We start from the raw sequence: 113,282 nt of genomic DNA on the forward strand, positions 1-113,282 counted from the left end.
ATCTACATCGAGATCGTCGACCGGGCCGACGGCGGCTGGGGCCACATCAACGTCGCCGACGTCAACGTCCCCGTCCGGCGCTCCTGACACCCCCGGCCCCGCCCCACGTACGCGTCGACCCTGGACCGTGCCGCGCCAAGGGCTGACGTCCTGCTCCGCCCGATCAACCCAACCCCACACCGACGGAGGTTCCCATGCGAACCCGTGCACCATCGAGAGCCGCGACCGGACACGGTCTGGTGCGTCTGCTGCTCGCACTCGCGATATGCCTGGGCCTGACATCACCCCTGATGACGCAGACCGCCGACGCGGCCGGGACCAGCCTGTCCAACCCCGACTTCGAGTCCGGCGACCTCAGCGGCTGGACCACCACCGGAACCGCCTTCACCGGAGCGGTCACCGACGACCCGGGCTGGGGCTGGGGCTGCTGCTTCAACCAGCAGGGCTCCTACCACCTGTGGGGATTCGCCGCGGGCGGTGACGCCGCCACCGGGACGCTGACGTCCGAGCCGTTCACCCTGACCGGCACCGGCATGGTCAGCGCCCTGGTCTCCGGCGGCCGCAACGAGAACGACCTCTACGCGGCCCTGACGACCCTCGACGGAACCGTTCTGCACAAGGCCACCGGGACCGACGACGAGGCGTACCGCCGCGTCACCTGGGACGCCCGCGAACACCTCGGCAAGCAACTGCGCGTCACCGTCGTGGACAAGGCCACCGGCGGCTGGGGCCACATCAACCTCGACGACGTCCGCGTCGGCACCGACCCCGCACCCGATCCCTCCCAGCGGGGACTCGCCGCCCACTGGGACTTCACCGAGGGGAAGGGCACCACGACCAGGGAGAAGGTCAGCCAGGCCGCCGACCCCGTCAGCTACGTCTTCACCGACGCGCAGTACAAGCCCGACAGCGACCCGCTCTGGCGCCCGAAGAACGAAGCCGACGGCGTACTCTCCGGCGCGCTGCTGTTCGACGGCTACTCCACCTGGGTCACCCGCGCCGCGGCGCAGACACAGCTGCCCACGGACGGCCTGACCGTCGAGGCATGGGTCGCACCGCGCGCGTTCGAGTGGGGAGACGACGGCAAACCGTCGGCCGTCGTCAACCAGCAGGACAAGGCGGCCAAGCGCGGCCTCTCCCTCGGGGTCGGCCGACACGGCAGGTGGCAGTTCGGCATCGGCACCGGCGACGCGTGGCACGAGGTGACGGTCCCGAAGCCGGCGGCCCTGGCCGCGGGCAAGTGGGCGCACCTGTCCGCCGTGTTCGCTCCGAGCGAGGGCGCGATCCGGCTCTTCCTGAACGGCGAGCAGGTCGCCGAGGCCGCCGTCCCCACCGGCGCGCGGCTGGCCAAGGCCGACGTTCCCCTGATCATCGGCCGTCACAACCAGCCCGCGATCATCAACGGCACGTTCGCCGTCAACATGTTCAACGGACTCATCGACGAGGTGAAGATCCACAACAGCGCCCTCGCCCCCGCGGCGGTCACGGCCGGCCACCAGAAGGACGTACAGACCTTCGCGGGCGGCACCACCCCCAAGGCCCGGATGGAGATGGACCGCTCCCGGTACGACGGTGACCGCTACCGTCCCGGCTACCACTTCACCGCCCCGAACCACTGGATGAACGAGCCCCACGCCCCCATCCAGTACAAGGGCAAATACCACCTCTTCTACCAGCACAACTCCCACGGCCCCTACTGGCACAACATCGCCTGGGGGCACGCGGTGAGCGAGGACCTGGTCCACTGGCGCGACCTGCCCGTCGCCCTCGCGCCCACCGAGGACACCGTGGCCCCCGACGGGGTCTGGTCCGGCGATGCCGCCTACGACGAGAACGGCGTGCCCGTCCTGCTGTTCACCGCCGGCAATGACTCCCAGCGCCCCAACCAGGCGACCGGCCTCGCCCGCCCCGTCGACCCCGGCGACAGCGACCTGGTCGAGTGGAAGATGCACCCCACCCTCGTCACCAGCCAGACCGCCGACCTGAACGTCGGTGCCGGACGCAAGGTCCGCTTCGGCGACTTCCGCGACCCCTTCGTCTGGAAGGAGGGCGACACCTGGTTCCAGCTGATGGGCTCCGGCGTCCAGACCACCGACGGCAAGGACATCGGCGGCACCGCGCTCCTCTACACCTCCAAGAACCTCACCGACTGGACCTACTCGGGCCCTCTGATGACCGGTGACGTGGCGGCCCACCCCAAGACCGGCCAGGTCTGGGAGCTGCCCACCTTCCTTCCCATCGGAAAGGACGCCCAGGGCCGCGAGCGCCGGGCCCTGCTCATCAACCCGGCCTTCCCCGCCGGCCCCGGCGAGTACAGCAGCAAGTACGTCTACTACTGGGTCGGCACCTGGGACGCCCAGGCCCGCCGCTGGACCCCCGACACCACCGAGCCCCGGCTCATGGACTACGGCGACCACTTCACCGGCCCCAGCGGAACAGTGGACGACAAGGGCCGCTCCCTCGTCTTCAGCATCGCCCAGGACCGTCGCACCGAACGCGCCCACTACGACGCCGGCTGGGCCCACAACGCGGGCCTGCCCATCGAACTGTCCATGCGGCCCGACGGTGACCTCGGATTCCGCCCCGTGGAGGAGGTCTCCCGCCTCCACACCGGCGAACCACTCCTGGACATCAGCACGCCGACCACTCTCGCCGACGCCAACACCCGCCTGGCCGGCATCAAGGGAGACATGCTCCACATCAAGCTCACCCTGGAACGCGGCAGCGCCGACACCTTCGGACTCGACGTGCTCCGCAGCCCCGGGGACGAAGAACGCACCCGCCTCTTCTACGACGCCCCCGCAGGACAGCTGGGCGTCGACCGGACGCGCTCCGGGAACAACTCCAGTGCCGAACCCGGCTTCGGTATCCACAAGGGCCCGCTGGCTCTCTCCCACGGCACCCTGACCCTCGACGTGTTCCTCGACCGCTCGATGGTCGAGGCGTACGCGAACAACCACAAGTCCATCACCACCCGCGCCTACCCCTTCCGCCAGGACTCCCTTGGCCTGCGCCTCTTCGGCGACGGCAGCACCGTCAAGTCCATGACCGTCTGGAAGATGGGCAACATGACCGACTGACCCAGGCGCTCAACCGCACACCTGGACGACAGCCCGGCCCGTAGCCCGGCCGCTGCAGCCCCGAGTCCTGGGCTCGGGGCTGCAGGCGTTCAACTCTTGCGTAGTTTGCGGCTTGAACAGCGCTCTGCTCGGGTCGGCGACCGCGGAGGAGCCGGGAGCGAAGTCCGGGTCCGGGGGCGGAGTCCGGGTCCGGGGGCGGAGTCCGAGTCCGGGGGCGGAGTCCGAGTCCGGGGGCAGCAACCTCCGCAGGCGGCCACGCCCGCCATCCGTGGCAGCCGCGGCGCACCGGGACCGAGGAAGCCTGGCCGGGGTCGCATCCCGGGAAAAAGGGAGACCGCGCGCGCCGCCCGGATGGAGCAGCCCACCCAGTTCGAAGGCTGGCCCGCCCGGCAGTGGTGTCGCGTGCCGCAGCTCTGAGCGGGCCTCGGCGAGCATCGGCCGGATCGGCGGAGTCAAGGACACGACACCCGGTGTACGCCGTGCGGGCCACCGGCGCCCGCCGGACGCGCCCGACTCATGGACCCGTACCCCTACCGACGAGACCATCATTCACATAACAGTACAGAGCAGACGAATACGGGCACGCGTCGAGGGCACTCCGTCCCCGACCCCACAGGAACGGAGCCACCCAATGATCGTCAAGAAGATGCATGACATGGGCGTCAAGAGCGAGCACGCCTACCTGGCCGCCTTCGCCTCCATCGGCCTCACCGTCGTCGCCTGGGCCACCAGCCTCAAAGTCGAACCTGGCGTCAACGTCGACCGCGCCGACCGCTGGGGCCTCTTCGTCGGCGAATGGGCGCCCACCTTCTTCGGACTCGGCCTCGCCCTGTCCCACTATGAGCAGCACGACGGCACCCTCACCGACAGCGGCGTCCACGTTCGCGAGGTCTGACCAGCCGACGAACCGCAGCACCCGCGGCAGCACCCGCACACGGCGGGCGCTGCCGCGTTCGCGTGCCGGACTGTCGGCGCCACCGGCCAGAAAGAACCACCCACTGACCTGGACCGACGTCAAGGGCGCCCCCGTCCCCCGCGCGTCCGCCGTCGCCTACGACAAGACGTCCGCCGACCGACGGAAGGCCGCGAGAGGAGGCCGGCGCGCGGATGTCGGGGTCGCCTAGGTGACTGCCGGTGCCACGAGGCTGACGTGCGAACAGCCGCCTCTGCGCATACGAGGCCGACCAGCCCAGGCGCAACGATGGGAGCGGCGACTCAGGACCGCCGACCTGCTGGCCTCCTCTGTCACGGACCCGCAAATTCTCCCCCGCAGCTTCACATTTCCTCCACACTGCCGCTACCGTCAACGCTTCAACAATCACCTCGGGGGGATCATGGCCAACCCATTCACGCCGTCGGCATCAGGACGACCCGCACCGAAGTGGGCGAAGAAGCGCTACGTCGGGCCCGCCCTCGCCCTAGCCTTCTTCCTCGGGATCGGAGCCGGCACCGGCGACACCCAACCAGACGACGACGCCAAGACCGTCGCCGCCAAGCCCCGACCCACCGTGACCGTCACCGCCACAGAAACCGCCAGCACTGAACCCGAGCCGGCCCCCACCGTGACGGAAACCGTCGAGGTTGAGGTCGAAGTCACCGAGACCGTCACCGCCGCCCCCGCCTACGACAACAGCGGCAGCGGCAGCGGCAGCGGCAGCGGCAGCGGAGGAAGCGACAGCGACGACAGCGGCAGCAGCGTCTACTACGAAAACTGTGCAGCCGCCCGCGCCGCCGGAGCGGCACCCGTTCAAGCGGGCGAGCCCGGCTACGGCCGCCACCTCGACCGCGACGGCGACGGCACCGGCTGCGACTGGGGCTGACAGACAATGGCCCGCCGAGACGGGGGATGCTCGGCGGGCCCGCGGTCAGTTTGGCACGACTCATGACAGGACGGGCGGCCTCGGCGTTCCGTGACCGAGCGGTCGCCATGTTGGCAACCATCTCCGAGTGAAGCTCTTCGGGGTGCCCCGCGACCGCAGTTCTGCCTACGGGGAGGCGCCGTGGTCGACACGGCCTGGGGCTAGACCCTTGCGGGGCGCAGCAATGTCACGGACAGGTGAACTCCGTTCACGGATCGTCCACATGTGGTTTAACGTGTTCCAGCGTTCAACCTTGCTTTGGGGGATCCATGTCGTACAACCAGCCGCCGCCCGCCCAGCCGACGTTCATCGGCCCGCCTGCGGGCCAGCCAGGCGGGAAGCCGAAGTGGGCACGGAAGCGCGTCGCCATTCCGGCCTTCTGTCTGATCTTCTTCGTCGGCGTCGGAATCGGCTCGTCCGGCAGCAACGGCGACCAGGAGAAGACGAGCAGCAGCGCAAAGCCGCAGCCGACCGTCACGGTCACCGAGACCGCCGCAGCCAAGCCGGCCAAGGACGATGCGAAGCCCGCGAAGGACGAGAAGCCGGCGCCCGGCAAGGACGACGAGAAGGCGACGGTGCCGAACTTCGTCGGCATGGGCCTGCAGTCGGCGCAGGACAAGGCGCAGGAGGTCGGCTTCTCCGAACTCACCTCGCATGATGCGCTCGGCCGGGACCGGATGCAGGCCTTCGACCGGAACTGGAAGGTGTGCAGCCAGAGCGTGGAGGCGGGCACGTCCACATCGACGGACACCGACCTGGATTTCGGCGCGGTGAAGCTGGAAGAGGGGTGCCCGGCGAAGGACGAGAAGCCGCCGTCCGCTGAGGGCGGGAAGATGCCGGACTTCACGGGCAAGTCGGTTAAGGCGGCCCGTGGTGCCCTTGACTCTGGAGCGTCGATCACGGTGAACGATGCGTCGGCCGAGGATCGGATGGTGCTGATGGAGTCCAACTGGAAGGTCTGCTCCCAGACACCGGCCGCGGGCACTTCGCTGAACGGTCAGCCGGTGGAGCTTACGGCGGTCAAGTTCGAGGAGTCCTGCCAGTAGGGGTGGGGCTGAGAGAGGGAACCCAGGCGCGTTCGCGCGACTGCGGCGACGGCCGCTCTGCTTCTGGCTTCTCTGACCGCGTGCGGCGGTAGCGGTGACGGCGGCGGAAAGGCTGATCGATGTCGAAGCCGAAGGCCGCGGCGTCGAAAGACGCCGGCGAGCCGAAGGTCGACCGTATGGCCGACGACGTGAGCCAAGCCAGGGGCGCCGGCCACATCGGTCCGCCGGGCAGCCACGACTGACTCCCGCGAGAGCGATGGCGCGGGATGGAGCGCTCAACGGCGCCCGAGGCGCCGAGGCGTCGCGACCGGCCCACCCGGGATGCGGCAGCCCAGGTCAGCGTCGAAGGTGGGTCACATGGCGATCGTCGTGCTGCGCGAGCTGCGCAAGAAGCTTCCCGAGGACCTCGGCCCGGGCGATCCGGTCTCGGAGATCGAGGCAGTACACGCGGGACCAGCCGACCCCGACACTCCCGGCGGCGTGGGCGACCGGACGTTCTGCGGTAAGCCGACCCTGGACATGGAGCGCGTGAACTACCAGGGCACGCAACCGGGCGCATCCTGGTCACCGCCCGATCTGAAACGTTGGGAGTGCTCCGACTGCGCCGAAGCACTCCGTTCGCTGTAGTCCTCCGGGCGTTCGTCGTCCTCCCGTCTAGCGGGCAAGAACACGGGAACGAACCGTCGCCCCGGCGGTGAGCGCATGCCGAGCCCCAGCGAGACTGGAAACGATGGTGGGTGAGCAGCGCGCGTGATGGACCGAACGAGCGAGCCGCCGAAGGGCTACTGCGTGGCGCTTAAATGCACGACGGAGCCCGGTAGCCATGCTGGTTCCCCTGTGCCCTCTTGCAGCCCATGGAGATACTCGTGAACGATCAACCGTCGAGCCCGGCCCTCCCGGCTGTGGTGACCAGAGAGACCTACCAGGAGGCGCGGGACGCTCTGCTCGTACGGGAAAAGGCGCACACGCGTGAAGGAGATGCGATCGCGGCGGCGCGACGGCGGCTTCCCATGGTGGAGGTCGACGCCACCATCGAGGTCATCGGTGCTGACGGGCCGGTCACCATCCTCGACGTCTTCGAAGGCCGCAAGCAGCTCATCGCCTACTTCCACGCCTGGTGGCCCGGAAGACCCGCCGCTGGGCAGTGCGAGGGGTGCACCTTCTTCAACAGTCAGGTTCGCGAGTTGTCCTACCTGCACTCCCGCGATGCCACCTACGCGACGCTCTGCAAGGGCCCGTACCAAGCAAGCGTCCGCTACCGCGACTTTCTGGGCCTGGACATGCCGTGGTACTCGGTGGAGAAGACGGCACCGCAGCTCCTGGAGGGCCGTGACTGGCAGCGTCACCACCTCGTCTGCTACGTCCGCGACGGAAAGCGGGTGTTCGAGACGTACTACACCGGCGGTCGCGGCGTTGAGGTCATGGCACCCACCCACGGACTGCTGGACATGACTGTGTACGGACGCCAGGAGGAATGGGAGGACTCCCCACGCGGCTGGCCCCAGCCGTGGTACTCCGCGGAGAACCCTGAGGAGTGGCGTTCGAACGGACGCCCCATCGCCCAGTGGTCCCGCATCGAAGCCGGCCGCTCCGACGAGCTGGCCTGAGGCGTGTCTCTTTGATCAGTTGATCGGACGCGTCTGTCCGGTTAGTGCACTGAGGCGGTGTGGGGCCGGATCGAGCCGCTGATGCCGGCCACGCTCGCCACGCAGGCTCGCACATTGCGAGTGACCTACCTCTTGGGCCTGTTCAGTACAGATCGGCCTGTTCAGATGCAGATCACGATCTTTCCTCGGGTGCGTCCGCGCTCGGCGTGCGCGTGGGCGTGGGCGATCCGCTCCAGGGGGTAGGTCTGTTCGATACGGGGTGTGTAGCGGCCTTGCCCGCCCAGTTCCGCCGCCTCGGACAGGAGAGCGGAGTCGTTCACCGCGTGGGCCACATGCGTGCCCAGGCGCTGCCCGCCCGCTTGGTCGGCGACCGTCGCGACGCGCTTCGGGTCGCCCGCGATCGCGACGAGTTCGTCCAGGGAGCCGGAGGCCGCGGTGTCGAGCACGATGTCGACGCCGTGCGGAGCGAGGGTGGTGAGGCGCTGTGCGAGGCCGGGGCCGTAGGTGGTGGGAACGGCACCGAGGGAGGTGAGGAACTCGTGGTTTCGCTCGCTGGCTGTCCCGATCACGGTGCCGACACCTTGTGCCACGGCGATCTCGACCGCCGCGCTGCCCACGCCTCCGGCGGCGCCCTCGACGAGGAGGGTGCGCCCCGCGAGGGGGCCGAGCGCGTCGAGCCCACGCATCGCGGTCACGGACGCTAGACCGGCGCCCGCGGCCTGCACGTCATTCCATGTGGCGGGGGTGTGCGCCCAGGCCGAAAGGATGAACAGTTCCGCGGTCGCGCCGGTAAGGCCGCCCAGACCGAAGACCCGGTCACCGATGCTCACCCCCTGCACCCCGTCACCGATCTCGTCGACCACACCGGCGCCGTCGCGCCCGGGAATGTCGGGCAGAGTCAGGGGGAAGATCTGGTGCAGGGCGCCGGAGCGCAGCTTCCAGTCGATGGGATTGACACTGGCCGCCGCGACGCGGACACGGATCTCACCGGGTCCGGGGTGGGGGTCGGGGGCCTGCTCGATCACCAGGTTCTCCGCTCCGCCGTATTCGTGGAACCGTGCTGCGCGCATGAGGGTCTGCCTTACTTCGACGGGCTGGAATGACGTGTTCCTTCGACGCTCGTCACTCTAGAACCTGACGTTGACGTGAGGTGCAAGCCGCAACTGCCGCCCGGCCGGAGGAGGGCAGGCGCGGATGGCTCAGGTCCCCGTGCGGGCGGGGGTGAGCGTGGGGGCCTGCGCCACTGCGAGGGATCACGCCGCCGCCCGTCACAGTCGACACCCATGTGTCCTTGGGCGGGCTCGGCGATCTCGGCACGACGCGAGGGCTGCCGTGCGTACGTGAACCGCGTGAACGCCCTCGGGCCCGCCACCAGATCGCGAACAGTCTCGGCGTCGGCAACGGCTCGATCGGCCCCGGGGCAGCCCCGGGGCCGGTATTGCTAGCCTGAACCTGACGTCAATGTGAGGTACGAGCGGGAAGGGAGCGACCTGCGTCATGCGCATCGGGCAGCTCGCCAGGCGGTCAGGGGTCAGCGTGCGGGCCCTGCGCTACTACGAGGAGCAGCGGCTCCTGGAATCGACGCGGACGCCCGGTGGGCAGCGTGACTATCCCGACGAAGCCCTGGAGCGGGTCCAGCTCATCCAGGACCTCTTCGCGGCCGGCCTCTCCAGCCGTACCGTCGTCGACCTCCTGCCGTGCGTGAGCACCGGCGTCGCGACCCCCGCCATGCTCGACCAGCTCATCACCGAACGCGACCGCATCGCCGCACGCATCCAGGACCTGACCCGGGCCAAGACCAAACTCGGCCGCGTGATCGAGAATGTGACCGCGGCGAACGTGGCGCAGGACTGATCAACCCCTCACGAACGGACGATCAACGCCTCCACGGTATCGGCCGAGCGAAGCTTGCAATCCCGGCATCGAGGGGCGAGAACACTGCACAGCCCTCGCTCCTGGAGACCGTCCCGGAAGGGGGTGCTGACGCCGTAGCCGGCGCCAGCGACCACGACCGGCGCCTTCAACTGCCAGGCGGCCAGTGGGTCGAGCAGGCCGAGCGCGATGCGCCACTTCTTGGACCGGCCACGAGGCGCAGGTGTGGCGCATGGAGTGCGGCGGGTAGTGCGGGGCGAGATTCCCCAAGGAGCGTACGCAGAGCGCACATTCGCCGGATGACGCGCGACGGAGTCATAGGCGGTTCCGGCCAGGGAAGGGCTGGAAACCGTCGCGTCACCCTGGGCCTCGGTGGGGAGGTATGGGCGGTCGCATGCTCCGAGTAATCAGGGGGTTACGTGGGGTGGAAAGAAGCGTTCGGCGACGCCATGAAGGAACTGGAGGCGATACGGCAGCAACTCGCTCGTCTCGATGACCCGACGGTCGGGCTGACAGCGCTGCACGGTGACCTCACACAGAGCCGCCTGAAGATCCTGGAACAGCTCCAGGCGGGCGTCACTGGATTGCGCGAGGAGAACCGAGAGGTCCGTCGCCGCCAGGACCGGATGATCAGTGACCTGAACGAGACGCGGGGTGAGCTCCGGCAGCTCCTTGACCTTGTGGACGTCCTGCGTCCCTTCGCGCCGCCGGAGGGCACAGTTGACAGGTCCGGAGGCGACAGGCAGACCCCTTCCGAGGAGACTGTGCAGCCCCCGGAACCCGAGGCCGGCTACGGCTCGGTCGCCGGCGCCGGCGCCGAAGATCAACTGCCCGTTTCGACCTACGCCGACTCCCAGGGGGAAACCATGGACAACGCCGGGCACCGGCCGCAGCCCGGGACCAGCGAGGACCAGGACCTCACGCTCAAAGACGCCATCGCGGCCTCCTACCAGGGCACCGGCTCCTCCGCCGGCCAGCGGTTTGCGGTCACACCGCAGGCCTCCGCCGGCGCGGAGGATCCGCGCGTCGCCCATGGCGTCCTGTTGCTCAAGGCCGCCGGCGTGGCCTCCGCCGAACTGATCGCGCACCGCGACACATGGGAGTGGCTCGCAGCCCTGGCCGTCGACCACAGCCACTTCCGTACCCCACCCTCGGTCGAGGACATCAAGGAAGGCCGCGTCCAGACCGTCCTGTCCGGACGCTCCCTCATCGCCCTGCTCATCGAGCTGTGGAACACCCGCTCCACCGCCACCCCGTTGCAAGGCGACTGGGCACTGGCCATGACCACCTACAACCGCATCGCGGCCCAACTCACCGGCGTCACGGGGCAAGGCGAGACCGCCCGCATCGTCCTGGACGACGGTCTCCCCCACGAGGCCGGCGACTGACCAACGTCTCACCGCGAACCAGGAGGGCCGCCCGGAGCGATCCGGGTAGCCGTCCTGGTTCCCGAGCTGAAAGCACAAGGGCCGCACGGCTGACCCGCAGAACTACCCCACGTCGCCTCGTCCCGCTCTACGCTCCTTTGAGGTGTCGCATGTCGTTATCGCTTGATCACATCCTGACCACCGTCGAGACGTACCTCGCTCGTCACCCCCACGAGCGCGAACACCTCGGCGCCCTCTTGGGCGCCCTCGAACGTCCGACCCACATCGCCAGCCGCTCCACCTTCATCGGACACATCACCTGCGGCGCGGTCGTCATCGACTCTCTCGGACGTGTCCTGCACGTGCTGCACCTGACGAGCGGGAAGGTTCTCGCCCCCGGCGGACACGCCGAGCCCTCTGATGAGTCCTTGGCAGGAACGGCGCTGCGGAGGCTGCACGAGGAGACCGGGATCCCGCTGCAGGCCGTGGCACCGTGGCCCGGCTATGAGACGGTGCCGTTCGACATCGACATCCACGACATCGACGCCCACCCGGGTAGAGCCGAACCCGGCCATCAGCACTTCGACCTCCGGTTCCTCTTCCGCCTGCACACCGCAGCCGAGCCGCCGGTGGTGCTACAGGAAGAAGAGGTCGGCGGCATCGAGTGGCGGCCCGTGGACAGGGTGGTCTCCCCCTCCCTGCGCGACAAGCTGCTCAAGCTCCCGCCGCCCAAGACCGATCCGGAGAGGGCCAACGCCTCCGCATTGATCTACAACGACCATGGCGAGTACCTGCTCCACCTGCGCGACTACTTCCCCGGCCGGATCTGGGAACCGGGCATGTGGTCTCTGCTGGGCGGCGGCCGAGAGCCCCAGGACGCCACCCTGGAGCACACCCTCCGGCGCGAACTGGCCGAGGAAGCCGGCCTCGCCATCGCCGACCTGGCCCCGTTCGGCACCGAGTACGCCCGCGACGACGCCGGCGCGAGCGTGCCCATCACCATCTACGCCGGCCGCTGGAACGGCGATCCTCGCGAACTCCGGCTGACGGAAGGGGTGATGCTGTCATGGTTCGCGCCTGACGACCTCCACCGACTGCGCATCGCGCCCACCACCACTGACCTCGTACGGCGCCACGCCGCCGGCCTCCCCGCCAGGACCGCGCCGCAGAGCGCGCTCGCACCGCAGAAGTTACATCGCCCAGCTCCGCCGCACGGCACGGTCCTCAACGTCATCGGCGTCCACCTCCATCTGGAACGGCCCGACGGGACGGTACTGCTCGGGCTGCGTCACCCCGACTCGGCGTTCGCGCCGTCCACCTGGCACGTCCTGGCCGGCCACTGCGAGCAGGAGAACGCCATCGCCTGCCTGCTCAGGGAGGCACGAGAGGAAGCCGGCTTGCACATCGAGCGCCAGGACGTCGAACTCGTCCACGTCATCCACCACGTCGACAAGGCCGGGGACCGGCCCCGCATAGGCCTGTTCTTCCGCGCTCGGACCTGGAGCGGAGAGCCGGAACTGCGCGAACCGGACAAGTGCACCCAGTGGAGGTTCTGGGACCCTGCCGCGTTGCCCGACAACCTCGTTTCCCACACCCGTCAAGCCATCGCAAAGATCCAGAACGGGGACCTGTACAGCGAGTCGGGCTGGCCCGCATGACTGGCACTCCGAGCGGCGCCCACCGTCGCGTTTCCACAGCGACTGTGGTCGGCCGTGAGGACACCCGTCTGGTGGTGATCCGCGGCAACTCGGCGTCAGGCAAGTCAAGCGTGGCCCAGGGCCTGCGAGATCACTACGGCCGCGGTATCGCGATCGTGGGTCAGGACGTGATCCGCCGGAACGTGCTCAGGGAACACGACACCGCGCGTGGCGCCAACATCGCCCTACTGGGCAGCATCGCACGCGAAGCACTGAGCGCCGGCTTTCACGTGGTGCTCGAAGGGATTCTGTACGCCGACCGCTACGGCGACATGATCAGGTCTCTGGTACGGAACCACCGCGGCGCCTCCTACTGCTACTACCTGGACGTACCGCTGGAAACGACATTGGTCCGGCACGCGTCAAAAGACGATGCCGCATACCTGGCGCACGTCACCGACAGCCACCTTGCCTCCTGGTACCGCGAGCTGGATCTGCTACCCGACGGTCTGGAAACCGTAATCCCGGCCGACAGCACGCTGCGGGACACCATCGCGCGAATCCTGGGCGAAACCGACCTGGCCTCCCCCTCCCCCACCCCGCCGCCGCTGTGCAAGCCGTCGCAGGGAGAATCGATGAACCCGCTGGTGTTGATGTCCGATCCGCGGGTCGCCGCGATCCCGGTGCGTGAGTGCGGGGAGCCGCTCGTCGATGTGCGTGACCACAGCTTCCGCGTCGATCCCCGCAAACGGGATCCGCTGGGCGCGTTCGCCCACGTCCGCGAGGGCGTCCTCGCCCGGCTGGAGCACGCCCGCTCGCTCCTGCCCGCCGGCACCGACCTGCTGTTCATCGAGGGCTACCGGCCGCTGGCCCTGCAGCAGCGCTACTTCACCGAGTACCGGGACGAACTGGCTGCCGCTCACCCCGACTGGACAGCTGAGCAGCTGCACCAGGCCGCCAGCCGGTACGTGTCGCCGCCGGAGATCGCGCCCCACTCCGCAGGCGCGGCCGTGGACGTCACCCTCGTCGACCAGGACGGCCACGAACTCGACCTCGGCACCCGAGTCAACGCCTCCCCCGAGGAGAGCGACGGCGCCTGCTTCACTCACGCCCCGAACCTCGGCGATCGCGCGCGCCACCACCGCACGCTGCTGCTCAACGCCATGGAGAGCGCAGGTTTCACCAACTATGCGACCGAGTTCTGGCACTTCTCGGCAGCGGACCGGTACGACGCGCTGATGCGGCAGGAGCCGCACGCGCGCTACGGACCGATCGAAGCGCCATGACGCGCCGGCATCCTCGTCCACTTCCTCGCCCCCATGCCGATCCGGAACCACAGGAACGCAGCCAGGGCACACCCCTGACCCTGTTGTGATCCTAAGACTGTGACGGACGGACCCATCGAACGGAGGCACGCGTGCCTGACGACACCAAGCAGGCGACCCCAGCCGTCCCGAGCCCGGCGGCCCAAGACGAGCCGCACGAGCACCACATGCACCTGCTCGGTCGGTACTACCGCCAAGTGGAAGCAGGCCGCAAGACGATCGAAGTGAGGGTGGCCACCCCACAAAGGCGCGCCGTCGCCGTCGGCGACACGGTCGTCTTCCACGACCGGGACACCGGGCGGGAACTCGACGTCATCGTGCAGCGCATCACCCTCTACACCTCCTTCGAGGCCCTGCTCAGCTCGGAGGACACCGCGCGCATCGACCCGGACGGGCCGCCCGGCGAACTGCTATCCAAACTACGAAGCATCTACCCGCCGGCCAAGGAATTCCTCGGCGTCCTCGCCCTCGCGTTCGACCACCGCCCTGCCCGGCCCGGACGCCCCATGCCGATGACGGCCGAGAAGTACGCGCAGACCGTCCCCCACCACACGGTGTACGGCTGCCTGTACATCCTCGACGAGCACGACCGGCCCGTCCAGCTCCGCTCCGTCTACGGCTCGCGACTCTGGCAGTTCCCCGGCGGCAACCTGGACGCCCCCGACGAGGACCCGCTGCTGACCGCCCGGCGTGAGGCGGTCGACGAGACCGGCCTCGAACTCGGCCTGGGAACACCGAGGCTTCTCCTGACGCACTTCATTCACGCCGGGCCACGCCAGCCGCTGAACAAGGTGGGACTCATCTTCGACGGGGGCCGACTGACCGCCGACCAGATCGGCCGGATCCGCCTCGATCCCGCCGAGCACGACATGTGGGCCGTCCACGACCTCGCGACCTGGCAGGAGCTGATGGTGCCGCGCACCTTCGCCCGCCTCGACGCCATCGAACGAGCCCGGCGCGGCGAGGGCCCCGCCTACCTGATCACACACGCCTGACCGCCGGACATCCCCACCCGAGGAGACAACCGTGCCCGCCGAGGACACCGGCGCCCGGGGCTTGGCACATCTGCGGTCAAGGAGTGGGCTGTACGTGCCTGTTCGGCCAGGTGGATTCAGCTCAACTCGCATGTCGCCGGCGCGTTCGGTGGGGCAGGCATGGCCGTGTCGGCCGGTGAAGTCAGGGTGAACGGAGACAGCGAACCACAGGGCCGTAGCATGAGGCAGGCGAGGCAGGCACTGCCGCCGCGTCGCAGTCGTCCGTCACCGCCAGGCGCGCCCACTCCGGGCGCCGGCAAGTGCTCAGGGAGTTGACCAGTGATCAGCCTGGCCGCGATCGGAGGAGTGGCCTTGGTCGAGTTGGGCATGGCCCTGACTCCTGGACCGAACATGATCCACCTGGCCTCCCGCGCGATCACCCAAGGCCGCAGGGCGGGCCTGGTCAGCCTGAGCGGGACCGCCGTGGGATTCGTGTGCTATCTGCTGGCCGCGGCCGCCGGCCTGTCCGCATTGTTCGCCGCCGTGCCGCTGGCGTTCACGGTGGTCAAGCTCGCCGGGGCCGCCTACCTGGCCTACCTGGCCTGGGACATGCTCAAGCCCGGTGGCCGCTCGCCCTTCGCTCCGGCCCAGGACCTGCCTCCCGTCTCCGACGCCCGCCTGTTCTCGATGGGACTCCTGACCAACCTGCTCAATCCCAAGATCGCTCTCATGTACGCCGCCCTTCTGCCCCAGTTCATGGAACCGCAGGCGGGTCCGGCCTGGGCACAACTGCTGCAGCTCGGTGGTGTGCAGATCATCGTGGGGATCTCTGTGAACGGTCTGATCATGCTGGGCGCAGCCCGGGTGTCGGGGTTTCTGGCGGTCCGCCCCCGCGTGATGGCCGCTCAGCGGTTCACGGCAGGCGGCTTGCTCGGCTTCTTCGCGCTGCGCACAGCCCTGACGCGCACCCCTGCCTCGGCCTGAGCTGGAGCGGTCCACATCGTCCGGGGTGGCGCCAGTCTTGGAGGACCATAACCACACCGGCGGGGCGTCCCGGTCCTTCGGTGGGGCGGGGCGTCGTTGTACGTGGCCAGTTCTCCGTCGCCGAAGGTGCGGCCGATCGACAGGTACCGGGATCCGAGGCGGTCCTGGAGGTGGTTACCCGCCCCTCTGCGGCCGACAGCCTCGGAGGCCAGGGCCTCGTTGCGGATGCAGCAGCCGCCCGCCGGATCGTCGGGCCTCTCACGCGCCCGGCAGGCGTCGGCGTGCAACCCCCACCGCGCTGACCGGGGTGCGGTTGCAGGCATCACCGGGTGGACGGATTCGTGGTCAGCGGCGTCCAGAGGTACGCGTTGTGCGCCTCCAGGAGCCGGACGGCGCGGTCTGTGCAGTCGCTCATGAACAGCAGGACCGCCAGGGCGGGAACGGTGGTGGCGAGTGCCACGAGCGGGCTGGGGCGAGCGGCCAGGTCCCTGTCCGGTCGGTCTCCGGCTGTGGGACCATGCCGCCCATGACTGATGTCCGAAGGGGCCGTGCCGCGTAGAAGACCAGCTTCCCTTCGGCCGCGTCAACGCGGCCGGGGACGTCCCTGGGTGCGCTATCGCGATGTCCCGCGACTGTCGGGAGCCGCGAATGCGGCCGTCCGCGTGCTGGAACGGGAACGTTTGAGCCCGGGCATCGTGTCGGTGGCGTTGAGCGTCTGGTCCGTCCACGTCCACGGCACCAAGCGCCGTTGGAGGTGCGAAGAGGCCGAGTTCGCCTGTTCTTGCTGTGGTGAAGGCTGGGCTCGGGACAAGCTGCAAGAAGCTCTGCTCATGCTGCCGGCGAACGCCGCTGCCGAGCTCCGGATACAGGTCGAGCGCCTGGATGAGGTGTTGCTCAGGCGAACGCATCACGAGCCGACGACAGATCCGGAGTTGTCGTGGTGGCATCGCAGATGCTGACTGTGTCCATGCCGGGCGAAGGGAGCCGCTGTAGACAGGTAACGATGCTGGTAGCGACCGGGCTCGGCTCCCTCCGGCGATCACGTGCTTCGTGAGCGTATGGCCACTGCCGCGCCGATCGAGACGATCACGCCCACCCCGGCAACCCATGCGGCCGGTTCCAGGCCCGCCAGCACGCCGAAGACACCGATGAGTACAAGAGCGATCGCGGCGACCAGCGTGATCCACAGGCCTGTCGCGGCCACCGCCCGCCCAGCCTCGTCGCCGTGGCCCAACATGCTTCCTCGATCTCGGTCTCTGTCCACGTGATCTCCTCCTGTCAGGACCATGAGTCCTGCATTGCACCTGCGGTTATGTTGCTCACGGTGCCAGCCGCGATACGAACGGGAAGCGGCTCATCGCCAGTTCGTCTCCCCGGCGAGATACTTGGCCGCCCTGCGGAGTATGTCCCGCTCGGTCGCTAGCTTGCGCTCACTGGCCTCGAGCTAGGCCACCCGATCCTCGATCTGCCGGATCGGCTCGTCCGAGTAGTCCTTCAGCGCCATCGGCGGTCTTCTCGCCTCCTCCGGATCAAGCAGATCCGGGATCAGCGTGTCCACCGCTCAGGGGGAGGCTCCTTGCGGCGGGCTTCTTCAGGACCTCGATCAAGCTGGTTACGCTGTCGTCGGCGTGGCCGGCTGCTGTGCCTCGCCGGAAGATCTCCAGGACCGCCGTCGGCAACGAGGTGTCGACCCCCGCATCCCTGGCGGTCCGAAGGACATGGTCGACGCTCGCCACACCCATGGCGAGCCTATCGATGTCGCCCGGATACTCACCGGCGTCGATCCGCTGTGTGTAGAAGGCCATGAACTCTGGCATTCCAGACAGCACGGATGACGCGGACGGCAGGATTTCCCCGGCCGGGACGCCGTGCGCATCGGCCAGGGCGAGGGCGTGCAGCCAGCCGAGCACCGTCGTCCAGAACAGGTCCATGCCGACCTGGTAGTACAAAGCCGCCAGCCCTGGGTCCTCGCCGCGGTAGTCCGCTCCGGTGAGCACCTCAAGGGCCTCCTGGTGGGCGTCGAACACCTCCTGGGGCCCGCTGTAGAAGGTGGAGAACCCGGGCTGCCCGATGCCCGGGGGTGAAGCCTGCACGCCTCCGGTGAGGTACCGGGCACCGTGCTCTGACGCCCACCGCGCAGCTCTGCGGGCGCTCTCGGGCGTGTCCGAGCCGAGGTTGACGAGGGTCCGGCCGGACAGCGCCTCGGTGGCCGACTCGAGAACGGCGTACATGGCGTGGTGGTCCGTCAGGCTGAGGATCACCAATTCGCTCGCCGTGAGCGCGTCGTGGACCGTGGCGGCCCGGTGAGCTCCCGCGACCACCAGTTCGTCCGCCTTGCCTGCGGTCCGGTTCCAGACGGTGACCCGGTAGCCCTTGCCGAGGAAGGTGCTCCCCATCGCACGTCCCATGGGCCCGAGCCCGATGACCGTCACCTCGTGTTTGCTCATGACACCCCTTGACATCACATCAACACCCGGACGTCTTCCCGGGTGAGGCTTGTACGTGTCGTTCCCTCACGGAACGACCTGTGCCGACACCGTCGAGCCCGCGTGGCTGCCGCAGCCTGTCGCAGACGGCGTGACGGTGACCTGGACCATGGAGGGACGCGTGAGAACGCTCCTCGGGACAGCCGTCGCGTCACGCCTTCTGTGCCGGCTTTCTGAGTACTTCGGTCAGGGCCGAGATGCTGTGGTCACCGTGACCCGCCGCGGCCGCCCGCTCCACCAGGTCGTGCAGAGGAGCGAGCCAGGCCACGTCGACGTTCGTCTCCTTGGCCAGTTCCATGTCATGGGCGCTGCCCGCGAGGAAGAGGTTCACGGAGGAGGCGGCATCGGTGTAGTCACCGCTGTCGATTTCCGCGGCGTAGACCGGCAGCAGCGACTTGATCATGTCCAGCCACTTCTCGGCGAACCGCACCATGCCGCCCGCCTCCAGCCCACGAGCCTGCACGGCCGCCGCCCCCTGGAAGAAGCCGACGAGCGCGGGCAGCAGCGTGGCGCCCACGGCCATCTCGTACAGGGCGGCGAGGTCGGTCTCGTGTCCGAGATGGACGGTGTCGCCGCCCAGTACCTTCAGCGTTATCTCGTGCTCGTCGAACACCGTCCTGTCTCCGCTGTAGTACAACAGCGTGCCCGGCTCTCCCACGGCCTCCGGCACGTTCTTGACCGCTCCGGCCAGAAACCGGGCGCCACGGCCGGTCACCCAGTCAGCCATGGCGCGGGCGCCGGCGGGCGAACCGCTGTTCAACGTGACTAGGGCACGCCCGGACAGCGCAGCCGCAGCCGGCTCCAGGGCGGAGCGAGTGTCTTCGAAGGTGGTCAGGCACGTGATGATCAGCGGGCTCGCCTCGACGGCGGCCTCCACCGTTCGAGCATGCACGGCACCCTTGGCCACCAGCGGTGCGGCCTTGGCCGGCGTGCGGTTCCACACTGTTGTCGGGTGCCCGGCGTCGGCAAACGCTCCGGCCAGCGCCCGGCCCATCGACCCCAGCCCGACAACGGTCACGGGTGTAAGGGCATTTCTGGCCATGTGTCACTCCAGTCAACAGTCGGATGGTTGAGCAGTCATGCGATCGCCGGTCAGCGTGTCCGGCGCGCGGCTCCGAATTCCATTGTGGAAGCCCCACATACATTTGATCAAGTACCTACAATTCTGTTCGGTACCCACACTTTTGTCAGTAGGAGTGCTAATGACCAAGCGGACCTATATCTGCGGGCTCGACGCCGCCATCGCCGTCATGGGCGGCAAGTGGAAGGGATTAATCCTGTTTTCGCTCGGTGAGGAGGGGCCGCTGCGTTTCGGAGAGTTGAGGCGGGCGGTGCCCGGCATCAGCGAGAGGATTCTGATCCTTCAACTCCGGGAGATGGAGACCAGCGGCCTGGTGCACCGGAAGGTCTACCACCAGGTTCCGCCCAAGGTGGAGTACTCGCTCACCGACTTCGGCAACTCGCTCAACACGGCACTCGCGCCCCTCGGGGAGTGGGGCGAGGACCATATGGAGCGCATCGAGGCCATCCCCTGACCAGCCCTCCCTCCGGCGCATGACGCGCCGGAGGAGGCTCCCGGACCCTCTCGCGTTCGAGAATCGATCACCCACGAAACAGAAATGCGCGGCACCGAACGCATCACCGTCGCCTGAGACCTGAGAAACAACCACAGTCGCCCCTCGTGGCAATTGGCGCTGTCCGGCCCCGATATGGGGAGTCCGGCGAGGCGGCGGTGGTCGTGAGGATGTGGCGGTCCGGCGCAGACTCCCGTTTCTCTGCACTGTCCGGACCGATCCCGGGCTCGGGGTCGGTCAGTCTTTGCGGAGCTTGCCGAACTCCTCGATCAGCACGGGATACTGCTCTTTGCCGTGTCCGGCGGCGATCGCCCGGTCCGCCATGGTCTTGAGCAACTTCGGCAGTTCGGTGTTCACCCCCACTGCCTCGCTCTCCTCGATCAGGTGCTCCATCGCCCGTGCGTCGGTCTCCAACGCGGAGATCTCGGCGGGAAAGGAGCCGCTGTCGATCTGCTCGGCGTATCCAGGCAGCCAATCGGCCACAACGGTGGCGATCTGCCGCGCGAACGGAGCATACGTCGCGGCGTCGACGCCGGCCGTCCTGAGCATGGCCGTGCCCTGGAGCCAGGCGTTCAGGATGCTCCACATCATGGCCAGCCCCGCCACGTCGTACAGCGACGCAAGCCCAGGGTCCGCCCCCAGGTAGGTGACGGTGCCGAGCGCGCCGAGTGTCGACTCGTGCGCCGCGAAGTCCGCCTGCGGCCCGCTGTGCAGAATCACCGCATCGGCGGTGCCGATGGCCGACGGGATGGCCATGATGGCGCCGTCCAGGTAGCGGGTACCACGCTGCTCGGCCCATCGGGCGGCTTCCCTGGCCTGGGAGGAGCTTCCCGAGGTCAGGTTGATCAACATCGTGCCCTCCACCTCGACTTCGTTCGTGCCGAGCAGCTCGTACAGGGCCGGGTAGTCGGTGACGCAGATGATCGTCAGCGAGCCTGCCTTGAGCGCGTCGCCGATGGTCGGTGCCAGCCGTGCGCCCTGGGCCACCAGGTGGTCGGCTTTGGAGGAAGTGCGGTTCCACACGATGGTGGGATGCCCGGCTTTCAGAAACGCGCCGGCGAGTGCCTGGCCCATCAGGCCAAGTCCGATGACGGTCACGGGTGTCTCGGTGTTGTGGTTCATGACAGCATCGTCAACGTTGATACCGGTGTGAAGGTCAAGTGAGGTAGCGATGCGGATCGGGGAGCTGAGTCGTCGGACGGGAGTCCACACTCATCAGCTGCGTTACTACGAAGCCCAGGGGCTGTTGGAGGCGGACCGTGGCGCCAACGGATATCGCGAGTACGAGGAGAACGCCGTACTGCGGGTGAAGCAGATCCGGCACCTGCTCGGCGCCGGTCTGTCTTCCGAGGACATCGAGTACCTGCTGCCCTGTGCGCTCGGAGAGGCCCCGGAGCTGCTCGGATGTCCCGAGTTGCTGGCCGCGATGCGGTCACGGCTTCAGCGGCTGGACGATCAGATGGCCGCACTCGCCCAGTCTCGCGATGCTCTTGCCACCTACATCGACGCGGCCGAGCGGACGGGCCGCGAGAGCTACCCACCCTGCGACGAGGCGGACCTGGGCCCCGCCCCCGCCCAAGGAACCCCGGTGTCGTCCTTGGCCCAAGCGTCGCCTTGACCGTGCCCGCGAAAACACCGTGGCCAGGGCCGATGATCTGTCGCGTCAGGCAGCTGCACCGAAGCCGGGGCGACTGGCTCCTGCGGTGAGGGCCCGTGGGGGCCGTCGGGGGAACCGCCCGGTGAGCGCCGGCCGATGTACCGAGGCTCCTGCCATCGGAGCGCCGGTGCACCCTGAAGGCGCGCTGCGCACAGACGGCATCCCAGGCCGGACCCCGATTTGGCAGTGCCGCGCCCACGGATCCCTCCCTCGTAGGGCCGGCCACGGCGCATAGTTATTGACCGACCGGTCCAGATAAGGTTACGGTCTTCGACGTGGCCAGGACCAAGGAATTCGATCCGGACGCCGCGCTGCAGTCGGCCCTCGAGCTGTTCTGGCGGCGTGGCTACGAAGCGACGTCGATGGCGGATCTCGTCGAGCACCTCGGCATCGGCCGCGCCAGCATCTACGCGACCTTCGGCAACAAGCACGAGCTGTACCTGAAGGCCATGGACCGGTACACCGAGACGCGCGACCCGCTCCTCCTGGCCGAGCTGTCCCAGCCGGGTCCCGCACTGCCCGCGGTGCGGGCGATGGTGCGCCGCGCCGCCGTGGAAGCCGCCTCCCCGCCAGGGCGGCTGAACGGCTGCTTCGTCACCAACACCGCGGCCGAACTGGCCCCCCACGACCCTGCGGCGGCCCGCCGGGTCGAGATCAGCTGGGACCACGTCGAGACCCCGCTGCACTCCGCGCTCGTACGGGCCCAGGCCCAGGGCGAGCTTCCCGGGGACCGCGATCCGCGCGCGCTGGCCCGCATGCTGCTCGTCCTGCTGCAGGGCGTACGCGTCGTCGGCAAGGCGTCGAACGATCCCGCCCGGGTGCGGGACGCGGTCGAACAGGCGCTGGCCCTGCTGGACTGAACCACACTCTGCGAAGTCGTCGGGTTCGCTTCCGCGTGCCCGAATAATGAACCGATCGGTCAAATATTGGGGGGAAGCATGACCGCCACGGGCACCGACCGCGTCGCCGCCATGCAGCACCGACGCGCATTCGTCCTCCTCGGCAGCGTCCAGACCACGCTGATCTTCACACTCGCCGCGATCGCCGTGCCGCTGCCCCGCATCGCTCGCGAACTCGGCCTCGAGCGCGCCGACCTGATCCTGCTCAGCGCCGCCTACGGGCTGACCTTCGCCGGGCTCCTGCTCCTCGGCGGACGGCTCGCCGACCGCTACGGCGGGCGGCGTGCCCTCACCGCGGGCCTCGTCCTCTTCGCCGCCGCCTCGGCGGCCGCCCCGCTCGCCCCCGGCTTCGCAACCCTGCTCGCGGCGCGCTTCGCACAGGGCGCGGGTGCGGCCCTCGCCGCGCCGGCGGCCATGGCCGTGCTGCGCGCCGTCTCCCCCTCCCCCACCGCGTACGGCAGGGCGATGGCCACCTGGGGCGGGCTGTCGGTGCTCGGCGCGACTGCCGGCAACCTGCTCTCCGGCGTCATCTCGGCGCTGCTCTCGTGGCGTTGGACCTTCGCGGTACCGCTCGCGGTGGCGCTCGCAGCCCTCGCCCTCACGCCCCGGCTGCTGCCGGGCGCCGCTCCGGACCGGGGCAGGGCCCTCGACCTGCCGGGCGCTCTGCTCGCCACCGCCGGAATCACCCTGACCAGTTACGGGCTCGTCGTCACCGACTCCCGCCCCTGGTCGTCGGCCGGCGTGCTCGTGCCGCTGCTCGGCGGGATCGCGCTGCTGGCCTCGTTCTGGCACACCGAGCGCCGGGCGCGCGACCCTCTGCTGCCGCCCCGTTTCCTGCTCGACCGGCGGCGGGCCCTCGCCCTCGCGGCCATCGCGCTGAGTGCCTGCGGCACCGCGATGACCTTCGTGGTGCTCTCGCTCCACCTGCAACAGGCCCGCGGCTGGTCACCGTTGCAGACCTCGGCCGCCTTCGTGCCGTTCGCCGTCGCACTGATCGCCTCGGGCCGGGCGGCAGGACCGCTCATCGGCCGGTACGGGGCCGGAGCCGTCACGACCGCCGGGCTGGGCACGGGCGCGGCCGGGCTCGCCCTGCTCGCGTGCACCGGTCTCGACGCGCACCTCTGGTACACGTACGGACTGCTGCCGGGCCTGGTGCTGCTGCCGGCCGGCGCCGCGTCCGCCTTCGCGGGAGCCGCCGTGCTCGCCACCGAAGGCGTACCGCGGCAGCAGACCGGCCTCGCGGGTGGGGTGCTGAACACCGCGATGGAATGCGGCCCGACCGCCCTCTTCGCCGGCCTGCTCACGCTCGGCGGCGACGCCTCGTCCCTGGCCGCGACGGGGGCCGCCCTCGCCGTACTGGCCCTCCTGAACCACCGCACCCCGTAGTCCATCACTCAAGGGAGTCACCAGAATGAACCGCTTCACCGGCAAGACGGTCCTCGTCACCGGCGCGGGCTCCGGCCTCGGCCGCGCCATCGCGCTCGCTTTCGCCGCCGAGGGCGCGTCCGTGGTCGCCGCGGGTCGCACCGCGGCCTCCCTGGACGAGACGGTCGGTCTCATCGAGGCCACCGGCGGCACGGCCACCGCCGTCACCGCCGATGTCACCGACTCCGGCCGGCTCCAGAACCTCGTACGCGAGAGCGTCGACCGCTTCGGCGGACTGGACATCGCAGTCAACAACGCCGGGATACTCCGCGCCACCGTCCCCGTCGGCGAGGTGAGCGAGGAGGACTGGGACATGGTGCTGCGGACCAACGTCACCGGCGTCTGGTTGGCCATGAAGCACGAGATCGCCCACATGAAGGAGAACGGCGGCGGCGCCATCGTCAACGTCTCCTCCAACCTGGGCGCACACCTGCGGATCCCGAACGCCGCCGCGTACATCACCTCGAAGGCGGCGGTCTCCGCACTGACCCGCGCCGCCGCTCTCGACCACATCCACCAGGGCATCCGCATCAACGCGGTCAGCCCCGGCGCCTCCGCCGCTCCCATGTCGCTGCGGCCCGGCGAGACCGAGGCCGACCGGGCGGAGCGGGTGAAGACGGAAAACCCGCTCGGCCGGGTCGCGGAGGCCGACGAAGTGGCGGCCGCGGTGCTCTACCTCGCCTCACCCGCGGCCGGCGCGGTCGTCGGCACCGACCTGGTCATCGACAGCGGAGCATCGGCCTGACGGCTCGTAGGCCGGGGTGCCGACTCCCTCGGGCCGGGGGTGACGGCGGGGACGAGCGGGTCACGGTCGGGCGGGCGGCACGTTCGGGATGGCGTGGGTAAAGAACGCGCCGCCGAGTCCCTGGTAGGTCCGCTCGACGAGCGGCGCGGCAGTCGTACGCGGTGAGCGCGAGCGCGGTCACCGCGGCCCGGACGCTGTGGCGATGCCGGCCCACGTCGATGGCTTCCGGTGCTGCGGCCGCCGCAACCCGTACCGTGTCGGGCAGGGCATGGTAGACGGCGACCTGGTAGGCCACGATTCGGCGGGCCATCTGTTCAGCTTCGCTGACGCCGCTGGGCGTGAGCGGGAAGACAGCGGCCTCGGACACGGGTGCCTTCGGCCATCGTGCTGTTGTGCAACGCAGGGGCCGAAGGTGTGCGTCCTCGCTCCGACTCAGGTGACCGGATCTCGGTGCCTCCGGTCACTATGCGCTGTTGACCGGCGCTTCGGGTTCGTGCCGCCCCCAGGCGTCATCGAGGCGCGCGAGCCGGTCCGCGGCGGCGATGCCACGCAGGGACGCGACCTTGCCGTCGCTGATCTCGAACGTTACGGCGCCCACAACCCGATCCTCGATCACGGCGAGGACGGCTGGGGCGCCGTTGATCAGCGCGATGTGGATCGTGGGAGAGCCGCCTGCCAACCGTCGCTTCGCCGGAGTGAGCCTGAAGCCGGCCCGCACGAAGGAGGCGACGCGCTCACGCGTCTCGTACCGCAGCAGCCGCCTGGCCAGGCCGGCGCCGTCCGAGACAGCGGTCGCGTCGGCGGTGAGCATCGCCACCAGCCGTTCGGTGCGCCCCGACGTGGCGGCGGCGAGAAACTCCTCGACGATCCGGCGCGCGGACGCCGGGTCCACCTCGTCGCCGCCGCGGCGCTCGGCGACGATCCGGCGTCGGGCCCGGTGCACGTGCTGCTGGCTCGCGGACTCGGTGATATCGAGAATCCCGGCGATCTCGGCGTGGGGGTACAAGAAGGCCTCGCGCAGGACGTAAGCGGCCCGCTCGACCGGCGAGAGGCGCTCCATGAGGGTCAGCACGGCCAGGGACACCGATTCGCGCTGCTCGAAGGTATCGGCAGGGCCGAGCATGGGGTCGCCCTCCAGGAGCGGCTCGGGCAGCCAGTCGCCGACAGCGCGCTCATGACGAGCCTGGGCCGAGCGGAGCCGGTCGAGACAGAGATTGGTGACGACCTTGGTCAGCCACGCCTCCGGCACCTCGATACGCTCCCGGTCCGAGGCCTGCCAGCGCAGGAAAGCGTCCTGCACGGCGTCCTCGGCGTCGGCCGCCGAGCCGAGCAGACGGTACGCGAGCGAAGCCAGCCGGTCCCGGCTGGCCTCGAACCGATCGATGGCTGCGCTGTCCATGCCGAGCAGCCTATGCGGCGGCCCTCACACCGGCCTGGTCAGGCTCGGTGACCAGGCGTCGCCTGCGCTTCGGCATGCCGAACGTGGGGTGGGCGATGCCCCACCCGGCCGCCCTGAGCACACCCGACTTGAGCCGCGCGGCGGTCCGGCCACCCAGGTACCAGGACTTCGGCCGGACGTCCCCGTCCACCATCTGGAAGATCGCGTCCTGCCGCCCGAGGCTGATGTGGTTGCCGTGGTACTTCAGTCCGGTGGTCGGGACCTCGCCGCCCGTCAGGCGCGCGATGATCGCGCCGGTCGCCTGCATGTTGGTGAAGCCGGCCGAGGCGCAGGACATCGGCAGCGGCCGGCCGCTCTCGCCGATCGCGTAGGCGCAGTCACCGGCGGCGTAGACGTTCGGGTGGGAGACCGAGCGCATGGTGCGGTCGACGACGATCTGGCCGGTCTCGGCGACCTCCAGGCCGCTGGCGGCCGCAATGGGGTGCACGGCGAACCCGGCCGACCACACGGTCACGTCGGCCGGGATGGACGTAGCGTCGGCGGCGATCGCCCGTGTCGGCTCGACGGCTTCGATGCCGGTGTGCTCGTGGACGGTGATGCCGAGCCGATCGAAGGCTTGGCGTAGATGGCGGCGGGCCTTCGGAGAGAGCCAAGCGCCCAGCTCGCCGCGGGCGGCTAGGGCGACCGAGACGTCGGGCCGGGACTCGGCGAACTCGGTGGCGGTCTCGATGCCGGTGAGCCCCTCACCGACGACCAGCACGGTGCCGCCCGCGCCCAAGCCGGCCAGGCGCTCACGCAGACGCAGCGCCGAGGACCAGCCGGTCACATCGAAGGCGTACTCGGCCACGCCGGGGACGCCATGGTGGGCTACGGAGCTGCCGAGCGTGTAGAGAAGCGTGTCGTACGCGAGCTCGCCGTCGCCCTCCTCCCCTGCCACGGTGACGGTCCTGCTCTGAGGGTCGACGCCGGTGACGCGCGCCAAGCGCAGCCGCACACCGGTGCCGGCGAATACGTCGGCAAGCTTGCGGAAGGTGAGGTCCTGGCCGATCGCCAGCTGGTGGAGCCGCATCCGCTCAACGAAGTCGGGCACGGCGTTGACGACGGTGATCTCGATGTCGGCGGGGGAAAGCCGACGGGCCAGGTTTCCGGCGGCGAAGGCCCCGGCGTATCCGGCGCCGAGTACGACGATGCGGTGCTTCATGGCGATGCTCCTGTCTCGTTCGCGTGTCCCTTGAACGAGACGACGCCCCGATTGCTGACAAGAGCCGGGCGTGACGTGGGTCACTAAACCGGGTCGAGCGGCTGCGCCGCCGACAGGTGCTTGGGCCTGTCTGATGCGTGGAGTCGATCTTAATCAGCCAGTCGATGTCGCCGGCCACGTCGGCATGAGCCCGGATCTACTGCAAGGCTTGGGTGAACCCCGCGTGGTTGGTGCCAGGAGCTGGGCAACGGACGTCAAGCCGGTGAAGCAGGCCCGGACCAACTGCGCGGCAGTGCTGGTGATGGTGGCAGGGCTGCTCCTCCTCGGCGGCTGACCGTTCACCGCGGCCGGTGCGGTGGGGGCCGTGGGTTGCCGCACTCCCGGGCCACCGCCTCGGCCGACCGCTCCCGGGAGCCGGACGGCTGCCGCCGTGGCGGGTGTCCGGCAGGCGAGGCGTCGTGCCGATCCGGGCGTCGCGGGCGCCGGCGCCCCTCCCGCGCGCGTACCGACCGGACGGTGCCGGCCACCGCTCGGCGCCTCCGGGGTTCATGAGGGCAACGGTCTTTGCCCGGGATCGTGCACGGCGGACCCTCGTGCCGGCGCGACACGGGCGCAAGGGTGAAGGAAACCCTGACCCCCCACACACGCGGAGGCGAACCAGATGCGGTCGCGGTCGGAGCAGTCGGACGGGGAAACGCTCGGCGCTCGGCAGAAGGCCTCCGCCCCGGCCCCCGCACCCCGTCCGCTCACCTCCGCGGAAGTGACCTCGCTCCAGCGCCTGGCGGATCCCGGCGTCGTCGCCCGTGACGCCGGGCCGGACCAGCATGTCCACGGCTCCGGCTGCGGTCACGACGGTGCCGAGGCCGTCGACCCCGCCACCCAGAGCGCGCTGCTGGCGTCCGCCATCTCCTCGCCGAGCCAGCCGCTGCCCGGTGCGCTGCGCGCCGAGGCGGACTCCTTCTACCGCAACGACTTCTCCAGCGCCCGTATCCACGACAACCACGTGGCGCAGCGCGCGACCGAGGCTCTGGGCGCACAGGCGATGACGGTGGGGGCGCATGTCTTCCTGGGGCCGGGCATGGCCGGCAACAAGGAGGTCATGGGTCACGAACTGGGCCACGTCGACAAGAACCTGAGGGGCATCCGGGAGACCGGCAACGACAACGGTGCCGGCGTCAGCGTGACCGACCCCGGACAGGACTCCGAGCGGACGGCGAAGGCCGACGGCGCGGCGTTCGCGGCGGGTGCCCGCACGGCTCCGTCGGCCGGCGCAGGTCCCCTCGAAACCACACCGGCCGGGGCGGTCCAGCGATCGGCCGACGGGGCCGCCATAGCTCGGACGCGCTTGCTGCAGGGCACGGCAGGCAACAACGCCGTCGCACGCCTTCTCGGTCCGGGTACGGCTCCCGTACAGCGCGCGGGCAAGGGCGACAAGAAGAAGACTCCCCGGCAGACGGCGAAGGAGATCGACGAGGCCGTCAAGGACAAGTGGGACAAGGCCTACGGCGGCGGACGGCACGGCCAGGGACCCGACCAGGTCCGGCGACGGTACGCGCGTTCCATGGAGGACGACGCGACCTCCCAGACCCTGTCTCACCAGGCCTTCCTGGTATACGACGCCATCGCGGGGGTCCAGGAGGAGCAGGGCGCCCGGGACGACCGGGAGCGCGAGGTCCAGGGCATGCTGATCAACAACCGGCTGCTCTTCGCCTCGAACTACAACGAGTCGATGGATGCGCTCAAGGGCTTCACGACCAACGGCACCGAAGACGGCTACGCGAATATGGTGGCCACGCACCAGAGCACGGCCGGCCGGGAGCGCGGGATGGCGGGACCGGACGCCCAGGAGTACTCGGACCGGGTGAACCGGGCCGACCTCAAGACTCAAGCGGTCATGGCGGGGCAGCGAGGCGGAGAGGACGACGCCACGGCCGAAGCGCTGCGCAAGCGCCACGGCAAGCCCGTGGCCCTCGTGGACGTCAGTCATCCGCAGCTGCACACGCTGCTCACCAGTGAGCAGTTCGAGGGCTCGGTCTTCCTGCTCACCTTCAAGGAGGAGAAGGGGCTGCTGCACGCCGAACAGAAGCTGCTGCTGGCCCTGCGCCGGTCCGGGATCAAACCCAAGGAAGTCCGCGGCGAACACGCCATCATGGGCCGGTACCGAGGCTGCCTCTGCTGCACCGCGGCCCTGGCGTACTACCGGAACAAGGCCGGCTTCGGGAACCTCGACTTCGACCCGAACCCCGGCTTCTACTACTGGGAATCGCTCGAGAACCTCTACCGGCACCAGGCGCACGTCGTCAGCGACCCCGATTTCAAGGACTACATGCTGCACCTGGCGTCGCAGATGCCGGCCACGCCCGCCCTGTCGCGCATGCAGCCGCCCCCGGACGCCTACGACAACAACGGCCCGGAGAGCGTCGTGGACGCCGGGCTCGCCGCACGGCGGAACTACCGGACCCCGTCGCTCAGCGACATCGAGATGGACCACGACGAGAGTGGTCAACCGGTCTTCTCCTCCCACAACCGTAAGCAGGACATCGCGGGGACCGAGGCGGGCACCGCCCGTGTCGGCCGGGGGTCGGATCAGATCAAGTCGAGGCTGCGCGCCGATCGGATCATCACCGACCCCGAACACCGGCGGCAGATCCAGAACACCTGGCTCAGCGGAACGTCGGAGGAGAAGAAGACCCTCTTCAAGTACTGGGAGGAAACGGCGAGAGCAAGCCGTCCGGAGCTTGCCGAGATCATCAGCGAGGTGGACGGCGAACGGTCCATGGAGGGCATCAAGTCCGCCATCTACCGGTACGTGAAGGACCGGACCGGCCATGAGGCCCGCGACGGCCGTGAGGCCGGAGCGCCCGTCACCCGCAGGCCGGACAAGGGCAAGTACGCCGAGAAGAAGCCGGACTCGGGCAAGAAGAAGTCGTCCAAGCCCAGCCGCAAGTCGATGAACAAGGATTCCTCCGGCTGGGCCACGATCAAGTCGGTGATGGCGGCCGACGACGACTTCTACTCCGAGTGGCGCCGCAGGGAGAAGGGCAAGGAGAAGTCGCACATCGAGCCCAGGAGCATGCCCGACGCCCTGGCCCAGACGGTGGCCGCACTCAGCAACGAGTACACCGTGTCGTCGATGGCGCGGATGCTGCACATGGCAGAACGGTCCCTCACCCGTCTCGTCAACACTGTGGAAGCGGCCAACGTGCCGGACGGCCAGGCATCCGGGCCGACGTACGACGAGGACGTGCCGATGTCCGGGACGGGCAGCGGCGACGGCGACGCTCCGGGGGCCGGCTACCCCAGGACCCCGTCCGCCACGGGCAGTGCCTACACCTACGCGATCGCGGACGTGGGAACGTCCACCGGAACCGCCCAGTACCGCGACTTCCCGGGCTACACCCGGCAGGTCGACCGCATCGGGCAGGTGACCTACGTCGACGACGAAACCGGCTCCGTCAGCATCTGGGACGAGACCACCCAGCGCATGGTCGTGATCAGGGAACCAGTCCAGGACAGCGGCATGGACTGGAGCTACTCCTGAGCAGTCCTGTTGAATCAGTCGGTCATTGGTCCGGGTGTGCCGTTGTCAGACGCGCGGTGGGTAGCTGGTCCTGACAGCGCCAGCTGATCATCGCCGCGGCTAGGGTGCGGACATGGCTGTCATGGAGGTCCGCAACGATTCCCGAGGGTGGCTCGTCATGTGGCTGGAGCCGCTTGGTGAGGATCGATGGCTCAGGCCGGACGAGACGTTCCGGGTCCGATCCGACTACCACGGCGATGAGCTGGCCTTCTCCCTGACCTTCTGGGTGGATGACGACGACCGGTCGGCGGGGATCGAGAACGTCGCCGTCTGGATCGAGAAGGGTGACTGCTACGCGGAAGTCACCGACAGGGCGGGCAACCTTGTCGAGTGCGGGCACCAGAGGCCTGACGAGGTCAACAGACGGTGGCAGGCCGCGCTCGCGGACGCGCACAGGCGTACGGCGGAGCGGAAGGCCGGAGGGGAGGCAGTCGGATGATCGCGGCACCGCGCCGCACCTCGGCCGCGTCGGCCCCTCCGCCCGGCCGACGCTGTGCCGGCAGGACATCGCTCAGCCCCGGGTGGAGGTTGGTCATTCTTCCGCGTCGCGGACCAGGAGGGCGATTTGCACCCGGTTCTCGACCTCCAGCTTGGCGAACAGGCTGCCTGTGTGCGCCTTGACGGTCGCGACGCTGATGCGCAGCCGCTGAGCGATCTCCGGGTTGCCCAGTCCGTCCGCGATGGCCCGAGCGGTCTCGCGTTCTCGTTCGGTCAACGCGGAAAGCCGTTTCCGTGCGGCCTCGCGGGAGGAGCCGCGAGCGTGAGCGGACTGCGGTCCGGTGGCTGCGGCGATCACCCGTGCCGTGGCTGCCGGAGACAGCGCGGGGACGCCGTCCGCGACGGCCCGCACCGCGTCGAGGATCTGCGCCGGCCGGGTGTCCTTGAGGACGAACCCGAGGGCTCCGGCGCGCAGTGCGCCGAGCACCAGATCGTCGGAGTCGAAGGTGGTCAGCATGAGCACCCGCGGCGGCGCCGGCCGGGTGAGGAGTTCCCGGGCCGCACTGAGACCGTCACGGCCGGGCATACGCACGTCCATCAGTACGACGTCCGGCCGCTGCTCGTCCACCACGGTGATCGCGGCGTCTCCGTCGGCCGCCTCCCCGACGACGGTCAGGTCCGGTTCGCCGTCGATGACGAGCCGCAGCGCCATGCGTACCAGCTGTTCGTCGTCGACGATGACGACACGCACCGGCTTCCGCTCGCTGTCCACTCAGGTCCTCTTCTCGTGGGTGGGGTCCGGCCAGGGCAGTTGTGCGGTGAGGAGGTATCCGTCGTCGGGGGTGGGGTGGTGACTGAGTTCGCCGCCGGCGAGGTCGATCCGTTCGGTGAGGCCGAGCAGGCCGAATCCCGAAGCCGGTGGCTGTGCGTTCCTCGCGGCCGCCGGGGAGTTGCGGACGCTGACGTTGAGTTTGTCTCCTGCTCTCCCTTCGAGGGTGATGTGTACGTGTGCGCCTGGGGCGTGTTTGGCGGCGTTGGTGAGTCCTTCCTGGACGATCCGGTAGCAGGTTCGTCCGGCGACGTCGGGTGGTTCTCCCGCCACGGTTGTGGTGAACGTGACGTCCAGTCCGGAGGCGCGGGCGTCGGCTGCCAGTTCGGGGATGCGGTCGAGGGAGGGCTGGGGTGGTTCCAGGCGGCCCGGATCGGCCCGGAGCACTCCGAGGACGTCCCGTAGCTCTTCCAGGGCTTGGTGGGAGCCGTCGGCGATGCCGCGGACCAGCACGCGGTTCTCCTCTGCGGTGAGGTCGCTGCGGTGGTTCAGCACTCCGGCCTGCATGGCGACCAGGGAGATCCGGTGCGCGAGCACGTCGTGCATCTCGCGGGCGATCCGGTTGCGTTCCAGGGCCCGTGCCTGCGCCGCTCGGGCCGTCTGTTCCCGTTCCGCGCTCTCCGCCCGCTCCCGCAGGGAGCGCACTTCGGCACGCCGCGCGCCGATGGCCATGCCCACGGCCGTCGCGATGCCCGCGGTCAGTGCCGGGAACGCGAGCTGGAACCACAACGAGCCGGGCGGGCTCTGGACCGGGTAGAGCCCGACAGCGAACTGCGACGCGGTCACGTAGGCCAGCCCGACGACCCCGATCTCCACCGGACGGCGGCGGATGGAGACCGAGGCCAGCGCCAGAAGCGCAGCGCCGGTGGCGAGTGCCGACGCGGGTGAGGCGACCGCGACCGTCGTGGCGACGGTGAGCGGGAACCGCCGTCGCCACACGAGCGCCGTCAGGCAGCAGAGTGCCACCAGTGGATCACCGATGAGGTACCAGGAGCCCGTTTTGGCCCCCTGCTCGTGCAGCAGCACGCCGATGGAGAGCCAGGTCGATGTGCCCACTGCCGCGGCTGCCGCCAGCCGCCAGGTCTGCTGCCACCCCCCGAGCGGTGGCACGACGTCCGTATTCACCTGGCCATTGTCGCGAAACCGTGGGGCCGGTGAGTCAGACCGAGGGCTGATGTGTCCTTCGACCAGAGTCGAATCGCCGTCTCGACCCTGGGCGAAGGCGATAGGAGCCGCCGGACCGATGTGCCGGCGGCACCGCGCGGACAGACTCGTCGAGGCGGTCGGGATGGTGATCACAGCCCTGTCCGCCCCGGCGCTGAGCCGCGGCGGCCCGTCCCGAGCAGTCCGGTTGCGGCGCCCCCCGTGCACCCTTGAGGAGGACATCAGATGCACCGAACCTTGTCCCTCGCCATCGCCGCGACCGCGGTGGCGGTGACCGCGATTCCAGGTGGGCCGGTGGCGGCGACGCCGGACTCCGTGCAGTGGGGCCCGTGCTCGGAGAGGGCCACCCCGCAGAAGGCCGCGTTACCCCCTCTGGAGTGTTCGACGCTCAAGGTCCCGCTGGACTACCGGGATCCGGACGGCCGGCAGATCGAGATCGCTATCTCCCGGCTCGCGAGCAAGGTACCTTCACAGCGCCGCGGCGTACTGCTGACCAGTCCGGGCGGCCCGGGTATCACGGGACTGGGCTACCCGGCCGTTCTCGCCGGCTCAGGGCTGCCGCAGGAGGTGCTGGACTCCTACGACCTGATCGGCTTCGACCCGCGTGGCGTCGGCCGCAGCACACCGGTGACCTGCGATCTGACGCCGGAACAGCAGGCGCGCGGCAACGTCCCACCGTACGCGCACACCGCGGCTGATGTGGCGCGCGAGGCGCCGAACGCGCGGGCCGTCGCCGAGCAGTGCGCCACCTCACGGACGGCGTGGATGCTGCCGCACACCACCACCGCGAACACCGCGCGCGACATGGACCGGATCCGGGCGGCGCTGGGTGAGCCGCGGCTCTCGTACCTCGGTGCTTCCTACGGAAGCTACCTCGGCGCGGTGTACACGACGATGTTCCCGAAGCGCAGCGACCGCATTGTGCTCGACAGCAACCTGGGCCCCGGTGGCTACGATGTCACGGCCATGCGGTTGCTGGCCCGTGGAATGGAGGACCGGTTCCCGGACTTCGCGGCGTTCGCGGCCGCGCGTCCCGAGTACGGTCTGGGCGCCACGCCGGAGCGGGTGAAGGCGAAGTTCTTCGACCTCGCGGAGCGGCTGGAGACGGAACCGGTCCAGGGTTTCGACGCGACGTGGTTCCGCGGGGTCACGTTCGACCGTCTCTACAGCGATGCGGACATGCCCCTGGTGGCCAGGGTCTGGCAGGCCCTCGACGCGGGCCAGGCGCCGCCGGCGACCCCGGCGTTTCCAAACATGGAGAACTTCATGGCCGCCCGCTTCTCGGTGATATGCGGTGACAACCGCTGGCCCCAGACGGTCCGGCAGTATCAGCGCAACGTCGCGGTCGACCGGCTCAAGTACCCCATGCTGGGCGGGGCCACGGCCGGCATCGGACCGTGCGCCTTCTGGCCGGACGAGCGGGTCGAGCCGCCGGTGCGCATCGGTCATCGGGGCCCGTCGAACGTGCTCATGGTGCAGAACGAGCGTGACCCGGGGACACCGCTGGCCGGCGCCCAGAAGCTGCGGCGGGCGTTCGGGAAGCGAGCCACGCTGGTGACGGCCGACCAGGGCGGACACGGTGTCTATCCGTTCGGGCCCAGCGCGTGCGCGAACGACGCGGCGACCGCGTTCCTGACCACTGGCCGGCGCCCGTCCCAGGACCTCGCCTGCGCAGCGGAACCCAGCAAGTAACAGGAGTAGAGGCATGCTCAAGGAGTGGCGGCATCGTCGGGCTGTGCAACGGGTCAAGCCCGGGGACGGGCGACCGTTGAAGCGCTTCCGCTGGTGGCAGATGCTCACCCGCGCACTGTTCCGTCTTCGGCTGGTGAACCAAGACGGCCGACACACGGTCTACGCCATCGACGTCAGGCATCAGAATCAGTCGAAGGGGCACGTCAGGGCCCACCTGTACCTCGATGGCAGGCATCACGCCGAGTCCAAAGTCCCCGCCGTCTTCCCCGTCCGGGGCGGCACCGTCGAGGTGAGAACCAGCACCTTCGGTCTCAAACGCTGCCACTACGTCACCACCGAGGGAACCGAGCACCAGCTCGTCCCGGACCCCGCCTCCGCCGAAGGCCGCCGCGCCCACCTCGACCGCGCACACCCCGCACTGAGCCGCTGGATCGGCGTCCTCTCCTCGATCGTGCTCGTCACCGGTCTGGTTCTTCTGATCCTTCAGCTCGCCGAACAGGTCACCCGGGCACCGGAGGGCGTCGCCCAATACGTCGGGACCTTCACCTCGCCCCTTGACCTATCGGCATGGGGCAACGTGGTGGTCGGGCTCGCTACTGTGGCAGCCAGCACGGAGCGGGCGCTGCGGCTGCGCTACAACTGGCTGCTCGACGGCGGAGCGGGCTGACCCGCTTCTTTGCCAGGACAACCGAGCCGGATGGACGATCAAGCCCTCAGCGGCCGATCCGGCCACCGCGCTCAGCAGCCTTTCGGCGCGGATCAGCTCCAGCCGAACCGGCGGTCCACCACCGCCGTGAACTCCTCGAAGGTGAGTGCCGCGTCGCCGTTCTGGTCGGCGGCGTCGAACAGAGCGGAGGACGCGTCGGCGTCCTGTACCCCCCAGGACGGGATGACGCCCATGGCGGCCAGCGACGGTCCCTTCCTCCGCAGGGCGACGATCACCTCTTCACGGATCAGCAGCCCGTCGCCGTCCAGGTCGAGAGCCTCGAAGAGGCTCCGGGCCTTGTCACTCATCACGTGCCCCCGTTGGTCTGTGGCCGGCGGGCAAGCCATCCCGCTCAGGTGGAAGGACGCAAGCCGAATGGTTCGGGTTCCCCCGCCCTTCACCAGCAGCCCACCTGACCGCCCGCGGCCAGGGGTCCGCCTGGGAGCTGAGGTTCACGACGGAAAGCAGTCGTGAACAAGTCCGGCGGACACGCTCCCGCGGGCGTGTCGAGCGCATCGTCCAGGCACGCCTGCCCGGTCGCCGGCGCCGCCGATCCAGTGGGAATCCAGCGACTTCGTACGGCGCCGGCCCGCGTGGACGCCCACGTGGGTGGCGCCGACGGTCAGCGGTCGATGCTGGCCATGTTGGCCTCCTCGTGGCGTTCGCCGGCGGCGGGTGTGAGGTTGTTCAGCCGCTCCAGCTGGGCCGGGGTGAGTTCGATGCCGTCGGCGGCGACGATCCGCAGCTCACCGAACTGATCGGCGAGCTGTCCCTGCACAGCGACACGTTCCGCAGGCTCTGGGCCGACCACGACGTCCACGCCCAGACCACCGGGACCAAACGCTTCCACCACCCGGTCGTCGGCGACCTCGCCCTCGACTACGTCGTCCTCGCCGACGAGGACGACCCCGAGCAGAGCCTCGTCATCTACAGCCCCGAACCCGCCTCACCCTCCGCCGAAGCACTCGGCATACTCGCCAGCTGGACCAGCGCCACCACGGTCGCACCCACGCCGGAACAGACCCTCAATCCGCCCGGCTGACCTTGCGGGCCGCCTCCGCAACCGTCAGTTACGGGGATACGTGCACCCACAGGCGGCTCATGTCAGCGCGTGGGCGGGGCGGTGAACCTCCAGGACGACCGCGGTGCCGGCCACGGTTCGGTCCTCGTGCATGGTGATGTGCCGGCCGGGCTGGACGTGCGTCCAGTGGGAGGGAGTGAGGGGCACGAGGCGAACCGTGGCTCGCCCGCCGGGCTCCAGCGTGAGCGTGTTCTCAACCCAGAGCGCGGCGACGCTGACCGCGCGTCCGCCGGTGGGCGACAGGAGTCCGATGTCCCACATGGGTCGCAGAACACCGGCGGCGGGTATGGGCTTCGTGCGTCGCGCATCGGCGGCAGGGCGGAGCGTCAGATCCGCCCTGATCACGCCGTTGCGGATCTCGGAGCATCGCCAGTGGCACCAAGTCGCGCTCCGCTCCAGCCGAAGTTGCTCAGCCGCTTCGGCGAGTTTCTCCCAGAACGCCAGAGGGAGCGGGCGAGCACCTCCGAGTTCCTCCAGCAGACCCAGGGCGATCTCCCATTCGTCGTCTACGAGGTAGTCCCAGATGTCCCGCACCGTGATGTCGTTCGCGGTGGCGGTCTCTTCCGGGACCAGCAGGGAAGCTGCCTCCAGCAGTTCAGGGACGTCCATGCGCTCATTGTCGACCCTGTGAACTATTGGGCTGCGCTTTCCTGGTCTCGCGCGATGGCAGCCAGCCGGTTGTTGAGGCGACAGCTGGGGTCGTTTCGGTCTGGCCTGACTTGTCGGACTCTGTGCTTGAAGAGGCGAAGAAGTCGGTGAAATGTCGGTTCAGGCCAGTGTGCTTCTCCAACCGCAGCACCCCGTGCTCGGCGAGCTGGACGTTGCCCATATCGGTTTCGGTGACATGCAGGACCCGCCGCAGCGCCGCCCGAAGAACCACTGCGTGGCCTTCGGACCCCGCCCCTTGCAGCGCCAGACCCGGCAGCGCGGGGGCGGCGAAGCGGGCCCGGCGCGGAAACCACTGACCAGCACCGGCGTCCGGCTCGGCGACACGCAGCACGGCATCAGCGAGCGTGTGCAGTTTGATATTGAAGCGCTGAGACGTCTGCTTCAGCAGTTCGAACGCCTCGGAGGGGCCGGCTAGACGGTAACGGTGGGCCAGGATTCGTTGCGCCGGTTGGACCGCGGCCCGCGCCAGCTGCCGGTTGCGGATCTCAAGTGCACCCGCCGAAGCGGCGGGTGCGTCCTCACCAGGGCCGTCCGTGTAGGGACTGGCCGGCAAGGTATGGGACATCCCCTGGCTTCCGTCGATCACAACGGCACCTCCTCAAGGCAACTGGACACGAAAGGGCCGCAGGAGCGCACGCTTGCCAGTGACGCGTCCCGCGGTGTGCCTGTGGCCTAAGCACTCACCCTGCGTAGGCCGTCCCGTCGCACTCGCGGCGCAGATGGCCAGCCTGCGATGCCGAGTACCAGGCGGCCTGACTCGGTCGTCCCCGCCCGCCCCCAGGGCGACGGGAGCAGCCGCGCGCGGTGGAGAGAGGCCGTCGCTCCCCGCTCGCCTCGCTGCGCCCGCCACCAGAACACGCGAGATCGGCGCGTTACCGGGAGGGTGATGCGGGCAGCCCTCCGCAGTGTCGGACTGCTACGGACCGGGCATGCCATAGGCGAAAGAGCGGTGGTCACAAGGGGGATGGGCGATGACAATGCTCGGCGCAGGGGCACTGTACCTGTTCTGCTACCTCGACGTTGTCGCTTGTCTCGCCATTGGGGACTGGATTTCCGATGTGGGTCCTCCTTTGCTTTACGGCAGCCCGGCCTCTTTCGTCGCTGGGTTCGTCACCCAGGCCGCACGTGACGTCTATCGGCGAAAGGCGGAGCGCAACGCGCCTATGTAAGCGTCCGGTTGGACAGTGCGCCCTCGTACTGGGCGTGGTACAGAAGGTTTTTGCGCCGCCGGCCGCATCGGCACCCGGCGGGGTGGTCACACAGACTGGGTGCGCATGGCATCGAGGCGGTCCGAGGCGCCGCGCGGCGGGGTCACCACGAGGAGGGGCACAGAGCCGCATCTTCGAACCGGTGAGAGGCCTGACCGCGATACGGGTCAACGGAGCATCGGGATGGATAGCTGCCGTGGGGACGAGTTCTGTGACGGTTCCTGTGACCCCTCGCCGTATCTCAAGGGAATGCCCGCGCGGCTCTGCCAGCGGCAGAACAACGGCCGGACCGGGCTCGACGATCACTACAGTCCAGCTCATGACGACGACGATTACGACGCGTACGGTCGAGTACCCGGCCGACGGTCTGACGATGACCGGGCACCTCGCGCTTCCTGCCGGTGTCGACCGCCGGCCCGCCGTGCTGCTCGGACCGGAGGGCACGGGGCTCAGTGACGTCGAGCGGCGCCGGGCCGATGCTCTCGCCGAACTGGGATACGTAGCGCTGGCCTTCGACCTTCACGGCGGACGCTATTTGAGCGACCCCGAGGAGATGCTGGCCCGTTGCATGCCATTGCTCGCTGATCCCGACCGGATGCGGAGCATCGGCCATGCTGCGCTCGACGTGTTGCGCGCCGAACCGCGGACCGACCCCGACCGTATCGCCGCCGTCGGTTACGGCACCGGGGGCGCCATCGCGCTGGAGCTCGGACGCGACGGCGTCAACCTGCGCGCGATCGGCACAGTCAACGCAACGACCACGGGCCGACCGGGCGAGGCGGCACGTATTCGCTGCCCGGTGTGGGCCGGGGTCGGGTCGGAAGACCCGATCATGCCGCCCGCGCAACGCAACGCGTTCACCGCTGAGATGCAGGCAGCAGGCGTCGACTGGCGCCTCACGGTCTACGGCGGCGCCTTGCACGCCTTCCACCACCCGCCGGTCGACCACCCCACGGTCCCCGGCGTCGGCTACCACCCGCAGCACGCGCAGCGCGCCTGGCGCGACGTCGTCGGCCTGCTCGCCGAGTGCCTGCCCGTGACGGACGATCTGGAGGCATGACCGGGCACCGACGCGCTTCCTCATGGCCCTGACCGAGAGCTGATCGCTGCTGTGGCCGCCGCCGGCCCGCTCATCCGTTCCCCTGCCGTCGAGGGCCTTCAAGAGGCCGACGGGGGCGGGCTCGTGCGGTGACGCGGTGACGTACCCCTTCGCCAGGCGGCGTGCTGGTCCGTGGACCTCAGCCAATCGCTCCCGCCGACCGGCCTGGGGCGGTAGTGTTTCGGCAGGCCCTTTCTCAAGCTCATCCGTGCTGAACGAGCGGGCGGACGACCCCTTCCGGGGGTGGCTCGCCCGCGCCCAGTAGACACGGATAACGAGAAAGGAAACCCTCTTGGAGAAGTTGAAGAACATCATCACCTGGCGCAACGCCGGGCGGGTCGGGGTAAGGGTGGCCGGCGTCGTACTCGCCAAGGTCATCTGTTCATGGCTCGGCCTGTAGAGGTGAGGAAGGGCTTACGGGGAACGACCCGGCAGTACGAGCCGGGCCCCGGCCATCGGATCACCCAAGGTGATAGCACCCGTCGGTGCGCCTCGGTCGGCCACCCCCTCGTCGTGACCGTTCCCTCACCCTGAGGGTGACGAAACGGTCTGCTGCATCTTGAAGATGTCGGACAGGTCCTGACTGGCCGACCCGTCCGGCCGCTGCCCCTCCCCCGAGCAGGGTGAGATCGGGCGACGCACCCTGCCCCGGTAGAAGCAGCGATTCTCAGCGCAGCAACGCGTCGAGGAACGGGCTGGAGATCACGTGGTGGGGATCGAGCCGGTTCAGGATCGCGACCGCCTCGTCCCAGCCCGGGCCGCCTCCGGCGCGCAGGGCGGCGGGGACGGCTCTCGTGAGGACGTCCGGGTCGGACCATGCGGCGGTGTCGGTGTAACCCCAGCCCTTCGACCACTCCACACGGACGGTCGCCCGGTCCCCGTCCATGGCCAGGAGGAACTGCTCGATGTCCCGGTAGAAGCGGTGCAGGGCGGGTGTGGTCGGCAAGGAGAGGACGTCGATCCACACGGCCGTGTCGACGTCCGGCCGGTCCGGACGCGGCCGCAGGGCGGACAGCAGCGGTGGCCGGGCTCCGGGGACGCCGCTCACGGACGGATCCTCCAGGCCGGTCACCCGGATCTCCACCTGGCCGTTGACCGGGTACTCGCCTCGTGCCGCGTACTCGGCGAGCAGCGTGCGGTAGAAGTCGGCGAACCGGCTGACCACCCACTGCAGATCGGCGCGGCGGGTGAGGACGGCATAGCCGTTGGCCGTCTCGCGCAGGGTGGTGGGCCGGACGTACTCCAGCAGGTTGCGGGAGGCACCCCACAGGTCCGAGCGCAGCCCGCCCGCCAGCAGGTGGGTGAGCACGTCGCCGGTCAGCACGTCCCGCACGAGGGTTCTGGACAGCAGGACGTCGGTGATGTCACCGGTCAGTGCGACCTTGGCCAGCAGGTACTGGATCTGTCCGAAGAGCGGGGCGCTCGCCCACGCTCCCGAGACGAGCGTTCCGGCGAGCCGGGCCACCGGCTCGGGAAGCGAGTCGGAGAACGGGTAGTTGTACGGCCCGTCGACCGCCCGGGAGGCGAACGGCCGGTCGGGGGCGACGCTCCAGACCTTCAGCCAGGGCTTGTCCGTGAACGCGAACCAGATCGCCTCCGCCCGGCCGGTCCTGTCCACGAAGCCGGCCAGGGTCCTGGTGCCGGCCGGGGCCCCGGGGGCGGCGAACAGTTCGGTGGCGGGGATGTCCAGGAAGGACCGGCAGCGCAGGTTGTGGTCGGTGCCCATCCGCACCACGGCCTCGGTGACGAGAGAACGGCCGAGGTGGGTGAGGAGCGCGTCGCAGTCGGGATCGGCCCGGCCGACCGTCCGCAGGAGGTACCGTCCGGCGCCGTCGTCCCAGACGACAGCGGTCAGCTCGGTGACCAGGTTGCTCAACGAGCCGTATCCGTGGCCGGGTGAGGGGTTCTCACCGTTGGCGGGGACGGCCGTGCCGTGCGCGCCGATGGCCAGCGCGCCGCCGACCGACAGTTCCCCGGGCGCCGGCGCGGCGACGACCCCGTATCCGTGCGCTCCGGCGAACGCGAGGAGATTTTCCAGCAGGGCTCCGGCTTGGACCCGGATCAGGGCCGACCCGTCGGCGTCCTGCCGCTCCAGCGACATCCCGGTGAGGTGCGCGGTGGTGTCCACCAGGACGACCCGGGCCGCGGCGGGTGTGCCGTCGGCCACCGTGAGCGGGGCCCAGCCGTGCCGCTTGCCCTGGGCGCGTACCGTCCAGCCGGCACCGTGGGCCCAGTTCACTACGTCGAGTACGTCCTGCGGGGTGCGTGGCGCGCACGTCCACAACTGGTCGGCGCGGATCTCACCGGCCCAGTTCTCGTATACGCGCCGGTAGACGTCGAGCCCGGGCGGAAAGCCGGGCGGTGAGGGGGTGTCGGCGTAGGCGCTGCCCGGCCGGACCACTCCGCGTAACAGCCAGACCCCGCCGCCCGCGGCGACGGACGAGGCGAGCAGCCTGCGCCGCGACAGTCCGCCGCCCTGAACCGAAGACTCGTCCGTCATCCCCGAGAACCTCCCCTGGTCCCGCCTCATCCGGGCCGGCCCTGATGGGTCGACCGAGCCCGCACGCTAATCGGCGACCAAGAGCCTTGTAGTCATATAGTCGTTCGATCTACACGATCGAGTGAGAATCGCGCGAACGCCCCTCCTGGGCATCCCAGACCAGATGCGGCCCCGCTGGCGTTCAGGCTGGAACGCGCCGTCCGCTTCGGCCACGGAATCGACGTGCCGCACGCAGCCGCCTTGAGGGCTGTCCGTACGGCGGACACGGCTGGGCGGCACCCAGGCTCCGGGTGCCGCCCAGCCCGGCAGCCGTCCGGTACCGCCGTTCTACCGGGCGCTGCGTCTCGGTCACCGCGAGGCGGGAAGATCAGCGCTGGAGAGTGAGGGCACCAGACCGCCACGACAGTCGGTCGTTCCCCTTCGAAGAGAACGCGGACGGCTACTGCACCACGAACGACCGCGAGGCCCCGAAGACGCTGGTGCGCCCATGACCGCTCGCAAGAGCAGGCCGGTGAGGACGGCGGCCACCACATGCGACGTCATCGGAGAGATGTCGGCTTGCGTGAGGCGCAGAAAAGATCAGTTCAGATCAGTTCAGAGCCCCTTTGCCGACTCGCTGTCCCGTGCGTGGACGTCCCGAGCGTCATGCCCAACAGTCCCCGGGGCCGAAGGGCCGGGCTGACGACGGCATTGGCATTCGGGCGTGTGGTCGACTTAGGCTGCGTCAGTTCGTGTCGTTCACGGCGGCAGCCCATCGACGGAGAGGAAAGCCGACAATGCAGCAGGCATCGGCCACCGACCCGGCTCCCGGGCGCCGCCCCGAGCTGGTCCCTGACCCTGATGTGGAGGCAGCCCGTATCGCGGCGGTGCGCCGCTACGACATCCTCGACACTCCGCCCGACGGGGCGTTCGACCGGGTGGCGGCGATGGCCGCCCGGCTCTTCGACGTGCCGGTGGCCACCGTCACGATCGTGGACACCGACCGTATCTGGTTCAAGGCCGCCCACGGTCTGGAGGGTGTCGCGGAGATCGGTCGTGATCCGGGCCTGTGCGGCTCGGCGATCCTACGCGATGACACGATGGTCATCCCCGACACTCTCAAGGACCCCGTCGCGGCGGACAATCCTCTGGTTGCCGGAGATATGGGGGTGCGCTTCTACGCCGCCGCACCGATCATCACCCCGGAAGGACACCGGCTGGGCACGGTCAACGTCCTCGACACTCGGCCGCGCTCGATCACCGAGGAGGACACCGCCACTCTTGCCGATCTCGCCGCGATCGTGCTGGACGAGATGGAGTTGCGGCTGTCGGCGCTGCGCGCGCTGCGCGACGAACAAGCCCGCCGGGAGGCGGAGAGGCGGCACGCCGAGGCGGAACGGGCGCGGGCCGAGGGGGAACGGGCGGCGCGGGAGAAGGCGGAGCAGGACAAGGCCGCCATCGCCGCGTTCGCCTCCACCCTCCAGCGCACCTTGCTTCCCCCGGCCCTGCCCGTGGTGCCGGGACTGGAACTGGCCTGCCACTACCGCACCGCCTCCAGGCACGACGTGGGCGGCGACTTCTACGACGTCTTCCCCCTCAACGGCGGCCGGTGGGCGTTCTTCCTCGGTGACGTGTGCGGCAAAGGACCCGAGGCGGCAACCGTCACCGCCCTGACCCGCCACACCCTGCGCACTGCGGCTCAGATCAACGCCAACCCCGTCACCGTGCTGAGCGCGCTCAACACCATGCTGCTTGCTGACGTCACCGCCGGCCGCCGTTTCTGCACCGTCCTCTTCGGCCTCCTGGAGCCCCGGGAGGACGGCGGCTTTACCGTCACCGTCGCCACCGGCGGCCACCCGCCGGCCTACCACGTGCGCCCCGACGACAGCGGCGCTGTCTGGGTGCGAACCGTACACCCCAAGGGCGGCATGCTCGTCGGCGCCTTCCCGCAGGCGCCTTTCACCCAAACCACCTTCTCCCTGACAGCCGGGGAAAGCCTGTTCCTCTACACCGATGGGCTGATCGAAGCCCGCACCACCGAGGGAGCCATGCTCGGCGAGGACGGCCTGGTCGGCTTCCTCCACCAGCGCACAGGGCCCGTCACCGCCACCTCCCTGGTCGAGGACAGCATCACCCTGCTGGCCTCGCTGCCCGACGGAGCCGGCGACGACGTGGCCCTGCTGGCCCTGTCCGTCCCCCACCCTCACACCACACCCGACGGCAGTGTCGCTGCCACCGTCCACACAGCCGCCGCGCCCGAACACTTCGGCCAGGAGTAATAACCGACGTGACCGACACGCTGCAGCTGACCGTCCGGCACCCCCGCCCCGGCCTGGCGATCGCCACTGTCGCCGGGGACGTGGACACACGCACCGCGGACACCCTGCGCCGAGAAGCCTCGGAGATCATCCAGCAAGGGTGTCCGCGCCTGGTTCTGGACCTGTCAGGGGTCCGCTTTTGCGATTCCGCCGGCCTGAGCGCGCTCATCGGCCTCTGGCACGCCGCTCAGGCGGCGGGCGGCGCACTCAGACTCGCCGACGTCCCCGACCGCCTGATGCGAATGCTCGTCATCACCGGTGTCGACGCGGTGCTGCCGGTCCACGCCACCGCTGCCGAAGCAGTCACCGCCATGACCGACAGCTCATTCGCAGGCACCAGCGAGCATGGCTCGATCATCGACGCCTCCACAAGGGGCGGGACCGGCGAACCTGCCGGGGTGGAGCCCATGGCCTGCGACAGCGCGCACACCCCCGCTGCCGACCTGAGCTGATCGCGACAGGCGCGCGAAGGTCGGAGCGGCGGTCTCGGCCGGGACGACGCGTCCCGCACGGCGTACCGATTCAGTCCAGCGTAAGGCGCCTGGTGGGAGGCGCTTCTCAGCTCGTCTTCGGCCGTTCGGCAGGCGGAGCGTCGGTGAACCACTGCCGACAGCGGTCGGTGCGGGCCATGACGGTGCATCTGTGGGACCTCGTCATCGCTGGCTGGGCCCATCCGCCCCGAACCGGACTTTCACCAGAGGATCGTCGAGCAGGCGCGGCGGGTAGCCCGGTCCCGTGCGTACGGTGACGTTCTTGTCGTCCAGGAGTTCACCGCAGGAGGAGCACACCACCCGGGCCTGCATGTCATGTCCGCACGCGGTGTGCCGCATGACCACCGGGACGCCCTCGTCGTCCGCCAGCCAACGGTCGCCCCAGGCGTTGATGGCCGCCAGGACCCCGAAGAAGTCACGCCCCTTCTCCGTGGGCAGGTACTCGTGGCGGACCGGGTCCGTCTGATAGCTGCGGCGCGTCAAGAGCCCCGCCTCCTCCAAGCGGCGCAGACGGTCGGTCAGGGTGTTGCGGGCGATGCCCAGGGAGTCGATGAAGCCGTCGAAGCGCGATTCGCCGTAGAAGATCTCACGCAGCACCAGCAGGGTCCATGCGTCGCCGAGCAGGTCGGCAGTTCGGGCGATCGAGCAGGGCCAGCCGGCGAACGAGGTCCTTCTCATGGCCCGGACCATATCAGTTTCATCATGAGATGGACTTGCTTCCGAGGAGCCGCGTCCCCTAGCGTCCAGTGAGTCTCATCATGCAACTAACCAGGAGGAGACATGAGTCCTGTCCAGTCGCGCCCAGAAACGGTCACCGTCGAGCGCAAGGGCCACGTGCTCCTGATGGGCCTGAACCGTCCGGCCAAGCGCAACGCCTTCACCCGGGACATGCTCAGCGAACTGGCAGCCGCCTACGGGCTCCTGGAAACCGACGACGACCTGTGGTGCGGGGTCCTCTTCGCCCACGGGGAGCACTTCACCGGCGGCCTGGACATGGTCGATGTCGGCGCCGAACTCGCCGCGGGCGACTTCTCGCTCCCCGAGGGCGGCCGGGACCCCTGGCGCTTGGACGGCCCCTGGACCAAGCCCGTCGTCGCGGCCGCGCAGGGTTGGGTGATGACGCTCGGCATCGAGTTGCTGCTCGCCGCGGACATCCGTGTGGCCTCCCGCGACGCGCGCTTCGCCCAGTACGAGATCCGCCGCGGCATCTACCCCTTCGGCGGCGCCACCTTCCGCTTCCCGCGCCAGGCGAGCTGGGGCAACGCCATGCGCTGGGTCCTGACCGGCGAGGAGTTCGACGCCGTGGAGGCTCACCGCATCGGTCTGGTCCAGGAGGTCGCGGACGACGGGGCGACGGCCACCGCCCGGGCCACCGAGATCGCTGGCTTGATCGCGGAGAAATCCGCGCCTCTGGGCGTGCGTACCGCCCTGAACTCCGCTCACCTCGCCCAGGAGCGTGGCGACCAGGCGGCCGTGGAGCGCCTGCGTCCCGACGTCGCCCGACTCCTGGCCACCGCCGACGGCGCTGAGGGAATCCAGTCCTTCGTCGAGCGCCGCGACGCTGTCTTCACCGGCCGCTGACCGTCTCCCAGCCAACGAGTACCGCCGTGCGTTTCGCTGCGTCCGACGCTCTGTCGAGTTCGGCGAGTGGGACTCATTTCCTCGTCTTGGTACTGGACTTCCTCCGTCGTTGCGCCGGCGTGACGGCGCCGCGGGGTCCTGCGGGCTCGTCCGGGCGCAGGCACTCGATCAGGTAGTCGCCGCTGTCGGGGGCGCGGGTTACTCCGTGTGTCTCGCTGCCGAAGCCGGGGAAGCGGCGGTCGAAGGACTCCAGGGCCTTGAGGTAGCGCAGGAGAGGGCCGTCTTCTTCCCCGATGTCTTCACCCGGCATGAGGACGGGGATGCCGGGCGGCGTCACGGTGACCATCGCCGCGGCGACGCGGCCTGCCGCGTCCGCCAGCGGGATCCGTTCCGTGCCACCGCGGATCAGCCGCTGGTAGCACAGTTGGGGCGAGGCGACCGGCGTCGGGAGTTGCTGGAAGGCCGTGTCGAGCAGTTCGACCAGGCGGGCGTCGCGCAGGTGGGTGTGCATCTCCTGGCACAGGTCGCGCAGGCTACGTCCCGCGTAGCGCCGCGGGTGCTCGGCGACCAGGGCGGGCAGCACGCGGTCGAGCGGGACATCACTGTCGTAGTGGTCCTTGAAGTCCATCAGGGCGTCCAGCAGCGTGCCCCACTTACCCTTGGTGATGCCCATGGAGAACAGCACCAGCGTGGTGTAGCCGTCGGTCTTCTCCACGACGATGCCGCGCGTGGTCAGATAGGCGGTGAGGACGCGTGCCGGGACGCCCCAGTCCGACATCACACCGCTCGCGTCGAGCCCCGGGCAGGTCAGGGTGACCTTGATCGGGTCGAGCATGGAGTAGCCGTCGGTCAGACCGGGAAAACCGTGCCAGTCCGCGTCGGGGTCGAGGTGCCAGCAGGACGCCTCGGTCCGCAGCAGGTCCGCCGGTGCCTCCTCGAACGGCAGCCGCGCCCCGCTCGCAGGGTCGGTCACCTCATCCGGCTGCCACACGCCGAAGAACCATGGCGGCCGGTCGCCTGCGGCCTCGATCCGCCGCCCGATCCGCACCATCTCCTGACGGAAACGGACGGCCTCCGAGATCGCCTCGTCGATCAGCCACTGCCCCTGCGGGCCGTCCATCATCGCCGTGGCCACGTCCAATGAGGCGATCATCGGATACAGCGGCGACGTCGTGCCGTGCATCATCAGCGCCTCGTTGAACCGGTCGTGTTCCACCGGCGCTCGCGGGGCGGGCCGGACGTGCACCATGGCGCCCTGGGACAGTGCGGCCAGCAGCTTGTGGGTGGACTGGGTCGCGAAGATCGTCGGCCGATCGGGGCCCGGGAAGGTCTCCTCGTCCACCGCCATGCCGTAGCGCCCCGCGTAGAGCGGATGGAAGCGTGCGTACGCGAACCACGCCTCGTCGAAGTGCAGCCGGGGTGTGCTGGACGCGAAGGCCCGGGCCACCGTCGGCGACGCGTAACACACGCCGTCGTAGGTGGAGTTGGTGAGCACCGCGTACTGAGCACGCGGTGAGACCGCGTCCGCTGTGAGAGGGCTTCGCGCGATCCGCTCCGCCACCGAGTCCGCCGCGAGCTCGGTCGGAGGCAGCGGCCCGGCGAGCCCGTAGCCGTTGCGGGTCGGGACCAGGTACACCGGCCGGGCACCGGAGACGACCAGGCCGTGCAGAATCGACTTGTGGCAGTTGCGGTCCACCAGGGCGATCTCGTCGCGCGTCACACTGAAGTGGCCGACCAGGCGGTTGCAGGTGGAGTCACCATGCAGGACGAAGTACGTGCGGTCGGAGCCGAAGACGCGCGCGGCGTTGTGTTCCGCCTCGCCGATCGGTCCGGTGTGTTCGAACAGGGAGCCGAGCTCCTCCACCGAGATCGACAGGTCGCTGCGCAGCAGCCGTTCCCCGAAGTAGTCGTGGAAGGCCCGGCCCACGGGCGACTTGAGAAAGGCGACGCCGCCGGAGTGCGCGGGGGTGTGCCATGAGTATTCGTGTGCGTCGTCGAAGCGCCGCAGTGCTTTGAAGAACGGCGGGAGCAGCGCGTCCTGGTAGCCGCGTGCGGCGGTGGTGATCCGCCCCGCGATGAACGCCGGCGTGTCCTCCAGCGGCCATACGTAGCCCACCACCGACTGCGACACCCACAGGGGCAGCTCACGCAGCCCTTCGTCCGCCATGACCAGGAACACCGGCAGGTTCCGGAACCGGCGCCCGATCCCGTGCAGGACCGTCGCGCCACCCGGCCCGTCCTCGGCTGCGGGCAGAAGGTCCCAGGCCACCACCGCGGCGGCCAAGCCGGCCTCCGTCCTGAGCACCGCCTCGGCGTCGGAGACGCTCACCACCCACCGGACCTGGAAGCCGCGCGCCCGGATGCCCTCGGCGATGCGCGTCAACTGCCCAGCGGTGGCACACCTGTCTTCCGGGTGCTCCCTCACCGCCACCAGAACCGTGCCGTCAGTCATGCCGCCCCCCTCGCCCGGTGGCCCGCGCCACCCTTCGACCAGTGTTCGCGGCCTGCACGCGCTTGGTCTTGAGATGGCCGTCCAAACCACCCCGACGGGTCGCGGCGTCGACCACTCCTTGACGTGTCGATCCGGCGCGTCCGGAATCCCGTCGAAGTAGCAGACCACGGTCTTGCACATCGTCCCGGACATCACCGACTTCGTAATGACATCCATTTTCATGTAACGTCTGTCTCGTTCACCGATCGCACCCGGAGGTCCCCATGGCCGTACCCAAACGCAAGATGTCGCGCAGCAACACCCGGCACCGTCGCGCGCAGTGGAAGGCCACGACGCCGCAGCTGGTGACGGTCACGGTGGACAGAGTGCCGTACCTCGTTCCCCAGCGGCTGGCCAAGGCGTACGCGCGCGGCCTGCTCCGCCCCGAAGCCTGACACAGGCCGTCGCCCTCGTGCGCGGCGGCGAGGCCGCCCTGTCCCGCACCGAGGAACCCCTGGTCGGGATGACCAACGGGGGCAGCTGCCGCACCCTGCGCGACGACCTCCCGGAGGAAGGGGACCGGCTGGCGCGCGAGGGGCGTTTCGACCAGGCGTTCCTCGGTGGAGGAAGACGAAGCCCTGCCGCGTTTGATTCCGTCACCTCCTGGGACACCTGCGGCATCGACGAGAGCTGCGCGCACGAGCACCAACCCCTCACGCCGGTGACGGAGCACTGATACCCCGGGCCGGGCGGTGGTCGCAGCCACGGCACCGTCCGGCCCGGCACATACCGCGCTGCTGCGCCCGCCTCTCCTCTACCAGGGGTGGCGGTTTTCCTGTCCGCGCATCCCGACGCCGCGTGGTCGAGAGCGGCACCAAGCCCAACACACGCCACGAGCGTGCCGACAACGGCAGCGCCCGCTGGTCCGGGCTCGGCCTACCCGATGCGATCGACCCGCTCCGGCGCTGCTTCACGAACAGCCGGCCCCCGCCAGCACGCCGCCCTCAGCGACGTCCAGGCACGTTTGCACTGGTACCCCCTGATCCGGCCCAGCCGGCCAGCCGGCGCGGGGTGCATGTGCACTGGCCTCACGCACCCTCACCCCCCCGGACCCCGGCCGGCCCGATCGCCACTCCCCCGCCGGCGGACGCCTGTGGCGGCCTACCTGAGGAGTGCTCCCTCGGGCGCGGGTGACCCGTCCCAGCTCATACGGGACCACGGGAGGGTCAGTTCGTCCGTTCGGCTCACCGTCTGAGGGGTCAGGTCCTCGATCCGTGCGGCCTCCCGGTGCCGGGCGAACACGGTGTCGACGTAGCGGTGGCCGGTGTCGGCGGCGATGAACAGGGCGGTACGGCGGGGCTCTTCGTGGCGTTCCCACCGGGCGGCGAGGTAGGCGGCTCCGGTGGACAGGCCCGCGAACACGGCGTGGCGGCGCAGCAGGTCGACGCTGCCGGCGAGGGCGGCGTCGAAGGCCAGCCAGTGCAGGACGTCGTAGAGGTCGTGGCGGACGTTGCCGAAGGGGATGGAGCTGCCGATGCCGGCGATGATGATCTCCGGGTCGGCGACGTGTCCGCTGCCGAAGGTGACGCTCCCGTAGGGCTGGACGCCCACGAGTCGTACGTCGACGGAGCGTTTCCTCAGGTAGTGGGTGAGGGCGCCGGTGGAGGCCCCGGAGCCCACTCCGCCGACCAAGGTGAGGCAATCGCCGCCGCTCCGGGCGTATATCTGTTCGGCGACGGCTTCGTAGCCGAGGTAGTGGATGTCGTCGTGGTACTGGCGCATCCAGTGGTAGTCCGGGTGTTCCCGCAGGATCTCGCGCACCCGGGCGACACGGCGGTTCTGGTCGAGTTTGAGGCTGTCGCTGGGCGGCATCTGCTCCAGGTGCGCACCGAGTACGTCGAGTTGCGTGCGCAGGGTGTGGTCGACGGTGGTGGAGCCGACGATGTGGCAGCGCAGGCCGTGGCGGTGGCAGGCCAGGGCGAGTGCGTAGGCGTAGATGCCGCTGGAGCTGTCGATGAGTGTGTCGCCGCGTCGTACGGCTCCGGTGTCGAGCAGGTGGCGTACGGCGGCGAGGGCGGAGACGACCTTCATGGTCTCGAAGCGCAGGCAGAGGAGGCCGTCTTCGAGGCGTATCAGGTCCGGGCGGCCGATGGCTTCCGAGATGTGTTCGTCCACGGGAACTCCTCGCTGATGGGGGACGCGAAGGTGGTGAAGGTCCGGGTCGGTGTGATGCCCTCCCGGTCCAGGGCACGGGTGCAGCGGCGCAGCCCGTGGTGCAGGCCGGGAGCGCGGGGGTCGAAGAGGATGCCGGCGACGTTGCCGCTGTGGGCGATCTGGACGCCGACAGCGCCCGTGCTGTCGGCGATGCCGGTGAGGGCGGGGAACTCCTGGTGGCGCAGGACGCGTTGGCGCAGGCGCGCACTGGCGGTGCTGACCCGGCCGAGCAGGGCGGTGTCGGCGGCGGTCACCGCGCGGCGGAGCATGCGGCGCAGGTGCCCGTAGGCGGCGAGGTCGTCGTCGTGGTGGAGGGCGGGGAGGGAGAGGGTGTCGACCGGGGCTCCTCCCGCGAGCGCGCACCCGACCACCACGGCGGGCGGCAGCGCGGCGCCCAGCACTTCGAGGATCCGGCCCTCGCGCTGCGCGAAGAGCAGAGGGTGCGAACCGTGCATCAGGGGGTCGCTCGCGCCTTCGGCGCGCACCGCGATCCGGGCGATCGTCTCCGCCGGCAGCGGCACGCCCCAGGAGTCGGCGACCGCCCGCACGGTGGCGATGACGTCGCTGGTGGAGGAGCCCATGCCGAGGCCGATGGGCAGGTCCCCGGCGAGGGTCAGCTCCCCGCCGCAGGGCTCCGCGTCACGGTGTGCGGCGCACTCCCGTACCGCGAGGAGGGCCGCCGCCCGTGCCTTGGTCCGGCCGGCGGGTGTCACCGTCACCTCGTCCGGCGCGCTGCCGGGCCGGTGCGCGAACCGGGCGGTGCTGCCCGGTCCGTGCATCGGCAGGGTGACCAGCGCGTGGACGGGGCGACGCCGCCGGTCGAGGAAGACGCCTTGCAGGATCTCGCCGTGATGGCACGCGGCGCGCCCGGTGCCCTCCGTGTCCCTGGCGGAGGGCACCGTTCGGCGGGTGGTGGCCGTCATGCGTCGGCCGCCACCCGGTAGCGGTACAGGGTGGTGGGTTCGGCGCTGAACTGGGAGAAGGGGAAGGGCTCCGCGGACAGAGCGGTCACGCCCAGTCCGAGGAAGGCGCGCGCCACGGCGCTGCCGGTCTGGGCGTAGACCACCAGGGGGACGCCGCGTTCGCGGCAGCGGGCCAGGACGGTGTCGAAGCTGCCGTTGCCGAGGGTCATGCCGGTGGCCACGACGGCGTCGGCGGTGTCGAGGACTTCGTACATGTCGTCGGTGACCGGGTCGCCCCACTGGGTGGTGCGCAGGTTGAAGTCGCAGAGCAGGGGATCTCCGCCGCGCTCGCGGATGGCCGCGACGAGCGGGTTGACCACCCCGATCAGAGCGACCTTGGCCCCGGCCTCGATGTCCAGCAGCCCGGCGATGGCCGCGTCCCTGGCCCGCGCCCGGGTCTCGGGTGTCCCGGCGGGCAGGGTGACCGGTTGCGCCTCGGCCGCCTCCCGGTGCGGGCGGACCGAGCTGAGGTAGGCGTCGAGCGCGGCGATCCGCAGCGGCATCGGCGCCTCGCGCAGCAGGGTGTCGACGGGGGTACCGGAGGCGTCGTGGCATATGGACGGGTCGACCTCCCCCGCCTCGAAGGCGCAGCCACCGAAGGAGTCCCCCAGGCGGACGAGGACGTACTGGTTGAGGTAGGTGGTGTTCCCGCCGGCCAGCCGGGTGCCGTGGTGCGCCCAGAACACGCTGGTCGCGACGAGGTCGGCGGGACGGGGGCCGTGCTCGCCCGCGAGGACGGCGGCCAGGAGCTCCTCGGTGTTCTTCATCGCCGTCCTCCGGTGCGGGGCGTGTCGTGGGTGATGCGAAAGAGGAAGGTCAGCACGCCGTCCTGCCAGTCGTGGAGATGGTCGATGCGAGGGCTGAGCCCGTGGTCCAGGGCGTGTTGGACCAGGGCCCGCAGATCCGCTGTGTTGGAGGCGATGACGTATATCTCGCCGCCGGGGGCCAGCAGGTCCTTCTCCGCGATCTGCGCGAAGAACTTCGCCATCAGCGGCGCGCCCACGCACACGTTGCGTACGACGTCGGGGTCGTCACTGACGGTCTGGCTGACGGCGGGCGGGTTGAAGGTGACGACGTCCAGCTGGACGTCGTCGGGAAGGGCGTCGAAGACGTCGCTCACCGCGGGGAGGAACGCGGTGTCCGGGCGCTCGCCGATCAGGCGCCGGTAGTAACCGGTGGCGGCGGCCACGCTCTCCGGGTGGACGTCGAGCGCGTGGACCTCCCGGGCGCCCCGGATGCCCGCCGCGACGGCCTCGACGCCCAGGCCGACGCCCATGGCGGCGTACCGGAGACCGCGGGTCTCGATACGGCCGTCGAGCACCCGCTCGTGGATCAGGCGGCTGGTCCAGCCGGGTATGAAGACGCCGGGCGGTACGTCGAACGTCCAGCCGTTCCACTCGTAGGAGCGAGTGGTGTGCAGGTCCGCCTTGGGCTGGTTGAGGGCGATGATCCGGTCGGCGGGCAGGGGCGGGGGCAACTGCTCGAGGAGAGCCTGGCCGGTCGAGTCACGGTCTGTGTCCATGGGTTCCTGGGTCCTTTCCTTGTGATGCGAGGGGAGAGCGCGGGCGCGCTGAAGTGCGGCCTGCCCGGCGGGCGTTCACGTCTGCCGGGCAGGCCGTGGTGGGCGCGAGGACTCAGCCCTTGAGTTCGCGCAGGTAGGTGGCGAACTTCTCCAGGCCGTCGATGTTGCGGGGGCCGCTGATGCCCTCGTTGTAGTCGAGGACGAAGAAGTTGTTCTTCTTCACGGCCGGGAGTTCTCTGGTGTGGGGGGACTTCTTCAGGAAGTCGATCTTCTTCGCGGCGGGCAGGTCGCCGTAGTCGAGGATGACGACGACTTCGGGCTCGGTCTCGGCCACGGATTCCCAGTTGACCTGCGTCCAGCGCTCGTCGAGGCCGTCGAAGACGTTCTTGCCGCCCGCCGTCCTGATGATGTCGTCGGGGGGCACTTGGTTGCCCGCGGTGAACGGCTGGTCGGTACCGGAGTCGTAGAGGAAGACGGGTACCGGGTCGCCGTCCGGGGCCTTGGCCGCGACCTCCGCGACGCGCTTCTTCAGCCCGGCCACGACGTCGGTGGCCTTCTCCTCGATTCGGAAGATCTTGCCCAGCCGTTCGAGGTCGGTGTAGAGAGCCTCGAAGGGTCTCATCTTCTCGGGGTGGCCCGGATAGTTGAAGCAGCTCTCGGTGTGCATGAAGCTCTGGATGCCGAGCTTGTCCAGGATCTCGGGCGTGATGCCCCGCTCGTCCTTGAAGCCGGAGTTCCAGCCGGCCACGACGAAGTCGGACTTGGCCTCGACCACGACCTCCTTGTTCAGGAGGTCGTCGCTGAGCATCTTCACCTTCGCGTACTCGGACGCCCACGGGGACTCGCTCACCGGCGGATTCGCGGGAGGCATCACGTAGCCGTGCACGTGCTCGGTCAGACCGAGGGCGAACAGCTTGTCCGCACTGCCGCCTTCGTAGGCGACGGCCCGCTCGGGCACCGTGTACTCCACCGGTTCACCGCAGCGCTTGACGGTGACCGTGCCGGAATCCTTGGCGTCCGACGCGACCTCGGCACCGCATCCGCTGAGCACCAGGGCCGCCGCCAGGGCGGAGCCGAGCGCGGCAGGCCGGCGGACCGCGGCGAGGGTTCGGGTTGTACGCATGCGTGAGTAGCCTTTCAGCGGGTGGAGTTGAGCGAGTAGAGGAGCTGGGGATCGCCCGTCAGCGGGTGAGGGACGACGCTGGCACTGACGCCGAAGACGTCACCGACGAGCTCTCTCGTGAGCACTTCCGCGGGTGTGCCGGAGGCGACCAGGCGGCCCCGGGAGAGCACGCCGAGCCGGTCGCAGGCCGCCGCGGCGAGGTTGAGGTCGTGCAGGACGACGAGGACGGTGAGGCCGGAGGCGCGCAGGAGCGAGAGCAGGTCGACCTGGTGGCGGACGTCGAGGTGGTTGGTCGGCTCGTCGAGGACGAGGATCTCCGGTTCCTGTACGAGCGCGCGGGCCAGCAGGACGCGCTGGCGCTCGCCGCCCGACAGCGTCATGACGCCCCGGTGCGCGAGGTGTCCGATGTCGAGCTGTTCCATCGCCCGCTCGCACAGCTCGCGTTCTCCGCCACTGAGCGCCTGGTTCCCGCGCAGGTGGGGCGCGCGTCCGAGCGCGACGACCTCCTCGACCGTGAAATCGAAGTCGACGCCCCCGTCCTGGGTCATGGCGGCGATGGTCCGTGCGCTGTGGCGCATCGGGAGCCGGGTCAGATCCTGCCCACCGACCCAGACGGTTCCCGAGCTGGGCCGCAGCGCCCGGTACACGCACCGCAGCGCGGTGGACTTGCCGCTTCCGTTGGGTCCCACGAGCCCCACGACCTGACCGTCAGGCACCGCCAGGGACAGCCCGCGCACGAGGCTCCTGCCGTCCGTCACCACGGACAGTTCATCGAGTTTCAGGTCCACCTCAGCGCCCTCCGAAGGTGTAGCCCCTGTGCCGCATCAGGGCGATGAAGACGGGCACGCCTACGAGCGCGGTGATGACCCCGAGCGGCAGCTCGCGCGGTGCCACCAGGGTCCGCGCCGCCAGGTCGACCCACACCATGAAGATCGCTCCGACCAGCGGGGCCACGGCGAGTACGCGGGCGTGTGTGGCGCCGACGACCATCCGCACCACATGCGGCATCACGAGTCCGACGAAGGCGATGGCACCACTGACGGCGACCATGACGCCCGTCACCAGCGAGACGAGCACCAGCAGCACCCTGCGGTGCCGGTCGGGATCGAAGCCGAGGCTCGCGGCGGTCTCGTCGCCGAGGGAGAGCACGTCCAGCGCCCGCCCCTGCCGGTACAGGACCGCGAGGCCGGCCAGCACGACCACGGAGACGACGGGCAGCGCGCCCCAGGTCGCGGCACCGAAACTGCCCATGGTCCAGTACAGGACCATGCTCGTCGCCTCGCTGTCCGGGGCGACATAGATGATCAGGCTCATGACAGCCTGGAAGCCCAGGGACATGGCCACGCCCGTCAGGACGAGGCGCAGCGGCGACAGCGAGCCCCGGCCGGCGGAGGCGGCGTACACCAGGAGCGAGGCGACGAGCGCACCGATGAAGGCACCGACGGAGACGGCGTACATGCCCAGTGCGGCGAACCCGCCGGTGACCGTGATCCCGACGGCGCCTACGGAGGCGCCCGAGGAGACCCCGAGAACGAAGGGGTCGGCCAGCGCATTGCGCACCATGGCCTGGATCGCCACTCCGACCGCACTCAGTCCGGCGCCCACCAGCGCCGCGAGCAGCACGCGCGGCGTACGGATCTGCCAGATGATCTGATACGTCGTCACCTCGTCGCGGCCGATGCGCCCTCCGCTGAGAGCCGCCCACAGGTGGCGGGCGGTCTCCCCCGGGGTGACGACCGCGGGCCCGAGCCCGATGGCGACGACGACGGACACGAGCAGGAGGGCGGCCAGCGCCGCACAGTTGAGGAGCAGCACCTTCCGGGACGCGAGTCGAGCACGCACAGCCCTCGCGGGCCGGGGCGCCGGCGCCTCGGCCGGGTCGACCGCGTCTACATCCGCGTCCGCGTTCGCCGAGGACGCGGAGCTCAAGGGCGGAGGCTTGTGCGGCACCTTCACTCCCCCTCGCTAATGAAAACCATGTTCATGTGCAGGAACCTAGCATGCCTCCGACCCGGCAGGAAGCCCGGACCGACTGGCGACACAGGGCCGCGACGCTCGTCGCGAGGATGCGGCCGACAGCACTCTAATGGAAATGATTATCACTGCGATAGTGTGGTGCCCGCGCCGTGCCGCCCGCCGTGTGCCACGGCCGGTCCCGTGCCAACCTCATTGCCGGGCAAGGACGTTGGAGCCGGTTCGCGTCCGACCCGTCGCCACCGACAGGACAGGAGTACTTCCTCGTGCCCACCCCCTCCGCCCCTCCCAGCGCCGTCGAACCCCCTCCCGCGAAGCAGCGCTCGATCCTGCTCGACGTGCCCTTCCTCCGCCTCTGGACGGGCGCCACCGCATCGGGCCTGGCCACCTGGGCCCTGCCTTTCGTCCTCGGCCTCGCCGTCTTCGACCGGACCTTGGCCGCCACCGACCTCGGCCTGCTGCTCGCCGCACGTACCGTCGGGTTCCTCGCCGCGGTGCCCGTGGCAGGGGTGCTCGCCGACCGGCACTCGCGCCGGGGCGTCGTGCTGTGGGCCGGACTCGCCTCCGGAGCCGCAGCACCGGTGATCGCCGCCGGGCTGGACCGTTCGGTGCTGTTGATGGCGGCGGCCGCCGCGGTGGCGGGAGCGGGCCAGGGTGCCTGCCGTCCCGCCTACCAGGCCCTCACCGCCGAGGTGGTCGACGCCGGTCGCCGGCAGCAGGCCAATGCCGCGATGACCCTGGCGGTACGGGTCACCACGCTCGTGGGCCCCTCCCTGGCCGCGCTGCTCGCCGTCTTCCTGGACACGTGGGCCCTGTTGGTGGGCATCGGGCTGCTCTGGCTCGTCGCGGCCTGCGTTCCCGGACGCGGCGCACGGCCCGAGACCGCGGACGACACGTCGAAGCCTCCGGCCGGGGCGGGCAGGGCGTCCTTCCTGGCCGAGTTCACCGAGGGCGTCCGCGAGGCGCGCCGGCACCCCTGGTTCCTCGCCGGTCTGGGCGCGCTGACGGCCGTCATAGCCACCGGCTACTCCGCGACCGGCGTCGCCCTGCCCATGGTCAGCAGGGACGAGTACGGAACCGAGGTCGTCCTCGCGGGCGCGATGACCGCCTACACCGCCGGAGCGCTGGGCGGTGCCCTGCTCATGGCCCGCTGGCGCCCGCGCTCCCCTGGTTGGGCCGCCCTCGCCGGCCTGGCCTCCTACGGCTTCGCCCCGCTCAGCCTGGTCTTCCCCGTGCACCCGGTCGCCGTGATGGCCGCCTACGCCGTCGCGGGCGTCGGTATCGAACTGTTCAACGTGCCGTGGTTCACCGCCGCCCAGCGCGAGGTCGCCCCGGACAAGCTGGCCCGTGTCTCCTCACTGGACTTCCTGCTCTCCTACGGCCTCGCCCCGATCGGACTCGCCGTCATCGCCCCCGCCATCGACGCCTTCGGCGCCACGGCGGTCCTCGCGGCTTGCGCGCTCATCTGCTTCGCGGCACCCGCCACCGCCGCCCTCGCCCCCAGCGCCCGTGCCTTCTCGACCGCACGAAGGGGAAGCGACGCCCGCTGACGGCAACCACGAGGAATCGACCCCTGGCAAGGGCAGCCGGGAGTCGTGCAGCCTCGCAACGCCCGTTGCCCCGACGCCCCCTTGGAGCTGGGTCTCGTCACCGGACGGGAACGTCCCCTTGGACCGTTTCTCGGCAGGACGGCTCATCGAGGTACGGCCGTTCTCCCGGTCGGTACCGCAAGGCCGTCTCGGGCAACGGCTTTGCGTGCACCCGGGAGAGGGCCCACCGGAACGCCGACAGGCCCCCCCACGCACCCAAGCAGCTGACCGGACGAGGCAGGACGGCTGTCACGCCGGGCCTGACGTTCTGCTCACGGTCCGCACCGCCTCCTTCGTCGGAGTCACCCGCCGCGTCCCGCTCGCGACAGGTCGGGTGTCGGAAGCCGACCCTGCGGGTACCTGCGTCCGGCGGCACGCCGGAGACGGTCCGCATCCGCGCTTCAACGCAGTGGGAGAGAGAATGGGACTACGCGAGTCGGCCCGGGTCATGGCTTCCCGGTGCTCCGCCGAGGTGATGTGCGGCCGCTACCGTCTGGACGGCCTCATCGGTTCGGGCGGCGCCGCGGACGTCCATCGAGGTTTCGATCTGCGGTTGAGGCGGCCGGTGGCGGTCAAGGTGTTCCGGCCCGGCACCGGCTTCGACATGGAAGAGGCCTCCACCCGCGAAGCGGTGATCCTGGCGCGGTTGCACCACCCCGGACTCGTCACCGCATATGACGCCGGACAGCACAACGACCGGGTCTTCCTGGTCATGCAACTGATCGAAGGTGACACGCTCAAGAAGCGCATCGCCCGAGCCCCACTGTCACCGGCGGCCACGGCCGCGGTCGGCGCCGGCGTGGCCCACGCCCTGGCTCACGCACACGAAGCGGGCGTCGTCCACCGAGACGTCAAACCGTCCAATATCCTCCTGGACGCTGCGCACCACACCTACCTCACGGACTTCGGCATCTCCCGTCTGTTGGACGCCACCACCCGCACCGCCACCGGTGTGCTCATCGGCACCGCCGCCTACCTCTCCCCCGAGCAGGTGGTCGGCCGCCCCGTCGGCCGGCCCGCCGACGTGTACGCCCTCGGCCTCGTCCTCCTCGAATGCCTCACAGGCAGGCTCGAATACGACGGTGGCCCCCTCGAAGCCGCGATCGCCCGGCTCCACCGTCCACCCGTCCTGCCCGACGGCCTGCCGAAGGAGTGGGACGGTCTGCTGCGGGACATGACAGCCCTGGACGAACGGGACCGCCCGACAGCCCGTGACTGCGCCCGCGCCCTGTCGGAATTCGCCGACCCGGACCAACTCTCGCTCGCCCCGCGGGCGCCCGCCGTGAGCCTCGTCCCGCACCACGAGCCGTCGCGGACTGTCGACGGCACGCATGCGAAACCGCCGACCGTCGGGCCCCGGACCGCTCCCTACGCGACACGATCGCGAAGGCGCACCCTCGTCGCGACCGCGAGCGTCACCCTCACCGCCGTCATGGCAACCGCCCTCGCCGTCACCGACGACTCCGCGTCATCGGGGAACGACCGCAGCGCGACCAGGGTCACCAGTGCCCCCACTGAAGAGACGGATCCTCCTCGCACCACACAGCAGAAGGAGGCAGCCGCGCCGTCCACCGATACAGCGCCATCCCCTGCCCGCGGCGCCTCCGCCGGTGCACTCCCCGCTGACGGCACCGGACGCCGCGCTGCCTCCCCCTCCCACGGCCCGGGCCGCGCGACCGGCATCGGAACAGCCACCCACGACTTTGGCACCCCGACGTCACAAGCAGCACCAAGCGCCACGGGTCAGTCTCCCGCGCGCAACGGGACGCCAGACAAAGCCCCGAACCGCCCACCAGGTCAGGCGAAGAAGACGGAAAGGGCCGGTGCCAAGGACCCGCGCCACCACGCCAAGTCGTCGGCCGCGAAACGCTGAGGCCACGAGGGCGAAGGTGGGGCCGGTCAGCCCGCTGGGGCGGGCCCAGGTGGTCCGAACATCACGCCCGCCAACGCCTCGAAGGTCTCTTCGGGATCGCGTCCGTCGAGCAGACCGTCGAGGTTGCGGGAGAGCAGCAGCGTCGCGAAACCATGGGCCATCGACCAGGCCGCCATGAAGCCGATGGCCGGATCGTCGCCGTAGGGCTCCACGGCGGTACGGAGCATGCTCCGCGTCCGCTCCCGCGCCGCGAGGAGTTCCGGGTCGTCCGGGCGCAGGAGCTCCGGGCGGAACATGATCTGGAAGTGCGCTGGGTGCGCGGCGGCGAAACGCACGTACCGGACGCCCAGGTCGCGCAGATCTTCCGCCTCGCCGAGCGCGGTCGACAGGAGGCCGTACCCCTCGGTGGCGACGGCGGTGAGAAGGCCCGCTCGGTCCTTGAAGTGATGTGCGGGCGCGGCATGCGAGACGCCCGCGCGACGGGCCAGGTCACGCAGGGACAGGGCTGCCGGGCCGTGAGTGGCGATGACATCGAGAGCCGCGGTGAGCACGGCCCGTCGCAAGTCTCCGTGGTGATAGGAGCGTTCGGTGGGCATGACGAGCAGCCTAGCGCAAACTAGTCATTGACAAGATGCCGCGCCGACCGCAGTCTAGGCAGTGACAAGATGCGGGATCGCGGAAATAGGGGAGCCGTTTTGAGTGACGACGACGGGCGCGTCAGGCAGATGTGGCACCTCCTGGAGCCCCTGCATGCGGTCCTGTACTTCGCGCCACAGGTATTCGAGGAGGCCGACTCCCTCGGCTACGACACCGGTGAGCGCTGGCCGAGCTACTTCGCCTTGCGGGCAGCACCGCTCGGGGCGCCCGGACACCGTCAGGTGGCCTCCGCGTTCTACAGCTTCAGCCCGCGCACGGTCGCCGAACACATCCCCGCCGTCTGGGGCGTCGCCGCACCGGGCACGGTGCTCGACGCCAGGACGCGCGGGATCGACCGCGCCTACCGCGCTCTCCTCGGTGCGTGGACGGAAGGTCCCGAGGTCACCGAGGCCGCCGCACTCGCCCGCCGGGCAGCGGAGTCCGTACCCCTGGAGGGCCGGCCGCTCGCCGCCGCCAATGCCGAGTTGCCCTGGCCCCAGGAGCCGCACCTCGCGCTCTGGCAGGCCGCGACGATCCTGCGCGAGCACCGCGGCGACGGTCATCTCGCCGCACTCCTGACCGCGGGCCTCGACCCGGTGGAGGCGCTGGTGTCCTTCGCCGCGATCGGCGCGGCGCCGGTCGGCGTCTTCGCGAGCCGCGGCTGGAGCGGGAGCGAGTGGGCGGCGGCCTGCGAACGGCTGGTCGCAAGAGGGCTGCTGAACGCCGACCACACCGCGACCGACGCGGGCCGCGCCCTGCGCGCAGAGGTCGAACGCCGCACCGACGCCCTGGCCGCTGCCCCCTGGCGGACACTCGGCGACCAGGGCACCGCGCGGCTCGCCGAACTCCTCGGCCCGCCCTGGCTGGAGGTGTTGGGCTCAGGCATGCTGCCCCGAGAGACCACGCTCGGTATCGGGAAGGTCTGACGGTCAGGATGCAGGTGGCATCGCCCGGTGAACGGAGCGCCGCCACCCCTCTCTTGCCCGAGGCGCGGCAGATCGTCAGGTGTTGAGCCGCAGCTGCTCGATCACGGTGGCGACGCGGGCGCGTTCCTCGGCGTTCAGGCCGCGCAGCGGCAGCGGCAGGTTGTGGTGGGAGGTGAGGCCCAGGTGAGCGGCGGCCGCGGCGACGACCCGCAAGGATCCTCCGTGCCGCGCGAACAGGTCCCACAGGGGCTGGAGCCGCTGGGATTCTTGAAGGGCGTGCTCGTGCCGGCCCGCCTGGGCTGCGCGGGTGAGGGCGAGGGCCGGCTCGGGGAAGGTGCCGCCGATCACCGAGTACCAGGTGTCACATCCGGCGTTCAGGCCCCGGGCTGCAGCCGCGTCTCCACTGATGCCGATCGTCACCGTGGCGGGCAGAAGCCGACGCAAGTGCTCCACACGAGCCCGGGCCTCGGCCGGGTCGGCGGGAAGCGCGGGGAGTTTGACGGACGCCACCTGCGGCAACGAGGCCAGGCGCGCATACAGCTGGTCGGTGAAGGTGAAGTGCGTGGTGCGGGGGTTGTCGTAGATCACCAGGGGGATCGACAGGTTCGCGGTGACCTCTTCGAACAGGCCGAAGACCTCGTCGTCGGTCAGCGGCTGGTAGGACACCGGCGCCAGCAGAACTCCGGCGGCCCCAGCGTTCTGCGCGTCCTCGGCGGCCTGGAGCACCTGACGGGTGCGCAGCGCGCCGACGCCGACGATGACCGGCACCCCGTCGGCGTGCCCGACCGCGATACGGGCGACGCGGGCGCGTTCCTCGCGGGTCAGGTAGGCATAGGAACCGGTGGATCCCAGTGCCCCGATCGAGTCGACGCCGGCGACGGCGAGCCGTTCGACCAGCGCGGCGAACGCCTTCTCGTCGACGCTGCCGTTGCCGGGGACGGGAGTGAGCGGGAAAGCGCTCAGGCCGGTGAACAAGGGGAACTCCAAGGGATGCGGGGTCGTCCTTCAGCGGTGGTGGGCCGCGCGGTCACCCCTGGCCCGTGCCGCCGTGCGGGTCGGCGGGCCAGACGGTGCCGGTCAGACGGTGGTGTCGGGGTGTGCCGGGCTGAGGTGGTGCACGGTGCTCCGCTCGCAGTGCGGCTCGAGCAGGGTCTGCAGTTCGTCGGCCGCGGTCTTGAGCAGGTGCCCGTCGCGGGTGGCCGCGACGGTCTCCAGGACGAAGGCGACGTGCGTGGACGCTTCGGTGACGCGGGTGCGGTGGGCGTCACGGTGGTTCCAGTGCCGGGTGAGTACATCGGTGGCGTCGGTGTAGATGATCTCGCCGGGCTTGGGGATCTCGGTGGTGCCCGGTTCGCCGAGCGGGGTGAAGGTCTCGGTGCCGTCGGCGTGACGGATGTCGACGTCGCCGGTGACGTGGTCCAGGTCGAAGGCACCGGCGGGCAGGCCATGGCGGACGGAGACGGAGTTGTAGGAGTCGACGGCCGGATTGATTCGGGGCAGGGTGCCCTTCTTGACCATGCGGCGGCCCAGGGCGTCGACGCTGGGCCGGATGCGGCGGGGGTTGGTGCCGAAGGAACGGTAGGCGGCGTGCCATGCCTCGATGCGCGGGTCGTTCTCGTCGGCGGGCTGCCAGGCACCGCCGGCGAGCTGAGCCTCCAGGTCCTCCAGGGCGGCGGCGGTGGCGGGCCAGGGCTCTCCACCGCGCAGGCCGGTGGCGGTGACGACGGCGATGAGGGTGTCGGGGAAGGTGTCGGCGACGGCGGGGGTGATACGGAAGACGGTCATCAGTGGTCCGTTCCAGGAGGGTGGTCGAGGTGGCGGGTCAGGTGAGGGCGAGGAGGCTGACGGCGACGGCGGCGGTGCCCAGGCCGATCAGCCGGCCCGGGGGATCCGCTCGGCGAGGACGCCGCGGGCGAGCAGGACGGTGTCGGCCGGATACAGGGCCGTGATCACGGGTGCATCCCTTACTATCAACGGAACGACCACACCGTACAACGCACCGACCGATAGTCGTCAACCGAACGACCGCACGGCCCAGTGCACTGAACCACTGCCTGAAGGGTGAGAGTGATGGCCGAGACCGACGCGGCACTGCGGACGCTCGCGCACAACGTCCGCGCGGCCCGCACCCGCGCCGGGCTGTCCCTGGACGAACTCGGCCGCCGCGCCAAGGTCAGCAAGGGCGCCCTGGTCGCCCTGGAGAAGGCCCAGGGCAACCCGAACTTCGCCACCCTGGTCCGCCTCGCCGACACCCTCGGCATCTCGGTGTCCTCGCTGATGGAAGGGCCCGCCGAAGGCCGCGTGAGGGTCGTGTCCGCCGATGCCGTCATGCCCTTGTGGGCCGGGGAGAAGGGCAGCGAGGCACGGCTCATGCTGACCACGTCGGGACCGGCCCCGGTCGAGGTGTGGCGCTGGAGACTGGAACCGGGCGAGGAGTACCCCAGCCACCCGCACCAGAGCGGTGTCGTGGAGACCGTGAGCGTCACAACCGGGCAGATGGTGCTCGTCGTCGACGGCACCGAGCACGCGGTCGAAGCCGGGCAGACCGCCACGTTCGACGGCGACGCCCCTCACACCTACCGCGGCTCGGGCACCGCGACGTGTCACCTGATCATGACCGTCCACATCCCGCCCGGTCCCGTCTCCGCGGCGTGACCAGCCCCGTCGGACGGCGTACATCGAAGGACGCCGGCGTCCTGCCGCGGCGGCCCCGTCACGACGCGAAGGCACCGCCCGCGCTCACGGCGCAGGCGCCTCGTCCCGGCCACCGGCGAGCACGGGGCCGACGCGCTCCCCGGCGTCGGTGAGGCGCCGTTCCAGCGCGCGACCACGGGCACGGTCCGTCCGCATGCCCGGATGGCTGCCGGAAGCGATACTGGTAGCGGTAGCGGGACGACGTCTGCCGTGCGGCGGGGCTGTGGACCATCGCAGTCGGCGGCCGCGGTGGCGCCTTCGCCGCCGGAAGGGGCGTCACGATGTGCCGCTGGATCGCCTACCCGGGTACACCCGTCCTCCTCAGCCAGGTTCTGTGCCCGCCGGAGCAGTCCTCGACCGACCGGAGTCCGCACTCCCGCATGGGCGTGGAGACGACCGACGGCGGTCCGGGGCCGCGGAGGTGAGGAGCGTGGGCACGGCCAAGGGCAGGGCTGCCCGGGCACCGGCCGACGCGGGCACCGACCCGCTGGGCGATCCCTACCTGCGCACACGGTTCACCCTCCCCTCCCGGCCCGCCACCTTCCTGCGGCGGCAGCGGTTGGTCCTGCATCTGCATCAGGCTCTGCGCACACCGCTGACGCTGGTCAACGGTTCGGCCGGCGCCGGCAAGACGCTCCTGACGGCCGACTGGGCCGCGACGCTGCGGCTGCCGGTCGCCTGGCTGACCGTCGAGGCCGGAGATCACCGGCCCGGTGTCTTCTGGGCCTATGTCTTCGAGTCCCTGCGCGTGTGCGGGGCACGGGCGGGCGGCGCCGCCGGGGGGCCCGCGGATTCCAGCGGCGTGGGACGCGGGCTGCTGGCCTCGCTCGCCGCCGAGCTGAACGCCCGGGACCGTCCCGTGGTCCTCGTGCTCGACGAGTACGACCGGATGACCGTCCCTGAGGTCGCGGAGCAGTTGGAGTTCGTCCTGCACCACTCCGGACAGGGACTGCGCCTCGTACTCGTCACCCGCACCGAGCCGCTGCTCCCGTTGCACCGCTACCGGGCCGCCGGCGAACTGACCGAGATCCGCGGCGCCGAGCTGTCCTTCACCCCGGAAGAAGCCGACGCGCTGCTGCGACTGCACGGACTGCACCTTCCCGCGCACGCCGCCTCCGCTCTGGTGGACCGCACCCGGGGCTGGGCCGCCGGGCTGCGGCTGTCCGCCTTGGCGGCCGGGGAGAGCACCGACCCCGAGCAGTACCTGAAGGAGTTCGAGGCGGACCACAGCACGGTCGCGGACTTCCTGCTGGCGGAGGTCCTGAAGGGAAGGACGGAGGAGATGCAGGATCTGCTGCTGCGGGTCAGCGTCCTGGACCGTTTCTGCCCGGACCTGGCCGACGCCCTGACGCTGCGGACGGACGCCGAACCCCTCCTCGCCGGGCTGCACCGCGAGAACGCGTTCATCGAGCGGCTGGGGCACTCCTGGTACCGGCTGCACCCGCTCTTCCGGGAGATACTCCGGGCCCACCTGCGCGAACGCATGCCCGGGGCGGAGGCGGAGCTGCATCTGCGAGCGGCGCGATGGCTGCGCCGTTGCGGCTTCCTTTCGGACTCGCTCGCCCATGGAGCCGCGGGCGGCGACTTCGATCTGGCCGCCGGTGCGCTCGTCGACGACCTGGCGATCGGGCAGCTCTTCACGGGCCTCCGTTCGGACGCTCTCGTCCAGCTCTTCGCCGGCATGGGGCCCGAAGCGGGGAGCCCGGCGAGCGACCTCGTGCGGGCGGCCGTCGCACTGGCCCGACGCGACCTCGATCACGGTCTGGGCCGGCTGCGGCGGGCCCAGGAAAGGCTGTCCGCCACCGACGCTTCTCCCGGCCTGGCGGCGGCCCGGCTGAGCTGCACGCTGCTGGAGGCACTCGCCGCCCGGCTCACCGGATGCCCCCCGAAGGCCGAGCAGGCAGCCGCGACGGCCGAGGAACTGCGCCGGGACCTGCCGGAACAGTTGCTGGAGGCGCATCCGGAACTGACCGGCCTGCTGCTGACGCATGTGGGCTCGGCCCGTCTGTGGGAAGGCCGCTTCGACGACGCACGTGCCGTGCTGACCCGTGTGGCCGGTGCCCCGGGCGGATCCGCCACCGTCCTGCCCCGCGTGGAGTCGATGGGGCACCTGGCCCTGCTCGACTACGTGAACGGCTGGCTCGGCCGGGCGGAACGCAGGGCTCTGGCCGCGGTGTCCGAGGCGGAGCGGGCGGGTCTGCCCCGGCCTCCCGGCGCCGGCCTCGGCCGGCTGGTCCTGGCCGCGGTGGCCGTGGACCGACAGGAACTGGACCGGGCCCGGGTCCTGCTCGACGAGACGGCCCGGCTCCCGGCGCGGGAGCACGATCCGGTGCCGACGGCGGTGCGGGCCCTTGCCGTCTCACGCCTTCTCCTCGACGACGGTGAGACGCACGCAGCCGCCGAGGCGGCGGAACCGGCCCTCTCCACGGCGGTGGCGTCCCCTTGGGCGGAGAGTCACTCGGCGGTCGTCCGCTCCGCCGCCTGCCTCGCCGACGGACGGCCGGACGAAGCCGTACGACTTCTCCGCGGCGTCCGTGGTGACCAACCGGTGTGCGCTGTGGAAGCGGCGGCGATCCAGGTCGCCGCCGGGCGCCCCCGTGCGGCGGCCGAAGTGCTCGGTGCCGTGCGTGCCGAGGGACGTACCGGCCCCGCGGTGAGCGTCGGGGCGGCGCTGGTGCGGGCCCGGGTGGCGCAGGAGTCGGGAGACACGGTCACCGCCCGCCGGCTCGTCGCACGTGCCCTGCTCGACGCCCGGCGCGAGCGTCTGCGGCGTCCTTTCCTCCAGGCGGGAGACTGGATCAGACCGCTGCTGGACACATCCCCGCCGCGCGAACTCGCCGAGGGCTGGCTCCTGTCCGGCCGGCCGGGAGAGCACGGTGAGCCGGCGCGGCCCCTGCCCAATCCCGCGCTTCTGGTCCCGGCGGAGCTGAGCGGACGCGAGCGTGACGTCCTGCGACGGCTGGCGCGCATGATGTCCACGGAGGAGATAGCGGGCGATCTGTACGTGTCGGTCAACACGGTCAAGACCCACCTCAAGAGCGTCTACCGGAAGCTGGCGGTGAACCGGCGCAGCGACGCGGTACGCCGGGCGCGCGACCTCGGTCTCCTGTGACCTCCCCCGCGAGGGGTGAGGCACTCGGCGTCACCGCCGGGTGCGATGGCAGGAACGTGCGGCAGCGCAACGGACCGACCCGGCGAGAGGCCGGACCGGCGGGCCGACCTCGGAAGGAGACCTGGTGTCCAGGAGTGCGAGCAAGGTCGACTGGGCCTCGGACCGACGCAAGCGCCGCGCCGACCACCGGGCCCACGCGGACTACACCGGCGGCGTCTACGGTTCCATGCTCGCGGCTTCCGTCGTGATCGGCGCCGGCACCCTGGGATCGTTCCCCCGTGTCGAGTTGGTCCTGTTGCTGTTGCTCACCAGCCTGGTGTTCTGGATCGCCCACGTGCACGCCGAACTGTTCGGAGCGCGCCTCGCGCGGCGCCCTCCGGACCGGCGGGTGATCCTGCGTGTGTGCCGCGACGAGTGGCCGATCGTCAAGGCCGCCGTGCCTCCGGCCGTGGCGATCGCCGTCAGCCCCGTGCTGGGGCTGGAGGTTCAGGGCGCCCTGTGGCTGGCGCTGTCCGTCGCCGTGGCCGGACAGGTGGGCTGGTCCGTCGCAGCCGCGCACCGCGCGGGCGCCTCGCGACGGCTGGTGGCCACCACCGCGACGGTCAACGTACTGCTCGGTCTGGTGATCGTCGTCGTCAAGATCGCACTGACGCACTGAGGCACTCGGGGCACTGACGCACTGACTGTGCGGCCGGACTCACCTGTACCGGGTGAGGGCGCCGGAGGGCGACCAGGCGCAGGATCGTCACAGAGAGCACCGTCCGCCCCGGAGCCTCGGACGGTGTCCCGAGCCCGTCCGGTGGAAAGGACCGCTCGTGCGCTACGAGATCCGCATCGAGGGACACCTGTCGGAGACGCTGGCCAACGCGTTCCCGGAATTGGAGCACGTCCTCATGTCCGGCCAGACCGTCCTGTTCGGCTCGGTGATCGACGACGCCCAGCTCTTCGGGTTGCTCACACGCTGCCAGTCACTGGGCCTGCGCGTCATGGAGATGCGGCAGCTTCCGGAATGACGCCGACGCACGGTGTACGCCGTCCCGCGCGTTGCTCTCGGGTGCCTCACGACCGGGCGGCCGTGATCCGGCCGGAGACGTGGGCCGCCCGCAGGGCTTCGTGGTCGCGTTCGTTCTGGTCCGCGTAGGACTGGGCGAACCCGGTGAGCGCCCGGTCGAAGCGGTCGCTGCCACCCAGGTACGCGGCGAGCGCGACGGGGTCGCCCGAGCGGGCGTGGGCCCGCGCCAGGCAGGCGCCGCACAGCCGGGCGAAGAGGGAGAGCAGGTCGGGGCCCATGGTCTCCGGCCGCGCGATGCCCTTCCAGTCCCACAGCTGGCGCACGTAGAAGTCCCGGCCCTTCCCGTCGAGGCCGGTGACGTGCGTCCAGCCGAGAAAGATGTCACTGGTGGTCTGGATCAGACGCTGGCCGGTCACGACCCTGCGGCCCTGGTTGTCGTGACCTTCGCCGCCCGTGTGGGCGGCCAGCACCGATTCCGAGGCTTCCTTGGCCTGGAGCAGCAGCGGGTCGTCGTCGTCCTTGCCGAGCAGGAGCAGTACCCAGCAGCGGGTGCCGACGCTGCCGACGCCGACCACCTTGCGGGCCATGTCCACGAGCCGGTAGTGGCGCAGCAGGTGCCGGCGCTCGGGCGACAGGGTCCGTGCGTAGCCGTTCACCACGGACCGCAGTTCCTCCTCCCGGCCGGCCTCGGCCGGGTCGGTGAGCAGATCGACGAGCGGGGTGATCAGCGGCGGGTCGGGGGTGATGCGCCGGCCCTCGGCCGTGACGCGGGTGAGCTTCGCGAAGGCCCTCGTGTGGGTGCGTGTGCGGGCTTTCGCGGCCGCGTCCCTGAGCCGGTGCTCCGCTTCCCCCGCGGCCTCCGTCGCCAGCAGTCGCCGTACGTGGTCGGCGTCGTCCTGGGCGTACCAGATGTCCAGGGTCGGCATGCCGGCGAACTCCCGCATGCGCTCCCGGTAGGCCCGCACGCAGGCCCGTACCGTGCGGTTCTGCTCCTTGGGCGAGAAGCCGTTCGCCCGGGCCGCGATCACGAACCCGGTCGCCAGCCGTTTGACGTCCCACTCGAAGGGGCCGGGCGAGGTCTCGTCGAAGTCGTTGATGTCGAAGACCAGCCGACGCTCCGGTGAGGCCAGGAGCCGGAAGTTCAGCGGATGCGCGTCCCCGCACAACTGCACCCTGAGTCCGCTGCTGGGCAGAGGTGCCAGGTCCGCCGCCATGATCGCTGCCGCGCCGCGGTAGAAGCGGAACGGCGACTCCAGCATGCGGCCGTAGCGGATCGGCACCAGCGCCCGGACGCGCTCGCCGGACTGGCGCTCCAGCACCTCGACCGGGTCGCCCCGCCGTGGTTCCGTCTCGTACCAGCCGTGGCACGAACGTGAGGCCCGTTCCCGGGCCTTCCTGCCGTACGCGGCTCGCTCCGCCGGCGGCAGGGAGGCGGTGAAGGCGCTGGGTATCGTCATGGTCCGGCCTCCGGTTCTTCCACGCGCCCGGCTCCGGAGCGCGGCGGAGCCGTCGGCTCCCGGTGCTGTCGGTCCAGCCCCGCCTGCACCGCGCTCGTCAGCACCCGCGCGGTGACACCGACGAGCAGCGCACCTTCCGGCATCGAGGTCGCTCACGTCGCTTCGTCTCGTCCGGGCGCCGGTGGGCGGATGTTCGCACGTCCCACCATCCCGCCCGGCCGGCAGGCCGGGATCACCCCTGACGGGTGACCCCGGCCCCAGTGCCCGCCCCGACCCTGGAACGGATCCGTACCAGTCCTCCGGCGTCACCGACCGTCCCCGTCGGGCGGTCCGGCGACGACCGGCCGGTCCATGAGGAGGCGCCATGACCGTGCCCCGTGATGCGGCGGAACCCACCGGCCGGGGGCGCGGGTCCGGCAGGGCGGTTCCCGGAGCCATGGACGACCCTGCGCACGTGCTCGCCCGGCTCGGCGGTTCCTGGACCTGGCTCATGGGATCGGCCGTCGCGACGCTGGTCCCCGGCGTCCTGGTCCTGGTCTGGCCGGAGGCGACCCTGCATGTCCTGGCCGTCCTCATCGGCCTGTATCTGCTGTCGGCCGGTGTGTTCCGGTTCGTCGCCGTCTTCGCGCGGCAGGGACACGAGCGGTTGCCCGGGCTCCTGCTGGCCGTGCTGTACGTGCTGGCCGGGGTGCTGTGCCTGCGCAATCCGCTGCAGACCATCGCCGCGCTCTCGCTGATCGTCGGGATGGTCTGGCTGGTGTCCGGCATCCTCACCCTCTACGCCGCCCTCGTCACCGAGAACCTGCCGCACCGCGGCCTCGTCATGGGGATGGCGGTACTCGCCGTCGTCGCGGGGATCGTCGTCCTCGCGCTGCCCGCAGAATCGGCCCGCGCCCTCACCCGACTTCTCGGCCCGTGGCTGACACTGCTCGGTCTGGCCGAGGCGGTGGTCGCCCTGGGCCTGCGGTCCGCGCTGCGCGGGGCGCGTCCCGGTGACCATGGCCCGATGACCAGAACCTGAACGCGACGGCCGCCACGGCTCGGTCACCCGTGACGGGTGATGTCACGCGGTGAACCGGTCAGGAGCCTGAAGTCAGTACGAACGGCGGCCGGGCCGCGCCCGGGACGGAGGACGGAGGACGGACATGAGCGCTCAGACCTACCTGGCGTACGACTATCCGCTGCTGGGGGCCTTCTGGACCATGCTGATGATCTTCTTGTGGATCATGTGGTTCGTCCTGCTGTTCCGCATCATCACCGACATCTTCCGGGACGACGGACTGAGCGGCTGGGCGAAGGCCGGCTGGCTGGTGTTCTGCATCGTCCTGCCCTTCCTGGGCGTGTTCGTCTACGTGATCGCCCGCGGCAGGAACATGGGGCACCGGGAGACGACCCGGGCCCGTGCGCAGCAGGAGGAGTTCAACGCCTACATCAGGAAGACCGCGACCGGCGGGTCGAGCAGCGTCGACGAGCTGGCCCGGCTCTCCGAAATCCGGGACCGGGGTGCCATCACGGACGAGGAGTTCCGGAGGGCGAAGGAACTGGTCCTGTCCGGTCACGGGCCGGCAGGAGGCGCGACCACGGCGGGCACCGGCGCTTCCGCTCGCTGAAACACCCCCATCCCACGAAACGAGGTCCGAGATGACCGCCACACACACCCACCCGGCACCCTCCGCGAGACAGGAATGGGCGACCGGTCTGACCGCCTTCGCCGCCGTGATGCTCTTCCTCGCCGGGCTGCTCACCCTCTTCCGGGGCATCATGGCCATCGCCGAGGACGACGTCTTCGTCACCACGCCCGACTACGTCTTCCAGTTCGACCTCACCAGCTGGGGCTGGATCCACCTCGTTCTGGGCGCACTCGCCATGGTCGTCAGTGTCGGGCTGCTCAAGACGGCGGTATGGGCGCGTGTCACCGGGGTCGCCATCGCCGCTCTGGTGATCATCGCCAACTTCCTTTCCATGCCGTACTACCCGGTGTGGTCCGTCGTCATGATCACCATCTCCGGCTTCATCATCTGGGCCCTGTGCGTGGTGCAGCGCGGCGGCAACCTGTACGACCTGTCCGGGGAACGCCAGTCGCGTTGACGGCGCGGCGGATCACCGGCGTCACCGCCACCGCGACGTGTGCTCGGGGGACGCTGGACGTAGGGGGCAATGAGAGGGAGAGACACCTCATGACTCAGGCAAGCACGGACAAGACCCACAGGTCGTTCCTTTCCCGCCCCGCTGTCCGCCGCCTCATACCCTTCACCCTGATCACGGCGGTCGCTCTGGTCTTCATCTTCGAGAACCGTTCGAGTGTGGAGATCCGCCTGCTCGTACCCATCGTGACCATGCCGCTGTGGGGTGCCCTCCTGATCGCCTGGGCCCTCGGCATGCTCGCCTGCCTCTTCACCGTCCGACGACGCTCCGACCGGCACGCACGACGACAGGGGTTGTGACCAAGGTGCCCCCGACGGCACGCGAAGTCATATGCGGCGCGGTCCGGCCCCGTCCTGCCGGCGGTAGAGGTCGCGCAGCAGGGAAATCTCGGCGCCGTGATGGATCAGTTCCCTGTTGACGTGCAGGACGATGCCCTCCATGGGAAACCGCTCGGGGCCCACCGCGGGCGGGTTCTCCAGGTCGGCGTCCGAGAGTTCACGGACCCCCGCGTCCCATCTCCCATACATCTCATCGAGCTGCTTCAGGGCCTCGTCAGCGGTCCCCGCGTAGGGGAACGTCCGGGCGTCGACGTCCTGGCCGCCGAAGTGCCATCCGACCCGATAGCCAGGCAGGAGACGATGATGTGCGCCAGCCGCCAGGCAATCGTGGTGACCGGCGCCGGCACCGGATCGGGGGACGCGAAGTCCATCGTCCACTCCCCCGAACCCGCCGGCATCGGTGCGGCCGACGTGCCGCGGGGGCGGATGCTCCAGCAGTCACGCACCGGCTCCCAGAAGTACTCCTCATCGGCAAGGCCCTGCAGCCGCGGCCGCAGGTTCTTCTGCCAGTGCCGGTCCAACTGGTCCGCGATGCGTTGGCTGTTCGTCATCTTCGTACGCTACATACGACACGGATCCGGCCGCGCCCCGGTCCCCCGCTCAGATGCGGCCGGCAGTGTCGGTCGTCACCGCAGCTGATCGAATGCCAGGTCGGCGTCGGCCACGGCTTCGGGGTGGACGTCGTCCGCGCTCCGACCGTCAGCGATCTTCTGCCAGTTGGTCCGGGCGAGCACCCGCTGGACCGCGAGTACCTGGGCGGCCCGAAGACGCGCCCGCACGCCCGTGCCGAGGGCGTCCGCCAGCGACTCCTCGTCCTCGAGCTGGTATCGCGTGAGCCGCCCGGCCAGGCTCGGCGTCGTGAACACCAGGCGATGGAAGGCCACCACCTCGGGGTGGTCGTTGAGGCCGGTGACGGGGTCGTTGCGATCGAGACCGGAGCGGAAGTGCCGGTGCAGCGCCGTCACCGGCTCGGTGCCGGGGCCGCGGTCACGTACGACGCGTGCCGCCTCGCCCTGGTGGTCCGCGAACCGGTGCAGGACCAGGTCTTCCTTGGTGGGGAAGTACCGGAAGAGCGTCGGCTTGGAGATCTCGGCGGCGGCGGCGATGTCGCTGACCGAGACGCGGTCGAAGCCGTGCTCCAGGAACAGGGCGACGGCCGCGTCGCCGATGGCCTCGCGCGTCCGCTCCGTCTTTCGGGCTCGCAGTCCCGTCGGCTCGCTCATCTGACCAGGGTAACATATGTAATCGAGTTGCTTTTTTAACTCAGTAACGTTTTTATGGCGCCATGACTCACGCAGACACCCCTCCTGTGCTCGTGACCGGCGCAACGGGTCGGATCGGCCGCCTCGTCACCGACCTCCTCCTCGACGCGGGCGTACCGGTCCGCGCCCTCACCCACCGCTCCGGGACGGCCGCGACGCTGCCGGCGAAGGCGCAGGTCTTCACCGGCGACCTCACCGTGCCCGAGTCGCTGGAACCGGCGTTGCACGGTGCCGGTGCGGTCTTCCTCGTCTGGACCGCCCCACCCGAGACGGCCGCAGCAGTCGTCGAGCGTCTCTCCCGTCACGTGCGGCGGGTCGTGTTCCTCTCCTCCCCGCACCAGACCCCGCATCCCTTCTTCCAGCAGCCCAACGCGATGGCGAGGTTGCACGCCGACATCGAGCGGCTCATCGCGGCGGCCGGACTCGAGACGACGATCATCCGTCCGGGAATGCTCGCGTCGAACTCGCCGGCCTGGTGGGCGCCCGCGATCCGGGCCGGTCAGGCCGTCCGGTGGCCTTACGGGGCTGCCGAGACGGCACCGGTCGACGACCGCGACGTCGCAGCCGTCGCGGCGCTGACGCTCCACCACGACGGGCACGTCGGAGGCGACTACGTCCTCACGGGCCCCCAGTCGCTGACCCAGGCGGCACAAGTGGAGGTCATCGGTCACGCCCTGGGGCGACGGATCGCGTTCGAGGAGATGACCCCGGCCGAGTTCCGGAACCTGTCGAAGGACGCGCCCCGTTCGACCGTCGACATGCTGCTCGCCGCGTGGAGCGCGGCGGTCGGGCGGCCGGCGTACGTCACCACTTCGGTCGCCGACATCCTCGGGACGGCGCCCCGAACCCTGCACCGATGGGCGGCCGATCACGCCGCCGAGTTCACGGAGCGTCCGTGACTTCATCGACCGCCACGTATCCCCGGTCAGTTCCGGCCGTCCGGGACGACCGGGCGGTCCGCCCCGGTGGCGGTGGCGAGGTCCGCGGCGAGGGCGTGCAGCCACACCTCCAGATCGACCAGGAGGGACCACGCCCCGGGCGTCATGGAGCGCCGGTCAGATCACGACCCGGTAATGGGTGGTCAGGCGCCGCGTGTCGTCCAGGATGTGGAACGCGAGACCGGGCGGCTGGTCTCGGTCCGCCGCCTGGTCGCCCTCCCAGGGCAGGCGCAGGGTCCAGGTGACGGCCGGTCCGACGATCAGCGGGCGAGCGGCGAACGTCGAGGCGGCCGCCGTGTGGGCGTGGCCGGTGAGGACGGCGGCGACCTGCGGGTGGGCGGCGAGCAGGTCGGCCAGTCGTTCCGGCTCTTCGAGCATGTAGGAGTCGGGCAGGGGGTGGTGGAGTGCGACCGGCGGCTGATGGAAGGCGATCAGTGCCGGGGTGTCCTGCGGCAGTGCGGTGAGCTCGGTGTCGATCCAGGCGAGGGTCCCGGTGTCCAGGAGGCCCTGGTCGCTGCCGGGAATGGTGGAGTCGCACATCAGGATCGCGGTTCCGTCGACGTGGTGGGCCTGGTTGATGGGACCGTCGTCGGGTTCCTGTCCGAGCAGGGCCTTGCGGTAGGCCGGTCGCGCGTCGTGGTTGCCGGGGCAGGTGAGCACCGGGAAGGGGGCGCTCAGGATTCGGGCCGCCTCCTCGTACTCGGCCTCCTCGCCGTGATCGGCGATGTCTCCGGTGACCAGGAGGGCGTCCGGCGGGTGCGGCAGGGCTCGCAGGTGGTCCATGACACGGGTGGCGCGTCGGGTGGCCCGCTCACTGCCGTCCAGGTGCAGGTCGCTGATGTGCGCAAGCAGCATGCCGCGGTCTCCTCTCAAGGCGGGCCCGGCCGCCGCCCCGGTGAGGGAAGGTGTCCGCCCGCTCCAGCACCTAACGGTATTTCTCCGTATTCCGTTAGAGAGCCTAGAGTGGGTGCGGCAATGCGATCAAGTGGTCGGCCGCCGCAAGGGCGGTGGCGACCGGGCACCTGACGGGAAGGGGCTGTCTCATGGAACGCTGGCCGGCCTTGGAACTGGCGAGCACGATCCGCCACGACGGAGAGGGTGGCGTGGCCGATGACCTCGCCACGGTCCCGGGAACGACGCGATGGATCCAGGAGCAGGGGGAGTTGCTGGCCGGTCTCGTCCCGACCGGAGGAGTCGCCGCGGACGAGAGCCTGAGGCTCGAGATCGTCGGACTCCGACAGGCGGTCCGGTCCCTGTTCGCCTGGGCCGTCAGTCCCGCTCCCCCGAGCCGGGCGGACGCCCATCGCCTGATGACCGTCGACCGGGCCCTGGCTCATCTCAACAGGTGCGCGGCGCGGGACACCGTTGCCCCGCAGCTGGACTGGCCCGCCGACGGAGTCCCCAGCGCGCGATGGGTGTCGGCGGAGAAGGATCCGTACGTTCGGCTTGTCGCGGGCCTGGCCAGGGCTGCCATCGACTTCCTGAGCGGCCCGCAGCGCGCACGCCTGTGCGCCTGCACGGCCCCCCGCTGCGTGCGCTACTTCGTCAAGAGCCATGGGCGGCAGGAGTGGTGCAAGCCGTCCTGCGGAAACCGAGCCCGAGCGGCTCGCCACTACAGGCGTCACCGCACCGCGGCCGAGCCCGGCACCGCCCCGCCCGAATGACCTGAACGACGCACATCCGACCGCTGCGGACTCGACCGACGCACACACAGACAAGCCACGGCGCGGGTCGACGCCGTGGGCAGGACAGGGCCACGAGGCCGGTGCTGTCGGCGCCTTGCGGTCACCGGCGCCGACAGCACCGCGCCTCAGCGAAGGGGAAAGGGTCACTCACCCGGCCGGATGCGGCCGCGCCAGGCCCCGGATTCTCCGCCGCGGCCCTCGATGTACTCCTTGAAGCGCTGCATGTCGCCCTTCACCCGCCGGTCGATCACTCCCAGCATGTCACCGGTCTTCTCCGCCACACCGGTGGGCTCGACGTCCATGACGAGCTCGACCCGGGTGCGTGTGTCGTCCAGGCGCTGGAAACTGACCGTGCCCTTCTGCTTCGTGTCCCCGGTGGTGGTGCGCCACGTGATGCGCTCGTCGGGGAGCTGGTCGACGATCTCGGTGTCGAACTCGCGCTTCACTCCGCTGACCTTGGTGGTCCAGTGGTTGTGCCGCTCGTCGAGCTGCCTGACTTCCTCGACACCCTCCATGAAGTGCGGGAACTCCTCGAACTGGGTCCACTGGTTGTAGGCGGTGTGCACAGGAACCTCGACGTCCACAGCTTCCTTGACCATGCTCATTCGGGAACCTCCCTCTCTGCTCAACTCGTCACGGCCGAGGCCGGCATCCAGCCCGCGGCCTCGGCACGCCGGGCGAGTACCCGAGGATCACGCCCCTAACGTCCCCGTTGCCGTTGCCGTCCGTGTTGCCGTTGCCCTGCCGGAGGCCGGGGTCGTCAGCCGCTGATGGGCGGTGACCCCCCGCAGCGGGCCGATAAACCGCATTCAACCGATTGTCACCGCTTCGAGGTAAGCACCCCGTCTCCCTGGTGGATGCAGCCAGTTGACCCGCTAGCTTCGGGGACGTGGACGGATTCCCACGATCCCTCCCACTCGTTGCCCGCCCCCTCCCCGTCTCCCGGTCGGCGCACCCGTGTGCGCCGCACGACCCGTCGTGCTAGGAGTAAGCCCGCCGATGTCCGTCGACAGCATCCCGGAAGCTCGGACCACACCCGACGCGCCGCAGCAGTCCCTGAGCACCGCAGCCGCCCGCAACCTCGCCACCACCACCAAGTCCGCGCCGCAGATGCAGGAGATCACCTCCCGCTGGCTGCTGCGGATGCTGCCCTGGGTCGAGGCCCAGGGCGGCGCCTACCGGGTCAACCGGCGGCTGCGCCACACCCTCGGCGACGGGCGCGTCGAGTTCGTCCAGGAGGGCGCCACGGTCCGGGTGATCCCCCGGGAGCTCACCGAACTGGCCGTCCTGCGCGGATTCGAGGACATCGACGTGCTCACCGCCCTCGCCGGCCGCTGCACGCAGCGTGACTTCGCGGCGGGTGAGGTCCTCGTCGAGCGTGGCAGTCCCGCCGGCCGTATCCATCTGATCGCCCACGGCCGGGTCAGCCAGACGTCCGAGGGCAGGTACGGAGAAGAGGTCGCCCTCGCGGTACTCGCGGACGGCGACCACTTCGGGGAGAACGCGCTGTCGGACTCCGACGCCCGCCACGACTGCACGGTCACCGCCGAGACGGCCGGCACTCTCCTGACCCTCTCCCGTGCCGACTTCACCGCGGTCCAGGCGTCCGCCCCACACCTCCGGGCCCACGTCGAGGAGTACGACTCCCGCAGGCGGCAGCGGCAGAACAAACACGGTGAGGCCGAGATCGCCGTGTCGGCCGGCCACTTCGGCGAGGCGGACCTGCCAAACACCTTCGTCGACTACGAACTCAATCCCCGTGAGTACGAGCTCTCCGTCGCACAGACCGTGCTGAAGATCCACACCCGGGTCGTCGACCTCTACAACGGTCCGATGAACCAGACCGAGGAACAACTCCGGCTGACGGTCGAGGCCTTGCGTGAGCGCCAGGAACACGAACTGATCAACAACCGCGAGTTCGGGCTGCTGCACAACGCCGACTTCAAACAGCGGATCCAGCCCCGCAGCGGTCCCCCGACCCCGGACGACATGGACGATCTGCTCTGCCGCCGACGCGGCACCAAACTGTTCCTCGCCCATCCCCGGACGATCGCCGCCATCGGACGCGGCTTCAGCGCCTGCGGTCTCTACCCCGACCACGTCGACCTCGGCGGCCAGTCCGTCCCCGCCTGGCGCGGTGTCCCCATCCTCCCCTGCAACAAGATCCCGATCAGCAAGGAGCAGACCAGCTCCATCATCGCGATGCGTACCGGCGAGGACAACCAGGGCGTCATCGGGCTGCGGCAGACCGGACTGCCGGACGAGTACGAACCGGGGCTCTCCGTACGGTTCATGGGCATCAACGAACAGGCGATCATCTCCTACCTCGTCAGCACCTACTACTCCGCCGCGGTGCTCCTGCCCGACGCGCTCGGCGTGATGGAGAACGTGCAGGTCGCCCACGGGCCGCGCTGACGTCCCGGTCCGCCGCGGGTTCACGCCTCACCCGCCCCCGTACCGCAGAGCCCTCACCGCAGCAAGGAGCCGCCGATGCCCGACTCCGGGCCCCTCGGACCCCATAGCCCTGACCACCGGCCGACGCCGGCCACCACCGTGCCGGACGCCCCGGCGTCGAAGCCGCCGGACGTCGCGGTCACCCCGACCGCCTCGGAATTCCTGGCAGCGCTGCACCCCCCGGTCCCGATTCCCTCCCCCTCACCGCCCTCGGGGTCTGCCTCCGCCGCAGCGGACACGCCTGACGCGACCACCGTCGGCTCCGCGCTCCAGCGGATCCTGCGCGGACCGACCGGCCCGGGCACGGCTGCGCTCGCCCTGTCCGTCAGGCACGACCCCCCGTCGCTTCCAGGGTCTCCGGCTCCCGCCGAGCCCGCCGCGGGGCGGGCCGTCCCCGGCCTCTACCACCACCCCGTCCCGGAGCCCGACCCGGCACGCGTGGAGGAGGTGAGCCGCCGGATCAAGCGCTGGGCCGAGGACGAGGTCCAGCTCTACCCCGAGGACTGGGAGGGGGAGTTCGACGGCTTCTCCGTCGGCCGTTACATGGTGGCCTGCCACCCCGACGCCCCGACGGTCGACCACCTGATGCTCGCGACGCGGCTGATGGTCGCGGAGAACGCGGTGGACGACTGCTACTGCGAGGACCACGGCGGGTCGCCCGTCGGCCTCGGCGGACGCCTCCTCCTCGCGCACACCGCGATCGACCCCTTCCACACCACCGCGGAGTACGCGCCGCCGTGGCGGGAGTCGCTCACGTCGGACGCCCCGCGGCGGGCGTACCGCAGCGCGATGGACTACTTCGTCCGCGCGGCCACCCCCTCCCAGGCCGACCGCTACCGGCACGACATGGCCCGGCTCCACCTGGGCTACCTCGCCGAGGCCGCCTGGGCACAGACCGATCACGTTCCGGAGGTGTGGGAGTACCTGGCGATGCGCCAGTTCAACAACTTCCGCCCCTGCCCGACGATCACCGACACCGTCGGCGGCTACGAGCTGCCCGCGGACCTGCACGCCCGTCCGGACATGCAACGGGTCATCGCCCTCGCCGGCAACGCGACCACCATCGTCAACGACCTCTACTCGTACACCAAGGAACTCGACAGCCCGGGCCGCCACCTGAACCTCCCGGTGGTGATCGCCGAACGCGAGCGGCTCTCCGAGCGCGACGCCTATCTGAAGGCCGTCGAGGTCCACAACGAACTGCAGCACGCCTTCGAGGCCGCCGCGGCCGAACTCGCCAAGGCCTGCCCCCTGCCCACCGTGCTGCGCTTCCTCAAGGGCGTGGCCGCCTGGGTCGACGGCAACCACGACTGGCACCGCACCAACACCTACCGCTACAGCCTGCCCGACTTCTGGTAAAGAACGGACATATCTGTGACCACTGAATCGACCTCCACCGTCACGGCGAAGATCCCGGCCCCGGCGACGCCCTACCAGGGGGACATCGCCCGCTACTGGAACAACGAGGCGCGGCCGGTCAACCTGCGCCTCGGTGACGTGGACGGGCTCTACCACCACCACTACGGCATCGGCGCCGTGGACCACGCCGCGCTCGGCGACCCGGCGGACAGCGAGTACGAGAAGAAGCTCATCGCCGAGCTGCACCGGCTGGAGTCGGCGCAGGCGGAGTTCCTCATGGACCACCTCGGTCCGATCGGCTCCGACGACACGCTCGTCGACGCCGGATGCGGGCGCGGCGGGTCCATGGTCATGGCCCACCGCCGCTTCGGCTGCAAGGTCGAAGGCGTCACCCTGTCGGCCTCCCAGGCCGACTTCGGCAACGCCCGCGCACGAGAACTGCGGATCGAGGACCACGTCCGCTCCCGCGTGTGCAACATGCTCGACACCCCCTTCGACAAGGGCAGCATCGCGGCCTCGTGGAACAACGAGTCGACGATGTACGTCGACCTGCACGACCTGTTCGCCGAGCACTCCCGCTTCCTCGAGGTGGGCGGCCGGTACGTGACGATCACCGGGTGCTGGAACCCCCGCTACGGCCAGCCGTCGAAGTGGGTCTCCCAGATCAACGCCCACTTCGAGTGCAACATCCACTCCCGCCGCGAGTACCTGCGCGCCATGGCCGACAACCGGCTGGTGCCGCACACCATCGTCGACCTCACTCCGGACACCCTGCCCTACTGGGAACTGCGGGCCACGTCCTCGCTGGTCACCGGGATCGAGAAGGCGTTCATCGAGTCCTACCGCGACGGGTCCTTCCAGTACGTCCTGATCGCGGCCGACCGCGTGTAGGCCCGGCGGGTCCCGCACTGGCGTCCCGGCCCCGCGAGCCGCCGGGACGCCTGGCGCGCGTTCCCTCCCCGCACGGCACGCCGGCGCACCGCCTCTCGCGGCTCACACCTCCTCGCGCAGACCCCAGGGCGAGCCGTACGCGGTGAGCAGGTCCAGGAACGGGCCGGCCGGCAGTGCCTCCGGACCGAGGACGCCTTGGCCGGACCAGACGCCGGTGGCGAGCAGTTCGAGGGCGACCACCGGGTTGATGGCCGTCTGCCAGACCACGGCCTGCGAACCGTACTCGCGCATGGACCACTGGTTGTCGACCACGTGGTACAGGTACACCTCGCGCCGCCGGCCGTCCTTGGTGCCGGTGACCCAGGTGCCGGCGCAGGTCTTGCCGGTCATCCGGTCGCCGAGCGTCGCCGGGTCCGGGAGGCACGCGGCCACCACGTCACGCGGGGAGACCCGCACCGGCCCGTCCTCGCCCGGCACGGTGACCTTGCCGGTCGAGTCCAGGCCCAGCTCGTGGAGCGTCTTGAGCCGGGCGATGAAGGCGTCGCCGAGGCCGTACTTGAACGTGACCCGCCGGGCGTCCACCCAGCGCGGGATCAGCAGCACCTCCTCGTGCTCGACGTTGACGCACTCGACCGGCCCGATCCCCTCGGGGAACTCGAACACCTCCGGCTCGCTGAATGGCGCGGTGGTGAACCAGCCGCGCTCCTTCTCGTAGACCACGGGCGGGTTCAGGCACTCCTCGATGGTGGTCCAGATGCTGAACGAGGGGGCGAACTCGTAACCCTCGACCGTGAGGTTCGCCCCGTCGCGGACGCCGATCTCGTCGATCTCGTCGAAGAGCTCGTCGGCGGCGTAGCGGGCGAAGACATCGGAGAGGCCGGGTTCCACGCCCATGCCCACCAGGGCCAGCCGTCCCGACGCGGCCCAGCGCTCACCCAGTTCGAACTGCGCGTCGCCGAGCTTCACCCCGCACTCCTCGTACGGCCGCGAGGCGTGCGGGGCGGACAGCGACATCGCCATGTCGACATAGTCGACTCCCCCGGCCAGGGCGGCCCGGAACAGCGGCATCACGAAGCGCGGGTCGGTCGCGTTCAGCAGGACGTCGCACCGGTGCGCGGTGAGGGCCCGGCGCACCGCCTCCTCGTCGGAGGCGTCCAGGCGCAGCGCGCTGAACCGGTCGCCCTGCCCCGGCAGCGCGTCGACCGCCGCCCGTGCGCGGGACAGGTCGTAGTCGGCCACGACCATGTGCGTCAGGAAATCCCTGCGGGCGGCGATCCGGGTGACGGCGCCGCCGACACCGCCCGCGCCGACGAGGAGTACTCGCATGACTGACACCTTTCGTACCGGAGGCGGGCGCCTCCGTGGTGGTGTCGATGCAACAGCGGGCCCTGCTTTAAGGTCAACCACGTTGGCATAAGGCTCGCGGTGGTTCGCCGCGATGGCGGAGGGGAAGCGACCGATGCCCAAGAAGGTGGTGCCGGAGGAGGCGCGGCGCAGGCGCAGACCGACACGGCAGGGTGCGGTCCTGTCCGAGGCGCTCATCGTGGAGACCGCGCTGCGGGTGCTGCGCGAGCACGGCACCGGCGGGCTGACCGCCCGGCGTCTGGGCGCGGCGCTCGGTGCCGACCCGAGCACTCTCTACCGGTATTTCGGCGGCATGGACGACTTGGCGCGGGCCGTCGGCAACGAGCTGATGGGGCGGGCGCTGGACGGATGGACGGCGCACGGCGACTGGCGCGGGGACCTGCGCTCCCTCGGCGTGGCCCTCCACTCCTCCTACCTCGCCCATCCCCAGGCCGCCGTGCTCACCGCCAGCCGGGTCAGCGGGCGGCCCCGCGAGATCGCCGTGGACGAGGCGATTCTCGGCCTGCTCCGGAGCGCCGGTCTCGGGGACCGGGCCGCGGTGCGCTTCTACCACGCCTTCATCGATCTGACCCTGGCCTTCGCCGCGCTGGACGCCGGCTCACTGGCGCTGCCCGAGGAAGCCCACAAGGCCGACGAGGACATGTGGGGCTCCCTCTACGCCCGGCTGCCCGCCACCACCCACCCGAACATCGCCGCGACGGCCGACCGTCTCGCGGCCCGGATGCCGCACAGCGCCTACCCGGTGGTCCTGGACACGCTGCTGGACGGCATCGCCGCCGAACTGGCCGCGCCGCCCGCGGCCGGATGAGCCCCGCCGTCGCAGCGCCCGCGCGGCCACCTCGCCGAACGCTCCGCCGGCCGGGCGCCCTCGACGCCCTTGAGGGGCCCGACGGCCGGGCGTCCGTCAGGTCACCGGGCCCACGGTCGGCGGCGCGGGGTCGTAGGCGGCCCGCCGAGTGAGGTCCCGCAGGCGCAGCGCGGCGGTGAGCAGGTCGCGGTGGCTGGTGTAGAGGGCGTTGACGCCGAAGCGCAGCAGGTCGGGGGCGCGCATGTCGGCGATCACGCCGTGTTCGGCGAGGGCGACGACCAGTGCGCGGGCATGGGGGTGGCGAAGGCTGACCTGGCTGCCGCGGCGGCCGGGCTCGGCCGGAGTGACGGAGGTGAAGCCCACAGGGGTGAGGAGTTCGTCCGCGCAGCGCAGGAAGTAGTCCGTCAGGGAGAGGCTCTTGGCGCGGACCTGGGTCAGGTCGACGCCGTCGAAGGCGGTGAGGGCCGCTTCGAGGGCGAGCAGGGACAGGATCGGCGGGGTGCCGATGCGGGCGCGGGCGATGCCTGAGGCGGGCGCGTACTCGTCGGCCAGGCCGAACGGATCGGCATGACCGGTCCAGCCGGGCAACGGGGTCCGCAGCGAGGCGTGGTGGCGGCGCGCCACGTAGAGGAAGGCGGGCGCGCCGGGGCCACCGGAGAGGAACTTGTAGCCGCAGCCGACGGCCAGGTCGACGTCGAGGGCGTCGACGTCGAGGGGCAGGGCGCCGGCCGCGTGGCACAGGTCCCACAGCGCGAGCGCGCCGACGTCGTGGGCGGCGCCGGTCAGCGTCCGCATGTCGTACAGCTCGCCGGTGCGGAAGTCGACGGGCGCGTAGCTGACGACGGCGACCCGGTGGCCCTCGGCGGCGAGGAAGTGCGGAAGAGCGGCCGGTGGGACCCGCCGCACCTCCAGGCCCCGGCGGCGGGCGACCGCGTCGGCCAGGTAGCGGTCGGTGGGGAAGTGTCCGGGGTCGGTGACCAGCAGCGGACGGTCCGGACGGAGTTCGGCCGCGGCGTCGAGCGCGGTGAACAACTGCACGCTGGTGGAATCGCCCACCACGGTCTGCCCCGGCGCGGCTCCGATGAGCGCGCCGACGGTGTCCCCCACCCGCAGGGGTGCCTCCCACCAGCCGTCGGCGTTCCAGGAGCCGATGAGGCCGGCGCCCCACTGGCGCCTGACCACGTCGTCGAGGGCGGCCGGGACGGCGGCGGGCAGCGGACCCAGGGAGTTCCCGTCCAGGTAGACGACGTCCGGCGGGAGAAGGAAGCGGGCGCGGAGGGGAGCCAGGGCGTCGTCGGCGTCGAGTCGCGCGGCCCGCTCGTACAGGGCGGCGGGCACGGAGGGTGCGGTGGTCATCGGCGTGCGGCCTCCTCGCCCGCGCGGCCGGGGCGTCCCGGGGTGAAGGCGGCCGCCATCTCCCGGAGGGTGCCGGCGACCGCGCGGGCGCCGGGTGCTCCCGGCTCGATGAGGGTGTAGTGGCCGGTGCCGGGCAGGACGACCGTCCGCAGGTCCCGGTGGACGGCGGCGTAGTCGCTGAACTGGCTGAGCGGGACCTCCTCGTCGGCAGCGCCGTGCAGCAGCACGGTGGGCACACCGGTGGTGCCGGCGTCGCGCAGCAGGGTCAGGGGGTCGACCTCGGGCAGCCACTTCTCGAAATGCTGCTCGCCGCCGAGGAGCTGGAGGGCGGCGTCGTCGCTGAGGCGGTCGCGGCGGGTGGCGGTGAGGTCGGTGAGCGGTGCGAGGGCGAGCACGCTCGTCGGCAGGGTGCGCGTGTGCCAGCGGGAACCGGGCGGCAGCAGCCCCCGGGCGGCGCACCACAGCGCCAGGTGGCCGCCGGAGCAGTGGCCCGCCAGGACGTAGGGCCGTCCTTCGGGCAGGGTGTCCACGACGCGGGCGACGTCGTCGAAGGTCTCGGGGCAGCCGCCGGCGCCGCCGGACCGCCGGAAGCCGGGGAGCAGCACGTCGAAGCCCTGCTGGGACAGGTACGCCGCGAACGGGGTCAGGTGCATCCGGTCGTAGCGCCAGTAGCCGCCGTGCAGCAGGATCACCAGCGGAGCGTCGGGGTCGTCGGACGGCCAGGCGTCGTAGGACTGGTGGGGGTGGTCACCGTAGCGGCCGTGCGCCGGGGCCAGCACCGGCTTCAGGCTCAGGACGCGCCGTTCCTCCTCGGCCGCGAAGGCGGAGATGGCCCTAGACGTCACCGCGCGCCTCCCACAGTTCGGGGAAGACCGGGCGGGCCGCCCGCTGCTCCAGCCAGGTGAGCCCGGCGGAACCGGCGCTGCCCGGTTTGGCGCCCATGGCGCGGCGCACGACCAGGACGTGCTCGAACCGCCAGCGGGTGACGAGTTCGGCGATGTCGGTGAGCAGTTCGCCGAGTGAGAGGTGGGGGTGGTGCCGGGGCCCGGCGTAGACGCGCCGCCACACCTCCACGACCCCCGGGTCGCTCGTGTAGGGGCTGGTCACATCGCGCTCGCGGACGTGGCGCGGGACGGGCAGATCCTGTCGGTGGAGGTAGGCCAGCACCTCGTCGTACAGGGACGGTTCCCGGTAGGTCTCGGCGAGCGCCTCGTGGACGGCCGGGTCTCCCCGGTGAGCGCGCAGCAGCCTGGACGACTTGTCGCCGAGGAGGAACTCCATGTGCCGGTACATCGCCGACTGGAAACCCGACGCCTTGCCGAACGCGGCCCGGAAGCCGTTGAACTGGGCCGGGGTCAGCGCGGCGATGGGCGCCCAGGCGCCGCCCAGGGCGGTCAGCGCGCGGCGGCTGCGCGTCAGGGCGTCCAGGGCGGCGGGCAGGTCGTCCTTGGCGAAGGCCACCCGTGCCGTGCGCCACTCGTGCACGATCAGGGTGAACCACAGCTCCATCACCTGGGTGGTGACGAGGAAGCCCATCTCGTCCGGGGCCTCGGTGAGCGGCTGCTGGAGGGAGTTGAGGACGGAGGCGTGCACGTAGGTGTCGTAGGGGCTCGCACCCTGGAACGGCCGGGTCAGGGCGTCGTCCGTCACCGGCTCGCCGAGTGTGGTCGTGCTGTCGTTCATCGCTTCTCCTAGGGGTGCGTGCGGGTCACACACCGAGGTGCGCGCCGCCGGAGGCGTCGATCCACTGGCCGGTGACCCAGCGGGCGTCGTCGCCGGCGACGAAGGAGACGACGTCGGCGATGTCCACCGGGTCGCCGAGCCGGCCGAACGTGGAGGCCTCGGAGTACCTGCGGCGGATCTCCGGGACGGCGAGGGTGGGGTTGATCTCCGTCTCGGTGTAGCCGGGGGCGACGGCGTTGACCGTGATGCCTCGGGGGCCCAGCTCCTGGGCCAGGGCGAGGGTGAGGTAGTCGAGGGCGGCCTTGGTCATGGTGTACGAGACGATCGGCGGGAAGGCGACGCGGGTCGCGACGGAGGAGATGTTCACGATCCTGCCGCCGTCGCGCAGGCGGTCCAGCCCGCGTTGGATGATGAAGAACGGCGCCTTGGTGTTGACCGCGAAGACCCGGTCGTAGTCGGCTTCGGTGACGTCGGCGATGCTGCGGGGGACGGTGATGCCGGCGTTGTTGACGAGGATGTCCAGTCCCGTCGGTGCGTCCTGCTCGGCCAGGGCCCGGTCGAAGGCGGACCACAGGGTGTCGGCGTCGCCGGGGACGCCGAGTTCCGCGTGCACGGGGAAGGCGCGGCCGCCGTCGGCCTCGATCTCCTTGACGGTCCGCTCGGCGGCCGTCAGATCGTGGCCGTAGTGGACCGCCACCAGGGCGCCCTCGCGGGCCAGGCGGCGGCTGACGGCTCTGCCGATGCCGCGGCTGCCCCCGGTGACCAGGGCGGTCTTTCCGTCGTGGCGGGCGGCGGTGGTCATCGTGGGGCTCCTTAGGTGAGGGGGCATGGAGGGGGGCGGGCGAGGCGGGTGGGGGTCAGGTGTCGAAGTCGAGGGCGATCTCGGGGGAACGGGGACGGGCCCGGCAGACGAGCGTGTAGCCGGCGGCACGGTCGCGGTCGTCCAGGGCGTACTGGCGGTCCGCCGCCACCTGACCGGCGACGACTCGGGCGCGGCAGCTTCCGCACACGCCCTCGCGGCACGCGTACGGCACATCGGGGTGGGCACGCAGCAGCGCGTCGAGGAGGACCGTGTCGCCCGGCAGGACGGCGGCGTCGCGGCGGCGCCCGTCGAGCAGGGCGGTGACCCGGGCCGAAGGCGCCTCCGGCGCCCGTCCGGATGCCCGCGGGGACCGGGGTGCGCGTACCGCTCCCCCGGGTGCCTCCGTGGGGCGCGATGCCGTGCCGGCCGCTGTGAAGAGCTCTCGGCGGACGAGTGCGGGATCGGCGCCCCGGTCCGCAAGGACTCCCCGCACGGTGTCGACGAGGCCGGGCGGACCGCACAGGGCGTACGTGGTGCCGGGGCCGGCGTCCAGGGCCGTCAGCAGGCGGCCCAGCCCGGCCGCGTCGAGCCGCCGCGCGAGCGGGCCGTCGCTCCCCCTCCCCCGGTCCTCGCGGGTCAGCACGTGCAGGACGGTGAACCGGTCGACGAACTCGTCCTTGAGTTCCGCCAGTTCGTCGGCCAGCAAGGCGTCGGCGGAGGTGGGCACCGAGTGGACGAGGGTGACGCGGCAGGCCGGGTCGTGGCGCAGCGCGTGGGCGGCCATCGGGGCCAGCGGCGTGATGCCGGAGCCCCCCGCGATCAGGACGTGGTGGGCGCCGGGCAGCTCCGGCAGGGCGAAGGCGCCGGTGGGTGGGGAGAGTTCGAGGTGGTCGCCGGGAGTGAGCCGGGTGGCGGCGTGGACGCCGAAGCCGTCGGGGCTGCCGCGCCTGATCACCAGTCGGAGCCTGTCGGGGGCGTTCGGGGGCGGGCTGATCGAGTAGCTGCGGGGCGGTTCGGTGCCGGCCTCGGGACGCCGGACGGTGACGTGCTGGCCGGGGCGGTGGGTGAAGACGGTACGCAGGGCGTCGGGGACGTCGAGGGTGACGGCCACGGTGTCGACGGTGAGGTGACGGACCTCGGTGACGCGGAGCCGGTGGCGGCGGACGCGATGGGCGGGGTCGGCCGCCGGGACGGACGACGCGATGGTGGCGGTGTTCACGGTGTGCCTCACAACGCGGTCATGTGGGGGAAGGGCTCACGGCACGCCGTGCACCACAGCACCGACTGGCAGCGGGAGGGGCCGAAGGGGCTGTGCGGCCGGGTGGCCCGGGAGCCGCACCGCGGGCAGGGCACACCGGCCAGTTCGACGGGGACCGCGCCGTCGGGGGCCGGGGACGCGGGCGGTGCGATGCCGTGCGCGGCGAGCTTGCGCCGGCCCTCGCGGGTGATGCGGTCCGTCGTCCAGGGCGGGGCCAGGACCTGCCGTACGCGGCCCTCGGGGTGGCCGCAGGCGATCAGGACCTCCCGTACCGCGGCCGTGATCTCGGGCAGCGCGGGGCAACCCAGATAGGTGGGCGTGATCTCCACCTCCAGCACACCGTCGGCGCCCGGGGCGACGGCGCCCACCACACCTAGGTCGCCGAGACCGATCACCGGCAGTTCCGGGTCCGGGAGCGCCCCCACCCTCTCCCGCACCTCCGGGGCGGAGAGCCGGACCTCGGCCTGCGCGGACCCGCTCACCAGGTGCCTCCGGGGAACTGGCGCCGCACCGACTGGAGTTCGGCGACCAGCGGTCCGAACTCCTCGGTGTGCAGGCCCGCACGGCCGCCCCTGGCCGACCAGGTGGGCGTGGGCGCGGTGAGTCCCGCCTCCGCGACGACGGCGGTGACCTGCCACAGCCACGTCTCGTACAGCGGTGCCGGGGAGGGCGCCGTACCGGAGGCGGCCAGGCGGCGCAGCACGGCGTCCTCCTCGAAGAGTTCGCCGGTGTACGGCCACACCCGCTCCAGGCCGTGCCGCATCCGGCGGGCGCTCTCCTCGGTGCCGCGTCCCAGCGTCACCGTCCAGCGGTCCGCGTGCATCCGGTGGAAGGCGACCTCTTTGGCGGCGCGCGACCCGAACGCGGCGAGCTCGGTGTCGGCGCTGTGGGCGAGCGCCTCGTAGAAGAGGACGGCGTAGTGGGTGTAGGCGAGCTGCCGGGCCACGGTCGTCGCGAAGTCCCCGTTGGGGAGTTCGGTGAGCAGGGCGTTGGTGAACTCGCGGTCCGAGCGGGCGTAGGCGAAGTCGTCCTCGGTGCGTCCGGTCCCGTCGAGCGCTCCGGCGCGGGTGAACAGGGCGCGGGCGTGGCCGATCAGGTCGAGAGCGATGTTGGACAGGGCCAGGTCCTCGTCGACGGTGGGCGCGCGGGTGATCCACTGGCACAGGCGCTGTCCGAGGACGAGGGCGTCGTCGCCGAGACGCAGCAGGTGCAGGGACAGGTCGGCGGCGGAACAGGAGGGCTGGTCCGGCGGGAGGCCCGGGCGCACTCCCCTGACGTCACTGGTGGTGCTCACCTTCGGGGCCTTCCTCGGTCAGCGGTGCGAAGTGTTCGGGGTAGCGGTACGGCTTGTGCCGGGCGCTCGCGAAGTACGGGTCGCGTTCGTCCGGGGAGGCCGCGTGCACGGCGTCGGAACGGACCACCCACAGGGAGAGCGGCTCGCCCCGGCGCGTGTACAGGTCGCGGGCCGCGGCCAGCGCCGCGTCCGGACCGGCCGCGCGCACCGATCCCACGTGCTGGTGGGCCAGGCCCCGGCGTCCCCTCAGGAACACCTCCCAGGAAGCCGGAGTGCCCTCCCGTGCCCCGCTCATCCGGCCTCTCCTTCCGCCCTGTCCGTCCGGGCGGCGTACGCGGCGGCGGCCTCGCGGACCCAGGCGCCGTCCTCGTGGGCGGCCCGGCGGTGGGCGACGCGCTGACGCGACCAGTGGGTGTCGTCGCCCAGTGCCTCGCGGTAGGTGTTCCAGTCGACGGGCGTGAAGTCGTAGTGGCCGCGCTCCTCGTTCCAGCGGAGCGCCGGGTCGGGCAGGGTGAGGCCGAGGCGTTCGGCCTGCGGGACGCACGTGTCGACGAAGCGCTGGCGCAGCTCGTCGTTGGTGTGGCGTTTGATGCCCCAGGCCCTCGCGCGGCGGGAGACGGCGGCGCCCAGCGCGGCGGTCCGCGCGTCGACGCCGTCCGCCTCGGTGTCGGGCGGACCGAACATCAGGGCCACGGCCGGCAGCCACCACCGGTTCACCGCGTCCTGCGCCATCTCCTTCTGCTCGGGGGTCCCTTCGCAGAGCGCGCGCATCAGGTCGTAGCCCTGCCGTACGTGGAAGGCCTCCTCCTGGCAGACGCGGCGCATGGCGCGGGCGTACGGTCCGTACGAGGTGCGGCACAGGGGCGCCTGGTTGATGACGGCGGCGCCGTCCGTCAGCCAGGCGATGGCGCCGGTGTCGGCCCAGGTGAGCGCGGGGTGGTTGAAGGTGGCGGAGGCGCGCTGCCGGCCGCGGTGCAGGGCGTCCAGCAGGTCGGCCCGGTCCACGCCGAGGGTCTCGGCGGCGGAGTACAGGTACAGGCCGTGGCCGGCCTCGTCCTGGACCTTCGCGATGAGCACCGACTTGCGCCGCAGGGACGGGGCACGGGTGAGCCAGGCGCCCTCCGGCTGCATGCCGATGATCTCGGAGTGGGCGTGCTGGGCGATCTGGCGGACGAGCATGCGGCGGTATCCGTCGGGCATCCAGTCGCGCGGTTCGATCGTCCCGCCGTCGGCGACGAGCGCCTCGAAGCGCGCGAGCGCCTCCTGGTCGTCCGCGGTACCGGCGAGGGTCGGCGCGCTCATCGGGCGCCGCCCGCGTGTCCGGCGCCGGCGGCCGTGGTGGCGCGGCGCGTCGGGCCCCGCCCCGGGGCCCGGCCCCGTACCGGCTGCCTGGGCACTCGCATCACTCCTTCGCCTCGTGACCGCCCGCGTCCGACCGAAGGGCCGGGCGGAACGGATCGTTTCGTTGCGGTAAGAGGCCGGGCGGGCGGCCCGGCTATCCCCGTGACGCGAGGTTCGGGCGCGTGACAAAGCTCACGGGTCGGCCCGGGGAGTGGAACGGCGCCGTGTCCGCCTCTTGAGGGGGTGTCATTCGAGAACCGCGGCGGCCGGCACGCCGAGGCGAAAGGGGAAACCATGAGCACCATCAGGGAGTTGCTGGTCGAACTCACGGGCACGGCCGAGTACGCCGACCAGATCGGGGACGACGTCGACCTGGCCGCCAGCGGCATCGATTCCGGGGACCTCGTGCGCCTCGTGCTGCTGGTCGAGCAGCGGCTCGGCGTGGAGATCACCGCCGAGGACATGGAGGGGCTGCACACGATCGCCGACTACGAGCGCTTCGTGGCCGAGCACGCCCCCGCCGGGACGCGTGGCACGGCAGGTGTCGGCGGTGCCGCCGGTGCGAGCGGCGGTGCGTGATGTGGCTGACACAGCTGTTGGAGCGCAACCGGCAGTGTCGGCCCGGCCGGACCGCGCTGGTGGACGAGGAACGCAGCGTCACCTGGGCCGAGTTCCACGACCGCACCCTGGAACTGGCGCGCGGGCTGGCCGAACTGGGCATCGAGCGGGGTGACCGGGTCGCCGTACTCTCCAAGGACCGGATCGAGGTCCTGGAGAGCTACTTCGCGCTCGCCCGCCTCGGGGCACTGTTCGTGCCGCTCAACCACAGCCTGGCCGAGCCCGAGGTCGCCGGGATCGTCGAGCGCGTGGGGGCGGTGGCCGTCATCGGTGAGTCGGACCTGCTGGACCGGCATCCCGAACTGCCGTCCTCGGTGCGGATCAGGCTGGCCCTCGACAAACCCTCCTTCACGGCGCTGGGCACCCTGGCCGCCGACCGGGACCTGCCGGACGTCGCCGACACCGACCCCATCGCCGTGCTGCACACCTCGGCGACCACCGGACAGGCCAAGGGCGTCACCGTCGACGGCGGGTCGTTCCGGGCGATCGCCCTCGGCTGGCTCGTGATGGCCCGGCCCACCGACGACATCGTCATGGTCAACTGCTGCCCGCTGTACCACGGCAGCATGGTCGTGTCCCTGACCTATCTGGCGGCCGGCGCGACGGTCGTGCTGATGCCCGGCTTCACCCCGCAGCGGGCGCTGACCGCGGTGGAGCGGCACGGCGCCACCCACATGTGGCTGGTGCCGCAGATGCTGCGCTTCATGCTCCAGGCCAAGGCGTCCCGGCGCGCCGACCTGTCCAGTCTGCGGGAGGTCCTGTACGGCGCCGCGCCGATGCCGCTCGACGTGTACGCCGAGGCGGTCGAACGGCTGGGCTGCGGCTTCCGCCAGGTGTACGGCATGACCGAGGTGGGCGGCCCGTTCGTCACCCTCGGCCCCGACGAACACCCCGCCCCCGGGGACGTCGCCGCCCGCATTCCGTGCGGACGCGTCGTGCCCGGCATGTCGGCCCGCGCGGTGGACGGGGGCGGCCGGGAACTTCCGCCCGGTGAGATCGGCGAGATCGTGGTGCGCGGACCGGGTGTCATGCAGGGCTACTGGAACGACCCGGAGGCCACCCGGGAGATCACGGCCGACGGCTGGATCAGGACGGGCGACCTCGGCTTCATGGACGACGAGGGGCGCATCAGCCTGGTGGACCGTACGAAGGACGTCATCATCCGGGCGGGCCAGAACGTCTACCCCTCGGAGATCGAGCGCGCCCTGATGTCCCACCCGGCGGTCCGGGACGCGGCGGTCGTCGGCATGCCCGACGAGGACTACGGCGAGGTGCCGCTGGCGTACGTCGTCCCGGAGCCGGACGCGGAGCTGGGAACGGCGGCCCTCCTCGCGCATGTCGCGGGGCTCCTCGCGCCCTACAAGCGTCCGCGGCGGGTGGAGTTCATCGAGCAGGTGCCGCGCAACCCCGCCGGCAAGATCATCAAAAAGTTGCTGCGGGTGTGAGCGGCGGCGGTCACCCGGCGGCGGAACGTGAACTGTCCGAACTGCGTCCGCTGCTGGCCGCCGCCGGGCTCGGTCTGGGTGTCGCGGCCGTCTCGGAGCCCTGTCCGGAACCGGCGGGGCCTGCCGAGGCGGCCGCGGCGGCGTCGATGCCAGCGCGCCGCCGGCTGGAGTTCCTGGCGGGCCGTCGGGCCGCCCGGCGGGCGCTGCGCGCGGTGGGTCTGGACTGCGGCGAGATACCCCGCTCGGGGCGGTTGCCGGTGTTCCCGCCCGGCCGGGCGGCGTCGATCTCGCACAGCGCCGGCGTCGCCGTCGCCGTGGCCCGCCCGCCGGGGGCCGCCGTGCCGCTCGGCTGCGACCTGGAACTGCGGCCCCTCCCCCGCGCGGCGGCACGGCTGGTGCTGCGGGCCGACGAGGAGGAGCTCCTCGGCCAGGAGGAGCAGGAGGGGCTGTCTCGCTTCCCCGCCCGGCCGGCGGGCACGGCCTGGTCGGTCACCGCACTGTTCTCCGCGAAGGAGGCCGCGTGGAAGGCCTTGGCCGTGCCCGGAGGCGAGCGCCTGACCGTGCCCGGGGGCGGCCGTCCGGCCGTGATGGAGGGCGGGGGCCTGGTCGTGCCGGTAGGTGGGCGCCAGGCCGGGCCCGTGAACATACGCCAGGTCGGGTCCGTGAACGGGCACCAGGCCGGGCGGGTCGACGGGCAACAGGCCGAGCCGACCGACGAGCATCAAGCCGGGCCGACCGACGAGCATCAGACCGGGCCTCTGAACGGCCACCAGACCGGACCGGTCGACGGGCGCCGGGCCGGGCCTCTGAACGGCCGCCAGGCCGGGCCGGTCGACGAGCAGAAGGCCGGGCCGGTCGACGAGCTACAGGCCCGGCCTCCGCACGAGCGCCAGGCGAGACCCGGCTGCGAGCACCCGGCCGCCGCACCGCACAACGGCCGGCGCCGGCAGGGGCCCAGGGGCCGGCACCGAACGGTCCCCGAGGGACAGCCTCCGCCCTGGTCGGCGGGGAGCCTGCGGGATCTGCGCGTGTGCCCGTCGGGAGACGCCCTGCTCGTGCGCCTGCGCGCGGACCCCGCCCACGCCGTGCGGGTGCGGGTGGTCCGCGTCGGGGCCGGGGTGTTCAGCTACGTCCTCGGCCGCGCGGGCACCCACGACTGAGCACGGGCTGCCGCCCCGGCGCATCGCACCGGGGGGGCAGCCCGCCGTGCCTGGTCAGCGGCCCGCAGGACCGCCGTCACGGTAGGAGCGCCGCGCGGCGTCGGCGGCCTTGTCGGTCTGGGCGTCGTACTTGCCACCCGTGCGCTGGTCGACCGTTCGCTCGGCCCCCGCGACGCCCTTGTCGGCCTGGTCGGGGTGGCCCTTGGCCATCTGCTTGGCCTTGGTCATCATCTCGCCCAGCTTGCCCATGGGGTACCTCCCGGGATCGTGCGTGTGTCGTTCCCGGCCGCAGGTACCCCTCGGGCGGTGTGCGAATCACCCCGTCCGGTGCGCCGCCACAGCGGACCTCACATCCGGTCCCCGACTCGCGCCGCCATGTTCCCGGCCGGGTGCCGGTTGTCGTGGATGAGCTGGTGCGCGAGGCCGATCTCGTCGAAGTCGAAGGTCCGGGACAGGCAGGGATCGATGATGCCCTGGTCGATGAGCCGGGTGACCTCACGTGCCTCCCGGGCGGTGGCGACGTGCGACCCCTGGAGGCGCTTCTGCCGCATCCACAGGAAGCGCAGGTCGACGTCGCCGTTGTAGCCGGTGGTGCCGCCGCACAGGACGACCATGCCGCCGTTGTCGCACAGGTACAGGGAGGTGGGGACGGTGTCGGCGCCGGAGTGCTCCAGCACGATGCGCGGGCCGCGCCGCTCGCCGAGCACGTCCCACAGGCGCCGGCCGAAGGCGCGGGCGCCCGAGAGCCAGCGGCCCATCGCCTCCTCGTCCGAGGTGTCCGGCAGCCGTCCCCAGTGATCGAAGTCCCGCCGGTCGATCCAGCCCTCGGCGCCCAGCTTGAGGCAGAACTCGCCGCGTTCCTCGCTGGAGACGACCGCGACGGGGATGCCGCCGACGTGTCGGACGAGCTGGATGGCGATGCAGCCCAGACCGCCGGCGCCGCCCCAGATCAGCACCGGGTCGCCGGGGCGCACCGTGTGCGGGGGCCAGCCGAAGAGCTGACGGTAGGCGGTGGCGGCGGTCGCCATGTAGCAGGCCGCCTCCGCCCAGGAGAGCCGGGCGGGCTTCGGGTGGCACATGTAGTCGTCGACGACCGCGAACTGGGCGAAGGAGCCGTAGTTCTCCTCGTAGCCCCACACCCGCTGGCCGGCGGACCAGGTGGGGTCCGCTCCGAGGCGGACGTCCTCGGCCCTCTCGTCCCAGCGGTTGGCGAGGACCACGACCTCGTCGCCGAGCCGCACCCCGCGCACGTCCTCGCCGACCGCCCACACGATCCCGGAGAGGTCGGAGCCGCCGATGTGGAAGTCCTCGGTGGCGCCCGCCTTCTGCCGGGCGGCGATCACGTCGAGCGGCGAACCGAGGGCCGCCCAGACGTTGTTGTAGTTGATCCCGGCGGCCATCACCTTCACCAGGACCTGTCCGCGGCCCACGGGCGGCACGTCGACCACCTCGGTCCGGAAGGCGTCGACGGGCTGTCCGTAACGCTCGCGACGGATGAGCGAGGCGTACATCTTCCGCGGGACGGTGCCCATGTCGGGCGCATCGCCGAGTTCGTAGAGGTCTTGGGTCGCTCTCACGCTGGCTCTCCTCAACGCGGGTTCACTGGGCAGGGTCACGGGGCGGGGGTACGGCGGCTCGATCGCCGAGGCCGCGCAGGGCCTTGGCCACCGCCTCGCCGATGCGGGCGATCGGCTCGGGCTCGGTCATGTCGTAGTGACCGCACGGCACGTGGTGCTCGTGGAGGGTGCCGTCCACGTAGGGCCGCCAGCTGTCGGCCTTGCCGGGCAGCACCGCGAGGTCGGCCGGGCGGCCGGCGGTTTCCTCCTCGACCGCGCTGAAGAACAGCACGTCGCCGCGGAAGACGCCGGGGGCGAACTGCGGGGCGATGCGCAGGTTGTTGCGCATGACGGCGGCGATGGCGGCGGCCTCCGCCCGGGTGACGGGCGCACTCGACGGGTCGGTGGTGACCCGGGTGTCGATCCGGTCCAGGACGGTGTCCACGGGCACGGGGTCCGCGTCGACGGGAAGGCCGGCCACTCTCGACAGCAGCGCCGCCACCTGGCGTTCGGCCGCGTCGGGGTCGTGGGCGGTGCCGTGCGGCTGGGGGGCGTCGAGCATGGCGAGGAGTTCGACGCGCTCGCCGTCGCGTTGGAGGGCACAGGCCATGGCGTGGGCGACGAATCCGCCGTAGGACCAGCCCAGCAGCCGGTACGGTCCGTGCGGCTGGAGCCGGCGCACCAGGTCGAGGTAGTGGGCGACCATGGCGGCGGCGTCGGGCACGGGCGGGCGGGTGCCGTCGAGCCCGGCCGCCTGGATGCCGTGGACGGGCTGGTCGCCGCCGAGGTGGGGCAGCAGACCGGTGTAGCGCCAGGAGACACCCGCGCCGGGGTGGACGCAGAACAGGGGTGTGGCGGTGCCCTCGGCGCGCAACGGCAGCAGCGGCCCGAGCGCGGTGGGGGCGGTGTGCGCGGCTCCCTCGTCCCGCTCGTCGGCGGCGGCGAGCACGCCGGCCACGGTGGGCGCGGCCAGCAGTGTCGCCGCCGGGACGTCGAGGACGCCGGTCCGGCGCAGTCGTCCGGCGAGCAGCACGGCGCGCATCGAGTCGCCGCCGAGGTCGAAGAAGTTGTCGTGCAGGCCGATGCCGCCGATGCCGAGGGTCTCCTCCCAGAGCCGGGTCACCTCCCGTTCCCTTTCGGTGCGGGGTGGTACGTGCTCCGTGGTCAGCCGGGGCCGGGGTGCGAGGCCGGGACCGTCCTCCCGCGTGGTCCCGGTGTCGCCGGGGTCCGTGCGGGCGCCGGGGGCGTCGATCCAGTGGCGCCGGCGGTCGAACGCGTACGGCGGCAGCGGGGCCCGCCGCGGTGTGCCCGGCACCGGGGGCAGGGCGTGGTCGACGCCTGCGCTCCACAGCCGTCCCAGGGCCTCGGCGAGGACGAAGTCGTCGGACGCCTCGGCCTTGGCGTGCCGCATGGTGGTCACCGTCACCGGCGCCTCGTCGGCGAGCCGGGCGGCGGCCAGCTTGGTGAGGGTGTCGCCCGGCCCGATCTCCACGAGGACGGGCCGGAGGCGGTCCCACAGGGCGGTGATGCCGTCGGCGAACCGCACGGTGTTCCGGGTGTGGTCGATCCAGTGCCGTACGGAGGTGGCCTGGGCGTCGGTGACCCAGGTGCCGGTGACGTTGGTGACGTAGGGGATGCGCGGCGGGCGCAGGGTGACGCCGCTGAGGTGGGCCTCGTAGGCGGGCAGGACGGGGTCCAGGACGTGGGAGTGGGCGGCCACGGGGATGCGCAGGCGGCGGAAGGGGACGCCGCGTCGGGTCAGTTCGGCCTCCAGGCGGGCGACGGCGTCGACGTGTCCGGCGACGGTGCAGGCGCCGGGGCCGTTGACGGCGGCCAGGGACAGGTCGTCGTCGAGCAACGCCCCGATCTCCTCGGCCGGAGCCGCCACGCCGACCGTGGCGCCGCCGGCGGAGCTGATGAGCCGGATGCGTTCGGTGACCAGTGGCAGCATGTCGGCGAGGTCGATGACGCCGGCCAGGCAGGCGGCCGTGTACTCGCCGAGCGAGTGGCCGAGGAGCGCGTCGGGGCGGACGCCCGCCTCGATGAGCGTGCGCCCCAGGGCGTACTCGGTGACGACGAGCCCGAGGAACGCGGCGGTGTCGTCGGGCCGGGCCTCCTCGAAGAGGGCCGTGCGCAGGTCGGTGCCGAGGTCGGGCCGAAGGATGCGGGCACACTCGTCGACGGTGTCGCGGTAGACGGTGTGGTCGCGGTACAGCCGCGCGCCCATGCCGGGGTACTGGGTGCCGCCGCCGGGCAGCAGGAACGCCACGCGGGCCGGGTCGTCGGGGACCGGCGGGGTGGCGGGTGCGGCGGAGCGCAGCGCGTCGAGGGCCTCCTCGCGCGTGGCCGCCGTGACGGTGAGGCGGTGGCGCAGCGCGGGCCGGTCGGTGCGCAGGGAGTGGGCGATGTCGTCCAGGCGCAGGCCGGGGCGGCGTTCGAGGTGCCGGGCGAGGGCGTCGGCCTGGCCGCGCAGGGCGCCGGCGGTGCGCGCGGACAGGGGCAGCACCAGGCGGCGGCCGTCCTCGGGCGGGCGGGGTGCGGCGGGGGCGGTGGGCGGGGCCTCCTCCAGGACGACGTGGGCGTTGGTGCCGCCGATGCCGAAGGCGCTGACGCCGGCCCGGCGGGGGTGCTCGCCTTCGGGCCAGTCCTCCAGGGCGGTGGGGACGCGGAAGGGGCTCGCGTCGAAGTCGATGAGCGGGTTGGGCCGGTCGAAGTGCAGGCTCGGCGGGATCTGCCGGCGTTCGAGGGCGAGGACGGCCTTGACGAGCCCGGCGATGCCGGCGGCTGCCCCGAGGTGGCCGATGTTGGTCTTGACCGAGCCGAGCGCGCAGAACCCGGTCCGCGGCGTGCTGTGCCGGAACGCCTCGGTGAGCGCGGACACCTCGATGGGGTCCCCGAGTCGGGTGGCGGTGCCGTGCGCCTCGATCAGGCCGATGGTTGCGGCGTCGACCTCCGCCTCGGCCTGGGCCGCGAGGATCACCTCGGTCTGTCCGGCGGCGCTGGGCGCGCTGAAGCCGACCTTGCGGCGGCCGTCGTTGTTGACGGCGCTGCCGCGGATGACGGCGCGGATGCGGTCGCCGTCGGCGAGGGCGTCGTCCAGCCGCTTGAGTACGACGGCTCCCACGCCGTCGCCGGAGGAGGTGCCGGCGGCGTCCGCGGCGAAGGCACGGCAGTGCCCGTCGGGGGAGAACGGCCCGTCGGGCACGTGCCGGTAGCCCAGTGAGGCGGAGGGGTTGAGGGAGACCGCGGCGGCCAGCGCGGTGTCGCAGCGGTGGTCCAGCAGGTCCTGGCAGGCGGTGTGCACGGCCACCAGCGCGGTGGAGCAGGCCGTCTGGAGGGACACGCTGGGGCCGGTGAGCCCGAGTTCGTAGGAGACCCGGGTGGCGAGGGTGCCCAGGGAGTTGGCGGTGGCCGCGTGGACGAGCTCGACGGAACCGGGCTGTCCGGCGAAGCGCGGGTGCAGGTGGGCCGGGTAGTAGCGGCTGTCGCCGCCGCCCGCGTAGACGCCGAACGCCTCGCGGGTACGGTCGTCGCCGAGGCAGCCGGCGTCCTCCAGTGCGTGGTACGCCGTCTCCAGGAGCAACCGTTGCTGCGGGTCGACGACGGCGGCCTCCGCGGGGCTGTAGCCGAAGAAGCCGGAGTCGAAGCGGTCGATGCCCTCGACGGCCGACGCCATCCGGACCAGTGTGGGGTCGTCCAGGTCGCGCCGGTCGCCGCCCGCGGCGAGGAACTCCTCGTCGGTGACGGGCCGTACGGACTCGCGGCCGGCCGCGAGGTTGTCCCAGAAGGCGTCGAGGTCGTCGGCGCCGGGAAAGCGCCCCGCCATGCCGATGACGGCGACGGCGGGGACGTCCTCGCCATGGGGTGCGGTGGTGTCGTGCACGGCCTGTGCCTCGTCCTCTCGGGGTTCGTGGGGGCTCTGCGTCGCCTGCGGTGCGGGGGTGTCAGGCACGTCCGCGGTCCTTCCCGTGCCGGGCGGTGCGGCGAGCGCGGGCGGCGCGCTGCCGCTGTGCCTGCTCCCTGGCGCGGTCGAGGCCGTCGGCCGCGTCCCGGGGCGGCTGTTCGGCCGCCGCCGTGGGAGCGGCGCCGGCGGCCGACAGGTGGCGGGCCAGGTCGCGCACGGTGGGGTGCGCGAAGAGGTCGACGACCGACAGGTCGGTGCCGAAGGCGCGGTTGACGGCGCTCTGGGCGGTGACGAGGAGCAGGGAGTTCCCGCCGAGGTCGAAGAAGTTGTCGTCCCGGCCCACCCGGTCGTGGCCCAGCACGCCGCGCCACACCTGCGCGAGCCGGTGCTCCAGCTTCCGCAGGTCGTCCTCGGCTTCCGCCCTGTCCGTGGCGGGGGTGGCGCCCGCCGAGCGCAGCGTCCAGGCGTCGGACAGTCCGCCCGTCCGGGCGGTGTCGGCCGCCGCGTGGTAGAGGGCGCCCAGGTCGGTGCCGTCCTCCAGGCCGACGCGCGCGGCCAGGCGGCGCACCTGGCGGGCGGGGGCGTCGACGTGGCTGCGGACCCAGGGGGCGGTGCGGTCCGCGCCGATCAGCAGGTGGGGCTCGTCCAGGGTGCGGGCCAGGTCGAAGGAGCGCAGCGCGGCGGGGGTGTCGAGCAGCCGGTAGCCGCGGGCCTCGGTGAGCGCGGTGAGCCGGTAGCCGCGGCTCATGCCGCGCTCGCGCCACATGCTCCAGGCCAGGGACTGGGCCGGCAGGCCGAGCGCCCGGCGGTGCAGGGCGAGGGCGTCGAGGCAGGCGTTGGCGGCGGCGTAGGCGGCGTTCAGGGCGCCGCCGAAGAAGCCGTTCACCGAGGAGAAGGTGACGAAGGAGCCGACGGGGTGGTCGGCGGTGATCCGGTGCAGCGTCCACGCGCCGCGCACCTTCGCCTCCAGCGCCCGGCGCCAGGTCGCGGCGTCCAGCTCGCTCACCGGGCGTTCCACGAGCGTCCCGGCCAGGTGCAGCACCGAGGACAGGGGCACGCCCCACCTCTCGGCGGCGGCCTCCACGGCGGCCCGCACCTGCCGCTCGTCGGTGACGTCGGCACGGGCGTAGCGCACCTCGCCCAGCTCGCGCAGGCGCGGGAGGGCGTCGCCCTCGGGGTCCGGGGTGCGGCCGACGATGAGCAGGCGGGTACCGGGTGTGCGCAGCAGATGCGCGGCCACCTCGACGCCGACACCGCCCAGTCCCCCGGTGAGGAGGGTGAAGCCGTCGTGCGCGGGCGGCTCGGCGCGGGCCGGGGTGGCGGGCAGGGGGGCGAGGCGGCGTACATGGCGGTGTCCGTCGCGGTACGCCACCTCCGCGCCGTCCGTGGTGACGGTCGCCTCGGCCAGGACGACGGGCAGCGGGTCCTCGGCGGCGTCCGGAGCGAGGTCGAGGTGGGTGCCGCGCAGCCGGCCGAACTCCTCGCCCAGCGACTTCAGCAGTGCGCCCGCCGCGGCGTGGCCGGGCGAGGGGAGTTCACCGGGGCGCACGGCCTGCGCGCCCGCCGTCACGTACAGCAGGTCGACGGGGTGGGGTCGGCCCGGGCAGGCCGCGAGGGCGCGGGCGAACGCGAGCAGGTCCTCCGCACCGGCCGTGTCGTGCGGCTCCGTCTCGGGGTCGCCGGCGCGCCGCAGGCCGCCGAGGTGCAGTACGGCGTCGACGGGCGGCCGGTCGCGCTCCACCTGCCCGAGCAGCGCCGTGTAGTCACTCACCTCGCCGGGCCGCACCCGGTAGTGGGCGGCGTCGAGCCGTGCGAAGTCCGTGCCCGCGCCGACCACCGTGCACAGGCCGCCGTCCTTGCGCAGCGCGTCGGCGAGCCGCTGGACCAACAGGGCCCGGGGCTCCGGAAGGTCGCCGTTCGCCAGGACGAGGGTGTGCCGGCCGGGGTGGGCCGGACGGGCGTCGGGGCGTTCCGCCCGCTGCCACACCGGCCGCAGGAACCAGTCGGGGACGGTGGTATCGGTGCCCAGCAACAGTTGGGTCCGGCGGACCTCCTCGTCGAAGTCGCCCGCCTCGAACGCCTTGCGCAGCTTGGTGCGCTGGATCTTGCCTATCTCGGTCTTCGGTACGGCGTCCGGGGCGACCGGGATCAGGTGGGCCGGGCTGACGCCGATCTCCCGGGCCACCTTCCCGGTGATCTCGCGCAGGGCGCCGGCGGTGACGTCCTGCACGGGATGGAAGAAGAGGGCCAGTTCGTCGGTGGGCGAGGACGGGTCGGTGCGCACCGCGACCGCCGCGGTGAAGCTGTTCTCCACCCACGGCAGTTCCTCGACGCACGCCTCGATCTCGTGGCTGTAGTGGTTGACGCCGTTGACGATGATGACGTCCTTGGCCCGGCCGGTGATGTACAGCTCGCCGTCGCTCAGGTACGCCAGGTCGCCGGTGTCGAACCAGCCGTCCTCGGTGAAGGCCTCCGCGTTGGCGGCCGGGTTGTCGTGGTAACCGCCGGTCACGGACGTGCCGCGGACCTGGAAGCGGCCCGCCTCGCCCTCGTCGAGGACCGTGCCCTGTTCGTCGACGATCCGCATGGCGAATCCCGGGTAGGGCAGGCCGCAGCTCACGAAGGTGCCCTCGCCGTCGCGGGGTTCGGCGGGCAGGACGGCGTCGGTGACGACGGAGCAGGTCTCGGACATGCCCCAGCCGGGGTGCATCACGTCCTGCGGCAGGCCGAACGGCTTCAGCGCGCGCAGGAAGCGGCGGGCGGCCGAGGCCACGACGACCTCGCCGGCGTTCATCACCAGCCGCATCGGGGAGAGGTCCCAGTCGCGGTCCGCGAACCGGTCGGACTGCTCGGCGAGGAGGCCGAAGGCGAAGTTGGGCGCCCAGGTGACAGTGACCCGGTACCGGTCGGCGAGGTCCATCCAGCGCGGCGGGTCCTGCAGGATCCAGGAGGTGGGGGCGTGGATCTGCCGGCAGCCGAGGTAGACGTCCCGCAGGTGGAACATCACCACGCCGGTGACGTGGTCGAGCGGGATCCAGTTGAGGGAGACGTCGTCCGCGCCGAGCCGGTTCGTCTGCTCGGTGGCGGCCGAGCGGGTCAGCACGTTGCGGTGGGTGAGCCGCACCGCCTTGGGCAGGCCGGTGCTGCCGGACGTCATCAGCATCAGGATGAGGTCGTCCGGTCGGGCGGGGTGCCAGTCGTGGTCCTCGGGCGCCTCGCGCAGGGCGTCGGCGGTGGTGAGCCGCAGCCCGGGCCAGTCCTGCCGGGCCGCGAGGGCACGCAGCCCGGCCTCGCGGCCCGCGGAGCACACGATCCAGGGCCGGCCGAGCATCCGCCAGATGCCCTCCAGCTTGGTCAGCGCCGCCGAGGGGGTGTCGTAGGAGGCGGGGACGGTGAGCGGGACGGCGACGAAGCCGCCGAGGACGCAGCCCCACAGGACGGCGAGGAAGTCCTCGGTGGCGTCGCACTGGAGGATGACCTGGTCCCCGGGGCGCAGGCCCGCCCGGCGCAGCCCGGCGAGGACGCGGGAGGCCTCGGGGATCAGGGCCGCGTAGCTGCGCCGGTGCTCGCTGCCGTCGGCGTGGACGTGGACGATGTCGCCCCGGCCCCGTTCGGCGGCGCGGCGCAGGGCCTCGGCCCAGCTCGGCACGGAGGGTTCGCGGAGGGCGGGGCCCTCGCTGAGCGCCGGGACGGCCGACGCGCGGCCGGTGCGGCCGGCGGCGGGGGCGGGTGCCGCGGTGCGGACGGGCAGGCCGGTGTGGCGGCGGTCCGGTTCCTCGGGCGTGTTCTCCACCGTCACCTCGGCGGTGGTGACGCCGGGCAGGGCGGCCAGCCGGTCCCGCCAGGTCCGGGCGGCGGTACGGTCGACGGCGGGCAGGGCTTCGAGGGCCGCGGTGTCGACGGTGCCGTCCCCGGTGCGGGGCAGCGTGTTGACGGCGGTCACGCGAACGGTGTCGTGGCCCGCGCGGTCCAGGGCGTCCTCGACGCGTTCGGTGGCGTCCGCCCGCCCTGGCACCACGTAGAGCCGCGGTGGGGCACCGTCGGTGCCGGGCAGGGCGTGGGCGTCGCGGACGCCGGACACGCGGAGGGCGGCGGCCTCCAGTTCCGCGGGGTCGGCCGCTGCCGGGGCGGAGGTGCGCTCGGGGAGCGCGGGGAGGTGTCCGACGCGCACGCCGGGGTCGGTGCTCACCGTGCGCAGGACCTCGCGCAGGGCGCGGGCGAACGCCTCGGCGGTGTCGGCGTCGTACAGGTCGGTGGCGTACTCGACGTGCAGGGTCAGGCCGTCGGGGGTGCCGTCGGCGGTGTGGCGTTCCACAACGTCCACGAACAGGTCGAACTTGGCGGTGCCGGTGGCGGTGGGCCGCAACTCGGCTCGGTGGCCGTCCATGTCGAGGACGGCCGGTTCGTTGTTCTGGAGGGCCAGCATGACCTGGAACAGGGGGTGCCGGCCGGGCGCGCGGGTCGGGTTGAGCGCGTCTACCAGACGGTCGAAGGGCAGGTCCTGGTGGTCCAGGGCGGCCAGGTCGGCGCTGCGGACGCGGGTCAGCAGGTCCCGGAAGGCGGGGTCGCCGGAGGTGTCGGCCCGTAGGACCAGGGTGTTGGTGATCAGGCCGATCAGGGGGTCGAGGCCGGGTTCGGTGCGGCCGGCGACCGGGGTGCCGAGGACGATGTCCTCGCCGGCGCCGCAGCGGGTGAGCAGGGCGCTGACCGCGGCGTGCAGCACCATGAAGAGGCTGGTGCCCGCGCGGTCGGCGAGGCGCACCAGGGCGCGGTGCAGGTCGGCGCCGACCACGGTCTCGACGTGTGCGCCACCGCCCGGGGCGGCGGGGCGGGGCCGGTCGCCGGGCAGGGTGCACTCCTCGGCCAGGCCGTCCAGGGCCGTGCGCCAGTGCGCGGTGAGCCGTTCCAGCCGTCCGGGGCCTTCCGGTTCGGGGGTCAGCAGGGCGCGCTGCCACAACGCGTAGTCGGCGTACTGGACCGGCAGCGGCGCCCAGTCGGGCGCCCGGCCGGCGCGGCGGGCGGCGTAGGCGGTGCTCAGGTCGTCGGCGAAGGGGCGCAGCGACCAGCCGTCGGCGGCGCTGTGGTGCAGGACGAACAGCAGGGTGGAGCCCAGGAGCCAGACGGCGAGGGGGCTTTCGGCGGTCAGGTCGAAGCGGTGCCTGGCCGCGGCGCTGATGTGGGCGGCGGTCTCCGTGGCGGGGCAGTCGACCCGGTGCAGCGCCGGACGCAGCTCGCCCGGCGCCAGGACGCGCTGGTGGGGGACGCCGTCGTGCTCGGCGATCACCGTCCGCAGGATCTCGTGCCGGTCGGCCAGATCGCCGAGGGCAGCCTGGAGGGCCCGGGGGTCGGGGGCGGTGTCCAGGGTGACGAGGAGCGGGATGTTGTAGGTGGCGGCTCGGCCGTCGAGCCGGTTGAGGAACCACATGCCTTCCTGGGCGAAGGACAGCGGCACCCGCTGCGGGCGTACGGCGTCGCCGAGGACGGGCCGGGGCAGGGCGCCGCCGGTGTGTGCGGTGAGCCGCCGGGCGAGGGCGGCCGGGGTGGGCGTCTCGAACAGCGCGGTGATGGGGATCTCGGCACCCGTGTCGTGCCGCAGGCGGGCCAGCAGACGGGTGGCGAGGAGGGAGTCGCCGCCGAGGTCGAAGAAGTTCACGTCGGTGCCGACGGTCTCCCGGGGCAGTTTCAGTACGTCCTCGAACAGGGCGCACACCACGGCCTCTTCGGGCGTCCCGGGGCGGTTCCCGGAGGCGGCGGCGGTGAAGTCGGGGGCGGGCAGGGCCCGGACGTCGAGTTTGCCGTTCGCGGTCAGCGGCAGCGCGTCCACCGGGACGCAGACGGCCGGGACCATGTGCTCGGGCAGGTGGGCGGCGGTGTGGGCGCGCAGTTCGGCGGGGCTCACCGGCGCGGCGCCGGAGGCGACGGTGTAGGCGACGAGGTGCTGGGCGCCGTTGTCGGCGCGGCGGGCCACGACGGCGGCACGTGTCACGCCGGGGTGGGAGGCGAGGACGGCCTCGATCTCGCCGGGCTCGACCCGGAACCCGCGCAGCTGTATCTGGGCGTCGGCACGGCCGAGGTAGTCGAGGGTGCCGTCGGGCCGGCGCCGGGCCAGGTCGCCCGAGCGGTACATGCGGGTGCCGGGCGGTCCGTAGGGGTCGTCGAGGAAGCGGTCGGCGGTCAGGTCGGGCCGGTCGAGGTATCCGGCGGCGACCCCGGCGCCGGAGACGTACATCTCGCCGGTCGCCCCGGGCGGCACGGGGCGGCCGGCGTCGTCCAGCAGATGGACGCGCAGGTCGGCGAGGGGGGTGCCGATGACGCTGCCGCGGCGCGGGTCGTCCAGGTCGGCGCGGGTGAGGCGGTGGTGGGTGACGTGCACGGTGGTTTCCGTGATGCCGTACATGTTCACCAGCACCGGGCGGTCCAGGCCGTGCCGGTCGGCCCAGGGGCGCAGACGCGCCGGGCGCAGGGCCTCTCCGCCGAGGACGACGTAGCGCAACGCCCCGGCGTCTCCGCCCCGTTCGGCGTCGGCGTCGACGAGTTGCTCGAACGCGGACGGCGTCTGGTTGAGGACGGTCACGCCCTCGCGGTGCAGCAGCTCCAGGACCTCGCGCGGCGAGCGACTGACGGCGTACGGGACGACGACGACCCGGCCGCCGTGCAGCAGGGCGCCCCAGATCTCCCAGACGGAGAAGTCGAAGGCGTAGGAGTGGAACAGCGTCCACACGTCGTCGGCGCCGAAGGAGAAGTGTTCGGCGGCCGAGGCGAAGAGCCGGACGACGTTGGCGTGCGGGACGGGCACGCCCTTGGGGCGGCCGGTGGAACCGGAGGTGTGGATGATGTACGCGATGTCGGACGGGCGCACCGGTCCCCGACGGTCGGCGTCGGTGAGGTCGGCGGCGCCACGCCGGGCGAGGTCCGCCGCGACCTCCTCGTCGTCCAGGCGGACCACGGGGAGCGCGTCCCCGGCGAGGTGGGCGTGGGCGCGCTCGGTGACGAGGAGGACGGGGGCGGCGTCCTCGACGACCAGCCGCAGCCGTTCGGCCGGGTGGCCGGGGTCCAGGGGGAGGTAGGCGGCGCCGGTCTTGAGGACGGCCAGCAGGGCGGGCAGCAGCCGTGTCCCCCGCTCCAGGGCCAGCGCCACCACCCGGCCGGGGCCCGCCCCGCGTTCGGCCAGCAACCGCGCGAGCCGGTTGGCCTCGGCGTTGAGTTCCGCGTACGTGAGCCGTTCGTCCCCGCAGGTGACGGCGGAGCGCTCGGGTCCGGCCGCCGCCCGCTCCTCGAACAGCTCGGTGAGCGTCCGCTCGACGGCATGCGTGTGCACGGGGGTGTCGCGGGGGTGCTCGCCCGGCAGCAGGACGTCCAGGTCGCCCAGCGGGTCCGTCGGATCGGCCGCGGTCAGGCGGCGCAGCACCGTGACGAACCGGTCCCGGTGCAGGGCCAGTTCGTCCTCCTGGTACAGGGCGGGGTTGGCGTCGAAGGCCAGCCACAGTCCCCCGGACCGGCCGCCGGGGCGCACCGTGATCTGCAGGTCGTCGACGGCTCCGCCGGACAGGTGGTGCCAGGTGGTGGGGTGTCCGCCGAAGTGCGGCGCCTCGTCGAACGGGACGATGTTCAGCACCGGCCCGTACAGTCGGCGCCCGGTGCCCATCAGCCCCAGGTCGCGGCGGAGGAACTCACCCCGGTAGCGCTGGTGGCGGCGCAGGGCCGCCAGTTCCTCGGCGACGGCCCGGGCCAGTTCCGCGACGGAGGTGCCGGGGGCGGCGGCCACACGCAGCGGGAGGATGTCGGAGGCGGTGCCGGGGGTGCGCAGGGCGGCGCTGCCGGCGCGGCTCATGGTGGCCAGGCCGAGTACGAGGTCACGGGCGCCGGTCATCCGGTGCAGATAGGCGACGGTGGCCGCGGTCAGCAGTTCGGTGCGCCGGACGCCGAGGCGGGCCGCGGCGGCGTCGAGGGCGTCGGCCTCGGCGGGCGACAGCGTGGCGGCGCGGCGCAGGAAGGGCGCGGCGGGGGCGGCCGTACGGGAGGTGAGGCGGGCGGGCTCCGGCAGGCCGGCCAGGTGGCGTGCCCAGTGGTCGCGGTCGCGGGTGTACGCCTCGGAGGCGCGGTAGGCCGCCTCCTGCTCCTGGAGCCTGCTCACCGGCGCGAACCCGCACGGGTCCGGTGCGCGGCCCTCGGCCAGCGCGTTGTACGTCTCGGCCAGGCGCCGTCCGAGCAGCTTGTAGCTGTAGCCGTCGAGCAGGAGGTGATGGGCTCTCAGCAGCCACAGGAAGCGGTCGGGGGCCAGGGTCAGCAGGGTGTGCGCGAACAACGGGCCCTTCTCGACGTCCACGGGTGCCGCGAGGTCGGCGCGGACGTGGGCCCAGGCGGCGGCCTCGGGGTCCTGGGCGTCGCTGACGTCGACCCGGTGCAGGGGCCAGGCGTCCGCGTCGGGAGCGGTGCGGCAGCGGGGGCCTTCGTCGGTGTCGCCGAACCGCAGGGCGAAGGTGTCCGCCTCGCCGACGGTGCGTCGCAGCGCGGTCTCGAACAGGCCGGTGTCGAGGGGACCGTGGATCTCCACCGCCTCCGCGGTGTTGTACGCGGCGCTGTCCGGCGCGAGCCGCCCGGCGTACCAGAGGCCCTCCTGGGCTCCGGACAGCGGTCGACGTTCGTCCTCCTGGAGTGACATAGCACAACCCTCACGTGGCAAGCCGTAACTGTCCCGGACGGCGAAGGCCCGGCCGGATCGGACGTGTGCGGCCACCGCTCCCCGCCGCGCTCGCGCTCGTGCACGGGTCGGGCCGGCCCAGTGGGCGGGACGGGAGGCCGCACGCCGAGGGCGGGGGGATCGCGTCACCCGGCCCCGGTTCACGGCACATCACGGTGCGGCAGCGAGTCCGGGCGGGTCAAGCGGGACCGGGCCCGTGCGGCGCCGCTTCAGGGGTTTCCCTGGAGAACGGGGGGCCGGGGAGTGCGGGCGCCGGTGCAACTTCTAGGGAAATCACGCGACTTCCCTCCCGACCGCGTTCGCGGCTGGATTCGGCCGCGATCCGCCGTGCACTCTCGAAGGGCCCCACCCCGGCGGACCGCCGGCGGCGGCAGGCCGACTCCGGGCCGTGGAACCCCCGACATGAACGACGGAAAGAAGGCTGACGGCATGCACCGTGCGCTGTGTCCGGTCGAGACGCTCTACGTGGGTCAGAGAAGCAGAGCCGTCCTGTCCTGCAGCCTGCGCGGACCCGTGGACGCCGCGGCGCTGGCGGCCGCTTTCGACGCCCTGACGAGCACCCACCCGACGCTGCGGTCCCGCATCGAGCAGGTCGGCACGGACCACGTGCTGCGCCTCCTGGCCGAGGACGAGCGGCCCCGCCTGACCGTCCGCACCGGCGACGAGGAGGAGGCCTACGCGGCGGAGCTGAACCGGCCCCTGCCGGTCGGCGGTCCGCTGAGCCGCGCCGTCCTGGTCAGCGCGCCCGACGGTGAGAGCCACCTGTTCGTGCTGGTGGTGGACCACACCGTCACGGACGGGCACAGCAGCATCGCCCTGCACAACGCGCTGTGGGACCGTTACCGCGCACTGGTCGACGGCGAACACACCGACGGGACGGCCGAGGCGGGTCTCCCGTCCTGGCCCCAGCCCGTCAGCCGGCTGCTGCCCGCGGCCGACGAGGCCGACACGGCGAAGTACCTCGACGGCCGTCTGGAGGAGACGCGCCGGCACCCGGTCGCGCTGGTGCCGTACGACACCGCCGCCGAAGGCGGGGCCGACGCGGCCGGACACATCGAGGTCCGCCGGCTGACCCTGGACGCGGACCTCACCTCGCGCCTGCGCGCAACGGCACGCGCCTGCGGCGTGTCCGTGCACGCGCTGGTCGCCGCGTCGCTGCTGGCCGCGGCCCGCCGGCGGCTGGACGGCCACGGCCCCCGCGAACTCGGCTGCCTCTCCCCCGTCGACCTGCGCTCCCGCCTGTCCCCGCCGCTGCCGGCCTCCGCGATGGTGCCCGCGGTCACCACGCACCTCCAGACCCTGGCGGTCTCCGAGACCTCCGAGCCCCTGGAGCTGGCCCGTGCCGTGCACGCCCGGCTGAGCGACTTCCTCGCGCGGGGCCACCACTTCCACGAGGTGCGCATCACGCCGGAGATCCCTCGCCACCCGGCCCTGCAGATGGCCACCGTGATCGCCACCAACATGGGTGTCGTCCCCGGCCCGCGACTGCCAAGCGGCCTGCGGGCGGTCGACGTGCGGCTGGTGCCGGCCCGTGAGCACTACTTCCCCCGGGCGGGGCGCAGCCCCGTGATGGCGTGCGTGGTCTCCTTCGAAGGGCGGTTGTCCATCGAGTTCCCGCACTCCACCGCCTGTTTCAGCCCGTCGTTCATGCGGGCGTTCCGCGACGACGTGCGCGCGGGCCTGCTCCGCTTCACGACCGCGGTCGCGACCGCGACCGCGACCGCGCCGGAGCCGCAGCCCGAGCCGCAGCCGGCGCGTGCCGTCTCCGGCTGAAGCACGCCCCCTCCCCGCTCACGCACACGCACCCCGTCCGCCCGGCTGCCGTAAGTGCCGTAAGGAGCCTCTGCCCGACATGTCCACCGTCAGCGAACTCCCCTCTCCCCTGATGCTGCTCCCCCGAGCCCAGGCGGGCGACGAGCAGGCGATGAACCGCTTGCTGACCGGCATCACGCCCTACGTCGCACGCATCTGCCGGTCCATCACCCATGACGACGGGGCCGACGCCACGCAGGAGGCGCTGCTCGCCATCTACCGCGGCCTGGGGTCCCTGCGCGAACCGGCCGCCTTCTACGGCTGGGTGCGCTCGGTGACGGTCCGCGAGGCCGTCCGTACCGCCAAGCGCTACGGCGAGGAGCGGAGCTGCTCCGAGCTGGAGTCGCGGCAGGAGGCGAATCCCCTGGACGCGGTGCACATCAGCGACGTGCTGGAGCGGTTGTCCCAGGCGCACCGGCAGGTCCTCACCCTGCGCGCCTACGGACTCAACGAGGAGGAGATGGCCGAGGTGCTCGCCCTGCCCGTGGGCACGGTCCGCTCCCGTCTCTTCCGTGCCCGCCGACGGTTCCAGGAGGCATGGCTGCCCTCGGCGGCGTGAGGCAGGCGGCTGCCGCCGCCACGGCTGGTCCTGTACGCAAAACGGCCGTGGCGGTGTGTCACCGCCACGGCCGTTCCGCCCGGAGTTCAGGGGGGCCGCGGCCCTGCTACTTCACGCGTTCGGGCAGAACGCGTGGGGGCCACTGGCCGGGGGCGAACATCCCGAGCGCGTGTGCCCGCGCCACCAGGGCGGGGCGGTTGGGCGCCTCGAACCTCCGCAGCATCTGCCCGACGCGGTACTCGATCCCCTGACGGCTCAGATAGAGACGGGAGGCCAACTGCGCGGTGGACTCGCCGCGCGCGACACCTTCGAGAACCTGCGCGTCGAGCGCGCTGAGCACGGGCCGGCCGGCGGCCTCCGCCAGGGTGCCCTTCTGTGGTGGGCGCCTGTCCCCGGCCCGGCGCATTTCCGCCGCGCGGTGTGCCGCTCCCGCCCTGCGCAGGAGAATGACGACGCCGAAGACATCGCCCGAGGGTTTCCTGACGGCGACCCCGGTGAGTTCCGCCGGGAAATCCCGTCCGGTGCCGTCCCGGTAGGTCACCGTTTCCGTGAATCGCCGGCAGCGCCCCGAGGAGAGGAAGGTGAACTGTTCCCGCAGCCTTGCGGGAACGGGAGAACGGAGAAGGTCGAGAAGTCGGCGCCCGCGTATCTCGTCGGCACTCAAGCCGAATTGGCGGGCGAATTCCGGTTCCGCGGCCGTGACGACCGGGTCCCCCGGGGAGACGTGGGCCGTCCAGGCGTCCGCCGAGGCGGCGCCGCGGTGCGCACCGCCTCCTGTCGGGACGCGATGGGCGGGGGCAGCCGGAGCGGCGGCATTCCTCTGCTGGCCGGGTGAGGCGTCGGAGAAACTCGTGGTCGCCACGAACGTACCGTCCTTCTTCCTGCGCGTGGGGGCTGGGAAGGGTTGCGAGCGCGGAGCGGGCCACCGGCGCTGTGCCTGGGTGTCGGCGAGCGCCGGGTGACGGCACGAACCACCTCGTCGGTGGCCGGGCCGGGTGTTCCGCGCCGCTCGGGCGGGCCGACGGCGGGCGTCGGCCTCCCGAGAGTCATCAGGGTGAGCGGAACGGACGGCGCCGAGGCGGCCGGCGTCCGGATACCGGGGATAACGTTGTCATGGCCACTGATTCTCGTTGTCCGATCCCGACGCCGGAAGGCCGCCGGGCGGACCGGCCGACCGTACGGCAGGCCTGCGGGAGAAGCCCCGCCGGGAACCGTGCAACACGAGGAACCTCCACGAGACGAAGTGGGCATCGCATCAGGAGCGGTTTAGAGAGTAGGGGTCGACAACTCCTGTGACAAGGGTTTGCCAGGTGACCTCGGTCATCCGCCAACTCCTTTTAAAGCGGGCGGCTTTCGGGCAGTGTGAACCCCCGATACAAACCCTTCGGCGAAGACGGACGCGGCTACGGAATTCGGCGGTCGGCCCACCTTCAGCAGCGTGCCCGTGCCATCCGCCGTCCGTGGCGCGTCACCCGCTCCCGTGCCCGACCGGGCAGGCCCATCCGGGAAATGCCGTCCCCGCGGCGCCGGCGCCGGTGAACGGGGTCCGTACCGCGTGGACCTGCCGTACTCGCTGCGGCCTAGATTGTGCGCATGACCCAGTTCAAGGACTTCAACTTCAAGCTCGTCGTCGTCGAGCAGCTCATGTACGTCGACGAGAAGCTCACCCCTCCGTTCCGGCTCGCCGATCTGCTGCGGGAGCGCGGCCTCGGCGGCGACCCCTGGGAGTACGCCCACCGGCACAGCCTGGACCACAAGGTCGTGCCCGAGGCGCGCGCCTTCTTCGAGTCGCTGGAGATCGGCGACGAACTCCTGGCGGGAGTCGAGGAGTTGTGCATGGACGGTGGGAACGAGGTCTACCAGGAGTGCGCTCCCGTGTGGGACGGCGAGGACGACCTGTTCGACATCTCCTCGCTAGAGGACCTCACCCTTCTTCCGAATCTCCGGCGGGTCCTCGGTTCCGAGTTCCTGGGCCCGGAACTCCAGGAGGAGCTGCGCGGCCGCGGCATCGCCGCCGACTGACACCTCGGGACGGCTCCCGGAAGGGCGGGCCGCGTCCTCGTCCTTGGCCCGGGAGGCGGGGGTGAGTCGTCGTGCGGCCCGAGCGCACATCGGCGTCCGAGGCCGCTCAGCCCTTGGCAGCCAGGGTGTCCTGGGAGACCTGCCACAGCAGGGCCGCCGCCTCGGGGTCCAGGGCGTGGTCCGCGACGCCGGTACGCGCACTCAGCCGGCCGCGGACGGCTTCGTCGCAGTCCTCGAAGTAGCGGCCACTGACCCCCTCCAGCAGCGGTGAGGCGGCGAGCAGGACGGAGGTCGCCGCGCCTTGCTCCGGCGTCTTCCACTTCAGTTCCGCGCCGCCCGGCGCCTGGGCGCGCAGCCGGGCGAGTTCCTCGTCGGAGACATGGCGCTGGAGGTTGGTGCGGATTCCGCCGGGCATCAGCGCGTTGACGGTGATGCCGTCCGCCGCCCAGCGCTTGGCCGCTTCGACCGCGAACAGGACGTTGGCGGTCTTCGACTGGCCGTACGCCGACCATGGCTCATAGGCGCGCCG

At 71.4% G+C, this 113,282-nt stretch carries 99 protein-coding genes and 4 pseudogenes (2 of these 103 only partly in view); 53 read left to right on the plus strand and 50 right to left on the minus strand.

What is annotated here, in order from left to right; all coding sequences use genetic code 11:
• The 8 genes from SAM23877_RS01330 to SAM23877_RS01360 form a co-directional block, all read left to right on the plus strand.
• Positions 1–87, plus strand: the 3' end of a protein-coding gene (locus tag SAM23877_RS01330) for a glycoside hydrolase family 32 protein (protein WP_159041963.1). 2,847 nt of this gene lie to the left of the window's left edge; 87 of the gene's 2,934 nt are visible here — the last part of the coding sequence; the start codon falls outside the window, past its left edge; the stop codon is at positions 85–87.
• 203 nt (positions 88–290) lie between these two features.
• Positions 291–3,080, plus strand: a complete 2,790-nt coding sequence (locus tag SAM23877_RS01335; protein WP_159041964.1) for a GH32 C-terminal domain-containing protein — start codon at positions 291–293, stop codon at positions 3,078–3,080.
• A 631-nt stretch (positions 3,081–3,711) separates the two neighbouring features.
• Positions 3,712–3,975 carry a hypothetical protein gene (locus SAM23877_RS01340; protein ID WP_053126060.1) on the plus strand — a complete coding sequence of 88 codons (264 nt, stop codon included), beginning with the start codon at positions 3,712–3,714 and terminating at the stop codon, positions 3,973–3,975.
• 439 nt (positions 3,976–4,414) lie between these two features.
• Positions 4,415–4,900 carry an excalibur calcium-binding domain-containing protein gene (locus tag SAM23877_RS01345; protein WP_053126062.1) on the plus strand — a complete coding sequence of 162 codons (486 nt, stop codon included), beginning with the start codon at positions 4,415–4,417 and terminating at the stop codon, positions 4,898–4,900.
• 308 nt (positions 4,901–5,208) lie between these two features.
• The gene (locus tag SAM23877_RS01350; RefSeq protein WP_053126064.1) at positions 5,209–5,985 is read left to right on the plus strand and encodes a PASTA domain-containing protein; all 777 of its coding nucleotides are present in this window, start codon (positions 5,209–5,211) and stop codon (positions 5,983–5,985) included.
• Between the two features lie 119 nt (positions 5,986–6,104).
• Positions 6,105–6,227, plus strand: coding sequence for a hypothetical protein (locus tag SAM23877_RS41720; RefSeq protein ID WP_280518060.1), 123 nt, complete (start codon positions 6,105–6,107; stop codon positions 6,225–6,227).
• A gap of 115 nt (positions 6,228–6,342) precedes the next feature.
• The gene (locus SAM23877_RS01355) at positions 6,343–6,612 is read left to right on the plus strand and encodes a hypothetical protein (protein ID WP_053126065.1); all 270 of its coding nucleotides are present in this window, start codon (positions 6,343–6,345) and stop codon (positions 6,610–6,612) included.
• Positions 6,613–6,851: 239 nt separating this feature from the next.
• A complete protein-coding gene (locus SAM23877_RS01360) occupies positions 6,852–7,592 on the plus strand; it encodes a DUF899 family protein (RefSeq protein WP_053142022.1) in 741 nt (246 codons plus the stop codon).
• A 161-nt stretch (positions 7,593–7,753) separates the two neighbouring features.
• Here the strand turns inward: SAM23877_RS01360 and SAM23877_RS01365 are convergent, their stop codons facing one another.
• A complete protein-coding gene (locus SAM23877_RS01365; protein ID WP_053126067.1) occupies positions 7,754–8,662 on the minus strand; it encodes an NADP-dependent oxidoreductase in 909 nt (302 codons plus the stop codon).
• A 427-nt stretch (positions 8,663–9,089) separates the two neighbouring features.
• On the opposite strand from SAM23877_RS01365, the gene SAM23877_RS01370 reads away from it, so the two are divergent.
• Positions 9,090–9,446: a MerR family transcriptional regulator gene (locus tag SAM23877_RS01370; protein WP_053126069.1), complete on the plus strand. Its 357-nt coding sequence runs from the start codon at positions 9,090–9,092 to the stop codon at positions 9,444–9,446.
• 8 nt (positions 9,447–9,454) lie between these two features.
• Here SAM23877_RS01370 and SAM23877_RS41030 read toward each other — a convergent pair whose 3' ends face one another.
• A complete protein-coding gene (locus tag SAM23877_RS41030; RefSeq protein WP_244902888.1) occupies positions 9,455–9,754 on the minus strand; it encodes a transposase in 300 nt (99 codons plus the stop codon).
• 129 nt (positions 9,755–9,883) lie between these two features.
• Here SAM23877_RS41030 and SAM23877_RS01375 point away from each other — a divergent pair, with 129 nt between their 5' ends.
• The 5 genes from SAM23877_RS01375 to SAM23877_RS01395 all read left to right on the plus strand — a co-directional run bounded on the left by SAM23877_RS01375 (position 9,884) and on the right by SAM23877_RS01395 (position 15,751).
• On the plus strand, positions 9,884–10,852 hold the full coding sequence (locus tag SAM23877_RS01375) for a hypothetical protein (RefSeq protein ID WP_244902889.1): 969 nt from the start codon (positions 9,884–9,886) through the stop codon (positions 10,850–10,852).
• A 149-nt stretch (positions 10,853–11,001) separates the two neighbouring features.
• Positions 11,002–12,489 carry an NUDIX domain-containing protein gene (locus tag SAM23877_RS01380; RefSeq protein ID WP_053126073.1) on the plus strand — a complete coding sequence of 496 codons (1,488 nt, stop codon included), beginning with the start codon at positions 11,002–11,004 and terminating at the stop codon, positions 12,487–12,489.
• 44 nt (positions 12,490–12,533) lie between these two features.
• On the plus strand, positions 12,534–13,754 hold the full coding sequence (locus SAM23877_RS38825; RefSeq protein ID WP_244902890.1) for a M15 family metallopeptidase: 1,221 nt from the start codon (positions 12,534–12,536) through the stop codon (positions 13,752–13,754).
• A gap of 131 nt (positions 13,755–13,885) precedes the next feature.
• A complete protein-coding gene (locus SAM23877_RS01390; RefSeq protein WP_244902891.1) occupies positions 13,886–14,788 on the plus strand; it encodes an NUDIX domain-containing protein in 903 nt (300 codons plus the stop codon).
• A gap of 318 nt (positions 14,789–15,106) precedes the next feature.
• Positions 15,107–15,751, plus strand: a complete 645-nt coding sequence (locus SAM23877_RS01395) for a LysE family translocator (protein ID WP_053126077.1) — start codon at positions 15,107–15,109, stop codon at positions 15,749–15,751.
• 322 nt (positions 15,752–16,073) lie between these two features.
• On the opposite strand, the gene SAM23877_RS39585 is transcribed toward SAM23877_RS01395, so the two are convergent.
• From SAM23877_RS39585 to SAM23877_RS01410, 4 genes are all read right to left on the minus strand, one after another.
• Entirely contained in the window at positions 16,074–16,211 is a 138-nt protein-coding gene (locus SAM23877_RS39585) for a hypothetical protein (RefSeq protein ID WP_159041965.1), read from the minus strand.
• Positions 16,212–16,790: 579 nt separating this feature from the next.
• Positions 16,791–17,015: a hypothetical protein gene (locus SAM23877_RS01400; RefSeq protein ID WP_159041966.1), complete on the minus strand. Its 225-nt coding sequence runs from the start codon at positions 17,013–17,015 to the stop codon at positions 16,791–16,793.
• 265 nt (positions 17,016–17,280) lie between these two features.
• The gene (locus SAM23877_RS01405; protein ID WP_053126081.1) at positions 17,281–18,198 is read right to left on the minus strand and encodes an NAD(P)-dependent oxidoreductase; all 918 of its coding nucleotides are present in this window, start codon (positions 18,196–18,198) and stop codon (positions 17,281–17,283) included.
• Between the two features lie 190 nt (positions 18,199–18,388).
• A complete protein-coding gene (locus tag SAM23877_RS01410) occupies positions 18,389–19,279 on the minus strand; it encodes an NAD(P)-dependent oxidoreductase (RefSeq protein ID WP_079029964.1) in 891 nt (296 codons plus the stop codon).
• A 160-nt stretch (positions 19,280–19,439) separates the two neighbouring features.
• Between SAM23877_RS01410 and SAM23877_RS01415 the strand changes: the two genes are divergently transcribed.
• Positions 19,440–19,772 carry a winged helix-turn-helix transcriptional regulator gene (locus tag SAM23877_RS01415; RefSeq protein ID WP_053126084.1) on the plus strand — a complete coding sequence of 111 codons (333 nt, stop codon included), beginning with the start codon at positions 19,440–19,442 and terminating at the stop codon, positions 19,770–19,772.
• A gap of 276 nt (positions 19,773–20,048) precedes the next feature.
• Here SAM23877_RS01415 and SAM23877_RS01420 read toward each other — a convergent pair whose 3' ends face one another.
• Positions 20,049–20,933, minus strand: coding sequence for an NAD(P)-dependent oxidoreductase (locus SAM23877_RS01420; RefSeq protein WP_053126085.1), 885 nt, complete (start codon positions 20,931–20,933; stop codon positions 20,049–20,051).
• Between the two features lie 49 nt (positions 20,934–20,982).
• On the opposite strand from SAM23877_RS01420, the gene SAM23877_RS01425 reads away from it, so the two are divergent.
• The 4 genes from SAM23877_RS01425 to SAM23877_RS01440 all read left to right on the plus strand — a co-directional run bounded on the left by SAM23877_RS01425 (position 20,983) and on the right by SAM23877_RS01440 (position 24,537).
• Positions 20,983–21,429: a MerR family transcriptional regulator gene (locus SAM23877_RS01425; protein ID WP_053126087.1), complete on the plus strand. Its 447-nt coding sequence runs from the start codon at positions 20,983–20,985 to the stop codon at positions 21,427–21,429.
• A 314-nt stretch (positions 21,430–21,743) separates the two neighbouring features.
• Positions 21,744–22,328 (plus strand): TetR/AcrR family transcriptional regulator, encoded by a 585-nt coding sequence (locus SAM23877_RS01430; protein ID WP_053126088.1) that lies wholly within the window; start codon positions 21,744–21,746, stop codon positions 22,326–22,328.
• Positions 22,329–22,406: 78 nt separating this feature from the next.
• On the plus strand, positions 22,407–23,753 hold the full coding sequence (locus tag SAM23877_RS01435; RefSeq protein ID WP_053126090.1) for an MFS transporter: 1,347 nt from the start codon (positions 22,407–22,409) through the stop codon (positions 23,751–23,753).
• A 25-nt stretch (positions 23,754–23,778) separates the two neighbouring features.
• Positions 23,779–24,537, plus strand: a complete 759-nt coding sequence (locus SAM23877_RS01440; RefSeq protein ID WP_053126092.1) for an SDR family NAD(P)-dependent oxidoreductase — start codon at positions 23,779–23,781, stop codon at positions 24,535–24,537.
• Positions 24,538–25,000: 463 nt separating this feature from the next.
• Here SAM23877_RS01440 and SAM23877_RS01445 read toward each other — a convergent pair whose 3' ends face one another.
• Together SAM23877_RS01445 and SAM23877_RS01450 are read right to left on the minus strand one after the other, a co-directional pair.
• Positions 25,001–25,936, minus strand: a complete 936-nt coding sequence (locus SAM23877_RS01445; protein WP_053126093.1) for a sigma-70 family RNA polymerase sigma factor — start codon at positions 25,934–25,936, stop codon at positions 25,001–25,003.
• Positions 25,937–25,946: 10 nt separating this feature from the next.
• Positions 25,947–27,137 (minus strand): NAD(P)/FAD-dependent oxidoreductase, encoded by a 1,191-nt coding sequence (locus SAM23877_RS01450; RefSeq protein WP_053126095.1) that lies wholly within the window; start codon positions 27,135–27,137, stop codon positions 25,947–25,949.
• A gap of 661 nt (positions 27,138–27,798) precedes the next feature.
• On the opposite strand from SAM23877_RS01450, the gene SAM23877_RS01455 reads away from it, so the two are divergent.
• Together SAM23877_RS01455 and SAM23877_RS01460 are read left to right on the plus strand one after the other, a co-directional pair.
• A complete protein-coding gene (locus SAM23877_RS01455) occupies positions 27,799–30,678 on the plus strand; it encodes an eCIS core domain-containing protein (protein WP_053126097.1) in 2,880 nt (959 codons plus the stop codon).
• Between the two features lie 112 nt (positions 30,679–30,790).
• Positions 30,791–31,156, plus strand: coding sequence for a hypothetical protein (locus tag SAM23877_RS01460; protein WP_053126099.1), 366 nt, complete (start codon positions 30,791–30,793; stop codon positions 31,154–31,156).
• Between the two features lie 93 nt (positions 31,157–31,249).
• Here SAM23877_RS01460 and SAM23877_RS01465 read toward each other — a convergent pair whose 3' ends face one another.
• Both SAM23877_RS01465 and SAM23877_RS01470 read right to left on the minus strand, forming a co-directional pair.
• On the minus strand, positions 31,250–31,927 hold the full coding sequence (locus SAM23877_RS01465) for a response regulator transcription factor (RefSeq protein ID WP_053126102.1): 678 nt from the start codon (positions 31,925–31,927) through the stop codon (positions 31,250–31,252).
• Positions 31,928–33,109, minus strand: a complete 1,182-nt coding sequence (locus tag SAM23877_RS01470) for a sensor histidine kinase (RefSeq protein WP_053126104.1) — start codon at positions 33,107–33,109, stop codon at positions 31,928–31,930.
• A gap of 264 nt (positions 33,110–33,373) precedes the next feature.
• Here SAM23877_RS01470 and SAM23877_RS01475 point away from each other — a divergent pair, with 264 nt between their 5' ends.
• Positions 33,374–34,840 carry an alpha/beta hydrolase gene (locus tag SAM23877_RS01475; protein ID WP_053126106.1) on the plus strand — a complete coding sequence of 489 codons (1,467 nt, stop codon included), beginning with the start codon at positions 33,374–33,376 and terminating at the stop codon, positions 34,838–34,840.
• Positions 34,841–34,853: 13 nt separating this feature from the next.
• Positions 34,854–35,507, plus strand: a complete 654-nt coding sequence (locus SAM23877_RS01480; RefSeq protein ID WP_053126108.1) for a hypothetical protein — start codon at positions 34,854–34,856, stop codon at positions 35,505–35,507.
• Between the two features lie 92 nt (positions 35,508–35,599).
• Here SAM23877_RS01480 and SAM23877_RS01485 read toward each other — a convergent pair whose 3' ends face one another.
• Together SAM23877_RS01485 and SAM23877_RS41035 are read right to left on the minus strand one after the other, a co-directional pair.
• Positions 35,600–35,854, minus strand: coding sequence for an EF-hand domain-containing protein (locus SAM23877_RS01485; protein WP_053142026.1), 255 nt, complete (start codon positions 35,852–35,854; stop codon positions 35,600–35,602).
• Positions 35,855–36,168: 314 nt separating this feature from the next.
• A pseudogene (locus SAM23877_RS41035) lies at positions 36,169–36,279 on the minus strand (aldo/keto reductase); the annotation flags it as partial.
• Between the two features lie 39 nt (positions 36,280–36,318).
• On the opposite strand from SAM23877_RS41035, the gene SAM23877_RS01490 reads away from it, so the two are divergent.
• Positions 36,319–36,588, plus strand: coding sequence for an MmyB family transcriptional regulator (locus tag SAM23877_RS01490; RefSeq protein ID WP_244903050.1), 270 nt, complete (start codon positions 36,319–36,321; stop codon positions 36,586–36,588).
• A 57-nt stretch (positions 36,589–36,645) separates the two neighbouring features.
• On the opposite strand, the gene SAM23877_RS01495 is transcribed toward SAM23877_RS01490, so the two are convergent.
• Together SAM23877_RS01495 and SAM23877_RS37025 are read right to left on the minus strand one after the other, a co-directional pair.
• Positions 36,646–37,236 (minus strand): hypothetical protein, encoded by a 591-nt coding sequence (locus SAM23877_RS01495; RefSeq protein WP_053126112.1) that lies wholly within the window; start codon positions 37,234–37,236, stop codon positions 36,646–36,648.
• Positions 37,237–37,240: 4 nt separating this feature from the next.
• On the minus strand, positions 37,241–37,882 hold the full coding sequence (locus tag SAM23877_RS37025) for an ANTAR domain-containing protein (RefSeq protein ID WP_244902892.1): 642 nt from the start codon (positions 37,880–37,882) through the stop codon (positions 37,241–37,243).
• 941 nt (positions 37,883–38,823) lie between these two features.
• Here SAM23877_RS37025 and SAM23877_RS01505 point away from each other — a divergent pair.
• Entirely contained in the window at positions 38,824–39,564 is a 741-nt protein-coding gene (locus SAM23877_RS01505) for a dienelactone hydrolase family protein (protein WP_053126116.1), read from the plus strand.
• A gap of 706 nt (positions 39,565–40,270) precedes the next feature.
• Here SAM23877_RS01505 and SAM23877_RS01510 read toward each other — a convergent pair.
• Complete coding sequence (locus SAM23877_RS01510; protein WP_053126118.1) at positions 40,271–42,103, minus strand: cholesterol oxidase substrate-binding domain-containing protein; 1,833 nt, start codon at positions 42,101–42,103, stop codon at positions 40,271–40,273.
• A 776-nt stretch (positions 42,104–42,879) separates the two neighbouring features.
• Between SAM23877_RS01510 and SAM23877_RS01515 the strand changes: the two genes are divergently transcribed.
• Both SAM23877_RS01515 and SAM23877_RS01520 read left to right on the plus strand, forming a co-directional pair.
• Positions 42,880–44,361, plus strand: a complete 1,482-nt coding sequence (locus SAM23877_RS01515) for a PP2C family protein-serine/threonine phosphatase (protein ID WP_079029965.1) — start codon at positions 42,880–42,882, stop codon at positions 44,359–44,361.
• A gap of 8 nt (positions 44,362–44,369) precedes the next feature.
• Positions 44,370–44,852: an STAS domain-containing protein gene (locus tag SAM23877_RS01520; protein WP_063796766.1), complete on the plus strand. Its 483-nt coding sequence runs from the start codon at positions 44,370–44,372 to the stop codon at positions 44,850–44,852.
• A gap of 201 nt (positions 44,853–45,053) precedes the next feature.
• Here the strand turns inward: SAM23877_RS01520 and SAM23877_RS01525 are convergent, their stop codons facing one another.
• On the minus strand, positions 45,054–45,569 hold the full coding sequence (locus tag SAM23877_RS01525) for a winged helix-turn-helix transcriptional regulator (RefSeq protein WP_053142030.1): 516 nt from the start codon (positions 45,567–45,569) through the stop codon (positions 45,054–45,056).
• Positions 45,570–45,671: 102 nt separating this feature from the next.
• On the opposite strand from SAM23877_RS01525, the gene SAM23877_RS01530 reads away from it, so the two are divergent.
• Positions 45,672–46,472 carry a crotonase/enoyl-CoA hydratase family protein gene (locus SAM23877_RS01530; RefSeq protein ID WP_053126120.1) on the plus strand — a complete coding sequence of 267 codons (801 nt, stop codon included), beginning with the start codon at positions 45,672–45,674 and terminating at the stop codon, positions 46,470–46,472.
• 73 nt (positions 46,473–46,545) lie between these two features.
• Here the strand turns inward: SAM23877_RS01530 and SAM23877_RS01535 are convergent, their stop codons facing one another.
• On the minus strand, positions 46,546–48,924 hold the full coding sequence (locus tag SAM23877_RS01535; RefSeq protein ID WP_053126122.1) for an Orn/Lys/Arg family decarboxylase: 2,379 nt from the start codon (positions 48,922–48,924) through the stop codon (positions 46,546–46,548).
• A gap of 263 nt (positions 48,925–49,187) precedes the next feature.
• Between SAM23877_RS01535 and rpmF the strand changes: the two genes are divergently transcribed.
• On the plus strand, positions 49,188–49,358 hold the full coding sequence (gene rpmF / locus SAM23877_RS01540) for a 50S ribosomal protein L32 (RefSeq protein ID WP_053126124.1): 171 nt from the start codon (positions 49,188–49,190) through the stop codon (positions 49,356–49,358).
• Positions 49,359–49,369: 11 nt separating this feature from the next.
• Positions 49,370–49,510 (plus strand): annotated as a pseudogene (locus SAM23877_RS38835) (GTP-binding protein); the annotation flags it as partial.
• 554 nt (positions 49,511–50,064) lie between these two features.
• Here SAM23877_RS38835 and SAM23877_RS01550 read toward each other — a convergent pair.
• From SAM23877_RS01550 to SAM23877_RS01580, 7 genes are all read right to left on the minus strand, one after another.
• Entirely contained in the window at positions 50,065–51,078 is a 1,014-nt protein-coding gene (locus SAM23877_RS01550) for a pyridoxal-phosphate dependent enzyme (protein ID WP_053126128.1), read from the minus strand.
• On the minus strand, positions 51,036–52,040 hold the full coding sequence (locus SAM23877_RS01555) for a GHMP family kinase ATP-binding protein (protein ID WP_053126130.1): 1,005 nt from the start codon (positions 52,038–52,040) through the stop codon (positions 51,036–51,038). The genes SAM23877_RS01550 and SAM23877_RS01555 overlap by 43 nt, the downstream gene beginning before the upstream one ends.
• On the minus strand, positions 52,037–52,846 hold the full coding sequence (locus SAM23877_RS01560) for a Rossmann-like domain-containing protein (protein ID WP_053126132.1): 810 nt from the start codon (positions 52,844–52,846) through the stop codon (positions 52,037–52,039). The genes SAM23877_RS01555 and SAM23877_RS01560 overlap by 4 nt, the downstream gene beginning before the upstream one ends.
• Positions 52,843–53,601 carry a methyltransferase gene (locus SAM23877_RS01565; RefSeq protein ID WP_053126134.1) on the minus strand — a complete coding sequence of 253 codons (759 nt, stop codon included), beginning with the start codon at positions 53,599–53,601 and terminating at the stop codon, positions 52,843–52,845. The genes SAM23877_RS01560 and SAM23877_RS01565 overlap by 4 nt, the downstream gene beginning before the upstream one ends.
• Before the next feature lie 112 nt (positions 53,602–53,713).
• Positions 53,714–54,724 (minus strand): ABC transporter substrate-binding protein, encoded by a 1,011-nt coding sequence (locus SAM23877_RS01570; RefSeq protein WP_053126136.1) that lies wholly within the window; start codon positions 54,722–54,724, stop codon positions 53,714–53,716.
• 14 nt (positions 54,725–54,738) lie between these two features.
• Positions 54,739–55,512 (minus strand): ABC transporter ATP-binding protein, encoded by a 774-nt coding sequence (locus SAM23877_RS01575; protein WP_053126138.1) that lies wholly within the window; start codon positions 55,510–55,512, stop codon positions 54,739–54,741.
• A gap of 1 nt (position 55,513) precedes the next feature.
• Positions 55,514–56,566 carry a FecCD family ABC transporter permease gene (locus SAM23877_RS01580; RefSeq protein ID WP_235614672.1) on the minus strand — a complete coding sequence of 351 codons (1,053 nt, stop codon included), beginning with the start codon at positions 56,564–56,566 and terminating at the stop codon, positions 55,514–55,516.
• Between the two features lie 398 nt (positions 56,567–56,964).
• On the opposite strand from SAM23877_RS01580, the gene SAM23877_RS01585 reads away from it, so the two are divergent.
• The gene (locus tag SAM23877_RS01585) at positions 56,965–58,248 is read left to right on the plus strand and encodes an MFS transporter (protein WP_053126140.1); all 1,284 of its coding nucleotides are present in this window, start codon (positions 56,965–56,967) and stop codon (positions 58,246–58,248) included.
• A 460-nt stretch (positions 58,249–58,708) separates the two neighbouring features.
• Positions 58,709–60,160: a serine/threonine-protein kinase gene (locus SAM23877_RS01590; RefSeq protein ID WP_244902893.1), complete on the plus strand. Its 1,452-nt coding sequence runs from the start codon at positions 58,709–58,711 to the stop codon at positions 60,158–60,160.
• A gap of 26 nt (positions 60,161–60,186) precedes the next feature.
• Here SAM23877_RS01590 and SAM23877_RS01595 read toward each other — a convergent pair whose 3' ends face one another.
• Positions 60,187–60,756, minus strand: a complete 570-nt coding sequence (locus SAM23877_RS01595) for a TetR/AcrR family transcriptional regulator (RefSeq protein ID WP_053126144.1) — start codon at positions 60,754–60,756, stop codon at positions 60,187–60,189.
• 69 nt (positions 60,757–60,825) lie between these two features.
• Between SAM23877_RS01595 and SAM23877_RS01600 the strand changes: the two genes are divergently transcribed.
• On the plus strand, positions 60,826–61,722 hold the full coding sequence (locus tag SAM23877_RS01600; protein ID WP_079029967.1) for an SCO6745 family protein: 897 nt from the start codon (positions 60,826–60,828) through the stop codon (positions 61,720–61,722).
• A 75-nt stretch (positions 61,723–61,797) separates the two neighbouring features.
• Here SAM23877_RS01600 and SAM23877_RS01605 read toward each other — a convergent pair whose 3' ends face one another.
• From SAM23877_RS01605 to SAM23877_RS41935, 3 genes and pseudogenes are all read right to left on the minus strand, one after another.
• Positions 61,798–62,709, minus strand: a complete 912-nt coding sequence (locus tag SAM23877_RS01605) for a dihydrodipicolinate synthase family protein (protein WP_244902894.1) — start codon at positions 62,707–62,709, stop codon at positions 61,798–61,800.
• 90 nt (positions 62,710–62,799) lie between these two features.
• On the minus strand, positions 62,800–63,507 hold the full coding sequence (locus tag SAM23877_RS01610; protein ID WP_053126148.1) for a B3/B4 domain-containing protein: 708 nt from the start codon (positions 63,505–63,507) through the stop codon (positions 62,800–62,802).
• Between the two features lie 37 nt (positions 63,508–63,544).
• Positions 63,545–63,675 (minus strand): annotated as a pseudogene (locus SAM23877_RS41935) (EamA family transporter); the annotation flags it as partial.
• Positions 63,676–63,792: 117 nt separating this feature from the next.
• Here SAM23877_RS41935 and SAM23877_RS01615 point away from each other — a divergent pair.
• The 4 genes from SAM23877_RS01615 to SAM23877_RS01630 all read left to right on the plus strand — a co-directional run bounded on the left by SAM23877_RS01615 (position 63,793) and on the right by SAM23877_RS01630 (position 68,541).
• Entirely contained in the window at positions 63,793–64,377 is a 585-nt protein-coding gene (locus tag SAM23877_RS01615; protein ID WP_053126150.1) for a helix-turn-helix domain-containing protein, read from the plus strand.
• A 460-nt stretch (positions 64,378–64,837) separates the two neighbouring features.
• A complete protein-coding gene (locus tag SAM23877_RS01620) occupies positions 64,838–67,528 on the plus strand; it encodes a winged helix-turn-helix domain-containing protein (RefSeq protein ID WP_162492085.1) in 2,691 nt (896 codons plus the stop codon).
• Positions 67,529–67,652: 124 nt separating this feature from the next.
• The gene (locus tag SAM23877_RS01625) at positions 67,653–68,186 is read left to right on the plus strand and encodes a hypothetical protein (protein ID WP_053126154.1); all 534 of its coding nucleotides are present in this window, start codon (positions 67,653–67,655) and stop codon (positions 68,184–68,186) included.
• Between the two features lie 157 nt (positions 68,187–68,343).
• Positions 68,344–68,541, plus strand: a complete 198-nt coding sequence (locus SAM23877_RS01630) for a hypothetical protein (RefSeq protein ID WP_053126156.1) — start codon at positions 68,344–68,346, stop codon at positions 68,539–68,541.
• A 46-nt stretch (positions 68,542–68,587) separates the two neighbouring features.
• Here SAM23877_RS01630 and SAM23877_RS01635 read toward each other — a convergent pair whose 3' ends face one another.
• Positions 68,588–69,997: a DUF2252 domain-containing protein gene (locus SAM23877_RS01635; protein WP_053126158.1), complete on the minus strand. Its 1,410-nt coding sequence runs from the start codon at positions 69,995–69,997 to the stop codon at positions 68,588–68,590.
• A 364-nt stretch (positions 69,998–70,361) separates the two neighbouring features.
• Between SAM23877_RS01635 and SAM23877_RS01640 the strand changes: the two genes are divergently transcribed.
• From SAM23877_RS01640 to SAM23877_RS01655, 4 genes are all read left to right on the plus strand, one after another.
• A complete protein-coding gene (locus tag SAM23877_RS01640; RefSeq protein WP_053126160.1) occupies positions 70,362–71,018 on the plus strand; it encodes an HdeD family acid-resistance protein in 657 nt (218 codons plus the stop codon).
• Positions 71,019–71,142: 124 nt separating this feature from the next.
• Positions 71,143–71,607: an SHOCT domain-containing protein gene (locus SAM23877_RS01645; RefSeq protein WP_053126162.1), complete on the plus strand. Its 465-nt coding sequence runs from the start codon at positions 71,143–71,145 to the stop codon at positions 71,605–71,607.
• 31 nt (positions 71,608–71,638) lie between these two features.
• Positions 71,639–72,085, plus strand: a complete 447-nt coding sequence (locus SAM23877_RS01650; RefSeq protein ID WP_053126164.1) for a DUF7144 family membrane protein — start codon at positions 71,639–71,641, stop codon at positions 72,083–72,085.
• An 89-nt stretch (positions 72,086–72,174) separates the two neighbouring features.
• Entirely contained in the window at positions 72,175–72,441 is a 267-nt protein-coding gene (locus SAM23877_RS01655) for a hypothetical protein (RefSeq protein ID WP_053126166.1), read from the plus strand.
• Between the two features lie 27 nt (positions 72,442–72,468).
• Here SAM23877_RS01655 and SAM23877_RS01660 read toward each other — a convergent pair.
• A pseudogene (locus SAM23877_RS01660) lies at positions 72,469–73,031 on the minus strand (DinB family protein).
• Positions 73,032–73,106: 75 nt separating this feature from the next.
• Positions 73,107–73,703, minus strand: a complete 597-nt coding sequence (locus SAM23877_RS01665; RefSeq protein WP_053126168.1) for a TetR/AcrR family transcriptional regulator — start codon at positions 73,701–73,703, stop codon at positions 73,107–73,109.
• A 62-nt stretch (positions 73,704–73,765) separates the two neighbouring features.
• Between SAM23877_RS01665 and SAM23877_RS01670 the strand changes: the two genes are divergently transcribed.
• Positions 73,766–74,641 (plus strand): SDR family oxidoreductase, encoded by an 876-nt coding sequence (locus SAM23877_RS01670; RefSeq protein ID WP_063796767.1) that lies wholly within the window; start codon positions 73,766–73,768, stop codon positions 74,639–74,641.
• 156 nt (positions 74,642–74,797) lie between these two features.
• On the opposite strand, the gene SAM23877_RS01675 is transcribed toward SAM23877_RS01670, so the two are convergent.
• Entirely contained in the window at positions 74,798–75,535 is a 738-nt protein-coding gene (locus tag SAM23877_RS01675) for a metallophosphoesterase (RefSeq protein WP_053126172.1), read from the minus strand.
• Positions 75,536–75,723: 188 nt separating this feature from the next.
• Between SAM23877_RS01675 and SAM23877_RS01680 the strand changes: the two genes are divergently transcribed.
• The gene (locus SAM23877_RS01680) at positions 75,724–76,344 is read left to right on the plus strand and encodes a CGNR zinc finger domain-containing protein (protein WP_053126174.1); all 621 of its coding nucleotides are present in this window, start codon (positions 75,724–75,726) and stop codon (positions 76,342–76,344) included.
• A 164-nt stretch (positions 76,345–76,508) separates the two neighbouring features.
• On the opposite strand, the gene SAM23877_RS01685 is transcribed toward SAM23877_RS01680, so the two are convergent.
• Entirely contained in the window at positions 76,509–76,970 is a 462-nt protein-coding gene (locus tag SAM23877_RS01685) for an SRPBCC family protein (protein WP_053126176.1), read from the minus strand.
• Positions 76,971–77,364: 394 nt separating this feature from the next.
• Between SAM23877_RS01685 and SAM23877_RS01690 the strand changes: the two genes are divergently transcribed.
• The 3 genes from SAM23877_RS01690 (at position 77,365) to SAM23877_RS01700 (ending at position 81,069) form a co-directional block, all read left to right on the plus strand.
• A complete protein-coding gene (locus tag SAM23877_RS01690; RefSeq protein ID WP_053126178.1) occupies positions 77,365–78,780 on the plus strand; it encodes a family 2B encapsulin nanocompartment shell protein in 1,416 nt (471 codons plus the stop codon).
• Between the two features lie 75 nt (positions 78,781–78,855).
• Complete coding sequence (locus SAM23877_RS01695; protein WP_053126184.1) at positions 78,856–80,178, plus strand: family 2 encapsulin nanocompartment cargo protein terpene cyclase; 1,323 nt, start codon at positions 78,856–78,858, stop codon at positions 80,176–80,178.
• Between the two features lie 15 nt (positions 80,179–80,193).
• Positions 80,194–81,069 (plus strand): geranyl diphosphate 2-C-methyltransferase, encoded by an 876-nt coding sequence (locus SAM23877_RS01700; RefSeq protein ID WP_053126187.1) that lies wholly within the window; start codon positions 80,194–80,196, stop codon positions 81,067–81,069.
• Between the two features lie 102 nt (positions 81,070–81,171).
• Here the strand turns inward: SAM23877_RS01700 and SAM23877_RS01705 are convergent, their stop codons facing one another.
• A complete protein-coding gene (locus SAM23877_RS01705; RefSeq protein WP_053126189.1) occupies positions 81,172–82,395 on the minus strand; it encodes a saccharopine dehydrogenase family protein in 1,224 nt (407 codons plus the stop codon).
• Between the two features lie 133 nt (positions 82,396–82,528).
• Between SAM23877_RS01705 and SAM23877_RS01710 the strand changes: the two genes are divergently transcribed.
• The gene (locus tag SAM23877_RS01710; RefSeq protein WP_053126191.1) at positions 82,529–83,242 is read left to right on the plus strand and encodes a TetR/AcrR family transcriptional regulator; all 714 of its coding nucleotides are present in this window, start codon (positions 82,529–82,531) and stop codon (positions 83,240–83,242) included.
• A gap of 96 nt (positions 83,243–83,338) precedes the next feature.
• Here SAM23877_RS01710 and SAM23877_RS01715 read toward each other — a convergent pair whose 3' ends face one another.
• Genes SAM23877_RS01715 through paaA form a run of 9 tightly spaced genes read right to left on the minus strand, consistent with a single transcriptional unit; the run spans position 83,339 to position 90,937 of the window.
• A complete protein-coding gene (locus SAM23877_RS01715) occupies positions 83,339–84,598 on the minus strand; it encodes a kynureninase (RefSeq protein ID WP_053126193.1) in 1,260 nt (419 codons plus the stop codon).
• Positions 84,595–85,443, minus strand: coding sequence for an alpha/beta hydrolase family protein (locus SAM23877_RS01720; protein ID WP_053126195.1), 849 nt, complete (start codon positions 85,441–85,443; stop codon positions 84,595–84,597). Before SAM23877_RS01720 ends, SAM23877_RS01715 begins: the two co-directional genes overlap by 4 nt.
• On the minus strand, positions 85,433–86,281 hold the full coding sequence (locus SAM23877_RS01725) for a tryptophan 2,3-dioxygenase (RefSeq protein ID WP_053126197.1): 849 nt from the start codon (positions 86,279–86,281) through the stop codon (positions 85,433–85,435). The genes SAM23877_RS01720 and SAM23877_RS01725 overlap by 11 nt, the downstream gene beginning before the upstream one ends.
• Positions 86,282–86,306: 25 nt before the next feature.
• Positions 86,307–87,083, minus strand: a complete 777-nt coding sequence (locus SAM23877_RS01730; protein WP_053126199.1) for an SDR family oxidoreductase — start codon at positions 87,081–87,083, stop codon at positions 86,307–86,309.
• Positions 87,084–87,138: 55 nt separating this feature from the next.
• Entirely contained in the window at positions 87,139–88,314 is a 1,176-nt protein-coding gene (locus SAM23877_RS01735; protein WP_107408637.1) for a ferredoxin--NADP reductase, read from the minus strand.
• Positions 88,311–88,823: a 1,2-phenylacetyl-CoA epoxidase subunit PaaD gene (paaD, locus tag SAM23877_RS01740; RefSeq protein ID WP_053126201.1), complete on the minus strand. Its 513-nt coding sequence runs from the start codon at positions 88,821–88,823 to the stop codon at positions 88,311–88,313. Before paaD ends, SAM23877_RS01735 begins: the two co-directional genes overlap by 4 nt.
• Complete coding sequence (gene paaC, locus SAM23877_RS01745; protein WP_425314779.1) at positions 88,820–89,560, minus strand: 1,2-phenylacetyl-CoA epoxidase subunit PaaC; 741 nt, start codon at positions 89,558–89,560, stop codon at positions 88,820–88,822. Before paaC ends, paaD begins: the two co-directional genes overlap by 4 nt.
• A gap of 58 nt (positions 89,561–89,618) precedes the next feature.
• On the minus strand, positions 89,619–89,930 hold the full coding sequence (paaB, locus tag SAM23877_RS01750; protein WP_053126203.1) for a 1,2-phenylacetyl-CoA epoxidase subunit PaaB: 312 nt from the start codon (positions 89,928–89,930) through the stop codon (positions 89,619–89,621).
• Positions 89,927–90,937 (minus strand): 1,2-phenylacetyl-CoA epoxidase subunit PaaA, encoded by a 1,011-nt coding sequence (paaA, locus tag SAM23877_RS01755; protein WP_053126205.1) that lies wholly within the window; start codon positions 90,935–90,937, stop codon positions 89,927–89,929. The genes paaB and paaA overlap by 4 nt, the downstream gene beginning before the upstream one ends.
• Positions 90,938–91,270: 333 nt before the next feature.
• Between paaA and SAM23877_RS01760 the strand changes: the two genes are divergently transcribed.
• The 3 genes from SAM23877_RS01760 to SAM23877_RS41050 are packed head-to-tail and all read left to right on the plus strand — an operon-like array spanning position 91,271 to position 94,199.
• Complete coding sequence (locus tag SAM23877_RS01760; protein WP_053126206.1) at positions 91,271–91,555, plus strand: acyl carrier protein; 285 nt, start codon at positions 91,271–91,273, stop codon at positions 91,553–91,555.
• On the plus strand, positions 91,555–93,039 hold the full coding sequence (locus SAM23877_RS01765; RefSeq protein WP_053126209.1) for a class I adenylate-forming enzyme family protein: 1,485 nt from the start codon (positions 91,555–91,557) through the stop codon (positions 93,037–93,039). The genes SAM23877_RS01760 and SAM23877_RS01765 overlap by 1 nt, the downstream gene beginning before the upstream one ends.
• Entirely contained in the window at positions 93,036–94,199 is a 1,164-nt protein-coding gene (locus SAM23877_RS41050; protein ID WP_244902895.1) for a hypothetical protein, read from the plus strand. The genes SAM23877_RS01765 and SAM23877_RS41050 overlap by 4 nt, the downstream gene beginning before the upstream one ends.
• Positions 94,200–94,253: 54 nt before the next feature.
• Here the strand turns inward: SAM23877_RS41050 and SAM23877_RS01775 are convergent, their stop codons facing one another.
• From SAM23877_RS01775 to SAM23877_RS01790, 4 genes are all read right to left on the minus strand, one after another.
• Entirely contained in the window at positions 94,254–94,448 is a 195-nt protein-coding gene (locus SAM23877_RS01775) for an antitoxin (protein ID WP_053126211.1), read from the minus strand.
• 98 nt (positions 94,449–94,546) lie between these two features.
• Positions 94,547–95,776: a crotonyl-CoA carboxylase/reductase gene (gene ccrA, locus SAM23877_RS01780; RefSeq protein WP_107408638.1), complete on the minus strand. Its 1,230-nt coding sequence runs from the start codon at positions 95,774–95,776 to the stop codon at positions 94,547–94,549.
• A gap of 22 nt (positions 95,777–95,798) precedes the next feature.
• Positions 95,799–99,707, minus strand: a complete 3,909-nt coding sequence (locus SAM23877_RS01785) for a type I polyketide synthase (protein WP_244902896.1) — start codon at positions 99,705–99,707, stop codon at positions 95,799–95,801.
• The gene (locus SAM23877_RS01790; RefSeq protein WP_053126213.1) at positions 99,700–108,321 is read right to left on the minus strand and encodes a non-ribosomal peptide synthetase; all 8,622 of its coding nucleotides are present in this window, start codon (positions 108,319–108,321) and stop codon (positions 99,700–99,702) included. Before SAM23877_RS01790 ends, SAM23877_RS01785 begins: the two co-directional genes overlap by 8 nt.
• 441 nt (positions 108,322–108,762) lie before the next feature.
• Between SAM23877_RS01790 and SAM23877_RS01795 the strand changes: the two genes are divergently transcribed.
• The gene (locus SAM23877_RS01795) at positions 108,763–110,133 is read left to right on the plus strand and encodes a phthiocerol/phthiodiolone dimycocerosyl transferase family protein (protein WP_425314746.1); all 1,371 of its coding nucleotides are present in this window, start codon (positions 108,763–108,765) and stop codon (positions 110,131–110,133) included.
• Positions 110,134–110,212: 79 nt separating this feature from the next.
• The gene (locus tag SAM23877_RS01800; RefSeq protein ID WP_053126214.1) at positions 110,213–110,731 is read left to right on the plus strand and encodes an RNA polymerase sigma factor; all 519 of its coding nucleotides are present in this window, start codon (positions 110,213–110,215) and stop codon (positions 110,729–110,731) included.
• Positions 110,732–110,837: 106 nt separating this feature from the next.
• Here SAM23877_RS01800 and SAM23877_RS01805 read toward each other — a convergent pair whose 3' ends face one another.
• On the minus strand, positions 110,838–111,395 hold the full coding sequence (locus tag SAM23877_RS01805) for a helix-turn-helix transcriptional regulator (protein ID WP_418080528.1): 558 nt from the start codon (positions 111,393–111,395) through the stop codon (positions 110,838–110,840).
• 929 nt (positions 111,396–112,324) lie between these two features.
• Here SAM23877_RS01805 and SAM23877_RS01810 point away from each other — a divergent pair.
• Positions 112,325–112,753 (plus strand): DUF6892 domain-containing protein, encoded by a 429-nt coding sequence (locus SAM23877_RS01810; RefSeq protein WP_053126218.1) that lies wholly within the window; start codon positions 112,325–112,327, stop codon positions 112,751–112,753.
• 106 nt (positions 112,754–112,859) lie between these two features.
• On the opposite strand, the gene SAM23877_RS01815 is transcribed toward SAM23877_RS01810, so the two are convergent.
• Positions 112,860–113,282 carry the 3' end of an SDR family NAD(P)-dependent oxidoreductase gene (locus tag SAM23877_RS01815; protein ID WP_053126220.1) on the minus strand. Its footprint extends 540 nt past the window's final position, so only the last 423 of its 963 coding nucleotides appear in the window; the start codon falls outside the window, past its right edge — the gene reads right to left on this strand; the stop codon is at positions 112,860–112,862.

Origin of the sequence: Streptomyces ambofaciens ATCC 23877, assembly GCF_001267885.1 — a bacterium.
Lineage (GTDB): Bacteria > Actinomycetota > Actinomycetes > Streptomycetales > Streptomycetaceae > Streptomyces > Streptomyces ambofaciens.

Excerpts from the sequence above, each read along its gene's own strand:
- SAM23877_RS01420 (WP_053126085.1), bottom strand. The coding sequence starts at position 20,933 with ATGAACCACAACACCGAGACACCCGTGACCGTCATCGGACTTGGCCTG.
- SAM23877_RS01810 (WP_053126218.1), top strand. The coding sequence starts at position 112,325 with ATGACCCAGTTCAAGGACTTCAACTTCAAGCTCGTCGTCGTCGAGCAG.
- SAM23877_RS01640 (WP_053126160.1), top strand. The coding sequence starts at position 70,362 with ATGACCGTGCCCCGTGATGCGGCGGAACCCACCGGCCGGGGGCGCGGG.
- SAM23877_RS01525 (WP_053142030.1), bottom strand. The coding sequence starts at position 45,569 with ATGAGAAGGACCTCGTTCGCCGGCTGGCCCTGCTCGATCGCCCGAACT.
- rpmF (WP_053126124.1), top strand. The coding sequence starts at position 49,188 with ATGGCCGTACCCAAACGCAAGATGTCGCGCAGCAACACCCGGCACCGT.
- paaA (WP_053126205.1), bottom strand. The coding sequence starts at position 90,937 with ATGAGCGCGCCGACCCTCGCCGGTACCGCGGACGACCAGGAGGCGCTC.
- SAM23877_RS01480 (WP_053126108.1), top strand. The coding sequence starts at position 34,854 with ATGCTCAAGGAGTGGCGGCATCGTCGGGCTGTGCAACGGGTCAAGCCC.
- SAM23877_RS01685 (WP_053126176.1), bottom strand. The coding sequence starts at position 76,970 with ATGAGCATGGTCAAGGAAGCTGTGGACGTCGAGGTTCCTGTGCACACC.
- SAM23877_RS01775 (WP_053126211.1), bottom strand. The coding sequence starts at position 94,448 with ATGGGCAAGCTGGGCGAGATGATGACCAAGGCCAAGCAGATGGCCAAG.
- SAM23877_RS01475 (WP_053126106.1), top strand. The coding sequence starts at position 33,374 with ATGCACCGAACCTTGTCCCTCGCCATCGCCGCGACCGCGGTGGCGGTG.
- SAM23877_RS01510 (WP_053126118.1), bottom strand. The coding sequence starts at position 42,103 with ATGACGGACGAGTCTTCGGTTCAGGGCGGCGGACTGTCGCGGCGCAGG.
- SAM23877_RS01440 (WP_053126092.1), top strand. The coding sequence starts at position 23,779 with ATGAACCGCTTCACCGGCAAGACGGTCCTCGTCACCGGCGCGGGCTCC.
- SAM23877_RS01450 (WP_053126095.1), bottom strand. The coding sequence starts at position 27,137 with ATGAAGCACCGCATCGTCGTACTCGGCGCCGGATACGCCGGGGCCTTC.
- SAM23877_RS01460 (WP_053126099.1), top strand. The coding sequence starts at position 30,791 with ATGGCTGTCATGGAGGTCCGCAACGATTCCCGAGGGTGGCTCGTCATG.
- SAM23877_RS01635 (WP_053126158.1), bottom strand. The coding sequence starts at position 69,997 with ATGACGATACCCAGCGCCTTCACCGCCTCCCTGCCGCCGGCGGAGCGA.
- SAM23877_RS01555 (WP_053126130.1), bottom strand. The coding sequence starts at position 52,040 with ATGACGGCCACCACCCGCCGAACGGTGCCCTCCGCCAGGGACACGGAG.
- SAM23877_RS41720 (WP_280518060.1), top strand. The coding sequence starts at position 6,105 with ATGTCGAAGCCGAAGGCCGCGGCGTCGAAAGACGCCGGCGAGCCGAAG.
- SAM23877_RS01665 (WP_053126168.1), bottom strand. The coding sequence starts at position 73,703 with ATGAGCGAGCCGACGGGACTGCGAGCCCGAAAGACGGAGCGGACGCGC.
- SAM23877_RS01445 (WP_053126093.1), bottom strand. The coding sequence starts at position 25,936 with ATGGACAGCGCAGCCATCGATCGGTTCGAGGCCAGCCGGGACCGGCTG.
- SAM23877_RS01715 (WP_053126193.1), bottom strand. The coding sequence starts at position 84,598 with ATGACCACCGCACCCTCCGTGCCCGCCGCCCTGTACGAGCGGGCCGCG.
- SAM23877_RS01600 (WP_079029967.1), top strand. The coding sequence starts at position 60,826 with ATGCGGGATCGCGGAAATAGGGGAGCCGTTTTGAGTGACGACGACGGG.
- SAM23877_RS01725 (WP_053126197.1), bottom strand. The coding sequence starts at position 86,281 with ATGAACGACAGCACGACCACACTCGGCGAGCCGGTGACGGACGACGCC.
- SAM23877_RS01650 (WP_053126164.1), top strand. The coding sequence starts at position 71,639 with ATGACCGCCACACACACCCACCCGGCACCCTCCGCGAGACAGGAATGG.
- SAM23877_RS01590 (WP_244902893.1), top strand. The coding sequence starts at position 58,709 with ATGGGACTACGCGAGTCGGCCCGGGTCATGGCTTCCCGGTGCTCCGCC.
- SAM23877_RS01695 (WP_053126184.1), top strand. The coding sequence starts at position 78,856 with ATGCCCGACTCCGGGCCCCTCGGACCCCATAGCCCTGACCACCGGCCG.
- SAM23877_RS01760 (WP_053126206.1), top strand. The coding sequence starts at position 91,271 with ATGAGCACCATCAGGGAGTTGCTGGTCGAACTCACGGGCACGGCCGAG.
- SAM23877_RS01355 (WP_053126065.1), top strand. The coding sequence starts at position 6,343 with ATGGCGATCGTCGTGCTGCGCGAGCTGCGCAAGAAGCTTCCCGAGGAC.
- SAM23877_RS01535 (WP_053126122.1), bottom strand. The coding sequence starts at position 48,924 with ATGACTGACGGCACGGTTCTGGTGGCGGTGAGGGAGCACCCGGAAGAC.
- SAM23877_RS01410 (WP_079029964.1), bottom strand. The coding sequence starts at position 19,279 with ATGGCCAGAAATGCCCTTACACCCGTGACCGTTGTCGGGCTGGGGTCG.
- SAM23877_RS01790 (WP_053126213.1), bottom strand. The coding sequence starts at position 108,321 with ATGTCACTCCAGGAGGACGAACGTCGACCGCTGTCCGGAGCCCAGGAG.
- SAM23877_RS01670 (WP_063796767.1), top strand. The coding sequence starts at position 73,766 with ATGACTCACGCAGACACCCCTCCTGTGCTCGTGACCGGCGCAACGGGT.
- SAM23877_RS01705 (WP_053126189.1), bottom strand. The coding sequence starts at position 82,395 with ATGCGAGTACTCCTCGTCGGCGCGGGCGGTGTCGGCGGCGCCGTCACC.
- SAM23877_RS01730 (WP_053126199.1), bottom strand. The coding sequence starts at position 87,083 with ATGACCACCGCCGCCCGCCACGACGGAAAGACCGCCCTGGTCACCGGG.
- paaB (WP_053126203.1), bottom strand. The coding sequence starts at position 89,930 with ATGAGCGGGGCACGGGAGGGCACTCCGGCTTCCTGGGAGGTGTTCCTG.
- SAM23877_RS01800 (WP_053126214.1), top strand. The coding sequence starts at position 110,213 with ATGTCCACCGTCAGCGAACTCCCCTCTCCCCTGATGCTGCTCCCCCGA.
- SAM23877_RS01570 (WP_053126136.1), bottom strand. The coding sequence starts at position 54,724 with ATGCGTACAACCCGAACCCTCGCCGCGGTCCGCCGGCCTGCCGCGCTC.
- SAM23877_RS01560 (WP_053126132.1), bottom strand. The coding sequence starts at position 52,846 with ATGAAGAACACCGAGGAGCTCCTGGCCGCCGTCCTCGCGGGCGAGCAC.
- SAM23877_RS01370 (WP_053126069.1), top strand. The coding sequence starts at position 9,090 with ATGCGCATCGGGCAGCTCGCCAGGCGGTCAGGGGTCAGCGTGCGGGCC.
- SAM23877_RS01515 (WP_079029965.1), top strand. The coding sequence starts at position 42,880 with ATGCAGCAGGCATCGGCCACCGACCCGGCTCCCGGGCGCCGCCCCGAG.
- SAM23877_RS01615 (WP_053126150.1), top strand. The coding sequence starts at position 63,793 with ATGGCCGAGACCGACGCGGCACTGCGGACGCTCGCGCACAACGTCCGC.
- SAM23877_RS01485 (WP_053142026.1), bottom strand. The coding sequence starts at position 35,854 with ATGAGTGACAAGGCCCGGAGCCTCTTCGAGGCTCTCGACCTGGACGGC.
- SAM23877_RS01710 (WP_053126191.1), top strand. The coding sequence starts at position 82,529 with ATGCCCAAGAAGGTGGTGCCGGAGGAGGCGCGGCGCAGGCGCAGACCG.
- SAM23877_RS01415 (WP_053126084.1), top strand. The coding sequence starts at position 19,440 with ATGACCAAGCGGACCTATATCTGCGGGCTCGACGCCGCCATCGCCGTC.
- SAM23877_RS01425 (WP_053126087.1), top strand. The coding sequence starts at position 20,983 with ATGCGGATCGGGGAGCTGAGTCGTCGGACGGGAGTCCACACTCATCAG.
- SAM23877_RS01530 (WP_053126120.1), top strand. The coding sequence starts at position 45,672 with ATGAGTCCTGTCCAGTCGCGCCCAGAAACGGTCACCGTCGAGCGCAAG.
- SAM23877_RS01340 (WP_053126060.1), top strand. The coding sequence starts at position 3,712 with ATGATCGTCAAGAAGATGCATGACATGGGCGTCAAGAGCGAGCACGCC.
- SAM23877_RS01795 (WP_425314746.1), top strand. The coding sequence starts at position 108,763 with ATGAACGACGGAAAGAAGGCTGACGGCATGCACCGTGCGCTGTGTCCG.
- SAM23877_RS01345 (WP_053126062.1), top strand. The coding sequence starts at position 4,415 with ATGGCCAACCCATTCACGCCGTCGGCATCAGGACGACCCGCACCGAAG.
- SAM23877_RS01645 (WP_053126162.1), top strand. The coding sequence starts at position 71,143 with ATGAGCGCTCAGACCTACCTGGCGTACGACTATCCGCTGCTGGGGGCC.
- SAM23877_RS01690 (WP_053126178.1), top strand. The coding sequence starts at position 77,365 with ATGTCCGTCGACAGCATCCCGGAAGCTCGGACCACACCCGACGCGCCG.
- SAM23877_RS01610 (WP_053126148.1), bottom strand. The coding sequence starts at position 63,507 with ATGACCGTCTTCCGTATCACCCCCGCCGTCGCCGACACCTTCCCCGAC.
- SAM23877_RS01680 (WP_053126174.1), top strand. The coding sequence starts at position 75,724 with ATGGAACGCTGGCCGGCCTTGGAACTGGCGAGCACGATCCGCCACGAC.
- SAM23877_RS01675 (WP_053126172.1), bottom strand. The coding sequence starts at position 75,535 with ATGCTGCTTGCGCACATCAGCGACCTGCACCTGGACGGCAGTGAGCGG.
- SAM23877_RS01505 (WP_053126116.1), top strand. The coding sequence starts at position 38,824 with ATGACGACGACGATTACGACGCGTACGGTCGAGTACCCGGCCGACGGT.
- SAM23877_RS01495 (WP_053126112.1), bottom strand. The coding sequence starts at position 37,236 with ATGGACGTCCCTGAACTGCTGGAGGCAGCTTCCCTGCTGGTCCCGGAA.
- SAM23877_RS01350 (WP_053126064.1), top strand. The coding sequence starts at position 5,209 with ATGTCGTACAACCAGCCGCCGCCCGCCCAGCCGACGTTCATCGGCCCG.
- SAM23877_RS01455 (WP_053126097.1), top strand. The coding sequence starts at position 27,799 with ATGCGGTCGCGGTCGGAGCAGTCGGACGGGGAAACGCTCGGCGCTCGG.
- SAM23877_RS01405 (WP_053126081.1), bottom strand. The coding sequence starts at position 18,198 with ATGAGCAAACACGAGGTGACGGTCATCGGGCTCGGGCCCATGGGACGT.
- SAM23877_RS01655 (WP_053126166.1), top strand. The coding sequence starts at position 72,175 with ATGACTCAGGCAAGCACGGACAAGACCCACAGGTCGTTCCTTTCCCGC.
- SAM23877_RS01565 (WP_053126134.1), bottom strand. The coding sequence starts at position 53,601 with ATGGACACAGACCGTGACTCGACCGGCCAGGCTCTCCTCGAGCAGTTG.
- SAM23877_RS01365 (WP_053126067.1), bottom strand. The coding sequence starts at position 8,662 with ATGCGCGCAGCACGGTTCCACGAATACGGCGGAGCGGAGAACCTGGTG.
- SAM23877_RS01380 (WP_053126073.1), top strand. The coding sequence starts at position 11,002 with ATGTCGTTATCGCTTGATCACATCCTGACCACCGTCGAGACGTACCTC.
- SAM23877_RS01335 (WP_159041964.1), top strand. The coding sequence starts at position 291 with ATGACGCAGACCGCCGACGCGGCCGGGACCAGCCTGTCCAACCCCGAC.
- SAM23877_RS01435 (WP_053126090.1), top strand. The coding sequence starts at position 22,407 with ATGACCGCCACGGGCACCGACCGCGTCGCCGCCATGCAGCACCGACGC.
- SAM23877_RS01765 (WP_053126209.1), top strand. The coding sequence starts at position 91,555 with ATGTGGCTGACACAGCTGTTGGAGCGCAACCGGCAGTGTCGGCCCGGC.
- SAM23877_RS01595 (WP_053126144.1), bottom strand. The coding sequence starts at position 60,756 with ATGCCCACCGAACGCTCCTATCACCACGGAGACTTGCGACGGGCCGTG.